The 115343-nt window shown below is 68.6% G+C and carries 103 protein-coding genes and 2 tRNA genes (2 of these 105 only partly in view); 86 read left to right on the top strand and 19 right to left on the bottom strand.

The window, feature by feature from the left end:
• The 32 genes from Strain318_RS09210 to Strain318_RS09055 all read left to right on the top strand — a co-directional run.
• Window positions 1-621, top strand: the 3' portion of a protein-coding gene (locus Strain318_RS09210; protein ID WP_367885414.1) for a UDP-glucuronic acid decarboxylase family protein. Its footprint begins 336 nt before the window's first position; only the last 621 of its 957 coding nucleotides appear in the window; the start codon falls outside the window, past its left edge; it ends in the stop codon at window positions 619-621.
• A complete protein-coding gene (locus Strain318_RS09205) occupies window positions 622-1395 on the top strand; it encodes an outer membrane protein assembly factor BamD (protein ID WP_367885413.1) in 774 nt (257 codons plus the stop codon). It begins immediately after the preceding gene.
• Window positions 1396-1401: 6 nt separating this feature from the next.
• Window positions 1402-1989 carry a nicotinate-nucleotide adenylyltransferase gene (gene nadD / locus Strain318_RS09200; protein ID WP_367885412.1) on the top strand — a complete coding sequence of 196 codons (588 nt, stop codon included), beginning with the start codon at window positions 1402-1404 and terminating at the stop codon, window positions 1987-1989.
• A gap of 7 nt (window positions 1990-1996) precedes the next feature.
• On the top strand, window positions 1997-5227 hold the full coding sequence (secA, locus tag Strain318_RS09195; RefSeq protein ID WP_367885411.1) for a preprotein translocase subunit SecA: 3231 nt from the start codon (window positions 1997-1999) through the stop codon (window positions 5225-5227).
• Between the two features lie 264 nt (window positions 5228-5491).
• Window positions 5492-6172, top strand: a complete 681-nt coding sequence (gene radC, locus Strain318_RS09190; RefSeq protein ID WP_367885410.1) for a RadC family protein — start codon at window positions 5492-5494, stop codon at window positions 6170-6172.
• Window positions 6173-6373: 201 nt separating this feature from the next.
• Window positions 6374-8560: a RelA/SpoT family protein gene (locus Strain318_RS09185; RefSeq protein WP_367887946.1), complete on the top strand. Its 2187-nt coding sequence runs from the start codon at window positions 6374-6376 to the stop codon at window positions 8558-8560.
• 222 nt (window positions 8561-8782) lie between these two features.
• Window positions 8783-9229, top strand: a complete 447-nt coding sequence (locus Strain318_RS09180) for a hypothetical protein (protein ID WP_367885408.1) — start codon at window positions 8783-8785, stop codon at window positions 9227-9229.
• Window positions 9230-9310: 81 nt separating this feature from the next.
• Entirely contained in the window at window positions 9311-11365 is a 2055-nt protein-coding gene (uvrB, locus tag Strain318_RS09175) for an excinuclease ABC subunit UvrB (RefSeq protein ID WP_367885407.1), read from the top strand.
• Window positions 11352-11780, top strand: coding sequence for a tRNA (adenosine(37)-N6)-threonylcarbamoyltransferase complex ATPase subunit type 1 TsaE (gene tsaE, locus Strain318_RS09170; protein ID WP_367885406.1), 429 nt, complete (start codon window positions 11352-11354; stop codon window positions 11778-11780). Before uvrB ends, tsaE begins: the two co-directional genes overlap by 14 nt.
• Entirely contained in the window at window positions 11777-12466 is a 690-nt protein-coding gene (gene tsaB / locus Strain318_RS09165) for a tRNA (adenosine(37)-N6)-threonylcarbamoyltransferase complex dimerization subunit type 1 TsaB (protein WP_367885405.1), read from the top strand. Before tsaE ends, tsaB begins: the two co-directional genes overlap by 4 nt.
• The gene (gene rimI / locus Strain318_RS09160; RefSeq protein ID WP_367885404.1) at window positions 12463-12936 is read left to right on the top strand and encodes a ribosomal protein S18-alanine N-acetyltransferase; all 474 of its coding nucleotides are present in this window, start codon (window positions 12463-12465) and stop codon (window positions 12934-12936) included. Before tsaB ends, rimI begins: the two co-directional genes overlap by 4 nt.
• Before the next feature lie 115 nt (window positions 12937-13051).
• Window positions 13052-14206 carry an NAD-dependent epimerase/dehydratase family protein gene (locus Strain318_RS09155; RefSeq protein WP_367885403.1) on the top strand — a complete coding sequence of 385 codons (1155 nt, stop codon included), beginning with the start codon at window positions 13052-13054 and terminating at the stop codon, window positions 14204-14206.
• The gene (locus Strain318_RS09150) at window positions 14199-15119 is read left to right on the top strand and encodes a glycosyltransferase family 2 protein (RefSeq protein ID WP_367885402.1); all 921 of its coding nucleotides are present in this window, start codon (window positions 14199-14201) and stop codon (window positions 15117-15119) included. The genes Strain318_RS09155 and Strain318_RS09150 overlap by 8 nt, the downstream gene beginning before the upstream one ends.
• Before the next feature lie 116 nt (window positions 15120-15235).
• Window positions 15236-15709 carry a single-stranded DNA-binding protein gene (locus tag Strain318_RS09145; RefSeq protein ID WP_367885401.1) on the top strand — a complete coding sequence of 158 codons (474 nt, stop codon included), beginning with the start codon at window positions 15236-15238 and terminating at the stop codon, window positions 15707-15709.
• A gap of 227 nt (window positions 15710-15936) precedes the next feature.
• Window positions 15937-17076 carry a LysM peptidoglycan-binding domain-containing protein gene (locus Strain318_RS09140; RefSeq protein ID WP_367885400.1) on the top strand — a complete coding sequence of 380 codons (1140 nt, stop codon included), beginning with the start codon at window positions 15937-15939 and terminating at the stop codon, window positions 17074-17076.
• A gap of 40 nt (window positions 17077-17116) precedes the next feature.
• Entirely contained in the window at window positions 17117-18067 is a 951-nt protein-coding gene (locus Strain318_RS09135; protein WP_367885399.1) for an NAD-dependent epimerase/dehydratase family protein, read from the top strand.
• The gene (locus tag Strain318_RS09130; protein WP_367885398.1) at window positions 18067-18774 is read left to right on the top strand and encodes a MotA/TolQ/ExbB proton channel family protein; all 708 of its coding nucleotides are present in this window, start codon (window positions 18067-18069) and stop codon (window positions 18772-18774) included. The genes Strain318_RS09135 and Strain318_RS09130 overlap by 1 nt, the downstream gene beginning before the upstream one ends.
• Before the next feature lies 1 nt (window position 18775).
• Complete coding sequence (locus Strain318_RS09125) at window positions 18776-19192, top strand: ExbD/TolR family protein (protein WP_367885397.1); 417 nt, start codon at window positions 18776-18778, stop codon at window positions 19190-19192.
• Window positions 19189-19896 (top strand): TonB C-terminal domain-containing protein, encoded by a 708-nt coding sequence (locus Strain318_RS09120; protein WP_367885396.1) that lies wholly within the window; start codon window positions 19189-19191, stop codon window positions 19894-19896. The genes Strain318_RS09125 and Strain318_RS09120 overlap by 4 nt, the downstream gene beginning before the upstream one ends.
• Complete coding sequence (locus Strain318_RS09115) at window positions 19893-21176, top strand: hypothetical protein (RefSeq protein WP_367885395.1); 1284 nt, start codon at window positions 19893-19895, stop codon at window positions 21174-21176. Before Strain318_RS09120 ends, Strain318_RS09115 begins: the two co-directional genes overlap by 4 nt.
• Before the next feature lie 83 nt (window positions 21177-21259).
• Window positions 21260-21898 carry a peptidoglycan-associated lipoprotein Pal gene (gene pal, locus Strain318_RS09110; RefSeq protein WP_367885394.1) on the top strand — a complete coding sequence of 213 codons (639 nt, stop codon included), beginning with the start codon at window positions 21260-21262 and terminating at the stop codon, window positions 21896-21898.
• A gap of 5 nt (window positions 21899-21903) precedes the next feature.
• Window positions 21904-22770, top strand: a complete 867-nt coding sequence (locus Strain318_RS09105) for a tetratricopeptide repeat protein (RefSeq protein WP_367885393.1) — start codon at window positions 21904-21906, stop codon at window positions 22768-22770.
• Between the two features lie 28 nt (window positions 22771-22798).
• Window positions 22799-23584 carry a twin-arginine translocase subunit TatC gene (tatC, locus tag Strain318_RS09100; RefSeq protein WP_367885392.1) on the top strand — a complete coding sequence of 262 codons (786 nt, stop codon included), beginning with the start codon at window positions 22799-22801 and terminating at the stop codon, window positions 23582-23584.
• Window positions 23584-26658 (top strand): putative LPS assembly protein LptD, encoded by a 3075-nt coding sequence (locus Strain318_RS09095; protein ID WP_367885391.1) that lies wholly within the window; start codon window positions 23584-23586, stop codon window positions 26656-26658. The genes tatC and Strain318_RS09095 overlap by 1 nt, the downstream gene beginning before the upstream one ends.
• A gap of 37 nt (window positions 26659-26695) precedes the next feature.
• Window positions 26696-28192, top strand: coding sequence for a histidine ammonia-lyase (gene hutH / locus Strain318_RS09090; protein ID WP_367885390.1), 1497 nt, complete (start codon window positions 26696-26698; stop codon window positions 28190-28192).
• A 31-nt stretch (window positions 28193-28223) separates the two neighbouring features.
• Window positions 28224-29885: a urocanate hydratase gene (hutU, locus tag Strain318_RS09085; protein ID WP_367885389.1), complete on the top strand. Its 1662-nt coding sequence runs from the start codon at window positions 28224-28226 to the stop codon at window positions 29883-29885.
• A 7-nt stretch (window positions 29886-29892) separates the two neighbouring features.
• Window positions 29893-30867: a radical SAM protein gene (locus Strain318_RS09080; RefSeq protein ID WP_367885388.1), complete on the top strand. Its 975-nt coding sequence runs from the start codon at window positions 29893-29895 to the stop codon at window positions 30865-30867.
• Between the two features lie 178 nt (window positions 30868-31045).
• Window positions 31046-32317 (top strand): imidazolonepropionase, encoded by a 1272-nt coding sequence (gene hutI, locus Strain318_RS09075; protein WP_367885387.1) that lies wholly within the window; start codon window positions 31046-31048, stop codon window positions 32315-32317.
• A gap of 213 nt (window positions 32318-32530) precedes the next feature.
• Entirely contained in the window at window positions 32531-34897 is a 2367-nt protein-coding gene (locus Strain318_RS09070; protein ID WP_367885386.1) for a tetratricopeptide repeat protein, read from the top strand.
• Window positions 34894-35898, top strand: coding sequence for a polyprenyl synthetase family protein (locus Strain318_RS09065; RefSeq protein WP_367885385.1), 1005 nt, complete (start codon window positions 34894-34896; stop codon window positions 35896-35898). Before Strain318_RS09070 ends, Strain318_RS09065 begins: the two co-directional genes overlap by 4 nt.
• A complete protein-coding gene (locus Strain318_RS09060; RefSeq protein ID WP_367885384.1) occupies window positions 35898-36188 on the top strand; it encodes a hypothetical protein in 291 nt (96 codons plus the stop codon). Before Strain318_RS09065 ends, Strain318_RS09060 begins: the two co-directional genes overlap by 1 nt.
• A 9-nt stretch (window positions 36189-36197) precedes the next feature.
• Window positions 36198-36443, top strand: a complete 246-nt coding sequence (locus Strain318_RS09055; protein ID WP_367885383.1) for a Sec-independent protein translocase subunit TatA/TatB — start codon at window positions 36198-36200, stop codon at window positions 36441-36443.
• 135 nt (window positions 36444-36578) lie between these two features.
• On the opposite strand, the gene Strain318_RS09050 is transcribed toward Strain318_RS09055, so the two are convergent.
• Window positions 36579-38411: a peptidylprolyl isomerase gene (locus Strain318_RS09050; RefSeq protein WP_367885382.1), complete on the bottom strand. Its 1833-nt coding sequence runs from the start codon at window positions 38409-38411 to the stop codon at window positions 36579-36581.
• Window positions 38412-38654: 243 nt separating this feature from the next.
• On the opposite strand from Strain318_RS09050, the gene Strain318_RS09045 reads away from it, so the two are divergent.
• From Strain318_RS09045 to Strain318_RS08955, 19 genes are all read left to right on the top strand, one after another.
• Window positions 38655-40877 (top strand): tetratricopeptide repeat protein, encoded by a 2223-nt coding sequence (locus Strain318_RS09045; RefSeq protein ID WP_367885381.1) that lies wholly within the window; start codon window positions 38655-38657, stop codon window positions 40875-40877.
• Window positions 40874-41359 carry a type II 3-dehydroquinate dehydratase gene (locus Strain318_RS09040; RefSeq protein WP_367885380.1) on the top strand — a complete coding sequence of 162 codons (486 nt, stop codon included), beginning with the start codon at window positions 40874-40876 and terminating at the stop codon, window positions 41357-41359. The genes Strain318_RS09045 and Strain318_RS09040 overlap by 4 nt, the downstream gene beginning before the upstream one ends.
• Window positions 41360-41387: 28 nt before the next feature.
• Window positions 41388-42758: a replication-associated recombination protein A gene (locus Strain318_RS09035; RefSeq protein WP_367885379.1), complete on the top strand. Its 1371-nt coding sequence runs from the start codon at window positions 41388-41390 to the stop codon at window positions 42756-42758.
• A gap of 96 nt (window positions 42759-42854) precedes the next feature.
• On the top strand, window positions 42855-43307 hold the full coding sequence (locus Strain318_RS09030; protein ID WP_367885378.1) for an LEA/WHy family protein: 453 nt from the start codon (window positions 42855-42857) through the stop codon (window positions 43305-43307).
• Window positions 43304-44614 (top strand): GTPase HflX, encoded by a 1311-nt coding sequence (hflX, locus tag Strain318_RS09025; RefSeq protein WP_367885377.1) that lies wholly within the window; start codon window positions 43304-43306, stop codon window positions 44612-44614. Before Strain318_RS09030 ends, hflX begins: the two co-directional genes overlap by 4 nt.
• A gap of 9 nt (window positions 44615-44623) precedes the next feature.
• Window positions 44624-44941 (top strand): nucleotidyltransferase family protein, encoded by a 318-nt coding sequence (locus tag Strain318_RS09020; protein WP_367885376.1) that lies wholly within the window; start codon window positions 44624-44626, stop codon window positions 44939-44941.
• Window positions 44922-45263: a HepT-like ribonuclease domain-containing protein gene (locus Strain318_RS09015; protein ID WP_367885375.1), complete on the top strand. Its 342-nt coding sequence runs from the start codon at window positions 44922-44924 to the stop codon at window positions 45261-45263. Before Strain318_RS09020 ends, Strain318_RS09015 begins: the two co-directional genes overlap by 20 nt.
• Window positions 45263-46363 (top strand): M24 family metallopeptidase, encoded by a 1101-nt coding sequence (locus Strain318_RS09010; protein ID WP_367885374.1) that lies wholly within the window; start codon window positions 45263-45265, stop codon window positions 46361-46363. The genes Strain318_RS09015 and Strain318_RS09010 overlap by 1 nt, the downstream gene beginning before the upstream one ends.
• Window positions 46364-46464: 101 nt before the next feature.
• Window positions 46465-46947 (top strand): acetyl-CoA carboxylase biotin carboxyl carrier protein, encoded by a 483-nt coding sequence (gene accB / locus Strain318_RS09005; RefSeq protein WP_367887902.1) that lies wholly within the window; start codon window positions 46465-46467, stop codon window positions 46945-46947.
• Window positions 46940-48115: a type IV pilus twitching motility protein PilT gene (locus Strain318_RS09000; RefSeq protein ID WP_367885373.1), complete on the top strand. Its 1176-nt coding sequence runs from the start codon at window positions 46940-46942 to the stop codon at window positions 48113-48115. Before accB ends, Strain318_RS09000 begins: the two co-directional genes overlap by 8 nt.
• An 8-nt stretch (window positions 48116-48123) precedes the next feature.
• Window positions 48124-49476 carry an acetyl-CoA carboxylase biotin carboxylase subunit gene (accC, locus tag Strain318_RS08995; RefSeq protein ID WP_367885372.1) on the top strand — a complete coding sequence of 451 codons (1353 nt, stop codon included), beginning with the start codon at window positions 48124-48126 and terminating at the stop codon, window positions 49474-49476.
• Between the two features lie 169 nt (window positions 49477-49645).
• Window positions 49646-50320 carry a 2-phosphosulfolactate phosphatase gene (locus Strain318_RS08990; protein WP_367885371.1) on the top strand — a complete coding sequence of 225 codons (675 nt, stop codon included), beginning with the start codon at window positions 49646-49648 and terminating at the stop codon, window positions 50318-50320.
• A 127-nt stretch (window positions 50321-50447) separates the two neighbouring features.
• Window positions 50448-52259, top strand: a complete 1812-nt coding sequence (locus Strain318_RS08985; RefSeq protein WP_367885370.1) for a serine/threonine-protein kinase — start codon at window positions 50448-50450, stop codon at window positions 52257-52259.
• 58 nt (window positions 52260-52317) lie between these two features.
• A complete protein-coding gene (locus Strain318_RS08980) occupies window positions 52318-54903 on the top strand; it encodes an FtsK/SpoIIIE family DNA translocase (protein WP_367885369.1) in 2586 nt (861 codons plus the stop codon).
• Window positions 54904-55879: 976 nt separating this feature from the next.
• Complete coding sequence (locus Strain318_RS08975) at window positions 55880-56098, top strand: DUF2283 domain-containing protein (RefSeq protein WP_367885368.1); 219 nt, start codon at window positions 55880-55882, stop codon at window positions 56096-56098.
• A gap of 241 nt (window positions 56099-56339) precedes the next feature.
• Window positions 56340-56708, top strand: coding sequence for a YraN family protein (locus Strain318_RS08970; protein ID WP_367885367.1), 369 nt, complete (start codon window positions 56340-56342; stop codon window positions 56706-56708).
• 341 nt (window positions 56709-57049) lie between these two features.
• Window positions 57050-58090: a recombinase RecA gene (gene recA / locus Strain318_RS08965; RefSeq protein WP_367885366.1), complete on the top strand. Its 1041-nt coding sequence runs from the start codon at window positions 57050-57052 to the stop codon at window positions 58088-58090.
• A gap of 358 nt (window positions 58091-58448) precedes the next feature.
• Complete coding sequence (locus tag Strain318_RS08960) at window positions 58449-59120, top strand: regulatory protein RecX (protein WP_367885365.1); 672 nt, start codon at window positions 58449-58451, stop codon at window positions 59118-59120.
• Between the two features lie 78 nt (window positions 59121-59198).
• Window positions 59199-60209, top strand: a complete 1011-nt coding sequence (locus Strain318_RS08955) for a type I phosphomannose isomerase catalytic subunit (RefSeq protein ID WP_367885364.1) — start codon at window positions 59199-59201, stop codon at window positions 60207-60209.
• A gap of 7 nt (window positions 60210-60216) precedes the next feature.
• Here the strand turns inward: Strain318_RS08955 and Strain318_RS08950 are convergent, their stop codons facing one another.
• Entirely contained in the window at window positions 60217-61761 is a 1545-nt protein-coding gene (locus Strain318_RS08950) for an MraY family glycosyltransferase (protein ID WP_367885363.1), read from the bottom strand.
• Window positions 61762-61992: 231 nt separating this feature from the next.
• On the opposite strand from Strain318_RS08950, the gene Strain318_RS08945 reads away from it, so the two are divergent.
• From Strain318_RS08945 to Strain318_RS08895, 11 genes are all read left to right on the top strand, one after another.
• On the top strand, window positions 61993-63045 hold the full coding sequence (locus Strain318_RS08945; protein ID WP_367885362.1) for an NAD-dependent epimerase/dehydratase family protein: 1053 nt from the start codon (window positions 61993-61995) through the stop codon (window positions 63043-63045).
• Between the two features lie 18 nt (window positions 63046-63063).
• Complete coding sequence (locus tag Strain318_RS08940; protein ID WP_367885361.1) at window positions 63064-64203, top strand: glycosyltransferase family protein; 1140 nt, start codon at window positions 63064-63066, stop codon at window positions 64201-64203.
• Between the two features lie 38 nt (window positions 64204-64241).
• Window positions 64242-65099: a dTDP-4-dehydrorhamnose reductase family protein gene (locus Strain318_RS08935; protein ID WP_367885360.1), complete on the top strand. Its 858-nt coding sequence runs from the start codon at window positions 64242-64244 to the stop codon at window positions 65097-65099.
• A 26-nt stretch (window positions 65100-65125) separates the two neighbouring features.
• Complete coding sequence (locus tag Strain318_RS08930; protein ID WP_367885359.1) at window positions 65126-66136, top strand: polysaccharide biosynthesis protein; 1011 nt, start codon at window positions 65126-65128, stop codon at window positions 66134-66136.
• The gene (gene wecB / locus Strain318_RS08925; protein ID WP_367885358.1) at window positions 66129-67262 is read left to right on the top strand and encodes a non-hydrolyzing UDP-N-acetylglucosamine 2-epimerase; all 1134 of its coding nucleotides are present in this window, start codon (window positions 66129-66131) and stop codon (window positions 67260-67262) included. Before Strain318_RS08930 ends, wecB begins: the two co-directional genes overlap by 8 nt.
• Window positions 67263-67266: 4 nt before the next feature.
• The gene (locus tag Strain318_RS08920; RefSeq protein ID WP_367885357.1) at window positions 67267-68760 is read left to right on the top strand and encodes a lipopolysaccharide biosynthesis protein; all 1494 of its coding nucleotides are present in this window, start codon (window positions 67267-67269) and stop codon (window positions 68758-68760) included.
• Window positions 68761-68769: 9 nt separating this feature from the next.
• On the top strand, window positions 68770-70089 hold the full coding sequence (locus Strain318_RS08915) for a glycosyltransferase family 2 protein (protein ID WP_367885356.1): 1320 nt from the start codon (window positions 68770-68772) through the stop codon (window positions 70087-70089).
• 131 nt (window positions 70090-70220) lie between these two features.
• Complete coding sequence (locus Strain318_RS08910) at window positions 70221-71312, top strand: hypothetical protein (RefSeq protein WP_367885355.1); 1092 nt, start codon at window positions 70221-70223, stop codon at window positions 71310-71312.
• Window positions 71309-72364: a glycosyltransferase family 4 protein gene (locus Strain318_RS08905; protein WP_367885354.1), complete on the top strand. Its 1056-nt coding sequence runs from the start codon at window positions 71309-71311 to the stop codon at window positions 72362-72364. The genes Strain318_RS08910 and Strain318_RS08905 overlap by 4 nt, the downstream gene beginning before the upstream one ends.
• Window positions 72361-73755, top strand: coding sequence for a hypothetical protein (locus tag Strain318_RS08900; protein WP_367885353.1), 1395 nt, complete (start codon window positions 72361-72363; stop codon window positions 73753-73755). The genes Strain318_RS08905 and Strain318_RS08900 overlap by 4 nt, the downstream gene beginning before the upstream one ends.
• Window positions 73756-73786: 31 nt before the next feature.
• The gene (locus tag Strain318_RS08895) at window positions 73787-74581 is read left to right on the top strand and encodes a class I SAM-dependent methyltransferase (protein ID WP_367885352.1); all 795 of its coding nucleotides are present in this window, start codon (window positions 73787-73789) and stop codon (window positions 74579-74581) included.
• Between the two features lie 355 nt (window positions 74582-74936).
• On the opposite strand, the gene Strain318_RS08890 is transcribed toward Strain318_RS08895, so the two are convergent.
• A protein-coding gene (locus tag Strain318_RS08890) for an IS3 family transposase (RefSeq protein WP_367885351.1) occupies window positions 74937-76057 on the bottom strand; the annotation gives its coding sequence in 2 pieces (ribosomal slippage) (window positions 74937-75796 and window positions 75796-76057; 1122 coding nt in all).
• A 46-nt stretch (window positions 76058-76103) separates the two neighbouring features.
• A complete protein-coding gene (locus Strain318_RS08885) occupies window positions 76104-76505 on the bottom strand; it encodes a glycosyltransferase (RefSeq protein WP_367885350.1) in 402 nt (133 codons plus the stop codon).
• A gap of 152 nt (window positions 76506-76657) precedes the next feature.
• Between Strain318_RS08885 and alaS the strand changes: the two genes are divergently transcribed.
• The 4 genes from alaS (at window position 76658) to Strain318_RS08865 (ending at window position 80547) form a co-directional block, all read left to right on the top strand.
• Entirely contained in the window at window positions 76658-79363 is a 2706-nt protein-coding gene (gene alaS, locus Strain318_RS08880; RefSeq protein ID WP_367885349.1) for an alanine--tRNA ligase, read from the top strand.
• 141 nt (window positions 79364-79504) lie between these two features.
• The gene (locus Strain318_RS08875) at window positions 79505-79834 is read left to right on the top strand and encodes a type II toxin-antitoxin system RelE/ParE family toxin (protein ID WP_367885348.1); all 330 of its coding nucleotides are present in this window, start codon (window positions 79505-79507) and stop codon (window positions 79832-79834) included.
• Window positions 79835-79849: 15 nt separating this feature from the next.
• On the top strand, window positions 79850-80191 hold the full coding sequence (locus Strain318_RS08870) for a helix-turn-helix domain-containing protein (RefSeq protein ID WP_367885347.1): 342 nt from the start codon (window positions 79850-79852) through the stop codon (window positions 80189-80191).
• A gap of 68 nt (window positions 80192-80259) precedes the next feature.
• Entirely contained in the window at window positions 80260-80547 is a 288-nt protein-coding gene (locus Strain318_RS08865) for a helix-turn-helix domain-containing protein (protein WP_367885346.1), read from the top strand.
• Window positions 80548-80649: 102 nt separating this feature from the next.
• On the opposite strand, the gene Strain318_RS08860 is transcribed toward Strain318_RS08865, so the two are convergent.
• The 4 genes from Strain318_RS08860 to Strain318_RS08845 are packed head-to-tail and all read right to left on the bottom strand — an operon-like array spanning window position 80650 to window position 83562.
• The gene (locus Strain318_RS08860; RefSeq protein ID WP_367885345.1) at window positions 80650-81723 is read right to left on the bottom strand and encodes a hypothetical protein; all 1074 of its coding nucleotides are present in this window, start codon (window positions 81721-81723) and stop codon (window positions 80650-80652) included.
• Window positions 81717-82868 carry a lipase family protein gene (locus Strain318_RS08855; protein WP_367885344.1) on the bottom strand — a complete coding sequence of 384 codons (1152 nt, stop codon included), beginning with the start codon at window positions 82866-82868 and terminating at the stop codon, window positions 81717-81719. Before Strain318_RS08855 ends, Strain318_RS08860 begins: the two co-directional genes overlap by 7 nt.
• 3 nt (window positions 82869-82871) lie before the next feature.
• On the bottom strand, window positions 82872-83267 hold the full coding sequence (locus tag Strain318_RS08850) for a hypothetical protein (protein ID WP_367885343.1): 396 nt from the start codon (window positions 83265-83267) through the stop codon (window positions 82872-82874).
• 49 nt (window positions 83268-83316) lie between these two features.
• Entirely contained in the window at window positions 83317-83562 is a 246-nt protein-coding gene (locus tag Strain318_RS08845; RefSeq protein ID WP_367885342.1) for an AbrB/MazE/SpoVT family DNA-binding domain-containing protein, read from the bottom strand.
• Between the two features lie 68 nt (window positions 83563-83630).
• Between Strain318_RS08845 and Strain318_RS08840 the strand changes: the two genes are divergently transcribed.
• From Strain318_RS08840 to Strain318_RS08820, 4 genes are all read left to right on the top strand, one after another.
• On the top strand, window positions 83631-83960 hold the full coding sequence (locus tag Strain318_RS08840; protein ID WP_367885341.1) for a hypothetical protein: 330 nt from the start codon (window positions 83631-83633) through the stop codon (window positions 83958-83960).
• Window positions 83957-84541, top strand: a complete 585-nt coding sequence (locus Strain318_RS08835) for a D-sedoheptulose-7-phosphate isomerase (protein ID WP_367885340.1) — start codon at window positions 83957-83959, stop codon at window positions 84539-84541. Before Strain318_RS08840 ends, Strain318_RS08835 begins: the two co-directional genes overlap by 4 nt.
• The gene (locus Strain318_RS08830) at window positions 84538-85524 is read left to right on the top strand and encodes a type I phosphomannose isomerase catalytic subunit (RefSeq protein WP_367885339.1); all 987 of its coding nucleotides are present in this window, start codon (window positions 84538-84540) and stop codon (window positions 85522-85524) included. Before Strain318_RS08835 ends, Strain318_RS08830 begins: the two co-directional genes overlap by 4 nt.
• Before the next feature lie 103 nt (window positions 85525-85627).
• On the top strand, window positions 85628-86047 hold the full coding sequence (locus tag Strain318_RS08820) for a hypothetical protein (RefSeq protein WP_367885338.1): 420 nt from the start codon (window positions 85628-85630) through the stop codon (window positions 86045-86047).
• Here Strain318_RS08820 and rfbC read toward each other — a convergent pair whose 3' ends face one another.
• From rfbC to Strain318_RS08795, 5 genes are read right to left on the bottom strand one after another with little or no spacing between them, the layout of a single operon-like run.
• On the bottom strand, window positions 86048-86614 hold the full coding sequence (rfbC, locus tag Strain318_RS08815) for a dTDP-4-dehydrorhamnose 3,5-epimerase (RefSeq protein WP_367885337.1): 567 nt from the start codon (window positions 86612-86614) through the stop codon (window positions 86048-86050). It lies immediately after the preceding gene.
• Entirely contained in the window at window positions 86611-87492 is an 882-nt protein-coding gene (gene rfbA, locus Strain318_RS08810; protein WP_367885336.1) for a glucose-1-phosphate thymidylyltransferase RfbA, read from the bottom strand. Before rfbA ends, rfbC begins: the two co-directional genes overlap by 4 nt.
• Window positions 87489-88550 carry a dTDP-glucose 4,6-dehydratase gene (gene rfbB / locus Strain318_RS08805; RefSeq protein WP_367885335.1) on the bottom strand — a complete coding sequence of 354 codons (1062 nt, stop codon included), beginning with the start codon at window positions 88548-88550 and terminating at the stop codon, window positions 87489-87491. The genes rfbA and rfbB overlap by 4 nt, the downstream gene beginning before the upstream one ends.
• 12 nt (window positions 88551-88562) lie before the next feature.
• On the bottom strand, window positions 88563-91130 hold the full coding sequence (locus Strain318_RS08800; protein ID WP_367885334.1) for an SLBB domain-containing protein: 2568 nt from the start codon (window positions 91128-91130) through the stop codon (window positions 88563-88565).
• A 31-nt stretch (window positions 91131-91161) separates the two neighbouring features.
• The gene (locus Strain318_RS08795) at window positions 91162-92133 is read right to left on the bottom strand and encodes a sugar transferase (RefSeq protein ID WP_367887945.1); all 972 of its coding nucleotides are present in this window, start codon (window positions 92131-92133) and stop codon (window positions 91162-91164) included.
• A gap of 260 nt (window positions 92134-92393) precedes the next feature.
• Between Strain318_RS08795 and Strain318_RS08790 the strand changes: the two genes are divergently transcribed.
• The 5 genes from Strain318_RS08790 to Strain318_RS08770 are packed head-to-tail and all read left to right on the top strand — an operon-like array spanning window position 92394 to window position 99691.
• On the top strand, window positions 92394-93776 hold the full coding sequence (locus Strain318_RS08790; RefSeq protein ID WP_367885332.1) for a hypothetical protein: 1383 nt from the start codon (window positions 92394-92396) through the stop codon (window positions 93774-93776).
• Between the two features lie 47 nt (window positions 93777-93823).
• Window positions 93824-94411, top strand: coding sequence for a polysaccharide biosynthesis/export family protein (locus Strain318_RS08785; protein WP_367885331.1), 588 nt, complete (start codon window positions 93824-93826; stop codon window positions 94409-94411).
• Window positions 94408-95784: a GumC family protein gene (locus tag Strain318_RS08780; RefSeq protein WP_367885330.1), complete on the top strand. Its 1377-nt coding sequence runs from the start codon at window positions 94408-94410 to the stop codon at window positions 95782-95784. Before Strain318_RS08785 ends, Strain318_RS08780 begins: the two co-directional genes overlap by 4 nt.
• Window positions 95785-98256 carry an O-antigen ligase family protein gene (locus Strain318_RS08775; RefSeq protein ID WP_367885329.1) on the top strand — a complete coding sequence of 824 codons (2472 nt, stop codon included), beginning with the start codon at window positions 95785-95787 and terminating at the stop codon, window positions 98254-98256. It begins immediately after the preceding gene.
• A gap of 10 nt (window positions 98257-98266) precedes the next feature.
• On the top strand, window positions 98267-99691 hold the full coding sequence (locus tag Strain318_RS08770; protein ID WP_367885328.1) for an MATE family efflux transporter: 1425 nt from the start codon (window positions 98267-98269) through the stop codon (window positions 99689-99691).
• On the opposite strand, the gene Strain318_RS08765 is transcribed toward Strain318_RS08770, so the two are convergent.
• The 3 genes from Strain318_RS08765 to Strain318_RS08755 all read right to left on the bottom strand — a co-directional run bounded on the left by Strain318_RS08765 (window position 99672) and on the right by Strain318_RS08755 (window position 102404).
• Window positions 99672-100712: a glycosyltransferase family 2 protein gene (locus Strain318_RS08765; RefSeq protein WP_367885327.1), complete on the bottom strand. Its 1041-nt coding sequence runs from the start codon at window positions 100710-100712 to the stop codon at window positions 99672-99674. The genes Strain318_RS08770 and Strain318_RS08765 overlap by 20 nt on opposite strands.
• Window positions 100709-102151: a hypothetical protein gene (locus Strain318_RS08760; protein WP_367885326.1), complete on the bottom strand. Its 1443-nt coding sequence runs from the start codon at window positions 102149-102151 to the stop codon at window positions 100709-100711. The genes Strain318_RS08765 and Strain318_RS08760 overlap by 4 nt, the downstream gene beginning before the upstream one ends.
• 179 nt (window positions 102152-102330) lie before the next feature.
• Window positions 102331-102404, bottom strand: a tRNA-Val gene (locus Strain318_RS08755).
• Window positions 102405-102492: 88 nt separating this feature from the next.
• Between Strain318_RS08755 and Strain318_RS08750 the strand changes: the two genes are divergently transcribed.
• From Strain318_RS08750 to Strain318_RS08740, 3 genes are all read left to right on the top strand, one after another.
• Window positions 102493-102565: transfer RNA gene (locus tag Strain318_RS08750), tRNA-Ile, on the top strand.
• Between the two features lie 288 nt (window positions 102566-102853).
• Window positions 102854-103615 carry a hypothetical protein gene (locus tag Strain318_RS08745; RefSeq protein ID WP_367885325.1) on the top strand — a complete coding sequence of 254 codons (762 nt, stop codon included), beginning with the start codon at window positions 102854-102856 and terminating at the stop codon, window positions 103613-103615.
• Window positions 103616-103634: 19 nt separating this feature from the next.
• On the top strand, window positions 103635-104132 hold the full coding sequence (locus tag Strain318_RS08740) for a hypothetical protein (RefSeq protein WP_367885324.1): 498 nt from the start codon (window positions 103635-103637) through the stop codon (window positions 104130-104132).
• A gap of 76 nt (window positions 104133-104208) precedes the next feature.
• On the opposite strand, the gene Strain318_RS08735 is transcribed toward Strain318_RS08740, so the two are convergent.
• Together Strain318_RS08735 and Strain318_RS08730 are read right to left on the bottom strand one after the other, a co-directional pair.
• A complete protein-coding gene (locus Strain318_RS08735) occupies window positions 104209-104766 on the bottom strand; it encodes a hypothetical protein (protein WP_367885323.1) in 558 nt (185 codons plus the stop codon).
• A 64-nt stretch (window positions 104767-104830) separates the two neighbouring features.
• Window positions 104831-105820, bottom strand: a complete 990-nt coding sequence (locus Strain318_RS08730) for a bifunctional heptose 7-phosphate kinase/heptose 1-phosphate adenyltransferase (protein ID WP_367887944.1) — start codon at window positions 105818-105820, stop codon at window positions 104831-104833.
• A gap of 169 nt (window positions 105821-105989) precedes the next feature.
• Here Strain318_RS08730 and Strain318_RS08725 point away from each other — a divergent pair, with 169 nt between their 5' ends.
• The 8 genes from Strain318_RS08725 (at window position 105990) to hemW (ending at window position 114518) form a co-directional block, all read left to right on the top strand.
• Window positions 105990-106916: a DMT family transporter gene (locus Strain318_RS08725; RefSeq protein WP_367885321.1), complete on the top strand. Its 927-nt coding sequence runs from the start codon at window positions 105990-105992 to the stop codon at window positions 106914-106916.
• Between the two features lie 40 nt (window positions 106917-106956).
• A complete protein-coding gene (locus tag Strain318_RS08720) occupies window positions 106957-108210 on the top strand; it encodes a CCA tRNA nucleotidyltransferase (protein WP_367885320.1) in 1254 nt (417 codons plus the stop codon).
• A 4-nt stretch (window positions 108211-108214) separates the two neighbouring features.
• Window positions 108215-109198, top strand: coding sequence for a glycosyltransferase family 9 protein (locus tag Strain318_RS08715; protein WP_367885319.1), 984 nt, complete (start codon window positions 108215-108217; stop codon window positions 109196-109198).
• 12 nt (window positions 109199-109210) lie between these two features.
• On the top strand, window positions 109211-110206 hold the full coding sequence (locus Strain318_RS08710) for an asparaginase (protein ID WP_367885318.1): 996 nt from the start codon (window positions 109211-109213) through the stop codon (window positions 110204-110206).
• Window positions 110203-110841, top strand: coding sequence for a carboxymuconolactone decarboxylase family protein (locus tag Strain318_RS08705; protein ID WP_367885317.1), 639 nt, complete (start codon window positions 110203-110205; stop codon window positions 110839-110841). Before Strain318_RS08710 ends, Strain318_RS08705 begins: the two co-directional genes overlap by 4 nt.
• 223 nt (window positions 110842-111064) lie before the next feature.
• Complete coding sequence (gene obgE, locus Strain318_RS08700; RefSeq protein ID WP_367885316.1) at window positions 111065-112078, top strand: GTPase ObgE; 1014 nt, start codon at window positions 111065-111067, stop codon at window positions 112076-112078.
• A gap of 36 nt (window positions 112079-112114) precedes the next feature.
• On the top strand, window positions 112115-113026 hold the full coding sequence (gene dprA / locus Strain318_RS08695) for a DNA-processing protein DprA (RefSeq protein WP_367885315.1): 912 nt from the start codon (window positions 112115-112117) through the stop codon (window positions 113024-113026).
• Window positions 113027-113396: 370 nt separating this feature from the next.
• The gene (gene hemW / locus Strain318_RS08690; RefSeq protein ID WP_367885314.1) at window positions 113397-114518 is read left to right on the top strand and encodes a radical SAM family heme chaperone HemW; all 1122 of its coding nucleotides are present in this window, start codon (window positions 113397-113399) and stop codon (window positions 114516-114518) included.
• Window positions 114519-114652: 134 nt separating this feature from the next.
• On the opposite strand, the gene Strain318_RS08685 is transcribed toward hemW, so the two are convergent.
• Window positions 114653-115343, bottom strand: partial view of a class I SAM-dependent methyltransferase gene (locus Strain318_RS08685; protein WP_367885313.1) — the 3' portion only. Its footprint extends 35 nt past the window's final position; the window shows 691 of its 726 coding nt (coding positions 36-726); the start codon falls outside the window, past its right edge; it ends in the stop codon at window positions 114653-114655.

Raw genomic sequence — 115343 nt, 5'->3', positions numbered from 1 at the left:
TTGGCGAGCACCAGCGAAGTGTACGGGGACCCCCTCGTGCATCCGCAGCCCGAATCCTATTGGGGCAATGTCAACCCCGTGGGGCCAAGAGGCTGCTACGACGAGGCCAAGCGCTTCGCCGAGGCCATGACCATGGCCTACCACCGTGCGCAGGGCGTGGACACGCGCATCGTCCGCATCTTCAACACCTACGGCCCGCGCATGCGGCCGCACGACGGTCGCGTGGTCTCGAACTTCATCGTGCAGGCGCTGCAGGGCGCGCCACTGACGGTCTACGGCGACGGATCGCAGACGCGATCGTTCTGTTATGCCGAAGACGAGGTCGAGGGTATTTACAGGCTGTTCAACTCGTCCGAGACGATGCCCGTGAACATCGGCAATCCGAACGAGTTCACCGTCCGCCAGCTGGCTGAACTTGTGCTCGAGCTGACGGGTAGCACGAGTGAGATCGTCTCGCACCCGCTCCCGGCCGACGACCCCAAGGTCAGGCAGCCGGACATCACCCGCGCCAAGAGCATCCTTGGCTGGGAACCGCGTGTCCAACTCCGTGAGGGTTTGGCGCGTACCATTGAGTACTTCCGCGGCTTGAAGGGCACGCCGCGGCTGCAACCACCGACCTAAATGCACCGTTTTCGTCCGACGCTTGTCCTCGTCCTCCTGTTCGCTGCCACGACCGCGTGCTTCCGGACCTTCAACGTCCGGAACTTCCCGTCGTCGGTGGCGCTGTACCGGGCAGGGATGGCCGAGTATGAGCGCGGGAAGTACTCCAACGCCATCACGGCGTTCGAACGGCTGACCTTCGACCTGCCGACCCGCGACACGCTGTTGCCGCGGGCCCATTGGTGGCTCGGCCAGGCGCGCCGCAGGAATGACGAGCGGCTGCTGGCCGCGCAGAGCTTCAGCCGCGTCGCCGAGCAGTTCCCGAACGACACCTTGGCCGACGACGCCATGTACATGGCCGGCATCTCGTACCGCGAGATGTGGCGCCGCCCGACGCTGGACCCGCAGTATGGCATCCTCGCGCAATCGCAATTCCGGCTGGTGCAGGGCGTGTTTCCCGACTCGCCATTCGCGGATTCCGCGCAGCGCAAACTCGAGGAGCTCGACGAGTGGTTCGCCACCAAGGACTTCGAGACGGGCATGCACTACGTCCGCCGGAAGGCCTACGACTCGGCCCTCATCTACCTGCGCGCCGTGGTGACCGAGTATCCGAACACGGACATGGCGCGCCGCTCGATGCTGGAGATGGTGCGCGTGTTCCGGCTTCCGGTGATGAACTACCAAGAGGACGCCGAGGAGATCTGCGCCGCGCTGCGCGGCGGGTTCCCCGCGGATCCTGAGGTGCAGGCGACCTGCCGCCAGCCGTCTGCCGGCGCGCCGAGCGCGGGGCGCTAGCCCGACGTGGGCCAACGCGTCGGCATTTTTGGCGGGACGTTCGACCCGCCGCACGTCGGGCACCTGCTCCTGGCGTTGGACGCGCTCGACCACCTCGCCCTCGACCGCCTGATCTTCGTGCCGGCGGCGCGCCAGCCGCTCAAGCAGGGGGTCGCGATGACACCCGCCGAGCACCGCCTCGCCATGACGGAGGCCCTGGCGGCTGCGGATTTTCGATTCTCCGTGGATGGTTCGGAGGTCGCCCGCGGGGGGTTATCTTACACTGTTGATACCGTGCGGGCCCTGAAGGCCGCACTTCCTGACGCCGAGCTGATCCTGTTGATGGGAGCAGATACGGCGGCGACCCTGCCACAGTGGCGCGAACCCGAGGCATTGGGCTTGCTGGTACAGGTGGCAGTCGCGGGGCGCGGGGCCGAGCCGATGCAACTGCCGGCGGGGTTCCGCGCCCAGCCGTTCCCGATGCGGCGCGTGGATATCTCCGCGACGGAGATCCGCGCCCGTGTGGCGGAGGGGCGCAGCATCCGGGGCTTCGTGCCGGATGCCGTCGCGGACTACATCGCCGCCCACGGGTTGTACCGCACCACCACCGAGTGACATTCGCATGCTCAAGAAGCTGATCGGGGCCGTGTTCGGCACCCGCCACGAACGGGAACAGAAGCGCGTCCAGCCGATCGTCGACGAGATCAACGCCCAAGGGGCGCGGCTGCAGCAGCTCACGGAAAACGAGCTGCAGCGCCAGACGGAGAAGTTCCGCGGGATCATCGCCGAGCGGACCGCCGAGGTGTCCGGCAAGATCGCCGCCCTGAAGCAGCGCAAGCACGACGCGGCCGACGCCGCCGAGCGCGAAGCGATCGACCTCGAGCTGGTGGGGCCGAACGGGCAAGGCGGACTCGAGGCGCAGTACCGTGAGCAGCTGGGGGAAGTGCTCGACGAGCTGCTGCCCGAGGCATTCGCGACGGTCCGGGAGGCGGCGCGCCGCCTGGTCGGCAGCACCGTGTCGGTGACCGGCCACGACCTGCCGTGGGACATGGTGCACTACGACGTGCAGCTGATCGGCGGCATCCAGTTGCACCTGGGGCGCATCGCGGAAATGGCGACGGGCGAGGGCAAGACGCTGGTCGCAACGCTGCCGCTCTACCTGAATGCGCTGCCGGGCCGCGGCACGCACCTGGTGACGGTGAACTCTTACCTCGCCCGCCGCGACTCGCAGTGGATGGGGCACCTCTTCAAGTACTTGGGCCTCACCGTTGGCTGCCTCGACGACACGGAGCCCGGCACGCCGGCGCGCCGCGCCGCGTACAACTGCGACATCACGTACGGCACGAACAACGAGTTCGGCTTCGATTACCTGCGTGACAACATGGTGGTCGCGCTGGAACAGCGGGTGCAGCGCCAGCACGTGTACGCGATCGTCGACGAAGTCGACTCCGTGCTCATCGACGAAGCGCGCACGCCGCTCATCATCTCCGGGCCCGTCGGCAACGACGGCGACAAGGCCTACGCCGAGCACAATGCCACGGTCTCGCGCCTCGTCCGCCGCCAGACGGAGCTCGTGAACGACCTCGTGGCGAGGGGCGAGAAGGCCCTCGCGGCGGGCGACAAGGACACGGCCGCCCTGTGCTTCTACAAGGCGCGCATGGGCAGCCCGAAGAACAAGCGCCTCCTCAAGGTCATGCAGGAGACGGGCGTCAAGCAGCTCATCCTGCAGCAGGAGCTCGCGCACCTGGCCGACCGCAAGCTGTCGGCCGTGAAGCAGCAGTTCCGCGACATCGAGGACGATCTCCTGTTCGTGCTGGACGAGAAGGGGCACTCGGTGCACCTCACGGATGCGGGCGTCGACTTCCTCTCGCCGACGTCGCCGCTGGATTTCGTGCTGCCCGACATCTCGATGGAGATGGGCAAGATCGAGCGCGATGAGTCGCTCGACGCCAAGGCCAAGCTCGAGGCGCGCCGCGCGGTCGAGACGGCCTACGCCGTGCGCAGCGAGAAGCTCAACATCATCCACCAGCTGCTCAAGGCGCACGCCCTGTACGAGAAGGACGTGAACTACGTCGTGCAGGAAGGCCAGGTGCTCATCGTCGATGAGTACACCGGCCGCACGATGCCGGGGCGTCGCTGGAGCGAAGGCCTGCACCAGGCCGTCGAGGCCAAGGAAGGCGTGCAGGTGAAGGGCGAGACGCAGACGCTCGCGACCATCACGATCCAGAACTACTTCCGACTCTACGAGAAGCTGGCCGGCATGACCGGTACGGCCGAGACCGAAGAGACGGAGTTCTTTCAGATCTACGGGCTCGAAGTCGCGGTCATCCCGACCAACAAGCCGATCCAGCGCGACGACCGTCACGACCTCGTGTACAAGACGCGCCGCGAGAAGTACAACGGCATCGTCGAGGAGACGCGCCGTCTGCACGGGCTCGGCTTCCCGGTGCTCGTCGGTACGACCAGCGTCGAGGCCTCCGAGACGCTCTCGCGCATGTTCCAGCGCGCGGGCCTGCCGCACAACGTGCTCAACGCCAAGTATCACCAGCGCGAGGCCGAGATCGTCTCGCTGGCGGGCCAGCCGGGGGCGATCACGATCGCGACCAACATGGCCGGCCGCGGCACCGACATCAAACTCGGCGCCGGCGTACGCGAGGCAAAGCCCTCGACCGTGAAGGATGCGGCGTCGGGCAAGGACGTGAACGTGCAGGAGCCGGGCGGCCTGCACATCATCGGCTCCGAGCGGCACGAGTCGCGGCGCATCGACCGCCAGCTGCGTGGGCGTGCGGGTCGCCAGGGCGACCCGGGCAGCTCGCAGTTCTTCCTGTCGCTCGAAGACGACCTCATGCGGCTCTTCGGCTCGGACCGCATCGCGCGCCTCATGGACGGACTCGGCGCGCAGGAAGGCGAGGTGCTCACGCACTCGCTGATCACGCGGGCGATCGAGCAGGCGCAGAAGCGCGTCGAGCTCCAGAACTTCCAGAGCCGCAAGCGCCTGCTGGACTATGACGACGTCATGAACCAGCAGCGTGAAGTCATCTACTCGCTGCGGTCATTCGCCCTCGATGCCGGCGAGGAGCTGCGCGGCGAGGCGGCGAAGATGGTGCAGGCGGCCGTCACGCGCCGTGTGGAGACGGCGCTGGCCGAGTACGAGACGAGCGAGGATTGGGACGTCGAACTCGTTCGGCAGGACCTGCTGATGCAGTATCTGCTACGCGTGCCGGGCTTCGAACCCGACGGCCGTCGCGCGGCAAGCGTGCGCGAGGCGCAGGACGAGGCGTCGGTTGCCGCCCAGGAGGCGTTCGACGCGAAGGTGAAGTCGCTGGGCGAGTTCGGGGGACGCCTGCTGTCCCTCGTCATGCTCAACGTGCTGGACGAGAAGTGGAAGGATCACCTCTACGACCTCGACCAGCTGCGCAACGCGATCGGCTATCGCTCGTGGGGCCAGAAGGACCCGCTCGTGGAGTACAAGCAGGACGCGTTCACGATGTTCGAAGACCTGATGCGCGATATCCAGCACACCTTCGCGGAGCGCTTCCTCAAGGTGCAGCTGGTGTTCGAGCCGCCGCCGCAGCCGCTGCCGCCCGTCATCACGTCGGTCAGCGGGCCGTCGGACAGCGCGGCGCCGGGCGAGGGGGTGGATCCGTTCGGTCTTTCTCCCGTCGCAGCGCCGCAGCCGAGCGTGGTCGGCGCGGGGCGCGGCGTCCGGTCACTCGACGCGGCGCCGCCGCCGGCCGTGACGGGGGCGGGGACGGGTGGGGCCGCGGGAGAGGGGGAGTACGCCAATGTCGGGCGGAATGATCCGTGCCCCTGCGGGAGCGGCAAGAAGTTCAAGAAATGCCATGGGGCGTGACCACGCCTTTCGTCTCTCGATTCGGCTGGAAGAAGGGAGACGGCGGTAGGGGCGGGGGTTGGGTCGACGGGAGAGGCAATAGGAGAGACGGGGGGGAGACGTCGGAGGTTCGTCAGACGTCTGCCCCCCATCTCCCCCATTCCCGTCTCTCCATCTCCGCCCGTACCTCCCTCTCCCGTCTCCCCGCCGTCCAGCGCATCGAGCCAAAGGCTCCCGCAGAGATTCGGTACGCGCCTCGAGAGCCGTCAGCGCTAGCATGGCTCCGTGACGACCATTCTCTCCCTCCCCCCCGCTGACCGCCCGCGGGAACGCTTGCGCGCCTTGGGCGCGTCTGCCCTCACCACCTCCGAGTTGCTGGCCCTGCTGCTGGGTACCGGCACGGTTGGGGTGCCAGTCGCCGAGGCGGCCCAACACATCCTGCATCGGGCCGGCGGCTCCCTGCGGCGGCTCTCGCAGTTGCCCGTGGCCACCCTGACCGCCATGCACGGCCTTGGCGAGGCCAAGGCGCTGTCCATCTTCGCGGCCTTGGAGCTCGGCCGGCGGCTCGCGCTCGAGACCGCCGATGACGGCGAACCCCTCCGCGGGCCGCGCGATGTGTGGCGCTTCTACGGCCCCCGCATGGAGGGACTCACCGTCGAGGAGTTCCACGTGGCGGTGCTGGATTCGCAGCACCGCCTGGAACGGGACATCCTCGTGAGCCGCGGCATCCTGAACTCGAGTCTGGTGCATCCTCGCGAAGTCTTCCGCGAGGCCATCGCCGAGCGCGCGGCCAGCGTGGTGCTGGTCCACAACCACCCCAGCGGCGACCCGACCCCGAGCGCGGACGACCGCGCGATCACGAGCCAGCTCGTGGCGGCGGGGCGGCTGCTCGATATTCCGATTCATGACCATGTGGTGATTGGGCGGGGGCGGTATGTGTCGTTTGCGGAGATGGGACTGTTGTGACGGTGGGAGAGGGGAGACGGGGGCAGGGGCGGGGGTTGGGACGAGGGTAGAAGTGATGAGGGCGACGGGGGGGAGATGTGGGACGTCCGTGAGACGTCTCCCCCTCCTCTCCCGTATCCCGTATCCCCTCGTCCCCCCTCCGCCCGTGCCCCCCTCTCCCCCGCAGTTGACCCGACTGCGCGAACCCGCGATATACCGAGGGTGTCCGCCCCCGTCCTCACCGACCTCATCCCCGGCTGGGACCTGACGTCCGAACAGGCGTCGGGGCGCTTGGACATGGACCTGCTCGCGAAGGCGTATCGCTTCAGCGAGCGCGCGCACGCGGGGCAGACGCGGCGCAACGGCGATCCCTACGTCACGCACTGCGTGCAGGTGGCGAAGATCCTCGCCGAGCTGCAGCTCGACTCGATCACCGTGGCGAGCGGGCTCATCCACGACGTGGTCGAGGATACGGCGCACTCCGTGGAGGATGTCGAGCGCGAGTTCGGCCGCGAAGTCGCGCAGATCGTCGACGGGCTCACGAAGATCGGCCACCTGCCGATGGCCTCCCGCGAGGAGCGGCAGGTCGAGAGCTACCGCAAGCTGCTGCTCTCGGTCGCCAAGGACGTGCGCGTGATCCTCGTGAAGCTGGCGGACCGGCTGCACAACATGCGCACGCTGGAGTGGATGCCGGAGGAGAAGCGGCAGCGCATCGCCATGGAGACGCGCGACCTGTACGCGCCGATGGCGCACCGTTTCGGCCTCAACTCCGTGAAGGCGGAGCTCGAAGATCTCGCGTTCAAGTGGCTGGAGCCGGACGAGTACCGCGCGCTCGCGAGGATGGTGGCGCAGACGCGCGCCGACCGCGACAAGCTGACCAGCGAGATGGCCGAGCCCCTGGAGCGGCGACTGCGTGAAGCGGGCGTCGTGGTGCACGAGGTCAGCGGGCGGCCCAAGCACCTCTGGTCCATCCAGAAGAAGATGGAGAAGCGGGCCAAGCCCTACGACGAGATCTACGACCTGTACGCGATCCGCGTGCTGGTCGAGAACATCCCCGAATGCTACCACGCACTCGGCGTGATCCACGGGGCTTGGACGCCGCTCCAGGAACGCATCAAGGACTACATCGCGTCGCCCAAGAGCAACGGCTACCAGTCGCTGCACACGACGGTGTTCGGGCCGCGCGGGACGCTGTTCGAGATCCAGATCCGTACGCGCGAGATGCATCGCACGGCGGAGTACGGCATCGCGGCGCACTGGGTGTACAAGGCCGAAGGGAAGGGGGGCAAGGACCTCGACCGCCACCTCGCGTGGTTCCGACAGGTCCTCGAGCTGCAGCTCGACGCCGAGACGCCGGATCAGTTCCTCGAGTTCCTCAAGCTCGACCTCTACCAGGACGAGATCTTCGTCTTCACGCCCAACGGCGACGTGATCCAGTTGCCGAAGGGCGCGACGCCGATCGACTTCGCGTTCGCCGTGCACACGCAGCTGGGCCTGCACACGCAGGGCGCGCGCGTGAACGGGCGCATCGTGCCGCTCTCACGCGAGCTGCGGAACTCGGAGACCGTGGAGATCATCCGGGCCCCGAGTGCGCGCCCGAGTCGCGACTGGTTGGCCCATGTGCGCACGGGTCGCGCGCGACACAAGATCCGGCAGTGGCTGCGGCTCGAGGAGCAGAAGACCTTCATCACGGTCGGCCAGGAGATCCTCGACCGCGAGCTGCGCCGGCGCAAGCACGCGAGGCTCACCGACGCGGAGCTGGCGCGCGGCGTGGAGGCACTCAAGCTCAACGGCCCCGACCACATCTTCGCGAGCATCGGCAGCGGCGACATCACGGTGACGCAGCTGCTGAAGGCGATCTACCCGGACCTCGACGAAGCGGACGCGGCGGCGCTCAAGCCCAGCCCGATCGAGCGACTCATCGACCGCATGCGCGGCCCGCGCACGTCGAAGGGCATCAAGATCCAGGGCGCCGACGGACTGCTGGTGCGCTACGCGCAGTGCTGCCAGCCCGTGCCGGGCGACCAGGTCGTGGGGTACGTCACGCGCGGCCGCGGCGTGAGCATCCATCGTGGGGACTGCCCGAACCTGCTGTTCCTGGTGCACGAGCCGGAGCGCCGGCTGGAGATCGATTGGCAGGAGACCGCCGGTGAGCGGTTCACCGTGCGCCTGGCCATCGAAGGCAGTGATCGGCGCGGGCTGTACGCCGACCTGGCAGCCGCCGTCAGCGGCACGGGGACCGACATCCGTTCGCTCGAGCTGAAGACGACCGACGGCCGTGTGAGCGGCGCGGCCCTTGTTGAGGTCGAGAACCTCGCGCATCTGGAGCGCATCGTGAAGGCCGCGCGGCGCGTGAAGGGCGTGAGCGAGGTGGCGCGGCGCGAGCGCCTGTCGGCGGACGAGGAATAGTCGCGCACGGCTCTGCGGCGGCATGCCGGGGCGCGCCTGAGCTGGGCTGGGAGGGGGAAGGCCACGCCCGAAGGGACCGTGCGCGAAGCGGTCAGGTCCCGCAGGGCGTGGCCTGCCCCCGACCGCGCGCAATCCGCGACTCCTCAAGTCCGCCAGCGCCCCACCTTTGCTACATTGCGTAGGCTCGCTCGCGAAGCGTCCGTCCCCCGTCCTCCGCCGCCAATGCATAGCGCCCTCCTCCACACGCACAATCTCCTCCGCTGGGTCGTCCTCGTGCTCGGCGTGCTCGCCATCGTGCGCACCGCGCAGGGACTCGGCGGCGCCACGCCCTTTGCCGCCGCGCGCAAGTCCCTGTCGATGTTCATGGGCACGGTGCACCTCCAGCTGCTGATCGGCCTGCTGCTGCTGATGAACAGCCCGATCGTCCAGGCCGCGATGCGTGACATGGAAGCGACGATGGCCGACCGCGCGTTGCGCCAGGTGGTCGTGGAGCACCCCACGCTGATGGTGCTCGCGGCGATCCTCATCACCGTCGGCAGCATCGTCGCCAAGAACCGCGCGACGGATGCCGCCAAGCACAAGCTGGGGCTCACCTTCGCGGTGATCACGATGGTCGTGATTCTCGCGGGGATCCCGTGGCAGCGGGCGCTGTTCCCCGGGATGAACTAGGAGCAGTTGCGAGTCGGTAGTGGTGAGTGGTAAGAGGCGCGCCCTCCCAACTCCCGACTCCCGACTCACCACTGCAGTTGAATGTCTTCCTTCGACCTCAAGGCTCCCTTCTCCCCCGCCGGCGACCAGCCCCGCGCCATCGCGGAGCTGGTCGCGGGCCTGAAGCGCGGCGATCGCTTCCAGACGCTGCTCGGCGTCACGGGTTCGGGCAAGACGATGACGATGGCCAACGTCATCCAAGCCTGGGGAAAGCCGGCGTTGGTCCTCTCGCACAACAAGACGCTGGCCGCGCAGCTGTACGGCGAGCTGAAGGGCTTCTTCCCGAACAATGCGGTCGAGTACTTCATCTCGTACTACGACTACTACCAGCCGGAAGCGTACGTCCCCTCGTCGGACACCTACATCGAGAAGGACGCCTCGATCAACGAGGACATCGACCGGCTGCGCCTGCGCGCGACCTCGTCGCTCATGGAACGCGACGACGTCATCATCGTCGCGACGGTGTCGGCCATCTACGGCCTGGGCGATCCCGAGCAGTACCGCGCGAACATGGTGCAGCTGCACGTCGGACAGACGATCGCGCGCGACGCGATCCTCAAGGCGTTGGTGGCCATCCAGTACGGCCGCAACGACGTGAGCTTCGAGCGCGGCACCTTCCGCGTCCGCGGCGACACGGTCGAGGTGCTGCCGGCCTACGAGGAGCAGGCCGTGCGCATCGAGATGTTCGGTGACGAGATCGAGAAGATCAGCAAGATCGATCCGCTCACGGGCCAGACCATCGCGCCGTTGCAGCGCACGGCCGTCTATCCGGCCAAGCACTTCGTCACCAACCGTCCGACCATCGAGCGCGCCGTCAAGGAGATTCGGGCCGAGCTCGTGGAGCGGTTGCGGGCCCTGAAGGAGGCGGGCAAGCTGCTCGAGGCCCAGCGGCTGGAGAGCCGCACGAACTTCGACATCGAGATGCTGCTCGAGATCGGCACCTGCCCGGGCATCGAGAACTATTCGCGCATCCTCGCCGGACGGGAACCGGGGTCGCGGCCGGCGGTGCTCTTCGACTACTTCCCTGACGACTTCCTCGTCGTGGTGGACGAGTCGCATGTGACGCTGCCGCAGATCGGTGGCATGTTCAACGGCGACCGCGCGCGCAAGACGACCTTGGTCGAGTACGGATTCCGCCTGCCCAGCGCGCTCGACAACCGGCCGTTGATGTTCGACGAGTTCCTCGCGCTGACGCCGCGGGCCATCAACGTGAGCGCGACGCCGGGCGATCTCGAGCTCAAGCTCTCCGATGGCGTGGTGGTGGAGCAGGTGATCCGGCCCACGGGACTGCTCGACCCGGTGATCGAGATCCGGCCGGTGAAGGGGCAGGTGGACGACCTGCTGCACGAGATCCGCCTGCGCGAGAAGAAGGGGGAGCGCGTGCTGGTCACGACGCTGACGAAGCGCATGGCCGAGGACCTCACCGACTATCTCTCGCAGGTCGGCGTGCGGGTGCGCTACATGCACGCCGACATCGACGCCATCGAGCGCATGGAGATCGTCCGCGGCCTGCGGCTGGGCGAGTTCGACGTCTTGATCGGCATCAACCTCCTCCGCGAAGGCCTCGACCTGCCCGAGGTGTCGCTGGTGGCGATCCTCGATGCGGACCAAGAGGGCTTCCTGCGTTCCGATCGCTCGCTGATCCAGACGGTGGGCCGCGCCGCGCGCCACGTGGACGGCCGCGCGATCTTCTACGCGGACAGGGTCACCGGCTCGATGCAGCGCTGCCTCGACGAGACCTCGCGGCGCCGCACGGTGCAGGAGGCCTTCAACCGCGTACACGGCATCGTGCCCGCGGGCGTGCACAAGTCGTTGGACCAAGTGCGGTTCTCGACCCGCGTGGCGGACGCGCGCGAGGGCAGCGAGGCGCGCGAGGACGCGCGCACGCGCGGCAAGAAGCAGAAGAAGGTCGCGGAAGCACAGCGGGCCTACGGCACGGATGACCTGCCCGGTCTCGTGCAGCGGCTCGAGGAGGAGATGCGCGCGGCGGCGAAGAATCTCGATTTCGAGACGGCCGCCCGGCTGCGCGATGAGCTGTTCGACCTCAAGGCGGCGATGGGGGACAACGCCGCAAAGTCCGGTCGTGCCCGTCGCTGAGTTGACGCGCGATGAGTTGGTCGCGTGGGGCCGTGCATTGGGCGGCAGGGCCACGGGCGGCGCCGTCATCACGCTCAGCGGCGACCTGGGAGCCGGGAAGACCACGCTCGTGCAGGCCATCGCGGCGGGACTCGGTGTGCGCGACGATGTGACGAGCCCGACGTATGGCATCGCGCATCGCTACGAGTCACCGCGTGGTCCGATCTGGCATTTCGATCTGTATCGTCTTCGCAGCGCCGCGGAACTGCCGCAGGTCGGGCTCGACGATGCGCTGCGGTCGGGGGGCGTCGTCTTGATCGAGTGGCCGGAGGTCGCGGAGTCGTCGCTGCCGCCGAGCCGCGTCGCGCTGCGACTTGAGCACATGCCGGGGGACGTGGCGAAGCGGCGCTTGCATTGGACGGGAGCCGAGGCATGAGCGTCGGATCGCCGCCGACGCCAGCCCGCGGCGTCGTGCTCGCCATGGACGCCGCGATGGGCGACGGGACCATCGCGCTGCTGCGGGATGGCGCGCTCGTGGACTCGCGGGATGTCATCATGCGAAGCGACCGCGACGAGACCTTCTTTCCCGCGCTGCTCGGGTTGCTGGCGGACTGTGCCACGCCCATGCACGCGATCGATAGCCTCGTGGTCGGTGCCGGGCCAGGCAGCTTCACCGCGCTGCGCGTCGTCGGAGCGACGGCCAAGGGTATCGCGCATGCGCGGGGAGTCCCGCTGTTCAGCGTCTCGTCGCTCGCGCTCACGGTAGCCGCGGATGCGTCGACGGCAGCGGCGGGGACGCGCTGGTTGTCGACGCTCGATGCCCTTCGCGGCGAGTGCTACGCCGCGCTGGTGAGCGTCGGTGCCGAGGGCGTGGCCACGCGGGTCGAGCATCTGGGCCTGGTGCGCGCCGACGCGGTCGCCGAGCGTGCCGCGGAGCTTGAGGCGCTGCCGATCGGCCCGACTGCGGCGCATCGCGCTCATCCGCATGCCCGAGGGGTGCGGCGCTGTCTGTCGCTCGCGGCCGCCGCGCCGGCGGACCTCGCCACGTGGGAGCCGATGTACGGCCGGCTCGCCGAGGCGCAGGTGAAGTGGGAGGCCGCACACGGGAGGCCGCTGGGATGAGCGGCCCGGCTGCCGTGGTCATCCGCGCCCCTGTGCGGGACGACGCAGGGCGCCTCTTCCAGATTGAGCGCGCCTGCTTTCCCGATCCATGGCCGACGCACTCCTTCGTCGAGCTGTGTGACGGGTCGCGCCCGGACTGTTGGGTGGCCGAGCGGGCCGGCAGCGTCGTCGGCTACTGGGTAGGACGTCGCATCGATGACGAAGCGGAGCTCGCGAACCTCGCGGTCGCCCCAGAGGCCCGTGGGCAGGGTATCGGCCGACTGCTGCTGGACGATTTCATCAAGGCCGTCGGCGGGTACGCGCGGACCCAGGTCTTCCTCGAGGTGCGCGAGTCGAATGCACCGGCGATCGCGTTGTATCGGGCCTTTGGCTTCGTGGAAATCGCGCGGCGAAAGGGGTACTACTCGAAGCCGGTGGAGGATGCGGTGGTCATGAGGCGGATGCCGGGGACGGCGACCGCGTCCGCGTAGTGCGGGCTTGCGGGGCCCGTCCGCGCTATCAATCATTCCGGAGTTGCCCGCCCCTGGCCCCGCCGGGGACTTCCGATGGTGCGCCCGGGCTCACTCGATCTGAACCTTTCGACGCATGCGAGTCCTGGTCACTGGGGGCGCTGGATTCATCGGCGCGCGATTGTCGCGGCACCTCGTCAGCCGCGGACACGCGGTGCGAGTCCTCGATAATCTGTCCCCGCAGATCCACGGGCCAGACGCACTGACGCGCCCCGGACCGCTGCAGCAACTGCGCGCCGAGGTGGAACTGGTGGTCGGGTCGGTCACCGATCCCGAGGTTTGGCGGCAGGCGATTGCGGGGCAGGACGCCGTCGTCCACCTGGCGGCCGAGACAGGTACCGGGCAGTCGATGTACGAGAGCGACCGCTACGTGCAGGTCAATGTCAGCGGAACCGCCCTGATGTTGGACGCACTCGGGACGCTGCGGAACTCGGTCTCGAAAGTCGTCGTCTCGTCGTCCCGCGCCGTCATCGGGGAAGGCGCCTATCGCGACGGTGCCGGTCGCATCGTGTTCCCGCCCAGCCGGCGGGACCGCGACCTCTCCCAAGGCCGCTTCGGATTGTACTGCGAGACAACTGGCGAGGAGCTTGAGTCCGTGCCGACGGACGAGTCGGCGCCGTTTCAGCCTACATCGGTGTACGGCATCACGAAGCAAGCGCAGGAGCAGCTGGTGACGACGGGTTGCGCGGCGCTCGGGCGCGCGTTCGTCGCGCTGAGGTACCAAAACGTCTACGGCCCGGGCCAATCGCTCTCCAACCCGTACACGGGATTGCTCTCGATCTTCTCGACGCGCCTGCTCTCCGGGCGCGGCATCGAAGTGTTCGAGGACGGCGAGGAGAGTCGTGACTTCGTGTTCATCGACGATGTTGTCGCGGCGACAACCGCAGCCCTCGAGCGCGACGCGGCGAACAACCATGTTATCGGGATCGGCTCCGGAACGCGCACCAGCGTCTTGCAGGCCGCACGCGGGCTCGCGGCGGCGCTGGGGTGTGAGCCTGAGCTGCGCATCTCCGGCCGGTACCGCTTGGGCGACATCCGCCACAACTGCGCGGACCTGAGCCGCGCACGCCAGGCGCTCGGCTACGTCCCGACGGTGACGTTCGAGGAGGGTTTGCGGCGCTTCGTCGCATGGGTACGGGAGCAGGGGCCCGGCTCCGATGGCTACGAGCGAAGCCTCGAGGAGCTCGGGGCTCGCGGAATGCTGCGGGGCGCCCGCGCGCACCATGAGTGAGGAGCCGCTGCCGAACGCCCCGGTCGTCGGCGTCGTCACGGTCCTGTACAACAGCGATGCGTATCTCGACGATTTCGTCGCGGGATTGGCTGCGCAGCGCGATGTCCGCCTGCGGCTCTACGCCATCGACAACAGCCCAACCGCGGACGGACTGACGCGGCTCCGCGCGCTTGCAGCGGAGCATGGCATCCCCGGCGAGTTCGTGGCGAACGCCGAGAACGTCGGAATTGCGCGAGGCAACAACCAAGGCATCGTGCTCGCGCTGCGCGACGCCTGTTCGCACGTGCTGCTTGCGAACAACGACGTCGCATTCGCCGCGGACACGCTGGCGCCACTGCTTGCCCAGGTCCGCGATTGGCGCCGTGCGGCGACGCCCCACATCCTGTACGCCGATTCGGGCGAGACGTGGTACGCCGGCGGCGAGGTGCGCCCGTGGACGGCGCGTGTCCTGCACGCCGAGACGTCGCCGTCGGCGGCTGCGCCCGCAGCGATCCCCACCCAGTACTCCTCGACCTGCTTCCTGCTCGTGCACGCCGAAGTGTTCGCGCATGTCGGCCACATGGATGAGGCCTACTTCGTGTATTACGACGATGTCGACTTCGCGCTGCGCTGTGGCGCGGCCGGTGTCGAGATTGTGGTCGTGCCGAGTAGTCGCGTGGCGCACAAGGTCGGCGGATCGACTGCTGGTGCCCGCTCTCCGTTCACGGCGTTTCACGCGAATCGAAGTCGCGTGTACTTCATTCGTAAGCACTTTCGCGGGCTTCGCTTCGTCACGGCGATGACCTACACCCTCGCCACGCGTGCGATTCGGCTCGTCACTGCTCCGGCCGCCGAGCGACGCGCGACCTGGGCAGGGCTGGTCGCGGGATTCACGCTGGCGTTCGGGCGGGGCGGACGCTCCGCGACGCCCTGAACCGCCCGCAACCCTGAGCTGCGACGATTAGATTGCACGCAGCAAACGCTGATACCAGCCCTGTCGGACGTGGCCCACAGATTGCCGCTCCCGACTGACCCATACCAGGAGGCCCCGTGAGCCGCAGTCTGAACAAGGTCACCCTGATCGGCAACCTTGGCGCCGATCCGGAGATCCGCACCACCCCGAATGGCAGCAAGGTCGCCCAGTTCTCCCTCGCCACCGGTCGCCAGTGGACGTCGGCGTCTGGCGAGAAGCAGGAGAAGACCGAGTGGCACAAGTGCGTCGCGTGGAACGCCAAGGGCCGCGGCACGGGCCTCGCGGACGTCATCGAGCGCTATGTGAAGAAGGGCGACAAGCTGTACGTGGAAGGCGAGATCCAGTACCGCCAGTACGAGGACAAGGACAAGCAGACCCGCTACGTGACCGAGATCAACGTGCGCGAGATCCTGCTCCTCGGCGGCGGCAAGGGCGGCGACGGCGGATTCGAGTCCGCCCGGCCGGCCAAGGCGGCCTCGGGGAAGGGCGGGGACGCCGGGTTCTCGGACTTCCCGGAGGCGATGGACGGAGATGACGATCTCCCGTTCTGAAGCATCGTCTCCCGACTGGCTGGAAGAAGGGAGACGGCGGTAGGGGCGGAGATGGAGAGACGCAGATGGGGGAGACGGGGGGCAGACGTCAGACGTCTCCCCCCCGTCTCCCCCATTCCCACATCCCACCCCCCGCCCGTACCTCCGTCTCCCCTCTCCCACCTGTTGCACTTTCCGCAGCCATTCGTCCACCTTGGGTAACTATCCCAACGAGTCGAGCCCCGTTTATGACGCGTAACCTCTTGCTGCTCACTTCCGTCCTTGCCGGCCTCGCGATGGCGCCTGTCGGCGCCGCGGCCCAGGGAGAGACGCGGACGCATACGGTCAAGGCGGGCGACACCCTGTGGGATCTCGCGCGGCAGTATCTCGGCGACCCGTTCCGTTGGCCGGAGATCTACCGGCGGAACCAGTCCACGATCCAGGATCCGAACCTCATCTATCCCGACCAGGTCATCGTCATCTCGGGTGACGTCGCAGCGTCGGCGGGCACGCCTGCCGATCCCGCCGCCCCCGCGGAGACGCGCACTGACAGCATGGTCGTGATGGATTCCTCCGGCGCCGAAGTCCCGCAGCAACCGCAGGGTCCGCCGCCGTCGATGACAATCTTCAATCCCGACCGCTTCCGCGTGGTCCGCGGCGAGCGCCAGTCGTTGCGCATCCAGGAAGCCCCGGCGGCCGTCCGCCTCGGCGACTTCCTGCAGGCGCCGTTCATGTGGGACGGGACCGGTGTGGCGGGCGCTGGGCGCGTCATCGAAGGCGCGTCCACGGATGGCATCGGCATTCGCAACACGCAGCGGCCGCTCCAGTACATGGAGGAACTCTGGTTCCAGGTGCCGGAAGGCGCTGAAGGAGCCGTCGACCAGCGCTTCCTGATGTTCCGGTACGGCCCGACGCTCGAGGGCCGTGGACGCGTCGTGATTCCCACCGGCGTCGTGAAGGTCACGCAAGCGTCGCAGGCACGTCGCGCGCGCGGCGTCGTCGTCGCCAAGTTCGAAGACGTGTTCCCGGGCCATCTCGTGATGGCGTTGGACACGCTCCGCATGGAACCTGGCGTGTACCCGGCCCGCGTGGAGTTCGGGCTCGCGACGACGATCGCCTACATGTACGGAGAACCGGTGCTGCCGCCCGTGGGGCATCAGATCATCTTCGCCGCGTCGGAGACCGACGGCCTCGTGCCGGGCGACCAGCTGACGCTCTCAATCCCGGGGACGAAGGCTGCCGATGGTTCGCAGATGCCGCCGCAGGATGTCGCCGTGGCCCAGGTCACGCGCGTGACCCGCTGGGGCGCAAGCGCCATCATCATCTCGCAGACCGATGGTGGCGTGCGCACGGGCATGGCGGCACGCGTGACGGGGAAGATGCCCTGACCGGGTGCGTGGTTCGTCCCCCTCTCACTAACTTTGGGGGATGATCATCAAACGCGCCCTCGTCACCGGCGGAGCCGGCTTCATCGGCTCCCATGTGTCTGATGCGCTCCTCGCCGACGGCTGGAGCGTCACTGTCCTCGACGACCTGTCGAGCGGCAAGCGGGAGCAGGTGCCCGCGGCTGCGCAGTTCGTGCAGGCGGATATCCGCTCTGCCGACGCGCATGCGCTCGTCCGCGACGGCAAGTTCGACCTCCTCTGCCACCTCGCCGCGCAGATGGACGTGCGCCGCTCCGTGAGCGACCCGTCGTTCGACGCCGACGTGAACGTGCGCGGATCGTTGAACCTGCTCGAGGCCGTGCGCGCCAGCGGACACCCCACACGCGTGCTCTTCGCCTCGACCGGCGGTGCCGTGTACGGCGACTTCGTCGAGCCGCCGAATCTCGAGACGTACGAGAAGAACCCCGAAAGCCCCTACGGCATCGCGAAGTTCGCCGTGGAGCTGTATCTCGCCTACTACGCCCGCGTGCACGGCCTCGATTACATCGCGCTGCGCTTCGCCAACGTGTTCGGGCCGCGACAGGATCCGCACGGCGAGGCCGGCGTGGTCGCCATCTTCTGTCAGCGCATCCTCGCGGGGCAGCCGCTCACCGTGTTCGGGGACGGCGGCCAGACGCGTGACTATGTGTACGTCGGCGATGTCGCCCGCGCCCACGTCCTCGCGGCCAAGCGTGCGACGATTCCTGCGGGGCGCGTCGACGAACGCGGCATCAACCTCGGGACCGGTCGTGAGACCTCGGTAATCGAGCTGGCGCAGGCGCTGATGCGCGCGTCCGGCCGCTCCGCGCCGCTGCAGCACGCGCCGGCCCGGCCCGGGGAACAACGGCGTTCCGTCGTGAGTATCGCCAAGGCAGGCCAAGTCCTCGGGTGGACGCCTCAGGTCGGTCTCGAGCAGGGTCTCGCCCAAACCTTTGCATGGTTCGCGTCTCGCTGATGCTACTCCTCCAGATCAAGTCCGCGATTCCCTCGACGCGCTTCGAGCTCGTCCTCAATGCCAGCGACGAGACGAAGGTCGTGCTTGTCGTGCTCGTCGTGCTGTCGCTGCTCTCGTGGTCGGTGATGCTCACCAAGTGGCTGGCTTTCCGCCGCGCCGAGGCGGCAGGCCGCGCGTTCATGGAGGAGTTCCACAAGGGCGGGCGCCTCGAGGCGGTGGCGTCGCTTGCCAAGCGCTCCAAGCCCAGCGCCTACACCCGCGTGCTGCAGCGCGCGCTGCAGTTCCTGCAGGAGACGGGGCTCGTGCGCGGCGAGGACGGCCAGCCGGCGCAGCTCAGCGCCTCGCAGGTCCAGGCGCTGCGTCTCGTGCTCGACGCCGAGACGAACACGGAGCGCGAACGCTTGGGCACCTGGATTCCGACGCTGGCCATGATCGGGTCGGTGAGCCCGCTGCTCGGCCTGCTTGGCACGGTGCTGGGCATCATCGAGGCGTTCTTGGGAGTGGCCCGCGGCGGGTCCGGAAACCTCGCGGCCATTGCGCCGGGCGTCGCCGAGGCACTGATCGCGACGGCGACGGCGCTCGCGGTCGCGATTCCCGCGTACTTCGGCTACAACATCTTCGCCGCGCGGCTCAATCGCTTCGACGGCGAGCTCGACGGCTTCGGCACCGAGGTCATCGCGCTGATGGCGCGCGAGGGTCGCCTCTAAGATGCGTCGTCGCGGACGCGGGGAGCGTACGCCGCTGCAGGCGGAGATCAACGTCGTGTCGTTGATCGACGTGATGATGCTGCTGATGATCATCTTCATGATCACCGCGCCGATGATGCAGGGCGGGGTGGACGTGGAGCTGCCGCGCGCCGCGGCGCGCCCCCTGAATTCGGACCGTGCGCTGGTCGTCAGCGTCACGCGCGACGGCCGCATCTTCGCCGATGACGTGCAGCTCTCGCTGAGCGAGTTCCGCGGCACGTTCCGGACCTTGGCCGAGCAGTCGGGACGCAGCGGCGTGTACCTGCGCGCCGACCAGGGCGTGCCCTACGGCCGCGTCGTCGAAGTGCTCGCGATCATGCGCGGCGCCGGTGTCGGCAACATCGGCTTGGTGGCCGAGCCGGAGGACGTACCGCGGTGAGTGCGGCGCGCAGACCCGGCGACGGGATCGGCGCGATGTTCGTGGTCTCCGTCCTGTTGCACGCGGCGGTGATCGCGCCGTTCGTCGTGTTCAAGGCGGCTCCTGATGCCGCGCTGCCGCCGATGTACAAGGTGGACCTCGTCGGCGCGCCGGCGGGTCCGCGCCAAATGGGTGTCGTGCGCGAATCGCCGCCGGCCGCCGAGCCCACGGCCGAGGCGCCGCCGAAGGCGACGACGAACGAACCCGTGAAAACGGCGCCGATCAACGCGCCCACGCGCCGCAAGGAGCCGACCCGCGCGACGCCGAACATCTCCACCAAGTCCACGGCGCGCGTCGACGCCAGCAAGGCGCCGACCGCCGGGGGCGGCGAGACGGGCAACACCGGCACCGATGTCGCGACCGTCCGCACGGAGGGGATCGAATTCCCGTTTCCGGGGTACCTGGACAACATCGTGCGTCAGGTGGCCCTCAACTTCCGCCCGCGCAACCCCGGGGCACTGAAGGCTGAGGTGTTCTTCTTCATCCGGCGCGATGGTTCGGTGACCGGATTCCGATTCATCACGAGCAGCGGGAACTTCGCGTTCGACCTCGAGGCGCAGGGTGCGGTGGAAGCCGCCGCCCGTCGCTTCGGGCCGCTGCCCGCCGATTTCTCCGACGACATTCTCCCCGTGACGTTCTCCTTCGATCCCGCGCGGCTGCGATGATGCGCATCGTCCGTCTCGCCGCACTCGCGCTGGTTGCGGTCTCGCTGTTGCCGATCTCGCTTGCCGCGCAGGACCAAGGCGTGCGCATCGGCCTCACCTACACGGCGGGCACGCGGCCCGGTGTGTACCTCTTGCCGATGCGCGGTCCGCTCGGCGATTCCGTGCGGGCCATCATCGCGCGGGACCTCGATTTCGGTGACCGCATCTCCGTCATCGCGCCGGATTCCGGCGCGCCGGTCTCGGGCGCGCTCAACTATCCACTCTACGCGCGATTGGGCGCGGCGGCGATCATTCGGCTCGACCAGCCGATGGGCGGCGTCATCAGCGCCGAGGTGCACGAGGTGGGTGCCTCGCGCATGCTGCGCAAGCTCGAGCCGCGCATCGTCGCCGAGCCGTTCTCTCCGGAATGGCGCCTCGCGCTGCACCGCATGAGCGACGAGATCGAGGAGATCGTCACGGGTGTGCGCGGCATCGCCGCCACACGCATCCTGTTCAATCGTGAGGGAACGATCTGGCAGGTAGACAGCGATGGCGCGAATGCCCGCGCCCTGCCCGGCATCGGGGCCGCGATCAGTCCGGAGTGGCATCCGAGCGGCCGGATGATCGCCTACCAACAGTGGGCCGACGACGGCAGCCACGTGATCGTGCGCGACCTCACGACGCAGCAGGCGCGCCGCATGTCCTTCGCACTCGGCACCAACATCACGCCGGCCTTCTCGCCCGATGGCAAGGACCTGGTGTTTGCCTACGGCAGCGATGCCACGGACCTCTGGAAGGTGCGGCTGCAGGGCGGGGAGGGGCCGGTGCGCATCACGGTCGGCCGCGGCTCCGAGAACGTGCAGCCGAGCTTCTCGCCGGATGGCCGTCGGATCGCCTTCGCCACTGGGCGTTTAGGGCGTCCGGAGATATATATTATGGACGCCGACGGAGCGGACCCGCAGTGGCTCACCACGACCGGGTTCGGCGACCAATCGTACCGCGCGGATCCCGCGTGGTCGCCGGATGGCCGCAGCGTGGCGTTCCAGACGCAGATCGAAGGGCGGTTCCAGGTCGCGACGATCAACTTGCGCGACCGCAGCGTGAAGCAGCACACCATCGAGGGCGCCAATGAGCAGCCGTCCTGGGCACCGGACGGTCGGCACTTGGTCTTCACCTCGAATCGCGGGGGCTCACGGCAGTTGTGGGTTCTCGATACGGAGTCGGGCCGGATGCGCCAGCTGACCAGCGGCGCGGCGGCTCGCATGGGCGCCTGGTCACCCCGGATGGTCGGGACGCCGTAAGGTCCTGGGTCGTCCTGTAGCACGAGCGTAGTTTCGCAGAGTCTCTTGTCGTACCCCATCAGCACACCCTTCACGAGGTAACTATGCACAAGCGCATTCCGATGCTCGCGACGCTGGCTGTGGCCGCGGTCGTGATGTCCGCCTGCCCGTCGCAGACGCCGCAGGTCAACCCGACCCCGACGGTCAATCAGGATTCGATCGACGCCGCGAACCGTGCCCGCCAGGAGGCCGAGGCCGCTGCCCGTGCCCGTTCCGAGGCTGAGGCTCGCGCCCGTGCCGAGGCCGAGGCTGCTGCCCGCGCCCGTGCCGAGGCCGAAGCCCGCGCCGCCCGTGAGCGCGAGGCCGCGCTGAACGCCGCCCGCGCCGCGTTCGCCACGATGATCTACTTCGACTACGACAAGTCCGACCTGAAGCCGGAAGCCCGCGCCGCGCTCGACGCGAAGCTCCCGCTGCTCCGCGCCAACGGCAACGTCCGCATCCGCATCGCCGGCCACACCGACGAGCGCGGGTCGGACGAGTACAACATCGCCCTCGGTCAGCGTCGTGCCGCCGCCGCGAAGAGCTATCTCGTCGCGAACGGCATCGCCGCGGATCGCATCGACGTCGTGTCCTTCGGCGAGGATCGTCCCGCCGCCATGGGCAGCAACGAGGATGCGTGGTCGAAGAACCGTCGCGATGAGTTCGAGATCATCGTCGGCGGGGAGAGCCTCCGCCTCCCGTGATCGGGATGCGGACTTTCCGTCTCGCGCTCGCGCCGGTCGTCATCCTGACGACCGGCGCGTGCTTCGCGACCCGTAACGACCTGCGCATCGTCCATGGCGATCTGCAGGCGATGCGGGCCGAGCGGATCGCCGCCGATTCGGCGGTGCAGCAGATGGTCCAGCAGGTGAGCCAGGATCTGGCGCGGGTGAGCGATGCCCTCGCGGTCCTGGCCGACAGTTCGCGTGCCAATGGCGCGAACCTGAATCGGCTGCGCAACGACGCCCGCGAAGACCTGCAGGCGATCCGGCAGCAGCTCATCATGATCCAGGAGCTCACGGGCCAGAGCCAGCGGCGCATCCAGGAGCTGCGCGCCGAGATGGAGCAGCGCGCTGCCGAACTCGCCGTGCCGGCCCCGCTGCCGCCCGCCGATTCGCTGCGGCAGGGCCCGCGTCCGGGGGCCGATACGACGCGTCGTCCGCCGTCCACGGCCGCGTCGACGCCCGCCGCCGCACCGGCGCCGGGACCGGCACAGCTCTACCAGATGGGCCAGGACCAGCTCCGCCGCGGGAGCATCAGCGCCGCCCGGGCCGTCTTCGCGCAGTTGCTCGATCGCTACCCGGACTCCGATCTCGCGCCGCAGGCGCTGTATGGCGTGGCGGAGACCTGGGCGGACGAGGGCAACGGCCGCGCCGCCGACTCCGTGTACGCGCTCGTCGTCGAGCGCTACCCGCGCTCGGACCAGGCGCCGAACGCGCTCTACAAGCGCGCCAGCGCCGCGCGTGCCACGGGCCAGACGCAGCAGGCCAACGCATTGTACCGGCAGATCGTGGCGCAGTACCCGCGCTCCGACGCGGCGCTGCTCGCGCAGGAATACCTGCGCGGTCGACCCTAAGCGAGGGCCCGTCGGGCCCGACGCGACAATGGCGACCAAGTCCCCCGCGGGGGAGATGCCATTCCTCGATCACCTCGAAGAGCTGCGTATGCGGCTCTTCTGGAGCGTGGGCGCGCTCGGCCTCTGCACGATGCTCGCGTTCGCCATCGTGTGGAACTATCCGGTCGTCGACGTCATCGCGACGCCGATCAAGCCCTACCTGCCCGACGGGAAGCTGATCTTCACGCACCCGGCGGATCCGATCGCCATCGTCCTGAAGGTCGCCTTCGGGCTCGGCCTCGCGGCGGCGTCGCCGGTGATCGTGTACCAGCTCTGGGCGTTCCTGTCGCCGGCGCTGCACCCGCACGAGAAGCGCGTCGTGCTGCCGGTGATCGGCGGCGCCTTCGCGCTCTTCCTCACGGGCGCGTACCTCGCGGTGCGCTTCGCCATGCCGGCGATGTTCGACGTGCTCTACAGTTTCCAGAGCGCCTCGCTCACGCCGATGATCTCGGCGCGCGAGTACGTGGGCTTCGCCGTGACGATGTGCCTCGCATTCGGCGGCACCTTCCAGCTGCCCATCGTCATTCTCGCGCTCACGATGCTCGGGCTCGTCACGCCCTCGTCCCTGGCGAAGTTCCGGAAGCATGCGGCGGTGCTGAGCTTCATCGTCGCGTCGGTGATCACGCCGGGTGACCTGATCATCATGACGCTGTGGCTCGGTGTGCCGCTCTACGGCCTGTACGAGGTCAGCATCGTGCTGAGTTGGATCGTGCACCGGGCCCGGCAGCGACGGGCACGAACAGACGAACCGCGCATCGGCAAGGCGCAGGCCTGATGCGACGGCCGTGGCGTGGACTCGCCGCGGCGACGGGAGCCGCGCTTGCGGCGGCGCTGCTGTTCGCGCGGCCGACCGCCGCCGCGGCGCAGCAAGCGCCGCCGACCGGGCGTGGCGACGGCGGACGCCGCATCGAGCGCCCGGCCAGCGCCGACACGCTGCGCCGCAGCCCGCGGGACAGCTCGCGGGCCGGCCGCGCCGGCCGCGATTCCACGGCGCAGCAGCGCGACCTGATCACCTGGATCCCGAACGACTCGACGATCGACGCATTGCTCAAGCGCCAGGGCTACCGCGCGACGCGGTACCAAGCGGACACCGTCGGCTTCGACGCCCGCACGCGCACCATGACGCTCGGCACTCGCGACTCCAGCCGCGCGGCCGTGGAGCGCGAAGGCACGGTGATGGTCTCGCGTCGCCTGACGTACAACGACTCCACGAGCGTCTTGTCGGCGGTCGGCGATACCATCATCCTGCGTGACCCGGCCCGTGGCGAGGACATCATCGGTCTGGGCGAGATGACCTATGACGTCGAGCGCAAGGTGGGCCGCACGCAGGACGTCTCGACGATCGCGAGCTCGGGCGCGCAGTGGCGCGTCGAGGCGCACCGCGCGACGTTCGCCAGCGACGCCGAGAGCGACCGCAACACGTTCTGGGGGCGCGACGGCATCATCACGAGCTGCTTGGACTCCGTGCCGCATTTCCATTTCCAGGCGCGCGAGCTCAAGCGGATCTCCAATAGCGTGCTCGTGGCGCGGCCGGCAATCCTGTATGTGGCCGACGTTCCCGTGTTCTGGTTGCCGTTCATCTTCCAGGACATCCGCACTGGGCGGCGTTCGGGCATCCTGACGCCTCGGCTCGGCGTCGCCGAGGTCGTGCGCAACTCGCCCACGTACCGTCGCACGATCGAGGATCTGGGCTACTACTTCGCGATCAACGACTACATGGACGCGTCGGTCTCGATGGACTGGCGCTCCGGCGCCCGTGCGACCGATGCCGATCCCGGGTGGACGAACCTCGAGGGCATGCTCAACTACCGCTGGCTCGACCGCTTCCTGAGCGGCGGGATCGGCGTCTCGCAACGCCGACTGACCACCGGCACGCGGAACCTCGCGGTAAGCTGGTCGCACCAGCAGGAGTTCTCGTCGCGCACGCGGTTCACGACGAACCTCAACTACGTCTCGAACACCACCGTGCAGCGGCAGACCTCGCTGAACCCGAACACGGTGCTCGCGACCATCGCCTCGCAGGCGAATCTCGTGCGACAGCAGGGGCCGTTCACGATCAACCTCGGCGGCACGCAGCGGCAGTATCCCGGACGCCAGCAGGTGGACCGCAGCTTCCCGTCGCTGAACGTCTCGTCGCGCCCGCTGAATCTCGGCGACTGGTTCGTCGTCACGCCGACCCTGTCGTACGGGAGCAATGCGCAGCTGGATATCGACGCCGCTGGGGACTTCGCGTGGCGCTACCTGCAGACGCCCGGTGGATTGGATTCCACGCGGCTGCGGCGGGACTCGTACACGCGCAATCTCGGGTTCGGCCTGCCGTTCAAGCTCTTCGATTTCCAGGTCCAGGCGGACGTCCGCGCCAACGAAGTGGCGAATGACTTCCCCGAGATCAAGTCGGTGCCGGACCCGAACAACCCGGGGCAGTTCTTCGAGCGGGTGTACGCGCGGACCTTCCTGACGACGGTGGACTACAACCTCAACGCCGGCCTGCCGCAGTTCCTGAAGGGGTCCTGGAACCTCGCGCCGACGGTTGCCCTCGTGAACGTCGATCCGGCGGGCTCCTTCGTGCGCTCCGAGCGCACGAACGGCGCCTGGGTCTCGCAGTCGAAGCGCCTGCGCTACGGCCTCGGCGTCACGCCGACGTTCTTCGCGCTGCTCCCGGGCGTGGGCGCGGTGCAGCGCTTCCGGCACGCCGTCACGCCGACGCTTTCTTGGGGCTACTCGCCGACGGCGCGGGTGAATCCGGAGTTCCTGCAGGCCCTCGGGAAGTCGCCGCAGGGCTACCTCGGCGGATTGGCCCAGAACCAGCTCTCGCTGTCGCTGTCGACCAACCTCGAGGCCAAGCTGGGCACGCCAGCGCCGTCGACGGCTCCGGCCGACTCGACGGATGGCGCCAGCCCGGCGAGTGCGGCGAGCGCCGATGCGGAGGGACGCAAGGTCCGCCTGGCGTCGCTGCAGTTCACGCCGCTGGTCTATGACTTCGAGCTCGCGCGCGCAACAGGGCGCACGGGCTTCGCGACGGAGCGCTTCGGCTACACGTTCCGCTCGGACTTGTTGCCGGGCTTTGACCTCGGCGTGGACTACTCGCTCTTCTTGGGCTCCGTGCTCAGCGACACCGCGGAGTTCAAGCCGTACCGCGAGAGCGTGCGCTTCGGATTCCAGTTGACGAACCAGTCCGCGGTGGTGCGCGGCGTGTCGCGGCTGTTCGGTGGGGGCGCCGCGCCCGCCGGTCCGGCCGACGACGATGGTGCGCCGACGGAGGCGATCGGCGGCCTCGTCTCGAGTGGCGATGCGCGGCAACAGGGGTTGGGCGCCGTCACGGGCTCCAGGTCCCGCAGCCCCATCCAGGAGATCACGGGGTCGGGTTTCCGCGCCAACTTCTCGGTCAGCCAGCAGCGGAACCGTCCCGCGCGCGGCGGACGGGTGATCGAGTTCGACCCGGCGCGCGAGTGTGCAGGGTTCCTCGGCCTGCCCATCTACGACTTCTGCTTGCTGCAGGCCGAACGCAATCGCCCGACGGATCCCAATACGAATCCGGGCACGGTAGGCGGTAGCGTCGTGAACTATCCGCCGCGCACGAACGTCGCGCTGCAGACGCAGTTCAACCTCACGCCAAAGTGGTCCGCGTCGTGGAGCACCAGCTACGACGTCGAGAACCGCGACTTCGCCGCTCAGACGGTCACCTTGCAGCGCGACCTGCACGACTGGCGCGCGGTGTTCGGCTTCAATCGCATCCCCAACGGGGCCTTCTCCTTCACGTTCTTCCTCTCGCTGAAGGCCCAGCCGGAGCTGCGATTGCCGTATGAGTCGCGGTCGTACCGCGTGCCGGCCTCGGGCTCGCTCCGCTAAACTAGATTCAGCGGCACCCCCCTTTGCCCTGAGTTCCATGTCTGTCTCGCTCGATGGCTACGCGCTGCGGCTCCACGACGTCGCCGCGGTCGCCGATGATGCAGCTCCCGTGAGTCTCGCGCCGGCCGCGCGCGCGCGCATGCAGCAGAGCCGCGGGATCGTGGAGGCGCTCGCCGCCAAGGGTGAGGCCGTGTACGGCGTCACCACGGGCTTCGGCAAGCTGAGCGACATCGCGATTCCTGCCGAACGCCTGGCGCAGCTGCAGCTGAACCTGGTGCGCTCGCACGCGGCGGGAGTCGGGCCGCGGCTGGAGGAGCGCTTCGTGCGCGCGATGATGCTGCTGCGCGCGAACTGCCTCGCCAAGGGGTTCAGCGGCGCACGGCCTGAGTTGGTCGAGTTGCTCTGCGCGATGCTCAACGCGCGCCTCTGGCCCGATGTGCCGGAGCAGGGCAGCGTCGGCGCCAGCGGCGACCTTGCGCCGCTGGCGCACCTCGCGCTCGCGTTGGTCGGCGAAGGCATGCTGAACCACCCCGGGGGGCGTGGCGAGGCGAAGGCGGTGCTCGCCCAGTACGGCCTCGCGCCGGTGGCGCTCGGGCCCAAGGAAGGTCTCGCGTTGATCAACGGGACGCAGGCCCATAGCGCGATCGCCGCCTTGGCCGTCCTCGAGGCACGTCGCATCTGGGAGACCGCGCACACCGCGGGCGCCATGACGCTCGAGGCGTTGTTGGGCACGCCGACGGCCTTCGATGCGCGCATCCACGACGTGCGTGGCCAGCGCGGCCAGCAGGAGAGTGCGCGGCGCTTCCTTGGCCTGCTGGAGGGCAGCGAGATCCGCGAGTCGCATCGCTCGGACGACCCGCGCGTGCAGGATGCCTACGGTCTGCGCTGCATGCCGCAGGTGCACGGCCCGGTGCTGCAGGCGATCGAGTTCGCCGAGTCGCTGATTGCGCCGGAGTTGAACGCGGCGACCGATAACCCGCTGGTGTTCGACGACGGGACGATGCTCAGCGGCGGCAACTTCCACGGACAGGCGGCCGCGATGGCGCTCGACGTGCTCGCTATCGCGATGACGAACCTCGCCGTGATGAGCGAACGGCGGACCGATCGCCTCACGCATCCCGACTTGAACGAGGGATTGCCGCCGTTCCTCACCCCGACGGCGGGCGTGAGCTCCGGCTTCATGATGGCGCAGGTCACGGCGGCCGCGCTCACGAGCGAGTGCAAGGTGCTCGCGCATCCGGCGAGCGTGGATACGATTCCCACCGACGGCAGCAAGGAGGACGTCGTGCCGATGGCAATGGGGGCGGCGCTCAAGCTGCGCCGCATCCTGCACAACGTGCGGCACGTGCTTGCTGTGGAACTGATGTGCGCCGCGCAGGGCCTCGAGTACCGCCGTCCACTCAAGTCCGGTCCGGGTGTCGAGCGCGTGTTCGGTGCCGTGCGTGCCCGCGTGCCTGCATTGTCCGACGACCGCGTCCTCGGACCCGACATCGAGTCGCTGGCCGAAGGCCTGCGGCTCGGCGAGTTCGCCTAGTCATCGCAGCTTTCCGCCCCCCGTCCTCTCCATGACCGTGACCACGCCCATCGACGTGCGCGCCCCCCGCGGGGCGCAGATCAGCTGCAAAGGCTGGCAGCAGGAAGCCGCACTCCGGATGCTGATGAACAACCTCGATCCCGAGGTGGCCGAACGGCCCGAGGACCTCGTGGTCTACGGTGGCACCGGCAAGGCCGCACGCGACTGGCCGTCCTTCCACGCCATCGTGAAGGCCCTGCGCGCGCTGGAAGCCGACGAGACCCTGCTCGTGCAGAGCGGCAAGCCCGTGGCCGTGTTCCGCACGCACACGACGGCGCCGCGCGTGCTCATTGCGAACAGCAACTTGGTCGGTCGCTTCGCGACCTGGGATCACTTCCGCGAGTTGGAGCGGAAGGGGCTCATGATGTACGGCCAGATGACGGCGGGCTCGTGGATCTACATCGGCTCGCAGGGCATCGTGCAGGGCACCTACGAGACCTTCGGGGCGGTGGCGCGCAAGCACTTCGGCGGCACGCTGGCCGGTCGCTTCGTGCTCACCGCCGGACTCGGCGGCATGGGCGGCGCGCAGCCGCTGGCGGCGACCATGAATGATGCGGCGATCCTCGGGGTGGACGTGGATCCCACGCGCATCCAGAAGCGGCTCGATACGGGCTACTGCGACAAGATGACCGCCGACCTCGACGAGGCGATGCGCTGGATCCGCGAGGCGCAGGCGGCCAAGCGCGGCTTGAGCGTGGGGCTCGTCGGCAACGCCGCCGACGTCCTGCCGCGCATGGTGGCGCAGGGCATCATCCCCGATGTCGTCACCGACCAGACCAGCGCGCACGACATGCTCAACGGCTACGTGCCGCACGGTATGTCGCTCGCCGAGGCGGCTGCGCTGCGGACGCGCGATCCGCAGGAGTATGTGAAGCGCTCCACCGCCAGCGCCGTGGTACACGTCAAGGCGATGCGCGCCATGCAGGACAAGGGCGCGATCGCCTTCGACTACGGCAACAACATCCGCACCGTCGCCCTCGACGCGGGCGTGCAGGACGCGTTCCGCATCCCGGGATTCGTGCCGGAGTACATCCGACCGCTGTTCTGCGAGGGAAAGGGCCCCTTCCGTTGGGCGGCCCTCAGCGGCGATCCCCAGGACATCGCGCGGACCGACGACCTCGTGCTCGAGATGTTTCCGAACGACGCGCACCTGAAGCGCTGGATCACGATGGCGCGTGAGCGTATCCACTTCCAAGGCTTGCCGGCGCGCATCTGCTGGCTGGGGCAAGGCGATCGCGCGCGCTTCGGCGTGGCGCTGAACGACCTCGTGGCGAAGGGCGAACTGAGCGCGCCAATCGCCATCGGCCGCGACCATCTCGACACCGGCAGCGTGGCCTCGCCGTTCCGCGAGACCGAGGCGATGAAGGACGGCACGGACGCCGTCGCCGACTGGGCGATCCTCAACGCGATGCTCAACGTGGCCAGCGGAGCGAGCTGGGTGAGCTTCCATCACGGCGGCGGCGTGGGCATCGGCAACTCGCTGCACGCGGGGCAGGTGATCGTCGCGGACGGTACGCCGGAGATGCGGGTGCGGCTCGAGCGCGTGCTGACCAACGACCCCGGCATCGGGGTGGCGCGCCATGCGGACGCGGGGTACGACATCGCCATCGACGCCGCCCGACGGAACGCGCTGAAGCTGCCGATGCTCGGCTAATCCACGCGTGCTCAGCACCCGCTTCAAGCCCTGGGACCTCGTCCCGTTTTCGTACAAGTACGCGAAGCTGCGCCTCGCGAAGCGCCCCGTCCTCGTGCATTTCGAGGTCACGATGCGCTGCAACGCGAAGTGCAGCTTCTGCGACTACTGGAAGACGCCCGCCGACCGCAAGGCACACGAGCTGAAGAGCTTCGTGGACGCCGCGAAGCACTTCGACCCCATGCTCGTCACCTGGACCGGTGGCGAGCCGCTGTTGCGCAGCGACCTGGAAGATCTCGTCGCGGCCGTCGACCGTGCCGTGCGCACCAAGTACACCACGCTCATCACGCACGGCGCGATGCTCAGCGTCGAGCGCGCCCGCGCGCTGTGGCAGGCCGGTGTCTCGCAGTTCAACATCTCGCTGGACTACCCGGACGCGCGCCACGATGCGGCGCGCGGCATCCCCGGCCTGACGCAGAAGATCTTCGCCGTTGCCGAGCGCATCCGTGCGGAGGGCATGACCGTGCGCTTCAACACGGTCATCAAGGACGACAACCTCGACGACATCCTGCCGCTCGTACAGGCCGCCGAACGCCTGCGCGTCGGGATGAACCTGTCGGTCTACACCGACTCCAAGAACGGCAATCGCGCGCATCTGCTCGGCCCCGACCACATGGCGCGCGTGGAGGCCCTCGTGCAGCAGTTGCTGGCGTTCAAGCGTCGGCGGCGCGGGACGATCTCCAATTCCGATCACTACATCGCGAATATCCCGCGCTACCTCCGCGGGGAGATGACCGAGCCCTGTCTCAGCGGGCAAGACACGATTCACATCGATCCGTACGGGCATGTGCGGCGATGCCCGGACTTTCCGGCGGATGGGCATTGGAGCACGTACGAGGGCTACGCGCCCATCAAGTGCGATTTGTGCTACTATGCCTGCCGGGGGGAGGCGCAGGCGCCGTTGAGGGCGAATCGGTTCTTGGATCTGGTTGCCTCGCCGTGAGTGGGAGAGGGGAGACGGCGGTACGGGCGGAGGGGGGACGACGTCTCACGTGAGACGCGAGACGGTGGGGAGGGGTCGCACGTCCATCTCCCAAACCTGTGCCGTCTTCCCCCCATCTCCCGCATTCCCCTCTCTCCATCCCCGCCCGTACCGCCCTCTCCCGTCTCCCCCTGTCCGGATGCCCACGCTCCTCCTCAACGCCAGCGAAGTCGTCACCTGCGAGGGCCCGCCGCGCGCCCGCCGCGCGCCGGAGATGACCGACGCGGGTGTGCGCGCCAACGCAGCCGTGGCGATGGGAGACGACGGGCGCATTCTCGCCGTGGGGCCCGACCGCGAGCTGCGCGCCCAGTATCCCGGGAGCGCGGAGATCGACTGCGCGCGCGGCGTGCTCACGCCCGGCTTCGTCGACTCGCACACGCACGCCATCTTCGGGCGCTCGCGCCACGCCGAGCAGGAGCTGCGGGCCGCCGGTGTCGGCTACATGGAGATCGCGAAGCGGGGCGGGGGCATCCACTCCTCGGTGCGTGACCTTCGCGAGCGGAGTGAGGACGAACTCGTCGCCCTCGCCGCCTCGCGCCTCGCGCGGCTCGCGGCCCACGGCAGCACGACCATCGAGGTGAAGTCGGGCTACGGGCTCTCGCTCGAGAGCGAGCTGCGCACGCTGCGCGTCATCCGTCGGCTGGCGGCGGAGCTGCCCGTGCGCCTCGTGCCCACGTTCCTCGGCGCGCACGAGATCCCGCTCGAGTACCGCGAGGCGCCGCGCACCCGCGAGGACTACATCGCGCTGTTGGTCGAGGAGATGCTGCCCGCCGTGGCGCGCGAGTCGCTCGCGCGTTTCTGTGACATCTTCTGCGAACCCGGTGTGTACAGCGCCGCCGAGGCGCGCCGCATCTTGGGTGCCGCGCGCGGCCACGGCATGGCGCTCAAGCTGCACGCCGACGAACTGGAGCATGCGGGGGCCGCGGAACTCGCCGCCGAGATCGGCGCGACATCGGCGGACCACCTGGCCGCCGTCTCGGAGCTCGGCATCAAGGCCCTCGCCGCCTCCGGCACGGTTGCCACGCTGCTGCCCGGCACGATGCTGTTCTTGGGCCGCAGCAAGCAGGCCCCGGCGCGCGCCATGCTCGATGCCGGCTGCGCGATTGCGCTGGCCTCGGACTTCAATCCCGGCACGAGCCCGACCGTCAACTTCCCGCTCATTCTCACGCTGGGCGTGAGCCAGCTCCGCCTGAGCGTTGCCGAGGCGTTTGTCGCGGCGACGGTGAACGGCGCGGCCGCGCTGGGGCTAGCGCACGAAATCGGCCAGCTCGCCCCGGGCTTCAGCGCCGATGTCGCGCTCTTTGATGTCGAGGACCATCGGGAGATTCCGTACTGGTACGGGGACCATCGTTGCGTGGCGACGTGGGTGAGGGGGCGGAAAGTCTTGCCTGCTGGGCAGTGGAAGACGTGAGACGGCGGTAGGGGCGGGGATGGAGAGATGGGAATGGGGGAGACGGGGGGGAGACGGACGAAGTTGGGAGACGGACGTCCGACCCCTCCCCACCATCTCGCCCCTCGCGTGAGACGTCGTCCCCCCTCCGCCCGTACATCCCTCTCCCCTCTCCCAGCTATCGAACGCAAACGCTTGTCCCCACACAGGTTGGCCGCGTAGCTTTCCCTATCTATGGCCGACATCCTCAAGCTCAAGAAGAAGGCGTCGGACCTCGAGGCCAAGAAGCAGCTCGATAAGGCCTTGGAGGTCTACGTCGAGATTGTGGATGCCTATGAGGCCGGCGATGAGGACCAGCCGGACATCCCGCTGTACAACCGCGTCGGGGACATGCTGCAGAAGGCCGGCCGGGTGCCGGAGGCCGTCTCGATCTGGGAGAAGGCGGTCGATCGGTACACCGAGGGTGGGTTCTACAACCCGGCCATCGCGCTCTGCAACAAGATCCTGCGCCAGTCGCCCGGGCGTACGGTCATCTACTACAAGCTCGGGAAGATCCACGCCGAGAAGGGCTTCAAGGCCGACGCGCGACAGAACTTCCTCGAGTACGCGAGCCGCCAACAGAAGTCCGGCAACCTCGATGAGGCCTTCCGCGCGCTGAAGGAGTTTGCGGACCTGGTCCCGGGACAGCACGACGTCCGCATCACGCTGGCGGACCAGTTGGTGAAGGCCGAGCGCAAGGACGAGGCCGTCGAGCAGTTGCAGTTGGGGTACTCGCAGGCGAAGGCGGACGGCGACGATGAGTCGGCCGATCGCATCGCGTCGAAGATGAAGGAGATCGACCCGAGCATCGAACCGGAGGCCAAGGACACGAGCTCGTCCGGTGGTGGCGGTGGCTTGGTATTCCTCGACGTCGGCGACGAGTCGCCGCCGCGCCGTCCGTCGGGGCGCGTGAGCACCGCCGATGTCAAGCGTGCGTCCAAGGCAGTCGCTGGTCTCGAGCTGCTGGAGCCCGTGGTCGCGCCAAAGGCGCCCGCCGCGCCAGCGGCGAGCGCGCCCGACGTGCCCGCACCGCCCGCGGCTGACGATTCGGCGTTGATCATCGAGACCACGGGCCTCGAGATCGAGACGACGGACCTGGGCGCGGCCACGCCGCCTCCGCCGCGTGGATCGGTCATCGGGCTCGAGGTGACGAACCTCGGCGAAGAAGCGCCAGTCGAGGAGGAGCCGGTCGCCATGTCTCCGGCGGCCGATCTGCCCTTGATGGACCTCGACGACGAAACCGAGCCGCCGCCGGTTCCGACGTTGGCGGCGCAGCCATCGCCGGCCGACGACCTGCCGCTGCTCGACGTCGAGCCGACCGTCGCGGAGCCGCTCCGCGAGATGCCGGCCGTCGCAGAGCCGCTCATCGAGATGCCGGCCGACGCGGTACCCTTCGAGGCGCCCTCGCTGGACGGACTCGACCTCCTCGAGGTCGACGCCCCGAGTCCCGCCGCCGACCTGCCGCTGATGGACGTCGGCGAAGTCGAAGAAGTCATGATCCCGGCGATGCAGGTCGTCTCGCTGGACACGTTGCGCGAGGCCGTGACCGCTGCGCCCGAGGACTGGGGCGCGCATCGCTCCCTTGCCGAGGCGTTGCTCGAGCATGGCCAGCGCGACGAGGCGATGGCTGCGTTCGAGAAGGCGATGGCGGGCTTCGAGGCGTCGGGCGACTTGGACAGCGCCGGCAGCGTCGCGGACGAAATCGTGCGGATTGACCCGCGCGCGATCCGTTCGCACCAGAAGCGCGTCGAGTACGCCTTCCGCGCGAACAATCGCAGCAAGCTCGCCACCGCGTATCTCGAGCTGGCCGACGCGCTCCTGGCGGACGGGCAGGCGTCGAAGGCGCGCACCGTGTACCAGCGCGTGCTCGACATCACGCCGGACGACCTGCGCGCGCAGGCGGCCATCGAGAGCATCCCGGCCGAGGAAGCCCCACCGCCACCGCCACCGCGTCGCAGCACGGTCGCGCAGCCCAAGCCTGCCGCACCGGCGCCGGCGAAGCCCGCCGCCGCGGCCTCTGCGTCGGACGACGATGAGTATGTCTCGCTCGGCGACTGGCTCCGCGAGGACGACGAGCCCAAGTCGACGCGCATGGTCGTCGAGGAGCAGGAACCGACCGGCGACGAGGCCGCGGACTTCTCCGACATGCTGCGCAAGTTCAAGCAGGGCGTCGCGGAGAACGTGGACGACGAAGACCACGAGGCGCACTACGACCTCGGCGTCGCCTACAAGGAGATGGGGCTCGTGGACGAAGCCATCGCCGAGTTCCAGAAGGCCCTGCGCGGGACCAAGGAGCGGGTGCGGACCTTCGAGGCCCTCGGCAACTGCTTTGTCGAGAAGGGCCAATTGCCCGTGGCCGCGACAATCCTGCAGCGCGCCCTGGCTGAACCCGCCGTGCGCGACGAATCGTTGGTCGGCGTGCTGTACCTGCTCGGTGCGATTGCCGAGGAGCAGCAACAGTTCGCCGATGCCAAGCGTTATTACGAACGTGTGTTCGCCGTGGACATCCAGTTTCGCGACATCGGCGACCGACTGAATACCGTGGAGCAGCAACTCTCGTGACACTCGAGGCTCGCCTCCAGATGCCCGTCGCCGAAGCGCTGCGGGAGATCCAGGCCCCGATCCGGGACCGCCTCGAGCGCGTCCCGGATGAGATGTGGCGCATCATCCAGGCGGACGTGGCGATCATCGAGGCCGCGAACGCCCACCTGAAGGGCATGCGCGGCAAGCTGTTCCGCCCGACGCTGTTGCTGCTGGCCTCGAGCATCGAGGGGCAGCCGGAAGCGCGCGCCGTGCCGCTCGCGGCCGTCGCCGAGCTGGTGCACCTCACGAGCGTGGTGCACGACGATTCGGTGGACCACTCGGTGCTGCGGCGTGGCCAGCCGACGATCAACGCCGTCTTCTCGCACCAGGTCGCCGTGCTCATGGGCGACTTCCTCTTCGCCAAGGCCGTCGGCGAACTGGTGCGCTTGGGCGACATGGAGCCGCTGCGCGTGTTCACGCAGGCCTCCAGCGAGATGACGGTCGGTGAGCTGCGCCAGCTGGCCAGCTTCGATGCGCTCGCCTTCAGCGAAGACGATTATCACAAGTTGATCCGTGCCAAGACGGCCTCGCTCGTTGGCGCCGCCTGCGAGATGGGGGCGTTGGCCGGTGCGCCGCGCTTCCGCGCGCAGATGCGCACGTTCGGGGAGAGCATCGGCATGGCCTTCCAGGTCGCCGACGACCTCCTCGACTACACCGAGCTGGAATCCGTCACCGGCAAGCCGAGCGGCAATGACCTCAAGGAGCACAAGGTCACGCTGCCGCTCATCCACGCGCTGGGGAAGATGTCCAAGACCCAGCGTCAGGTCGTCGACCGGCTGTTCGCCGACGCCACGCCCGGTGACGCCGCGATCGCGGAAGTCGTCGGCATCGTGGCGGAGTGCGGGGGCCTCGATTACGCGCGGGCGGAAGGTGAGCGCTTTGCCGCCGCCGCCGAGGGCGCACTCAAGGACCTGCCGGAGAGCGACGTAAAGCAGTCGTTGGCCGATGCCCTGGCCTACGTGATGGACCGGAGGGCGTGATGCGGCCGACGGCGCTCAAGGGTTCCGCGAAGCACCGGCCGGGGTATCACGCCATCGTGTTGGGCGTAGGATTCGTGGTGGGCGGGTTCCTCACGCAGTTCGCCCGGATGTTCCTGCCGGCGGGAGCGGTGAAGGAGTTCCTGACCACCGGCGTCACGCCGTCCATCGGCGCGTTGCCGATCGACCTCATCATCATCAAGTTCGCTGTGGGACCCATCGCGCTCGACGTGTCGTTGCTGAGCCTCGTCGGGGTCCTCGCCGCCTATCTCATCGCGCGTTCGCTGTTCTAGGAGGCAGTTATGTTCGGACTCGGCCCAACCGAGCTCATGATCGGTCTCGTCATCGTGCTGCTGCTCTTCGGCGCGAAGCGGATCCCTGAGATCGCCGGTTCCTTCGGCAAAGGCATCAAGGAATTCAAGAAGAACATGAATGAAGTGCAGGCGGAGATCGCCAAGCCCGCGGAGCGGGAGTCGCTGCCGCCGGCGCAGGAGCGGACGGCCCAGCGCGAGGAGAGCGAGGCGAAGGAGCCGAAGCGGCTGCTGTGATGCGTTGCGGCAACGGCCCACAACTGCAGTTGTGGGTTGTGAGTTGGGAGTCGAAAGAATGCGGGGGGTGAGCTCAGTGCTCACCCCCCGCTCTCTTTCAACCTATAACTCCCAACTCGTAACTGCAGTTGTCAGTTACTCGATCACTTGCCGCCGGAGGGTCGCGTTCACTTCCCGCCGCAAATCCTTCACCGTCGCATTCCGCCGCAGCTCCTCGAGATAGCTGCGGATCCTCGCCTCTCGCGCCGCCGGCACTTCCCGCGCGCGGAGGATCTCCTTGATGAGCTCGAAGTCCGCGCGGTCCGCCTGGCTGCGCATGTTCGCGCGGAGCACGAACACCGCGTCGAAGGTCCGGGCGAGCACCGGCGTGTTCATCGGGGCGCCGAAGGCCGCGCCGATGGCTTCGTTGTTGAAGCCGAGGCCGGGGACGAACGTGCGGCGGTTGAAGGCGGCCGGCGTCTGCAGCTCCAGGCCGGCCTTCTGGGCCGCGGCCTCGAGCGTCGTCGCGCGGGCATCGGCCAGGAAGGCCTCCGCCTGCGGCAGGATGGCCTCGACGGCCTTCCGCTCCTTCAGGGCCTGCACGATGTCTTCCTGCACGCGCTCGAAGGGCTGCATGCCGCCCTCGGTGAGCGAGTCGAGGCGGACGAGGTAGTAGCCATCCTCGTCGTCGATCAGGTCGCTGATCTCGCCGACGCGCACGCCGGAGAAGGCGAAGCCGCTGATACCGCGCACGCCGCGGCCCTGATAGGCCGCCGTTTGGCCTTCGACCACCGGCACCTGCGTCATGAGCAGCGAGAGCTCCGTGGCGGCCGCGTCGAACTTGGTCGGGTCATCGCTGGCCGCGGCGAGCGAGGCAAGCCGGTCCGCCTGGCGGTCCGTCGCGGTCGCGGCCGAGTCACCCTGCTGAACGCGCAGGAGGATGTGGCGCACGGCAATCGTGTCGCCCTTGCGCTCCGTCACCTGGATCAGGTGCCAGCCGAAGTCCGTGCGCACCGGATCCGAGATCTGGTTCGGGCGCAGCGCGAACGCCGCATTCTCGAACGCCGCCACGAAGCGGCCGCGCGGACCGCGTCCGAGGTCACCACCCTGGCTGCCCGAGACCGTGTCGGCCGACTCGCGGCGTGCCACGTCCTCGAAGCTGCTCGTGCCGCTCTGGATCTCCTGCTTCAGCTCGCGGAGCTTGGCCACCGTCGCGGCCGTGTCCGCCGCGCTCGGCGTGCGGCTCAGACTCACCACCGACACCACGGCACGGCCGGGACGCTCCCAGCGGTCGCGGTACTGCTGATAGTAGCGGCGCGCGTCGGCCGTGCTCACGGCGGCGGCCTCGACCTGCGCCGGCGTCGGGCGGAACGCCACGAAGCTCACTTCCACCGAATCGCGCTCGTCCTTGTACGCCTCGAACAGCGCGTCGTCGCTCACCCACGTCTCGGCGGCGACCTGCGTGAACAGCTTGGTGCGGGGCAGCTCCGAGCGGTAATAGTCCTCGAGCTGCCGCAGCAGGCCCTGCTGGCGCGCCACCGGCGAGCTGAGGAAGCGCTGGTACTTGTCGGGATCGAAGCGGCCGTCCGTCTGCAGCTCCGGCGCCTGCATGAACTGCGGCGGCGGCGAGAGGCGGGCGGCCTGGATGACTTCCTCGTCCGTGACGCGGATGCCGCGGCGGTCGTACTCCTGCTGGAGGAGGATTTCCTGGACGAGCTGGTCGAACGCGGCCTGCTCGGCCTGCAGACGCTCGTCGGCCGTCACCGGCCGGCCACTCTGCTGCTCCTGCTGCTGGACCAGCTGGCGCGTCAGGTTCTCCCACGTGAGGTACGGGATTTCCTTGCCGTTCACCTCACCGACGACGGTATTCGGGGTCACCCCCGTCATCCCGATCAAGCCGGACATGTCGGCGAGCAGGAATCCGCCGACGAACGCGACGAACAAGAAGATCCAGACGAACTTGGCAGCGCCCCGCATCTGTTGCAGCACGGCGGAGAATCCTTACGCAAACGGGATGGATGGAAACCGGCGAGGCTCTCGCGCGGCGCAGGACCCGCAGGTCCGGCGCGGCAAGCCAGCGCAGGGGGGAACGACACAACCCCGAAAGCTACCCGCCGAACAGACGTAAAATCAAGCTACGCGCTGACTTCTGATTGACCGCGTCCCTCGCGGGATGGTATGTTCAGCAACGGGCCCAGGCCTGTCAATTTTCCACGCACTTCACCCCCTCGGATGGCCGACAACTCCCGGATCGAGGACCTGCGCAAGCGCTACCACGAGAACCCTCGCCGGTTCTTTGCGCCGCTGGCCAACGAGTATCGCAAGTCGGGAATGCTCGACCGCGCGCTGCAGCTCTGCGAGAAGCACGTCCGCGAGCAGCCGGAGAACATGAACGGCCTCGTGGTCTATGGGCAGACGCTGTTCGAGCTGCAGCAGACCGAGGCCGCCCGCGAGCCATTCGAGCAGGCGCTCAAGCTCGATCCCGAGAACCTCATCGCGCTTCGCCATCTTGGCGACATCGCCCGCCTCCTCGGGGACGTGTCAGCCGCCAAGGGCTGGTATGAGCGCGTCCTCGAGCTCGACCGCCGCAACGACGAAGTGCTCGACCTGATGGCGCAGTTGGGTGGCGATGCAGCGCCCACCGAAGCGCCTGCGCGCCCTTCGACGGTCGCTGCGGGCCTCATCAGTGTCGCGCCGACGGTCAGCGTGAGCGGCGGGCCAGATCTCGGCATGATCGACCTCGGCGAGCCCGCACCGGCACCCGCCGCGCCGAAGCCGCCCGCGGGGAAGGGCGCCACGGTGGTCATCAATGCACAGGCCCTCGCCGACCGCGATCGCAAGGATGCCGAGAGGGCCTCGTCCGTCACGCAGCCCGTGGCGGCGGTTCGGCCACCGGAGCCCGTGGCCGAGGCCGCGCCGCCGCGTCCGAGCAAGCGGGCGTCGCTGCTCGACATCGCGTTCGATTTCTCCGAGACCGTCGAGGCCGAGGAGCCGAAGGCCGTGCCGCAGGCGCCGGTCATGGGCGCCGAGGCCGCCGAGTATGGATTCGTCGACACCGACAATACGCTGATCGTCGAGACCACCGGCGACGTGGCACCGCTGGGCCTTGAGCCGACGATCGCCGAAGCCCCGTCCGCGCCGCTGCCGGCGCTCCCGGCCGCCGACTTCGAGCTTGCCGACTACAGCGGCGAGGTCGCGCCGATGGCAGGCCTCGAGGCTACCGAGTTCACGACGGAGCAAGTCGCGCCGATGGCGGAGCTCGAGGTGGACTCGGTCTCGATGTCGGCGTCTTCGGTCACGCCGCTGGCGGACCTCGATCGCCCCGACGTGACACTCGACGACGTCGCGCCCGTGACGGGCCTCGACACGGCGATGGCCGTGCCGGCCGAAGAAGAACCCGCCGGGCTCTCGAGGCTCGCCGACCTGCCGCTGCTCGAAGACCCCAGCGCAACCATTCCGGTCGAGGAGCAGCCGAGCGCACGTCCGAAGCCGCGCATGACGAAGGCCGATCTCGCCTCGCTGCCGCTGCTCGCCGATTTCGGTCTCGAGGACGAGCCGGCTTCGAAGTCCGAGCCCGTGGCGCCGGCTGCCGTACCGGCCTCGTCGATGCCGACGCCGGTCGTGCCGACACCCGCCGTCGAGGCGCCGTCTCGCGCCTCGAAGGCCACGCCCACGTTCGTGAACGAGACGATGGCCGCGCTGTACGTGCAGCAAGGCCTGCTCGCCGAGGCGATCGGGGTCTACCAGCAACTCGTCGAGGCCTCGCCGTTGGACACGTCGCTGCGCGGCAAGCTCGCGGAGCTCGAGCGCATGCATGCGCAGGCGTCGCAGCCAGCGTCTGCCTCGCGCGACGAGATGCCGGAGTTCGACGCGCCGGACGTCGAGATGGAACCGACGCCCGCGCCGGCGAACGCCGCGATGGCCGACGTGTCGTTCGGCGGTATTGGGCTGCGCGGCCAGGGCAGCGCCACGCCGATCGTGACACCGATCGTCGCGGCGGGTCCGACCGCGCGCGAGTTCTTCAGCGGCTTCGCACGTCGTGCGGCGGTCGTCGCGGCCGCAGCGGCGGCACCGGTGGCCGTGGCTGCGGCGGAGCCGATGCCCGCTGACGATTCGAGCGAGCCGCCGACCGTCGCGTCGGCGGCTGTCTCGGGCTGGCCGCTGGATGCGCTCTTCGGGGCGGCCAGTGAGGTGCGCGACCTGCACGCCGCCGAGATCATCGCGGGCCTCGGGACGTTCACGGGCCCTGATGGCGGCACGGGCATCGGTGAGCTGCTCTCGACCACGGCGGCGCCCAAGCGCGCGGTTCCGCGTGCGTCCGAGACGCTCAAGTTCGACCAGTTCTTCCAGAAGCCGGGCACGGCCGCCGCGGCGGCACCCGAGGCCGGCGCCGCCGCGCCTGGTGACGACGACCTCGATCAGTTCCAAGACTGGCTCAAGGGTCTCAAGAAATGAGAGTTGCCGTCTTCAATGGGCCGAACCTGAATCTCCTCGGCATCCGCGAACCGGAGATCTACGGCACCACCACCTTGGCCGAGATCGAAGCGCGGCTCGAGGAAGTGGGCGCCGAGCTGGGCGTCACGCTGCTCTTCTCGCAGTTCAATGACGAAGGGCGCATGCTCGATGCCATCCACAACTGCCGCGGCGTGGTCGATGCCTGTTTGGTGAATGCGGGCGCGTGGACGCACACCTCGCTGGCGCTGCGCGATGCCTTCGCCGGCGTGCAGCTCCCGTATGTGGAAGTGCACCTGAGCAACATCTACGCGCGCGAGCCGGAGCGCCGCCACAGCTGGCTCGCGCCAGGCGCCATCGCCATCGTGGCCGGCTTCGGTGCCGATGGCTACGAGCTCGCGCTCCGCGGCCTCGTGAAGGCGATCCACGTGCGCCGCAGTTCGGGCGCGCGGGTCGAGGAGCTCGGGGACGCCATCGAAGGCTGACGGTCGGCCTCGCGTCCCCGGTCCGCCCGTGCAGGATTCCCTCTTCGCCTCGCCGCAGAGCGCGCCCCTCGCGGCGCGCCTGCGCCCGCGCTCGCTCGACGAAGTCGCGGGGCAGACGCACCTGCTCGGCCCGCAGATGCCGCTGCGCGTGGCCATCGAGCGCGGCGAGACGGGGTCGATTCTCCTCTGGGGACCACCGGGCACGGGCAAGACGACCATCGCCCGCCTCGTCGCGCGCCACGTCAAGGCGGAGTTCGTGCCGTTCAGCGCCGTCACCGACGGCGTGCCGCGCCTGCGCGAGATCGTCGCCGAGGCGGAGAAGCGCCGCGTGCTCGGCATGCGCACCGTGCTGTTCGTGGACGAGATCCATCGCTTCAATCGGGGGCAGCAGGATGCGCTGTTGCCGCACGTGGAAAGCGGCTTGCTCACGTTGATCGGCGCGACGACGGAGAATCCGAGCTTCGAACTGAACGGCGCGTTGCTCTCCCGCCTGCGCGTCTTCGTGCTGCAGCCGCTCGACACCGACGCCTTGGGCGCGCTCGTCGACCGCGCGCTCGTCGACCGCGAGCGCGGCCTTGGCGCGCAGCAGCTCACGTTGATGCCGGACGCGCGCAAGTTGCTGGTGACAGAATCCGACGGCGATGCGCGGCGCGCCCTCACGGTGCTCGAGGCCTGCACCGTCCTCGCCGCCGCGGCCAACACGCAGGAGCTGACGGTCGCGCTCGTGGCGCAGGCACTGCAGACGCGGATGCCGAGCTACGACAAGTCGGGTGAGCAGCATTTCAATCTGATCAGCGCGTATCACAAGGCGATGCGCGGCAGCGATCCGCAGGGCGCACTGTATTGGCTGGCCCGCATGATCGAGGGCGGGGAAGACCCACTCTACATCGCCCGCCGCACCGTGCGCTTCGCCGCGGAAGACATCGGCCTCGCGGACCCGCGCGCCCTGCAGCTCGCCATCGCCGCGCGCGACGCGTATCACTTCCTCGGGTCTCCCGAGGGCGAACTCGCCCTCGCCGAGGCGGCCGTGTACTGCGCGACTGCGCCCAAGAGCAATCGCATCTACGTCGCCTGGAAAGCCGCCCTCGCCGCCGCGCAGGAAACCCCCGCCGCCGGCGTCCCGCTACACATCCGCAACGCACCCACGGCGCTGATGAAGGACCTCGGCTACGGGGAGGGGTATCAGTACGCGCACGATGCGCCGGAGGCGTATGTGCCGCAGGAGTACCTTCCGGATTCGCTCGCGGGTCGGGCGTTCTACGTGCCGTCCGACTTCGGGTTCGAGAAGGATATTGCTCGGCGAATGACGTGGTGGCGTGAACTCGCTGAACGACGGGAGACGGAGGTACGGGCGGGGGCAGGGAGACGGGAATCAGAGAGAAGGGGGGAAGACGTCTAACGTCTCCCCAGCCTCTCCCCTCTTCCCCCCATCTCCCCCATTCCCCTCTCTCCATCTCCGCCCCTACATCCCTCTCCCCTCTCCCATTCGAATCGCATGCGAAAACTCTTCGCCCTCGCCACCCTCCTCGCCCTCACCGCCTGCGCGTCCCTCGCCAAAGCCGCCTTCCAATCGCCCATCGTCACAGTCAAGGACGTCAAGGTGAGAAGCCTCGGCCTCCAAGGCGCCACGCTCGACGTCCACCTCGACGTGCAGAACCCCAACGAGTACCGCATCGACGCGGAGAAGGTCAGCTACACCTTCTTCGTCGACAGCACGCGCATCGTCAGCGGCGAGGTCACGCAGCGCCTGACGATGGAGGAAAAGGGCGTCATCTCCCTCACGCTCCCGGTGTCCTTCGACTACACGGCCGTGCAGACCGCGATGCGCTACTACCTCGCGAGGGGCGCGCTCGACTATCGTGTGGAAGGGATGTTTACGCTCGTCACACCAGTCGGACGCCTCACGCGCCCCTATTCGGGCCGCGGGCGCGTCGAAGGAATGCCGTGAGCCGTTCGCTCATCGATCTCGCCCCACCGCAGGAACGCGCCATTCTCGTCGGCGCGCCGGTCAAGCGCAGCAATGCGCGGCACCACGTGCAGGAGCACCTCGACGAACTCGCGCGCCTCGCCGACACGGCGGGGGCCGTGGTCGTCGGCACGCTCACGCAGCAGCTCGACCGGCCCGATCCCTCGACGTACATCGGGCGCGGCAAGGTCGAGGAGCTCAAGCAGCTCATCACGGAGAAGGAAGCGACGCTCATCATCTTCGACGATGAGCTGTCGCCGGCGCAGGGCAAGAACCTCGAAGGCGAGCTCGGCAAGCGCACCATCGACCGCGCGGAGCTGATTCTCGACATCTTCGCCGTGCGCGCGCGCTCGGCGGAAGCCCGCATGCAGGTCGAGTTGGCGCAGCTGGAGTACTCGCTGCCGCGCCTCGTGCGCATGTGGACCCACCTCGAGAAGTTCCGCGGCGGCATCGGCGTGCGCGGCCCGGGCGAAACGCAGCTCGAGACGGACCGCCGGCTGGTCGGCCACCGCATCCGCCTGTTGAAGGAGCGGCTCGCCGACGTCGCGAAGTCGCGCGAGGTGCAGCGCGGGGGACGCACCGGCGCCTTCAAGGCGGCGCTCGTCGGCTATACCAACGCCGGCAAGAGCTCGATCCTGCGCGCGATCTCGCGGTCCAGCGAGGTCTTCGTCGAGGACCGCCTCTTCGCCACGCTCGATCCGCTCACGCGCGAAGTCGACCTCGGCGAGCACCAGTCCGTGCTGCTCACGGATACGGTCGGCTTCATCCGCAAACTGCCGCACCACCTCGTCGCCAGCTTCCGCGCCACGCTCGAGGAAGTGCGCGAGGCCGACCTCCTGTTCCACGTCATCGACGCGTCCCACCCCTCGTGGGAGGAGCAGCGCCTGGTCGTGGACGAGGTGCTCGCCGACCTCGGCGTGGCCGAGACGCCGACGCGCTACGTGTTCAACAAGATGGACGCCTTGCCGCTCGAGCAGCGCGAGGCCCTGCGCGCGCGCATCGAGAACCTCGCGCCCGGAAGCATTTTCGTCTCGGCGCGGGAGGAGGAACGCGGCGCCGCGGGCCTCGAGCCCATGCGCACGGTTCTGCGGGACGCCCTGCGTGCCCGGCGGCCGGAAGTCGCACTCATGATCCCGATGACGCACGGCAAGCTGCTCGCCGAGGTGCATCGCATGGGGGAGGTGCTCTCCAGCGAGGCGGACGAGGAGGAGGGCGTCATGCGCATCACGGGCCGCTTCGAGCCGGCGGCGCTGGCGCGCTTGGAGCGCGACGGGGCTGTGCGGAGGTAGATTTCAATCATGCCCACCCGTACTCTGACCCGCCGCGACGTGCAGTCGCGAATCGCCGATGTCGAGGCCGCCATTCGCGGGTTCGGGGTCCAGCGTCTAGCGCTGTTCGGTTCGGTTCGGAGGGACGCGGCAACGCCCGACAGTGACGTGGACCTGCTCGTCGAGTTCGCGCCGGGAGAGAAGTCCCTTGATCACTTGATGGCGCTCGCGGAGCTGTTGGAGCGTGTGCTCGGCCATCCGGTGGAGCTCGTGACGCTGGAGTCATTATCCCCCTACCTCCGACCGCACGTACTTGCGGACGCCGTGGATGTCGTACGAGCCGCGTGAGTTCCTGCGGCACATCCTGGCCGAGGTTGAGTATCTCTCGAGTCTTCAGCCACGCCTGACGCGCGCGACGCTCGACGAGGACCCGACACTCCAGCGCGCGGTGGTTCGCAGCTTGGCGGTGATCGGCGAGGCGACGAAGAAGGTGCCGATGAGTCTCCGTGAGGAGCATCCGTCAGTGGAGTGGCGCGCCATGGCTGGGATGCGCGACCGTCTCATCCACGACTACTTCGGTGTGGATCTCGATATCGTGTGGGACGTCCTGCAGCACAAGAATCCGGTGCTCCTCGTGGAACTCCGCCGAATCTTGGCGTCGGACGACTGATGTCCGTCCCCTACGCCGAGCGTCTCGCGCGGTTGCGCGCATCGCTGGCCCAGAGTCAGCTCGATGCGCTGCTCGTCAGCGCCCTGCCGAACGTGCGCTACCTCACCGGCTTCACGGGTTCGAACGGGCTGGTGCTGGTCACGGCCGATGACGCGCTGCTGCTCACGGATTTCCGCTACGCGACGCAGGTGAAGCACGAGGTGGCCGCCGAGGTGCGGGTCGCCATCGAGCAGATGTCGCTGTGGACGCGGCTGTGGAAGGAGCTGAAGCTGCTGCCGCGGATCGAGGTGCTCGCCTTCGAGAGCGCGCACGTGACGCATCAGGATGCGGCGCGCTTCGTGGCAGAGGGCGGGGAAGGCGCGGGCTGGAAGTGGCGGCCCGCGCTCAACCTCGTGGAGGTGCTGCGCGAGTCGAAGGACGCCAGCGAGCTCGCGCACATCCGCGCCGCGGTGCAGATCGCCGAACACGCGCTCGCGCGCACCTTGCCGCAGCTGCGCGCCGGCATGACCGAGCTCGCGGTCGCCGGCCTACTCGAGTACGAGATGCGGCTCGCCGGCAGCGAGCGGACGGCCTTCGAGACGATCGTCGCGGCGGGCCCGCGCTCCGCGCTCCCGCATGCCCGCGCGTCGGCCCAGGTCATCGAGAAGGGCGACCTCCTGCTCTTCGACTTCGGCGCGACCAGCGGCGGCTACGTGAGCGACATCACGCGCACGTTCATCGTGGGGCGCGCGCCGGACGCGCGGCAGCAGGAGATCCACGATGTGGTTCGGGAGGCAAACGGGAGCGCTTCGGCCGCTGTTCGGGCGGGAATGCGCGGAAGGGATGCCGACGCCCTCGCGAGAGACTACATTGAGCGCCGCGGCTTCGGCGCCGCCTTTGGTCACTCGACGGGGCACGGGATCGGTCTGGAGATCCACGAAGCTCCCCGGTTGGCGAAGACGGCCGAGGCCCCGTTGGCCCCTGGCGCGGTCGTCACGATCGAACCGGGGATCTATCTCGAAGGCTGGGGTGGCGTCCGCATCGAGGACGACGTGGTGCTCACGACCGACGGTCCGGAGCGACTCACGACGTTCGAGCGCACGCTGTTGCAAGTCGGATAGCGCCCAAGAGTTGAGAATCAGCTGTAAGCGGCGGCGCGCACGAAGGTGCCGTTGTCGTCCCTTACATCTCACATCTTCCATCTCACATCTGCCGTTCAATGATTGACCTCCGCTACGTCAAGAAGCTTCTCGAGATGCTCGATGAATCCACGGTGGATTCGATGGAGATCTCGTCGGATAAGGGCATGCGCATCCGCCTGCAGAAGACGCCGGTCGCGCGCGGCACGGTGCAGTACGCCGCGCCGGCGGCGGCCCCGGCGCCCGCGCCCGCGCCTGCCGCTCCTGTGGCGGCGGCCGCACCGGCGGCGGCTCCGGCTGCTGCGGCGGCCCCGGCCAGCAAGGGTCAGGACGTGAAGTCGCCGATGGTCGGCACGTTCTACGGTGCGCCGGAACCCGGCGCCAAGCCGTATGTCTCGGTCGGCCAGACGGTGAAGAAGGGCCAGGTGCTCTGCATCATCGAAGCGATGAAGATCATGAACGAGATCGAGTCCGAAGTCGCGGGCAAGGTCGTCGAGATCCTCGCGACGGATGCGCAGCCGGTCGAATACGGCCAGGTCCTCTTCCGCGTCGATCCCAATGGCTAATCCGCAGCCGCCTAGCCCGGCTGCGGCGCCGGCTGCAGCCCCAGCCGCCGCGCCTTACAACTTCAAGCTCGTCCTGCAGACCATGGTCCAGCAGGGCGGCTCGGACTTGCACCTCAAGATCGGCCGGCCGCCGACGATGCGCCTCAACGGCGAGCTGGTGCCGATGGAGCTGCCGCCGCTGAAGCCGGAAGACCTCCGCTCCGTCGGTGAGCAGATCATCCCGCCGAAGCAGCGCAAGGAATTCGACGAGACCAAGGACGCCGACTTCGCCATCGGCGTGCCGGGCATCGGGCGTTTCCGCGTGAACGTGTACCAGCAGCGCGGCTCGCTCGCCTACGCCTTCCGCGCCATCGCGTTCCAGGCGATGACGATGGAAGAGCTGAACCTGCCGCCGGTGCTCAAGGACATCGCGATGAAGAATCGCGGCCTCGTGCTCGTCACCGGCATCACGGGATCCGGCAAGTCCACGGCGTTGGCGTCGATGATCCACTACGTCAACGAGCACAAGCACGCGAACATCATCACGATCGAAGACCCGATCGAGTTCCTGCACCGCGACATCAACTGCCACATCAACCAGCGCGAAGTCGGCACGGACACTGTGTCGTTCTCGCAGGCGCTGCGTCGCGTGCTGCGCCAGGACCCCGACATCATCATGATCGGCGAAATCCGCGACCTCGAGACGCTGGAGATCGCGCTCAAGGCCGCAGACACGGGCCACATGGTCTTCTCCACGCTGCACACGATGGATGCCGCACAGACCATCAACCGCGTGCTCTCGTTCTATCCGCCGAATGAACAGGCGGACATCCGCTTCCAGCTGTCCAGCGCCCTCCAAGCCGTGGTTTCGCTGCGCCTCGTGCCGCGCATCGACCGTCCCGGGCGCATTCCGGCCTGCGAGATCCTCGTGAACTCGGCGGCCGTGCAGGACAACATCCGCGACGCTTCCAAGTCGCTCAACATTCCCGACCTCATCCGCGAAGGTACGGTCCAGTACGGGATGCAGTCGTTCGACCAATCCTTGATGAACTGGTACCAGAAGGGCGTCATCTCGTACGAAGCCGCCGTGGCGGCATCGACGAGTCCGGCCGAGTTCGCGCTGCGCACGCAGGGCATCGCCGGAACCTCTGACGCTGGCTTCAGCGGCCTCAGCCAAGACGCGCGGTAACCCGACATATGTTCAAGCGAGTCCTCATCGCCAACCGCGGCGAGATTGCGCTGCGCATCATCCGCGCCTGCCGCGAACTCGGCATCGAGACGGTGGCCGTGTATTCGGAAGCCGACCGCGAATCGCTGCACGTGCGCTTCGCCGACGACGACGTCTGCATCGGTCCTGCCAACTCCCGCGAATCGTACCTCCGCATCCCACGCTTGATCGCCGCCGCCGAGATCACCGGCGCCGACGCGATCCACCCGGGCTACGGCTTCTTGGCGGAGAACGCCGAGTTCGCCGAGACCTGCGCGGCGAGCAACATCACCTTCATCGGCCCCACGCCCACGCAGATCCGCACCATGGGCGACAAGGCGGCCGCACGTGCCGCGATGATCGCCAACAACGTGCCCGTCGTGCCCGGCTCGCCGGGCCCGGTGGAAGACGTCGACGAAGCACTGGCGATCGCCGAGAAGATGGGCTTCCCGGTGATCATCAAGGCGGCTGCCGGTGGCGGCGGCAAGGGCATGCGCGTCGCCAAGGATGCCGACGACTTTGCGCGCAGCTTCCAGCTCGCCCGCTCTGAAGCGCTCGGGGCCTTCGGCAACGGCAGCGTGTACGTCGAGAAGTATCTGCAGCGCCCGCGCCACGTCGAGTTCCAGGTCTTCGGCGACAAGCACGGCAACGTCATCCACCTCGGCGAGCGCGACTGCTCCGTGCAGCGTCGGCACCAGAAGCTTGTCGAAGAAGCGCCCTGCCCGGTGATGACGCCGGCGCTGCGCAAGGCGATGGGCGACGCCGCCGTGAAGGGCGCCAAGGCCATCGATTACGTCGGCGCCGGCACCGTGGAGATGTTGCTCGACCAGGACGGCTCGTTCTACTTCATGGAGATGAACACGCGCATCCAGGTGGAGCATCCGGTGACGGAAATGCTCACCGGCGTGGACCTCGTGAAGGAACAGATCCGCGTCGCCGCGGGCCTGCCGCTGTCGGTGATGGAGACGCCCGAACTGCGCGGCCACGTCATCGAGTGCCGTGTGAACGCCGAGGATCCGCAGCGCAACTTCCAGCCCAGCCCCGGCAAGGTGGAGACCTTCCACATGCCAGGCGGCAACGGCGTGCGCGTCGATACGCACGTCTATGCCGGGTACACGGTGCCGCCGTTCTATGACTCGATGATCGCCAAGCTCATCGTGCATGGGCGTGATCGTGAGGAGGCGTTGGCCAAGATGCGGCTGGCGCTCGACACGTTTATCGTCGAAGGTGTCACTACTACGATTCCCTTTTTGTCGACCCTGATGAGCCATCCGAAGTTTGTGGAAGGGGATGTGCATACCAAGTTCCTGGAGCAGGAAGGAGCAGACCTTTTCGCACGCTGAGAGACGTGGGAAGGGGGCAGGGGCGGGGGTTCTAGACGAGAGAGGGGATAGGGGAGAGGGTGGGACGATGAGAGAGGGGGGAGAGGACCATTCGACTGGTCTTCTCCCCCCTCTGGCATCTTCCCCCCGTCTCTCCCATTCTCCTCTCTCCATCTCCGCCCCTGTCCCCGTGCGACGTCTCCCACTGTCGGTTCATCACGTTCCGCCCGAGCGCGCGACGGAAGAGGTGGCGGTGGTGATCGACGTCCTGCGCTGGACAACCACCAGCATCATCGCCCTCTCGAACGGTGCCGCTGGCATCGAGGCTTTTGCGACGCCAGAAGCGGCGCGCATCCGCGCACAGGAGATCGGCGCCCTGACGGCGGGTGAGCGGAACGCACATCGCATCCCGGGCTTCGACCTCGGCAACTCGCCGACGGAGTTCACGCGTGAGCGTGTGCAGGGCCGCGTGATCTGCGCGACCACCACGAATGGCACCAACGCGCTGCTCGCGGCGCAGGGGGCAGCGCAGGTCTTTCTCGCCGCCTTCGTGAATCTCTCGGCGACCGCGCAGGCCATTCGCGCGCTCGCGCCGCGCGGCGTCGAGATCATCTGCGCGGGCAGTGAAGGGAAGCCGTCGCCGGAGGACAGCGCTTGCGGCGAGGCGTTGGCGGCCCTGCTGCGTGGAGAACCCTGTGAGGTCTCGCCGCTGTCGGTCTTCAGGCGTGCGCCGCATGCGGCACATCTCATGGCTCAGGGGTACACGAGAGACGTGGAGCTTGCGGCGGCGCTTGATTCGATTCCGCTCGTGGCGGTCTGTCGCGACGGGAGGGTCGAGGCAGACGTGGCAGGGGGAGAGATGTGAGAAGGGCCAGGGGCGGGAGGAGGGAAAGGAGAGAGGTTCGTGAGACGTCTGCCCCCCCTCTCCCCCATTCCCCTCTCCCCATCTCCGCCCCTGCCCCCGTCCCACGTTTCCCAGCATCTTTGACCACGTGAGCCAACCCAACACCTCCGCGCTCTTCGAGCGCCTCCGAAGCGCGACTCTGGGCCGCTACGACATCTACGCCGAGCTCGGCCAGGGTGGCATGGCGACGGTGTTCCTCGCCCTGGACCTCGCGCTGGATCGCAAGGTCGCCATCAAGGTGCTGGATCCGGCGCTGGCGACATCGGCGGAGAACGTCGAACGCTTCCGTCGCGAAGCGCGCGTGGCGGCCTCGCTGAACCATCCGAACATCATCGGGATCTACGCCGTCGGGGACGATCCGGAGCTGGCGTACTTCGTGATGAAGTACGTGGAAGGGCGCGCGCTCGACTCCGTCGTGCGCGAGACGGGACGGCAGTCGGTGGCGTTCGTGCGCAGCGTGGTTGCGGCGGCGGGGCGGGCGCTGCATTACGCGCACACGCGCGGCGTCGTGCATCGCGACGTGAAGCCGGCCAACTTCATGCTCGACACCGACGGCTGGCTCATCGTCACCGACTTCGGCATCGCCAAGCGCGATGATACGCACGGGCTCACGCTCACCGGCTCGATCATCGGCACGCCGTACTACATGTCGCCCGAGCAGTTCAATGGCGGCAGCGTCACGCCCGCCGCGGACCAGTATGCGCTGGGCGTCGTCGCCTTTGAGTTGCTGACGGGGCAGCAGCCCTTCGCCGGCGATACCATCGGCGAAGTGATGAAGGGGCACCTGCTGGATCCCATTCCCTCGGTGCGCACGCTGCGGCCCGATGTGCCGGAGCACATCGACGCGGCCATCACGCGCATGCTGGCGAAGGAGCCCGGCGATCGCTTCCCGACGCTCGAGGCGGCAGTCGAGGCCTTCGGGCAGGTGAGTTCGACGCTCGAGCAGGAAGTGCGCACGCAGATCGTGCATCTCGCGCAGAGCGGCGCCATGCGGCAGCCGCAGCTCTCCGTGCCACTCACACCGGCCGTGCGTGGGAACACGCGTGGGGCCGCGGGGGCGGGGGGCCTCGCGGCGGCGTCGGGCGCAGCGGCATTTGGTGCTGCGGCATCTGGCGCGGCGGCATCCGGCGGGGCCTCTGGTCAGCTCGCGCAGACTCCTCCCGGCGCGGCGACGGCTCCCCATCCGCGCCGCACGATGTTCTTGGTGGCGCTGGCCTTGATCGTAGGCGGCATCGCCGCGACGGCGCTGCTGCGCCCGGATCTCGTGAATCGCTGGCGCAAGCAACTCGCCGGCGCGCGCGGCGACGCGGCGGATACCGCCACGTTTATCCGCAACCAATCGGGGCAGTCGGCGCCGGAGGACACGCTCGCGCTGCCGACCAATGCGGAACGTGGAGTACAGGCCACGCGCGACAGTCTCGAACAATCCGCCGCGCAGGCCGCGCGTGACTCGATCACCCGCGCCGACAGCATGCGCAAGGCGGCGTCGGACCCGCGCCTCGCTACGAAGGCCCAAGGCGCGGCCGCGAGTGGCGCTGCGTCGGCGAATGTCCCGACCGCTCGCGAGGGCGCATCACCGGCGACGGCGAATCAGCGGGGCGCCGGCGCGAACGCGCCGCGCGACACGGCGGTCCGCGCGCCGCGGGAGCCGCAGACGATTCCCGGCTCGATGGTGTACGGCAAGATTTACGTCGGGAGCAACTGCCGCGGCGCCGCCGTGGTCGTCGCGAACGCCCCGCCGCGGCGAATCCCGCCCGGGACGACCGTCGCGCTGGAAGTTCTGGCGGGAGAGACGCGCTTCGTCGTCGGCACGGTCGCCGGCGCGCGCTGGGACACGACCTTCACCGTCGTCGCGGGCAGCAACCACCGCCTCGGGATGCGCCCGCTGCGCTGCCGCTAGGGCGCCCGTAACGAAGCCGAACCCCCAATCGTCTTGAGGTATCCGACCCAGAGAGACGATGCCCCGCAAGCCGGCCCTCGACGAACTGCCCCCCGCGGACTCCCCGCTCGCCCCCAAGGCGCGCCGCACGCGCGTGCGGAAGGACGCCGCGGACGCGACCGCCGACGCCTCGCCGTCGACGCGTAGTGGCGCCGACGTACCCACCGGATCCGATGCCGGCGCGGGCGCGGGCGCAGGCGAGCCGACCAAGGGCTCGCGCCTCAAGTCCGAAGTCGCGGGCATCGTCCTGCTCCTGGGCTCCCTGTTCATTGCCGGCGCGCTGATCTTCGGTCGCACACCCGCGTACTCCGAATCCTGCTCGGTCGCCGGTGGCGCCTTCGGCCCCGTGGGCGGCTGCATCCGCTGGTCCGTGCTCGGCCTCGTCGGCGCGCTGGCCGCGGTCATCGTTCCGCTGATTCCCGCCGTGCACGGCCTGCGCCTGCTCGGGCGGCTCGAAGAGAGCGAAGATCAACGCTTTCTCTTCTTCACGATTGGCCTCGCGGCACTGATCCCCGTGGCGGCTGGCCTCGCGCGTCTCGACGCCGTGCCGCCGGGCACGGCCGATATCCTCACCGGCCTCTGGGGCTCTTTCGCGGCCTACTACCTCACGCAGGTGATTGGCTTCGCCGGAGCCTGGATCGTCGTCGCGATCGGGTTCTCGGCGCTTGCTGCCGTCACCATCGGCTGGAATCCGGTGCGCGCGCTCTTGAACATCGGGCGTTCGAAGAACGGCGTTCACCACGAAGTCACGAAGGACACGAAGGACCAGCTCACGCAGGCTGAAGTGCTTGAGCCGGATGCGGCGGCCATGCCCTCTGTCGATCTGTCGCTGATGGGGCTGGATCCGAAGCCAGTGGCGCGCGAACCGGAGCCGCCGCGCGTGGAGACGCCCATCGATACGCTGGTCGAGGAATCCGAGGACGATCCGCAGCTCGCGCTGAAGGGCAGCAAGGCGAAGGGCGGCAAGAAGAAGGCGTCGCGGGACGATGAATCCGACGCGGACGCGGTGGCTGCGCCGGCGGCGCGCGGCAAGACGAACGTGCCGGATCCGGATGAGCTGCCGAGCATCGAGCTGCTCACGCCGCCTCCGCCGCGCAACGAGGCCGCCAACAAGGCGGCGCTCGACGCCATGGGCGCCAAGCTCATCGAGTCACTCGGGACCTTCAAGGTCTCGGGTACGCTCACTGGCCGTACGTCTGGCCCGACCGTCACGCAGTATGAGATCGAGCCGGCGCCGGGCGTGAAGGTGCGCCAGTTCGCCAATCTCGCCAACGACCTCGCGCTCGCGATGCGTGCGCCGAGCATTCGCATCGTTGCGCCGATTCCGGGGAAGGGCGCGGTCGGCGTGGAAGTACCGAATCCCACGCCGGAGATGGTCGCCTTCCGCGAGATGCTCGAGTCGAAGGACTATCAGGGCAAGCCGATGGCGCTGCCCATCGGCTTGGGCCGCGACCTCGAGGGCCGTCCCGTCATCGCCGACCTGGCGAAGATGCCGCACCTGCTGATCGCCGGTGCGACGGGTTCGGGAAAGTCGGTCTGCGTGAATACCATCATCACCTCGCTGATCTACCGGCACACGCCGAAGACCCTGCGTTTCTTGATGGTCGACCCCAAGATGGTCGAGCTCTCCGTCTACAACGTGCTGCCGCACCTGCGCCACAAGGTCGTCACCGATAACCGTGACGCCGCGTCGGTGCTCAAGTGGGCCGTGCTCGAGATGCAGGAGCGCTACGCGCTGCTGGCCGAGAACGGCGCGCGCAACATCCAAGATTTCAATCAGAAGGTCCGCGACGGCCACGAGCTGAAGAAGCCGAAGGACCCGAACGTCGGCTTCGAGGACCGCACGTACACGGGCGGCATCCTCCCGTACATCGTCGTCGTCATCGACGAACTCGCCGACCTCATGATGACCGTCGCGGCGGAAGTCGAGACGCCGCTGGCCATGCTCGCGCAGAAGGCCCGCGCGATCGGCATCCACCTGATCCTCGCCACGCAGCGGCCGTCGGTGAACGTCATCACCGGTCTCATCAAGGCGAACTTCCCCAGCCGCATCGCCTTCCGCGTGGCTTCGCAGATCGACTCCCGCACCATCCTCGACGGGATGGGCGCCGAGTCGCTGCTCGGCAACGGCGACATGCTGTTCATCCCGCCGGGGAAGAGCGAGCCCAGCCGCTTGCAGGGCGCGTTCCTGAGCAACGACGACACCGAGCGCTTGGTGAGCTGGTATCGCGAGCGGAAGGAAGCCCGTAAGGCTGCGCTCGAGGCCCAGGGGCTCATGGTCTCCGACTCCACGCCTGAGGACGACATCCTCGCCAAGGTGAAGGCGATGGAGGCCCTCGAGGCCGGCGGCGGCGAAGAAGCCGCCGAGGATGTGGGCGACCGCGACAAGCTGTTCCGCGAGGCGGCGGAGGTGTGCATTCAGCACCAGGGTGGGAGCACCTCGCTACTGCAGCGCCGGCTCAAGATCGGCTACGGCCGTGCGGCGCGGATCATCGATCAGTTGCATCTGGCGGGGGTGCTGGGGCCGCCGGATGGGTCGAAGCCGCGTGATGTCTTGGTGGGGCTCGAAGATCTGGATCGCATTGCCGGGGATCGGGCCGCCTAGCCGTCGCTGGCAGACGCGGGACGGGGGCAGGGGCGGAGGGTGGAAGACGGGAATGGGGGAGATGGGGGGAGCACGTGAGACGTTCGTGAGACGTCTGCCCCTCATCTCCCCCATTTGCATCTCCCTATCTCCGCCCCTGTCCCCCTGCGACGTCTCCCACTATTCCATGCGCCGGCATGCGCGAAAAGGATGAGTGACCTCTCGCGCCTCGCCGACATCATGCATGATGCTCGCCCGCGGGGTCCCTGCGCTTCCTGTCTCCGTGCTCCGCACACTCGACGCAGTCATCTCATCTCCCGCCCTCGTTGGGTTCGAGCGAAGCGGCCGACAGCGCCTCTTGTTCATCGGACCTGCAGATGCGGGACAGCAGTATGCGGTTGCCGTCAAAGTCGTGGAGCCTTCCGCCGATGCTCGCGTCTTGTGGGTGAGCACCGCGTTCCCCGTATCACGCCGGTCGTTGCAGCGGCTCGCGCGAAGGCATAGCTTGTTCAGGGTAGAGTGACGAGTCACAAGGGCGGAAAGACGCGCACCGCCAGGCGTCCGAAAGGACGCGACACAGATGCCACGTCGCGCGCAATGGCTGTGGTTCGTCACCGAGGAGGGGAAGCGCTCATCGAGAGCGCTTCCCCTCCTCGCGTCAGAGCCCGTGCGACGTCTCACAGGTGGACGCAAGGCAGTGAGCCGTGCCGCGATGGTTGGCTTCTCGAGCTCGCCAGCTGCGCGACTAGCGTCCCGCTGTGCCCGAGCCACGATTCACCGCCTACTTCGAACGCGACGTGCTGCGAAAGCGACCCTACCTCAGGGTAGAGTGGTGCGTCGCCGTCGTAGCCAACCCGTATCGCGCCGAGCGCGAGCCGAGCGGGCGGTGGCGCTTCTGGGCCCGAGTTCCCGAACTCGAGGGTAGATTCCTCCGAGTGGTGACGCTCGAGGATCGGCGGACAATCCACAATGCGTTTCCCGACCGGAGGTTTCGCCCGTGAGACTGAGTTATCATCGCGACACGGATTCGCTGTACATCGACCTCTCCGAAGCGACCAGCGTAGATAGCGTCGAGGTCTCGGATGGCGTGGTGTTGGACTACGACGCGAACGGAAACCTGGTCGGGATCGACATCGACCGCGCCAGCGAGAAAGTCGCGCTTCAACGCTTGGTGCTTTCTGCGATGCCGGGGGTGCTGGAGACGGCGGCGAGTTAACTGCGCGGGCCCCGAGTGGCAGACGTGGGACGGGGCAGGGGCGGAGGGTGAGAGAAGAGAATGGGGGAGAGGGGTGGGGAGACGTGCGACGTTCGTGAGACGTCTGCCCCCCCCTCTCTCCCATTCGCGTCTCCCTGTCTCCGCCCCTGTCCCCCTGCGACGTCTCCCAGTCGGCAAATCGCGCCACGGCATGCAATGAACCGATGCCATAGTCGGCGGGAGACGTCCGCACATTCCCGCCATGTCACACAACCAACGCCTCGGCCAACTCGGTGAACGCATCGCCGAACGCTGGCTGCGCAAACATGGCTACACGATCCTGGCGCGGCGCTTCCGCTTCGGCCGCCGCGACATCGATCTCGTCGCGCAGCGCGATGCGCTCGTGGCCTTCGTCGAAGTGAAGGCACGGAAGGGTGAGGAATTCGGCGACCCGGTCGAAGCCGTGCATCATCGCAAACAGCGCGAGCTCAGCAAATCCGCGCGGGTCTGGATCGATCGGCACGGACGCTCCGGCGAGCAGTATCAGTTCGATGTGGTCGGGATTCTGGTCGCCGCCGACCGGGTGCAGGTGAAGCACGTCACAAATGCGTTTTCGGTGGGCAACGGCTGAGAAATCCGACCCGATATCGCGCGCTTTCGGCTATGCGCGAAGGCGAGCAAGCCGATGTGGGAAAGTGTTGAAAAGTGGTCTCTGCGACAAAATTGCCAACAAAGTATCCACGTCGCTGAGACGGTTTAAGTTGTTGTATTACAATGATTTGTCAGAAAATCACCAAACGGTGTGTCGAAAGTATACGGCGGCGAAATTCACTGGGGATTCCCTATTGACATCGCCTGCGCGGTTCGTACTTTCTTCGGTATCAGTTCGGCGGCGCAGATTTTCGCTATTCGTTCGGGGGTAGCCCCGAACTCCCATGCGGGTAGATTCCCTTTTACCTCTCCGAGGCAACGATGGCTACGACGGCGGCACAGCAGGACGATCGCAAGAAGGCGCTTGGGCTCGCGGTGTCGCAGATCGAGAAGTCGTTCGGGAAGGGCGCCATCATGCAGATGGGTAAGGATGGCGCGCATGTGAAGGTGGAGGCGATTCCGACGGGAGCGATCAACCTCGATGCCGCGATTGGCGTCGGCGGATTCCCGAAGGGCCGCATCACCGAGATCTACGGACCGGAAAGCAGCGGCAAGACGACGGTGTGTCTGCACGTCGTGGCCAATGCACAGAAGCTTGGCGGCACCGCAGCCTTCATCGATGCGGAGCACGCGCTGGATACGGAGTACGCGGCGAAGCTGGGCGTGGATGTCGAGAAGTTGCTGGTGTCGCAGCCGGACACCGGTGAGCAGGCCCTCGAGATCTGCGAGATCCTGGTGCGCAGCGGGGCAGTCGATGTGATCGTGATTGACTCGGTGGCGGCGCTGGTGCCGAAGGCCGAGATCGAGGGGGAGATGGGCGACTCGCACGTGGGCCTGCAGGCCCGCCTGATGAGTCAGGCACTCCGGAAGCTCACGGGTGCGATTGCCCGGTCGAACTGCTCGGTGGTGTTCATCAACCAGCTGCGTGAGAAGATCGGGGTGATGTTCGGCAACCCCGAGACGACCACCGGCGGCAAGGCTCTGAAGTTCTACGCGTCGCTGCGGCTCGACATCCGCCGCATCGGCCCGGTGAAGGAGAAGGAGGACGTGATCGGGTCGCACGTCCGGGTGAAGGTGGTGAAGAACAAGGTGGCGCCGCCGTTCCGTCAGGCGGAGTTCGACATCATGTACGCCGAGGGGATCTCGCACACGTCGCTGCTAGTTGATATCGGGGCGGAGAGCGGGATCATCGAGAAGTCGGGGGCCTGGTACAGCTACGGCTCGCAGCGGATCGGGCAGGGGCGTGAGAACGCGAAGCTGTTCCTGCGGGATAACCCGAAGGTGATGGCGGAGATCGAGGAGAAGGTGAAGGCGGTGCTTGGGATCACGAAGGCCGAGGTCGAGCCAGAGGGAGACGAGTGACGTCGGAGCTGTAAGCTCTGAGCTGTAAGCTGAAAGTGAGCCGAGGGTGTGATCAACGGTGAGTCGTCGGGGCCCGGAATCCCCGCCGTTCCACTGAGGGTCCGCCCTCGGCTCTTTTTTCGGCGGTTGCTTCGGCTCACCCGTCGTGGGAGAGGGGAGGGGTGAGCAGGAACGGGAGACGGGCGGCGGTCGTGCGCGGTGAGGCGTGAGGAGTCAACAGAAACGTGAGGCGTTGAAGCCGCGGTGACTGTGAGAGGCGGGCCTCTCTCATCTCCCCTCTCCCGCCGCACGATCACCGCCCATCTCCCGTTATCGTCTCCCAATCCTTCCATCTCTCCATCCTCTCCCTCCTCCCTTCATGGCGACGATTACGAAGCTACGTGAGCACCCGCGAAAGCCCGGTCGCTTCGAACTCGAGCTTGACGCCGCCACTACGCTGACCATCAGCCTCGAATTGATTGCCGACCTCAAGCTCAAGGTCGGTCGCGTGCTTGACGAAGCGGAGCAGCGGCGCCTCGAATCCAGCGCCCAGGGCATCGCGTGTTACGACAAGGCGCTCGCCACCCTCGGTGCACGCGCGCGCAGCGAGGCGGATTTGCGGCGCTATCTGCGCACGAAAGAGTTCACGGACGAGCAGATCACGCCGGCCATCGAGAGGCTGACGGCGCTGGGGCTGCTTGATGATGTGGCGTACGCGCGGACCTTTGCGCGGGCGCGGTTGGCGCCGAGTCGGGGGTTCGGGCCGCGGCGGGTTGCGGCGGAGTTGGCGCGGAAGGGGGTCGCTCGTGATATCGCGGAGCGTGTGCTCGGTGAGATGGCGTTGGAACTTGAGGAGCAGGCCGATGACGCGGCAGCACGCGGGGAGACGCTGCGCTCAGCGGTCGAGGTAGCGGCAGCGAAGAAGCTGCGCAGTCTTCAGGGGTTGGAGCCGGCGGTGCAGCAGCGACGGCTGTATGGGTTCTTGGCTCGGCGGGGATTCAGTGGGGCCGAGATCGGCACGGCGCTGCGAATGCTCAAGCATCGGGACTGACCGTTGGCGCGGTGACGCGTCGCTGCAGTCCGCACTCCCCACTTCACACCCGCGAGCGCGACGGCGATCATTCGCGCCATGACTTCATCGCTCGGTCTCATCACCTTCGAGCCGCTCCTGCTGGAGAAGCCCTGGGGCGGCACGCGCCTGCATGCGCTTGTCGGCGCGACGCCGAGCGCCACGCCCGTGGGCGAGGCTTGGCTCTGCGCGGACCTCGCGTCCACCTCAGCCACCGGCGCCGGCGGTGGCGCCATTCGCTCCGTCGTGGCACACGGCCCATGGCGGGGCCACTCGCTGGCGGATGTGATGCGCGATCACGCCGAGGCCATCCTCGGCGCTCCCCAACCCGATGCCGACGCGCCGCAGTTCCCGCTGTTGTTCAAGCTGCTCGACGCTGAACGCAACCTGTCCGTGCAGGTGCATCCTTCGGCGGAGTACGCGGCGGAACATCCGGGCGCGTTTCTGAAATCCGAGGCGTGGTACATCCTGGAGTCGCGGGGCGGCCGCTGCTATGCAGGCCTGACGGATATCGCCTCGCGAGCGGCCTTGTTGGAGGCGGCCCGCGCTGAATCGCTGCTGCCGCACCTGGTGACGCGCGACGCAGCCGCCGGCGACGCGATCATGATTCCCTCGGGCGTGGTCCACGCGCTGGGGGCGGGGCTGACGGTGTTCGAGGTGCAGACGGCGTCAGATACGACGTACCGGCTTTACGACTGGAGCCGGGAGACGGGCCTGCCTTCGCGCGCCCTGCACCTCGAGGAGTCGGCGGCGGCCGCACGTCTGGACCAGCAGCCGCGCTGGTCACGCGCGAAGGACGATGCGGAGCCGGTGGTGCAGACGGAGCACTTCACGCTGTACGCGCTGCGCGGAGCGTCGCTGCCGCCGTTGTCCGCGCTGCGCGATGGCGGACAGGGCCGCCGCTGCCTCGTCGTGGTGCCGATCGGAGGGGCGGTCACGTTGCGAGCGGGCGCAGAGTCCGTGTCTGTCCCGGCGCAGCACGCGGCACTGGTGCCCGCGGCCCTCGAACGCGTGGAGTTGCAGCGCGCCGGAGCCACCGAGGTGCTGGTGACGCGCGTGGAGCTGCCCTAGCGCAGGCTCAGGTGCGCTCGCTGCGCGACGCGCGAGGCGACAGCGCCGCCGTGGCTGCGGACTCGGCGTGGGTGCGAAGCCACTCTTCGAGCGCCGGTCCGACGCGGCAGGCGATCCGCTCGATGGCGTGTGCGCCCGACGGCGAAGGCCTCGTGCTCCACAGGCGCAGAATCACCTCCTGCACCTTGCCGTTGGACTCCCAGGCGCAGGGATAGTCCAAGCGGACCGGCAGTTTGTCCACCGGCGAGATCTGCTGGCGCTGCGGCCCGTGCAGGTGCACGTCGCCCTCGAGGATCTGGACATCGAGCAGCCGTACCTCGTCGGTCAGCTTCTCGAGCGCGCCCGTGACCTCTTCGAGCGTGTTCGCCGTGCGGATGCGCGCCGCGACTTCATTGGCCAGGATGCGATCGCGGATGATCGACCGCACATCGCGCACGCCGGCGGCCACGCTCGAGCCGAGTTCGCCGAACTCGGCGTAGCCCAACCAGCGAATCAGGTAGAGCAATCCGATGCAGAGCAGGATGCCGGTGGAGACCAAGAGCGCCAGCGCGAGTTGCGGCGGCGCGAACACCACGACGAGTCCTACGAGGGAGAACGCCAGCATGGCCGCCCCGAGCACGCGGACCGTCTGGTGCGTCGTGAGGCCGAGGGCGAGGAGCTGATGGTGGATGTGTCGGCCATCGGCCGCCGAGACGGGATCGCCGCGGAGCCACCGGCGGCCCATGGCGAGACCCGTGTCGAGCAGGGGCAGCACGAGGACGAACAACGGCAGCACGACATAGGTCGCGCCATCGGCCGAGGTGCTGGCCATCGTCACGCGCGCGGCGATGAACAACCCGAGGGTCATCGCGCCGGCGTCACCGAGGAAGATGGACGCCGGGGAGAGGTTGTGCCGCAGGAAGCCGGCCACCGCGCCGATCAGCGCGATGCTGAGCAAGGGCGGGAACCAGCCATGCGTCAGGACGTCTGCGACGATCGTCACGACCAGCGCGAGCACGGCCACCGTGCCGGCGAGTCCGTCGATGCCGTCGATGAGATTGAAGGCGTTGGTGATGCCGACCAGCCACAGCATCGTGATCGGGACGGACAGCCAACCGAGGCTGAGCGCGGGCATGCCTGCCGCGAGCGCGATCGCCTCGATGCGGAATCCGGCCGCGACGAGCACGCCCGCCGCGATGACCTGCGCGCCGAACTTGACGCGAGGCGACAGGTCCGTGAGGTCGTCCACCAGCCCCGTGATGAAGACCACGGAGAGCGCGATGATCAAGCCGGGCAGCAGTCCCGCGTCGCGGAAGATGACCGTGTCCGGCCCGACGGTGAACCACGTGACGGCGAACGTCAGTCCGGCCGCTGCGACGACGGCCACGCCGCCCAGCCGCGGCACCGGCACCTTGTGCACGCGGCGCGCCTCAGTCGGGACGTCCAGCCAGCTGCGGCGGACCGCCAACCGGATGAGCGGCGGGATCAAGAAGGTCGATAGGCCGAACGCGACCGCCGCCGTGACCACGACGAGGGCGAGCTGGGCGAAACCAACGGACGGAGCGACGGTCACAGAGAGGGTGCAGCGTGAGGACAACCCGCGATACGCCTCAACTTGGGGCTTCGCGCGGGAAAACGCCATAGGTTGTTGCGGGAGTGTGACCTAGGTCATGTTTGGCGCGGCGCCCACCCCAGCTACATTGAGGTGATTTGCGTTGCGTCACTGACGCGCGTCACGGTAATTTCCACGGCTGTGTTCCATCTGTCGGCCCACCGACCTTTCGCCCTTAGCATTCCTGTGTCCATGCGTCGTATTCTCGTGACTGGCTCGTCCGGTCTCATCGGCTCCGAGATGGTTGAGTACTTCTCCTCCCAAGGCTGGGAGGTCCACGGCGTCGACAACAACGCGCGAAAGACGTTCTTCGGTGAGCAGGGGGATACCTCCTGGAACCGCGACCGCTTGGTGCGCGAGGTCCGGGGGTTCACGCATCACGAAGCGTCCATCCTCGATCGCGACGGCATCACGGCGCTGGTGAAGGACATCGCGCCCGACGCGGTCGTGCACACGGCGGCCCAGCCCAGTCATGACCGTGCGGCGGCGATTCCGTACCTCGATTTCGAGACCAATGCCGTCGGCACGCTGAACATGTTGGAGGCGGTGCGGCAGCACGCGATCGCCGCGCCGTTCGTGCACCTCTCGACCAACAAGGTGTACGGCGACGCGCCGAATGAGATCCGCATGCGCGAGCTCGAGACGCGCTGGGACTACGACGATCCGGCATACGTGGAAGGCATCCCGGAGACGATGCGCATCGACCACTCGACGCATTCGATCTTCGGGGCGTCGAAGGTGGCGGCCGACGTGCTGGTGCAGGAGTACGGTCGCTACTTCGGCATGCACACGGCGTGCCTGCGCGGTGGCTGCCTGACCGGCCCCGCGCACTCGGGCGTGGAGCTGCACGGATTCCTCTCGTACCTCGTGCGCTGCAACCTCGAGGGGCGGTTGTATCGCATCTTCGGGTACAAGGGCAAGCAGGTGCGCGACAACATCCACAGCTTGGACGTGGCGCGCTTCGTGGACGCCTTCCTCAAGCGCCCGCGCAGCGCAGCCGTGTACAACCTCGGCGGCGGGAAGGCGAACACCATCTCGATCCTCGAGGCCTTCGCGGTCGCCGAGTCGATCACCGGCAATCCGATGAAGTCCGAGTACGTGGATCAGAACCGCGTCGGCGACCACATCTGCTACTACTCGGACCTGCGGCGCATGCGGGCCGATTATCCGGAGTGGGACATCCGCATCGGCGTGAAGGAGTGCATGCAGCAGATCGTCGACGCCTGGCGTTCGCGTCTCAGCTGAGCCGCCCGCCGTCCTCGCATGCCCACGATCGGCATCATCACGCGCTATGCGCCGTCCACGCGGGCGATCACGGCGACGGACGCGGCGGCCCTCGCCGACGCGCTGGCCCGCTCGGACGATGGCCTTCGCGTGCTGCTCTACTGCGCGGGCGGGCGCTACGACGGGGCCCACGCCAAGGAATCTGAGCCTGGGCGCTTCGAGACGGTCCGTCTCGACGCGTCCGACCCAGCCAAGACGGGCGTCTCGCGCCTGCTGAATTCCGTCGTCGTGGGCATGCGGCTGGCGTGGGCGTCTCGGCACTGCGACGTCGTCGTGGCGCAAACGGACCCGCCGCTCGTCGGCCTCTGGGTGGGGCTGCTGCGCGCCCTTCGCCGCCGCCCGTGGGCCGACTGGACGATGGACCTGTATCCGGACGCCTTCGTCGCGGCCGGCTTGGCCGGCCCGCGCGCGCTGCCGGTGCGCCTCATCCAGTGGCTGCAGCGTCGCCTGCGGCCCACCCTGACCATCGCGCTGGGGGACGGACAATCCGCCTACCTCGTGCAGATCGGGCGTGCGGGGGCGCGCACGGAAGTGCTGCCCTGCGGCGTGCCAAGGAGCAGCAGCCCGCCGCCGGCGGCTGGGGCGGACGACGCGCGCGGGGTGTCTGCCACCTATGCGGGGAACATCGGTCAAGCGCACGACGTGGATCGCGTGGCAGCCGCACTCTTCGGCTTCGCCGATGCCGGAGCCGCCGTGACCGTCGCGCCCTCGGGGGCGAAGGCGGACGCGCTGCGCGCCGCCGTCGCGCAGCGCCCCGAGATCCAGCTCCGCGCGTCGATGTCGCACGCAGAGCTCGCGCAGGTGGACTTCCACGTGGCGTCGCTCGCTGACGCGTGGACGCACCTCTGCGTGCCGTCGAAGGCGGTGACCGCAGCGTCCCTGGGCGCCCACGTGATCTTCCTCGGCCGGGCCGACAGCGATTCGGCGCGCTTGGCCGGCCAGCGCTGCCTGGTCCTGCCGCCCACGCTGTCGCTGGACGAGATCCGCGCCGAATGCCGGCGCTTGGCGGAGCAGGGGCGGCCCCGCGATCCCGACGATCCGCGCGTCCCTGCGCAGCACCGCTATACTGCGGGGCTGGCCAGCGTGTCGCGAAGCCTCCGCGACCTCTGCGCCGCCTGACGCAGCTCCCCCACGACCCCTTGGACGAGACGCAAGACATGCGAGTGTTGGTGATCGGTGCGACCGGGATGTTCGGGCACGCGTGTTTCGAGGCCTTTGCCCGCGATGCGCGCTTCGAGGCTTGGGGCACCATGCGGTCCGAGGGGGCGCGGGCCCAGTTTCCCGAGGCCGCGCGGGCGCGGCTGATCGCCGGCGTGGACGCGGGCGACTTCGGGTCCATCGTGCGCGCGTTCGCCAAGGCGCGGCCCGCGCTGGTGGTGAACGCCGTCGGCATCGTGAAGCAGCTCTCCAGCGCCGATGACCCCTTGGTGGCGCTGCCGCTGAACTCGCTGTTCCCGCACCAACTGGCGCAGCTCTGCGCCGCGGCAGGCGCGCGCATGGTGCACATCAGCACCGACTGCGTGTTCGCCGGTACGCGCGGCGGGTACACCGAGGCCGACATCACCGACGCCAAGGACCTCTACGGGCGCTCGAAGGCGATGGGCGAGGTCACAGCCGCGCCGCACGTGCTCACGCTGCGCACCTCGGGTATCGGCCGCGAGCTGGGCACCCAGCGCGGGCTCGTGGAGTGGTTCCTGCACGCCGAGGGCCGCGTGAAGGGCTTCACGAAGGCCATGTACTCGGGCCTGCCGTGGGTGGAGATCAGCCGCGTCATCCGTGACGTCGTGGTGCCGCGGCCGGAGCTCTCGGGGCTCTACCACCTCGCGTCGGCGCCGATCTCCAAGTACGACCTGCTGCGCCTCGTCGCGACCGAGTTCCGCAGGCAGATCGAGATCGTGCCCGACGACGGCCTGGTGCTCGACCGCACGCTCGACGGCTCGCGCTTCGCGGCGGCGACCGGGTACCACACGCCGGCCTGGCCGGCGCTCGTCGCGATGATGGCCCAGCACCGCTGACCGTTTCCTCCTTTCCCGCACACACCATGTTCGAATCGAAGCGAATTCTCATCACCGGCGGTACGGGATCGTTCGGCAACGCCGTGCTGCGCCGGGCGCTGGCCGACGGCGTCAAGGAAGTCCGTGTCTTCTCGCGCGACGAGAAGAAGCAGGAGGACATGCGCCTCGCCCTCAACGACGACCGCGTGAGGTTCTTCATCGGCGACGTGCGCGAGCCGCGCTCGCTGACGGGCGCGATGACCGGCGTGGAACTCGTGTTCAGCGCCGCCGCGCTCAAGCAGGTGCCCTCCTGCGAGTTCTACCCGATGGAAGCCGTGCGCACGAACATCCTCGGCACCGAGAACGTGCTCGACGCGGCGCTGGCGGCGGGCGTGAAGCGCGTCGTGGTGCTCTCCACCGACAAGGCGGTGTACCCGATCAATGCGATGGGCATCTCCAAGGCTATGGCCGAGAAGCTGGTCGTGGCCAAGTCGCGCGTCGTGCCGGAGGGCAGCACGGTGTACTGCGCCACGCGCTACGGCAACGTGATGGCCTCGCGCGGCTCGGTGATCCCGCTGTTCATCAAGCAGATCAAGGCCGGTGAGCCGATCACGGTGACCGACCCGCTGATGACGCGCTTCCTGATGTCGTTGGACGAGTCGGTGGAGCTGGTCGGGCACGCGTTCCAGCACGGGCGCTCGGGCGACCTCTTCGTCCAGAAGGCCCCCGCCAGCACGGTGGGCGACCTCGCCGAGGCGCTGATGCAGATCTTTGGCAAGCGCGTGCCCCTGCGGACGATCGGCACGCGGCACGGCGAGAAGCTGCACGAGACGCTCGTCTCGCGCGAAGAGCGCTCGCGCTCGGTGGAAGAAGGCCGCTACTTCCGGATCTCGCCCGACGACCGCGACCTCAACTACAAGAAGTACTTCGTCGAGGGCCAGCAGGAGGTGTCGGCGCTCGACGACTATACCTCGGCGAACACGGAACGCCTCGACGTCGCGGGCGTGGTGGACACGTTGATGCGCCTCGACTACGTGCGGGACGAACTCCATGCGTAAGGTGCTGACGCTCGTCGGGACGCGGCCCGAGCTGATCAAGATGAGCCGCGTCATCGCCGAGCTGGATGTGGCGACGCAGCATGTGTTGGTACACTCGGGGCAGAACTTCGACTTCGAGCTCAACGAGGTCTTCTTCCGCGACCTCGGCGTGCGCAAGCCCGACCACTTCCTCGCGGCCGCCGGCGCGACGCCGATCGAGACGATCGCGCAGGTGCTCGTGCGCCTCGACGCGATCCTCGAGCAGGAGCGCCCGGAGGCGCTGCTGCTCTACGGCGACACCAATACGACGATCGGCGTCATCGCGGCGAAGCGTCGCAAGATCCCCGTGTTCCACATGGAGGCAGGCAACCGCTGCTTCGACCAGCGCGTGCCGGAAGAGTTGAATCGCAAGGTGGTGGACCACTTGAGCGACATCAACCTCGTGCTCAGCGAGCATGCGCGGCGGTACTTGATCGCCGAGGGTCTGCGGCCGGAGACGGTCATGAAGACCGGCTCGCACCTGCCCGAGGTGCTGGCGCACGCGATGCCGGGCATCGCGGCCTCGGATGTCCTCACGCGCTTGGGGCTGGACAAGGGGCGCTACTTCGTGGTCAGCGCACATCGCGAGGAGACGGTGGACCGCCCGGAGCGGCTGCGCGAGCTTCTCGAGGCGCTGCAGGCACTGCACGCGCGCTGGGGCTTCCCGGTGGTGGTGTCCACGCATCCGCGCACGCGCAAGCGCCTCGAGGCGGCCGGCCTCGACATCAGCAATGACAAGATCCGCTTCCTGCCGCCGTTCGGATACTTCGACTACATCCGGCTCCAACGCGACAGCTTCTGCGTGGTCTCGGACAGCGGCACCATCACCGAAGAGGCGTCGATCCTCGGCTTCCCCGCGGTGACGACGCGGGACGCGCACGAGCGCCCGGAAGGCATGGACGTGGGGGCGGTGATCATGTGCGGCACCGCGCCGGCGGCCGTGGTGGACGCCGTGCAGGTGGTGACCTCGCAGCAGCCGTCCGGCACGCGGGTGATCCCGCTGGTCGAAGACTACGAGATGCGGCCCGTGTCGAAGCAGGTCCTGCGCATCGTGCTGAGCTACATCGACTACGTCCGCCGCACGGTGTGGTCCGAAGGGCGCGGCTGAGCCCGTGACCTCTCGCGGCGCGCTGGCCGGTGTCAGCTGGAACCTCATCGCCGGCGCGACGGCCGGTGCGTCCATCGTCTTCGCGACGCCGTGGTACGTCCGCGCGCTCGGCCTCGAAGGCTTTGGCGTCGTGGGGCTCTGGCTGACCCTGCAGCTGCTGGTGGGGTTCCTTGACCTCGGCTTCGGCGCTGCGCTGATGCGTCGCTTGGCCGCGCAGGCGGACGGGCCAGAGGAGACCGCGCGCCAGGTGGCCACCGCGCGCTCGCTCGAGAGCGTGGTGCTGTTCGTGGCGGTGGGCATCGCGGTGGCTCTCCTGCTCGGGGCGCGGCCCCTGCTCGACCAGTGGCTGCGCTGGTCGGTGCCCGCGGACTCACCGCTGGTGCTGGCCCTGCGGCTCATGGGCCTGAGCATCGCGTTGCAGTTTCCCTCGCTGCTGTACACCAGCGGTCTGCTCGGCCTGCACCGGCACAAAGCGGTGTCGCTGCTGCAGGGGGGCGGGGCGCTGCTGCGGCACGGCGGTGGTGTGGCCGTCGTGCTGGGCGGCGGCGGCCTGGTGGGCTTCTTCGCGCTGCAGGCGGTGGTGTCCTTCGCCCAGACGGCGGCGGCGCGGCTGGCCTTCCGTGGCGCGCTCGGCCAGGGCTGGCGGGGCGTGGGCTGGGTCGACATGGCGGCGCTGCGTGAGGTGCGGAGTTACTCGGCCGGCATGGCCCTCACCTCGCTGGCGGCCGTCGCGTTGGGCAACGCGGACCGCCTGCTGGCGAGCCGCATGCTGAGTGCGGAGGCCTTTGGCGGCTACGCCATCGCCTTCACGGCCGCCGGGCTGCTTCAACTCGGCATCCAGCCCTTCTACCGCACGTACTTCCCGCGCTTCACGCGCGCGGTGTCGGCGGCTGACCCCGCCGGCATCGTGTCGGAGTACTTCGCGGGCTCGCGACTGCTGAGTCACGTGCTCGTGCCGATCGGCGTCACGGTGCTGTGGTTCGCGCCGGACATCCTGACGGCCTGGGTGGGTCGCGCCGAGCCGGAGCAGGTGGGAGTGCTGCGTTGGCTCACCGTGGGCGTGGCGATGGCGGGCCTGGGCTGGTTGCCGGCGGCGCTGCAGCAGGCGCACGGGTGGACGCAGCTGCACTTTGGCATGATGCTCGCGGCGTTGGGGCTGGGCACGCTGGCGGCTTGGGCCGCCTTCCCGAGTCTCGGCGCGCAAGCGGCGACCCTCGTCTGGCTGGTGCACGGCGGTCTCGGGCTCAGCGTTGAGCTGGCACTCATGCACCGACGCATTTTGCGCGGCTGGCTGCTGCGGTGGTACCGTGTCGTGCTGCTGACGCCGCTGCTCGTGGCGCTGCCGGTGGTTGCGCTTGTGTACGCGTTGCGGCCCGATCCCACGGGTCGCGTCACGGCCGCCCTGTGGCCGGCGCTCGCGTTGGGGCTCGGCTGGGCGGCGACGCTCTTGCTCGCGCGCCGCGTTCCGGTCCCATCCGTGTCTCCTTCCGCTTCCTAATCTCGGTCCATGTCGCAGCCTTCGGATTCCTCGCCGCGGTTCACGGTCATCATCCCCACGAAGGACCGCGCGGATTACTTGGCGCAGACGCTGCGCACCTGCGCGATGCAGGAGTACGACAACCTGCACGTCGTCGTGGCCGATGACGGCAGCACGGACCACACGCGCGACGTGGTCGAGGATGCCGCGCGGCGCGACCCGCGGATCCGCTATGCGAGCCAGGGGCGGAACGTCGGCATGCTCGAGAACTTCGAGTTCGCCCTGCGGCAGGCCGAACCGGGCTACGTCCTTGCGCTGGGCGGGGACGATGGGCTGCTGCCGCGCGCCATCGAGGGCATGCACGAGCGCCTGCGCGCCTCGGGGCAGGGCCTGCTCGCCTGGTCGGTGCCGATCTTCTTCTACGCCGGCAGTCGGGCGCCCACGGGCCTCCTGGTGTTGCAGCTCGAAGGCACTCGTCTCGCGCACCAGGATCGCGAGATCGACGCGACGGAGTTTCTCGCGCGGCAGGCCCGGGAGCTGCACTATGCGGCGGACAATGAATCGCCCATGATCTACGTGAAGGGTGTAGCGTCGACGACGCTGATCGACCGGGTGCGCGCGCGCACCCCGGGTGGACGATTCTGGTCCTGCTCGACGCCCGACGGGTATAGTGGCATCGTGCTCGCCGGAGAGGTCGAGCGCTACGCCTTCTCCGGGACGCCCTTCACGCTGCACGGCGTGTCGCCGAGTTCGCAGGGCCTCAACTACCAGACGGCGGGCGAGAAGGCGAAACAACAGAGTGAGGCGTTCTTCCGCAGCGCGGCGGGCCGCCCGATGCATCCCTGGTTGGCCAGCCAGCCCTACTCGCCGTTGCTCGCCCTCATGACGGCCGACTTCCTGAAGACCGCGCAGGACTTGCCGGGTTGGCCTGGCCGCGTGCCGCCGATCGACATCTGGAAGGTGCTCACGCAGTCGGTGGCGGAAATGCAGGACGGACAGTTCGCCGTGGAACGCATGGGTCGCGAGCTGGGGATCCTCCTTGCCATCGCCGAGCATCACGGACTTGGCGCGCGCTTCCGCGCGCACGTGGCGAAGCAGCGCAAGAACCGGCGCAAGCCGCTCGAGGGCAATGCGCTGAGTCCGCGTCGCCTCTACCTCGATGCCGCGCTCCTCGGCGCGCGCACGGTGTACGACGCGGCGCACGCCACCCATACGCTGCATGCGATGTCGGCCGGCATAGGGCTGGGCACGCTGGGCGGCGCGCTCATGAACTCATTGCGCTACCGCACGCTGTCGTTCCGTCCCGGCGATGCCTTCCCGCCCGTCGCCGAATGGCGCGTGGAGAATTGACGTGTGCCGTGGCGGCCTCCCAGGCGCGCGGACTGATATGATTCTGTCGGCGGCGGGGGCTGTCCTGCCGCGCTTTCCACTCCTACACGTACGTCGACTCCTCACCTGCGATGCCCTCTACTCCTGATCCAATGCTGCCTCCGGATGACGTGGTAGATCCGCGTGCCTTGCTCGCGGCGGCACAGAAGGTCATCCGGCGGATTCTCGACGCCCGTTGGCGCCTTCTTGGCGGCCTGCTCGCCGGTGCGACACTCGGCGTCATCCTGTCATTCGCGTTTGCGCCGGCCTTCCGTTCGGAGTCGCGCCTGTTGCCGTATCGCGGCGGATCGCCCGCCGGCGGTCTGTCCGGGCTAGCGGGCCTAGCGGGCATCCGTGTCGATCCGGGCATGTTCGAGCCGACCGTCACCGCAGACCTGTTTCCCGAGATCGTCCGGTCGATGGATTTCCAAGTTGCCTTGGCGAGCGCGCCCATCCGGGTGGGATCCCTCGGGCGCTCGATGCCGGTGGGCGAGTACCTGCGCTACTTGGCCGACAGCACGTGGCGGGGCAAGCTCTCGACATACACGCTGGGGTTGCCGGGGCTCCTCCTCGGTGGTGGCGACGACGGCGCCACGGCGGTCGTCCCGGATTCCAGTGCCGCCCGCGGTCCCGCCACGCCGTCATGGGCGTTCATGAAGCGCATCCTCGAGCAGCGGCGACGCGTGTCGGTCGCGTACGACAAGAAGACCTCGCTCGTGACCATCACGACGGAGCTTCCAGATGCGGTCGCGGCGGCGGACTTGGCGCAACTCGTGTCTGATCGCCTGATGGCGGCCATCGTCGGCATCGAGACGCGCAAGGCGGACGAACAGCTGCGCTTCGCGTCCGCCCAGCGAGAGGTGGTCTCAGCCCGGTACGAGGCGGCGCAGCGTGCCCTCGCGGCGTTTGCCGATCGCAACCGCACGCTGATGAGCGCCACGGCGGCGGTCGAGCGGCTGCGGCTTGAGCGCGAGGCGGAGATGGCGTACGAGATGTTCAGCGAGATGAGCCGACAGTACGAGCAGCTCAAGGTGAAGAAGAGCCAGGATACGCCGGCCTTCTCGGTCCTGCAGCAGCCGGTGGTGGCCCCGCGGAAGTCCAGCCCCAGGCGGTCGCTCTTTGCCGTCGCCGGCGCGGTGTTCGGTCTCGCGGCGGTCTCGGGCACGCTCGCAATCGGCCGTCTGCGCGGGGACGTGCCGGCGTGAGCCGCGGCCCCTCGGTGCTGTACGACGGCATCGTCTTCGACCTCCAGGCGATGGGAGGCATCTCCGTCTTGTTCCGGGAGATCATCACGCGCTGCCCGCCGGGCAGCTTTCGGTTCCTGGGCTATGGAGCGTCGCCGCCAGCGTTCGTGCCGACGGCGGCATTTGAACGACGCCGACCACGGCTGCTCGAGCGGTATCGCGACGTCCCCGTGGAGGGGCGCGTGCCGCTGTTCCACTCGACGTACTATCGGGTGCCCGCGTCCCGCCGCACGCCCTGTGTGACGACGGTCCACGATTTCGTGTACGAGCGCTTCGTGGGTGGCCTTCGGACGGCGGTACACGCACGTCAGAAGCGCGCCGCGATCCTTCGGGCAGACGCCATCATCTGTGTCTCTGAGAGTACCCGTCAGGATCTGGCGCACTACGTTGGGCACCGCGCCGCCGAGCGCGCGGCCGTGGTGCACAATGGCGTCGCCGACGGTTTTCGCCCGTCCGTGGACGCGGTGGTGCAACCGCAGGTCTTGTTCGTCGGCCAGCGCGGCGGCTACAAGAACTTCGTCGGGGCCGTGCAGGCGCTCGAGGCCCTGCCGGACTTGGCCTTGCGCTGCGTGGGCGGAGGACCGTTCACCGCGGCGGAACAGGCGCTCGTCGACCGTTGCCTTCCGGGGCGCGCGCGCTGGCTGGGCCATCTCTCCGACGAGCAGTTGAATAGCGAGTACAATTCTGCGCTCTGCTTGCTGTATCCGTCGTGCTTCGAAGGGTTCGGCATTCCGGTGCTCGAGGCCATGCGCGCGGGGTGCCCGGTGGTGGCAGTGCGGGCCGGGGGCGTACCGGAGGCGGCCGGCGATGCCGCGCTCCTCACGGAGCGGGGAGATCCCGACGAGTTGCGCGCCGCCGTGGCAAGCCTGTTCGACGCGAGACGTCGCTCGGAGCTGGTGGCCCGAGGCTTGGTGCAGGCTGCGCGCTTCGGCTGGGAGCGCAGTTATCACGGCACTCGCGCCGTGTACGAGTCGCTGCTCGGGCGGCCGTTCGCCGCGGCCTCGGCTCCATGATGCCCTTGCCCCGCGTGTCGCCGCGGGCGTGGCTGCCCATGGGCGGCGTGCTGTTGCTGGTGTTGGGCATGGGCGCCATGGAGAACCCACTGTGGGCAATCGCCGCCCCGATGACGGCGACCATCGTCGGCTATGTGGCGTTCGTCCGGCAGCTCCATCGGCGGGTGGGCGACGGCCTCGTCGGCGACCTGGCCTTCGTGTACCTCGGCTTCCTCGTCCTGTACACGGTGGTGCCCGGCGTGGTGGTGTTCTACGGGCTGTCCAGCGACATCGCCGGAGCGCTGGAGCAACTGCTGCCGAGCGCGGCCGAGACGGGCCGGCAGTTGTGGCGGCAGGTGCTCTTCGGGGCGATGTTCGCCGTGGCATACCTAGCGGCCCGCGGCACCGCCCAACTGCCCACGGTCGCGGTGGCCGATCCCGGCTGGCGTCGTCCCCGCACAATCCTCGTGGCCGGGGCCTTGGTGTTCGCCTGCCTCTTCGCCTTGATCGCCTTCTCGGCCCCCGTCGAGAGCTACTACGAGCACTACACCCGTTACGACCACCTCGGGTGGACCACCCGCAAGTTTGTCTCGCTGTCCCTGCGCCTGAGCTTCGGCCTCTACTGCGCGCTGCTGACGTTCCTCTATCTCGACGCGCGGCGCTGGAGCCGGTTCATCCCGTTCGTGGTGCTGGCGCTGGCGGCCTTCGAGATCGGCTATTCCCGCGGCGCGCGCATCCAAGGCCTCATCGTGCTCCTGATGGCGATGGTGCTGCACCATCTCACGCGGCGCCGGATCACCATGCGTCAGCTCGCCGTCGCGGGTGGACTTGCCGTGGCAGCCTTCACCGCCATCGAGCTCGTGCGCCTGCTGACCGACGTGAGCGACGCGCGCGACCGCCTCCTCGAGGGCGGGCTGGGGCCACCGGCGGAGTTCCTGGCCGTGTTCCTGCCGTCACTGCACCTGTACGCCGAGCGCGCCGCCGGCACCCTGCCTGCGGCGCCGTGGCCGATGTTCTTCTTCGACTTCATCGCCTTGTTCACCTGGGGCGACTTCACGAAGTACATGCCGATGTACTGGTACGCGGAGACATACTTCCCCTTCCTCGACGTGCCGCCCTTCACGATCGGCCCCGTCGCGGAGAGCGCCCTGTGGGGCGGGGAATGGGACATCGCCGTCCGCGGGCTGCTCAACGGCCTGTTCTTCGCGTGGATCGTCCGCGCCTTCCTGCGCTTCCGCGATCGCTGGTGGGCGCTGGGCGTGTACGCGTATTGCTATGCGACCTGTGCCCTCGCGCTCAAGTACTCGATCTTCGTCAACGTGCAACTGGTCGAGAAGAATCTCGTACCGGCGTTCCTCCTCGTCGAAGGCACGCGCATGTTGATGCGACGGCGCCTGCCGCGCTTGGCTTGACGCCCGTGCCACACCCGAGTAGCGTGCCCGCATGAGTTCCGACCCCGTTTGGATGCCGCAGGTGGCGGCTGACGCCGAGGGCCTCGCCACGTGGCGCCGCGCCCCGAACTACCGTCGTACCTCCGATCGCCGGCGCGTCTTCGTGCATGCCGTGCGCGAGAGTCTCGCCGAGGCGGCGCGGGCCGGCGGGCCGGTCCGAGCGCTCGACATTGGCTGCGGCTGGGGCATCAGCGACGACCGTGTGGCCGGGCCGGAGTTCCTCGCCGGCGTGCGCGCGGCGGCGACGGAGCTGTGGGGGATCGAGCCGGACCCGTCCGTCCAGCCCACGCACGGACACTTCGATCGGTTCCAGCACGCTACGCTCGAAGGGGCCGAGTTGCCGGAAGCGTACTTCGACGTGGCCTACGCCTACAATGTGGTTGAGCACGTGACGGATCCCGTGGCGTTCCTGCGCCGTGTGCGTGCCGTGCTCAAGCCGGGCGGGGCCTTCGTGTTCATGACGCCGAACGGCCGGCATTGGTTCAGCAGGCTCACTCGCGCGCTGCGGGCCCTCAAGGTCGATGAGTTGGCGCTCCGCGCCGCCCGAGGGCGTGCCGAGGTGGAGAGCTATCACTATCCCGTCGTGCACCGAATGAACGATGTGGCGACCATCCGCGACCTCGCGCACGGCACCGGCTTCGCGGAGGCGGAGTTCGCGTTTTTCGACCACGGCGATGTGCTTCCGTACTTCCCCCGTCCGTTGCGCGCGCCGTACGCGGCGCTCGCCCGACTCAGTCGGCGGGTGGCGACGGGAGAGCTGGTCTGCTTGCTGGGGCGTCTGCGCTAATCCTCCCCAACGCGAGCGCGCAGGCGGCGGAAAGGTGCGCAGCGGCTTGATCGGCCCGGAGTGCGCGCGGACCGCGCAACGCGGCCGCCGCGAAGGCGACGCTGCGCATAGCGATGGCGATGGGTAGCATCACCCGAAGCCCGGCGGCGGGAACGGCGCCGTATCGGTCGCGCGCGTAGCGCATGTGTGACGTGAGCAGGCGCCGGAGTCCGGCGCGCCCTCCCCATGGCTCGCCGCCGCTCTTCAGGTGCGTGACGCGTACACGCCCAGTGTACACCACGCGCAATCCCGAGCGTCGCACGCGTTCGCAGAACTCCACGTCCTCGAAGTACATGAAGTACCGTCAGCTTCCCCGCTAGGCAGACCGTTCGAAGCTGGACTGGGACGGGGCAGTTGACCTCGGCAGGAAGGTGAGCGGCGGGACCCGGCCGAGGCTGTCGTGCGGCCGCCGCGTGTTGTAGATCGTGAGCCAGCGTTCGGTCTCGGCGCGGACGTCGTCGAGCGAGCCGAAAAGGTACGCGTCGAGGACTTCCTTGCGATAGCTCCCGTTGAAGCGTTCGATGTAGGCGTTCTGGTTGGGCTTCCCCGGTTGGATGTGCAACAGCCGGACGCCGTGGCGCCGGCACCAGGTGCTCAGCTCGACCGAGACGAAATCGGGCCCGTTGTCACAGCGCAGCGCGCTCGGCGCCCCGTGCAGCGCGACGAGCTGGTCGAGCACCTGCGTCACCCGCGCGGCCGGCAGCGACAGCGCCACCTCGACCGCGAGGGCCTCCCGATTGCCTTCGTCCAGCACGTTCAGCGTGCGGAAGCGCGTCCCGCTGTAGAGCATGTCGCTCATGAAATCGACCGCCCACATCCCGTTGAGGACGGCAGGCGCGTCGAGCGGCTGCCGTTCGCGCGGAGGGATCCGGCGCTTCGACCGGCGCTTGAGGTTCAGCTTCAGGGCGCAGTACACGCGATACACGCGCTTCCAGTTCCAGCGGTGCCCCGCGAGCCGTAGGGCGTCGAAGCACATCCAGAAACCCCACTGCGGCGTCTCCGTGACGAGCGCGGTGAGGGCCGCGATCACGGCGGCGTCGCGGTCCAGCCGGTCCGGCGGCGGTCGGTAGTACGCCGCCCGCGAGAGGGACGCAACCTGGCAGGCATGCCGCACGGACAGCCCGTGCTCCTCTACCAGGATCGCGATCACCTGCCGCTTCGCGGGCGGCGCTACAGCTTGCGACTGAGGACGTCCTTGATGGCCGCGTTCTCGAGCGCGAGCTCCGCGTACATCCGCTTGAGCTTCACGTTCTCGGCCTCGAGCTCCCGCAGGCGCTTGAGCTCGGCCACGGTCGCCCCGCCGTACTTCGACTTCCAGGTGAAGAAGGTCGCCCGGCTGATCCCGTGCTTCCGGATCACCTCAGCGATGGGCATCCCGCCTTCGACCTCCTGCAGGGCCGCCACGATCTGGGACTCGGTAAACTTCGAACGGCGCATGTCTCCTCCATGAGCACCGTCCCAAGTCTAACTCCGACTGTCTACCTCAGAGGGAAGCTGACGCACCGTTCGCGTAGGTCAGCCGGCAGCCGACGACGCCGACGCTTGGGTCCGCCGCGAGCATCTCGACGAGCGGCGCAAGGTCGTCTTCGAGAATCGTGTCGGTGTTGAGCAGCAGGAGGTACTCGCCACGCGCCGCGGCAGCGGCCACGTTGTTCCCGACGGAAAATCCCTCGTTCTGCGGGCGCGCGATGACGCGGACGGATGGAAAGGCGGCGTGCAAGAACCCCACGCTGCCGTCCACCGATCCGTTATCGCAGACAATCACCTCGTGAGGCACCGAGAGCCGGCGGGAGACGCTCCGCAGGCAGGCCTCCAAGATGTGGCGACCATTGAAGTTTACAATCAGCACCGAGACCAGCGGCCGATCGTCGTCGCGTTCGTGCATTAACCAGGGTCAGGGGGAACGCAAGCTGCCGTCGCTGCGCCACGGCACTCTCGGGAAGGCTAATCACTCACTGCAGTTCCGACGAGTCTTGACCTGCACATTTTGCCGTGCCGGATGACAGGCCCCCACAGGGAGCCTAGCTTTCAACATCTATGCACGCCGCCGACATCCGCGCCCGCTTCCTCGCTTACTTCCAGCGCCAATCCCACGCCGTCCGCCCGAGCTCCTCGCTCGTGCCCGGCGACGACCCGACCTTGCTGTTCACCAACGCGGGCATGGTGCAGTTCAAGAAGGTCTTCCTCGGGCTCGAGCAGCCCCCGGAGGGCAATCGCCGCGCCACCACCAGCCAGAAGTGCGTCCGCGCCGGCGGCAAGCACAATGACCTCGAGCAGGTGGGCCACACCGCGCGGCACCACACCTTCTTCGAGATGCTGGGCAACTTCTCCTTCGGCGACTACTTCAAGCGCGATGCGATCCGCTTCGCCTGGGAGTTCGTCACTGAAGAGCTGAAGATCCCCAAGCAGCACCTGCGCGTCACGGTCTACAAGGACGACGACGAGGCGCGCCAGCTGTGGATCAAGGAAACGGGCATCGCCGCCAGCCGCGTCTACGGACTCGGCGAGCGCGACAACTTCTGGCAGATGGCCGACACCGGCCCCTGCGGCCCCTGCACGGAGATCTACGTGGACCTGGCGCAGATGGCCAAGGACTACGAGTTCCCGGCCGGCGCGACGGGTGAATGGACCGAGCGCGATCGCCAAGACTTCTCGCTCGACGCCTTCGTGGAAGGCGCCGAGGCGGGGCGCTTCTTGGAAATCTGGAACCTCGTGTTCATGCAGTTCGACCGTCAGTCGGACGGCGTGCTGCAGCCGCTGCCCAAGCCCAGCGTGGATACCGGCGCCGGCCTCGAGCGCATCGCCGCCGTGATGCAGGGCGTGGCCAACAACTACCACACCGATCTCTTCAAGCCGCTGCTCGACCGCGTGGTTGAGGTCACGGGCAAGTCATACGCCTACCACAACGAAGACTCGGCCAGCTACCGCGTGCTCGCCGACCATGCCCGCGCGGTGAGCTTCCTGCTCGCCGACGGCGTGTTCCCCAGCAACGAAGGCCGTGGCTATGTGCTGCGCCGCATCCTCCGCCGCGCCGTGCGCCATGCCTGGCTGCTCGGCCGCCGCGAGCCCACGCTGGTGCTCGTGGTCGAGCGCGTAATCGAGATGATGCAGCAGCAGTTCCCCGAGCTGGCGGCGCGCAAGAAGCACATCCTCGACACCACGCGGGCCGAGGAAGAGCGCTTCCTGGCGACGGTGGAAGGCGGCTTGGAGCGCTTCGAGCAGCTCGCGCCCACGGGCAGCACGCAGGGCAGCGACAAGATTCGCGGCACGATCAGCGGTGATGACGTCTTCAAGCTCTACGACACCTTCGGCTTCCCGGTGGACCTCACCGAACTGATGGCGCGTGAGCGTGGCTACCTCGTGGACATCGCGGGCTTCGAAGCCGCGCTCGATGCGCAGCGCAAGATGAGCCAGGAAGACCGCAAGAGCCGCAAGCTCGGCGTGGTCGCCGATGAGCTCAACGACATGTCCACCTGGACCACCGAGCACGCGGTGCCGGAGTCGGGTTTTGTGGGCTATGAGCGCACCACTGTTTCGACGGCGGTGACGGGCATCAAGGAACTCGAAGGCGGGCAGGTCGCGGTAATGCTGCGCGAGAGCCCGTTCTACGCGGAGTCCGGCGGCCAGATCTCGGACCGCGGCGAGATCCGCGGCGAGAACTGGTCGGTGGATGTCACGGAAGTGCGCAAGATCGACGGCAAGGTCGCGGCGATTGGTGTGCCCTCGGGCAACGTGCGCTTCGGGCTCGCCACGGCCACCGTGCCGGCCGACCGCCGTCGCGACACCGAGCGCAATCACACGGCCACGCACTTGCTGCACGCGGCGCTGCGTCACGTACTGGGCGAACATGTGCATCAGGCGGGCTCGCTGGTGGCACCGGAGCGCCTGCGTTTCGACTTCACGCATCACGGGCCGATCCACGCCGAGCAACTGGCGCAGATCGAGCAGATGGTGAACGACGGGATCTGGGCGAATGTGGAGCTGCGCATCGTCGAGAAGCCGTACCAGGAGGCGATCGCCGGCGGCGCGATGGCCTTGTTCGGCGAGAAGTACGGCGACGTGGTGCGCGTGGTGGAGATCCCGGGCCTGAGCACGGAACTCTGCGGCGGCACGCATGTGAAGAACACGGGCACGATCGGTCTGTTCCGCATCGTGAGCGAGAGCGGCGTGGCGGCTGGCGTGCGTCGCATCGAGGCGGTGACGGGGCGCGGGGCCTTCGCGCTGCTGCGTGAGCGTGAGCAGACGTTGGTGATGTTGGCGGAACGGTTGAAGGTGAATGCGCTGTCGGCGGACGTGATCGGCAAGAAGCTCGATGGTCTGCTGGCCGAGAAGAAGACGCTGGAGAAGCGGCTCGACGAAGCGCTCAAGGGCGGTGGGGCGCAGCAGGACCTGCTCGGCGGCGCGGAACTCGTGGGCGGCGTGAAGCTCGTCGCGAAGCCGGTGAACGTGCCGACCATGAAGGATCTGCAGGCGCTTGGCGACGTGGCGCGCGAGGGGCTGGGCTCTGGCGCGGCGGCGCTGCTCGGCAGCTTCGAGGACGGAAAGCTTGGGCTCGTGGTCGTCATCACCGATGACCTGCGCGCGCGCGGGCTCTCGGCCGGCGCGATCGTAAAGGCGCTTGGTGCCAAGGCAGGCATCAAGGGTGGCGGCAAGGAGCACATGGCGCAGGCGGGTGTGCCAGACGGTCAGGGCGAGGCAGTTCTCGGGCTAGCGCGAGCGGAAATAACCGCGCTTCTGGTCTGAGAGCAGCTCGGAGATTCATTCGCGAAGAACTGCTGACTGCTGCAGTGCCGTGCTGACGCGCTCGCTGGGCGAATAGGGGATCCTCCGGGATCCCCTTTTTCGTCCCCACTCGCAGAGTCCGTCATTGACGGATATACGCCATTGACGTACATTCCAACGGTCAGCATCATCGAGTCCGCGGTGTTTTCGCGCCAGGTGCGTCTCGCGCTCCCTGAGGACGAGTACCGCCTGTTGCAGCTCGCACTCTCGGCGCGGCCGACGATCGGGGCCCTGATCCCCGGCTCGGGCGGCCTGCGGAAACTGCGGTGGAGGCTGACCGGTCGCGGCAAGCGGGGCGGGGCACGGGTGATCTACTACTGGCACGGAGCACGAGGGACCGTCCATCTGCTGTTTCTGTATGCGAAGAACGATCGCAGCGACCTCAGTCGTGAAGAACTGCGCGCCCTGCGCCAAGAAATCGACCACCTGTGACCGTGGAGAGACGAGATGCGGAAGGACATGTTCGACGAACTGATGCGGAGCGTCAGGGAAATGAAGGAGGTGGAGGCTGGCCGGATGAAGCCCGCGCGTGTGACGTATGTCGAGGACTTGATCGATGATGTGCCTAGGCTTCGCGCGAGCTTTGGCTTGAGTCAGCGGAAGTTCGCGGCGTTGATCGGCATCAGCGTCGCGACGCTGCAGAACTGGGAGCAGGGCCGGCGCGTCCCGGACGGGCCGGCCAAGGTCCTGCTACGTGTGGCCGCAACGCACCCCGAAGCTCTGCTTGCCGTTTCTGCGCAGGCGGCAGGTCGACGGGTTCCCGTACGCGGAAGAAAGACAAGGGTTTAGCTTGTAAGTGGTGTGTATATACCATTTAGTTGCTTATTGATGGCGTTAAGGGTATATGTGTACCACTAATGGACGTTTCCATTGAATCCCTGTCGCTCCGCATCGCCCAGCGCCTTCGGGAGCGCCGCCTAGCCCTCGGCTGGTCACGCCGCACGCTCGCCGAGCGGTCGGCGGTCGCACAGGAAACGCTGCGCGCATTTGAGCGCACGGGGCAGATTGCGCTGCCCCGGCTCGTGCGGCTCGCCGTGGCACTTGGCGTGGACCAAGAGCTCGAGCGTCTCTTCGCGACGCCTCCCATGCCGCAGTCCTTGGACGATCTCCAGCCCACCGCGCCGCGGCGGCAGCGGGGGCGCTGAGCGCCGTGGACGAGCACCTGCACGTGCTGCTCGCCGACGGCGCGCTGGAACGACTGGGCGGAGGCCAGCGAGGTCCCCGCGGCGGCGCGGCGCGAGACCGCGTCACGGCTGCACCACGCTTCCTAGCTGCCGCATCGCGGCGCGCGTGCTGGTGAACCATCCCAGCACATCCGGCGAGACCATCCACAGCGGACGCCCCTCGTTCCAGAACACGCTGGCCGTGCCGGCGCCGAGGTAGAACACGGCGCCGGCGTACTGCTCGCGGCCCACGGGCGGGCGCGTGATGGCCCAGGAGGCGCCCCAGGTCCAGAGCCGCTTCTTGCCGTAGCTGTGGCGCACGACGCCGTACACCTCGAGTAGCGCGCCAGCGGTGTAGGCGCTGTCGGCGCTGAAGATCGGCCGCAGGGAGGGGCGGGGGTGCAGCAGCATGCTGCGCCAGCTTGGCGCCGCGATCGCCCACTCCAGCCCAGCCCTGCGCAGGGCAGCGGCGCAGCGATCGCCCACCAGAATGAGCGAGAGCTTCCACAGGCGGCAGGATGCGCCCCAGCGCTCGAGCAGGGTCATGGACGGTGCCTGCTGCGAGTAGAGATCCCAATTGGCCGCCGCCCGCGAAATGATGCGCTCGTGCTCCTGCGCCGCGGCCAACTGCTGTTCCTTCAAGTACCGCGACGCCGCGTCGGCGATGATGCAGAGCCCCGTGCTCGTCACGCGCGCCGGCTCGGCGAGCGAGAGCCCCCTGCCGGCGATGCGCACGGAGTCCGATGCCGTGAGCGAGGCGATGGGCGTGAGTCGCGCCGTCGCGGCACTCAGCGCCGAAGCGTCGCTCCCAAGCGCGCGCTCGGCGTCTGCGAGCGCGCCCAGCACGGCGGCGATGTTGGCGCTGTCGCTCGGCGCGAGGCGTTGGAGTTGTGCGCCGAGGCTATCGGCCGCGAGGGCAAGCGCACGCAGGCCATCGGCAGCGGTGGATCCGTACTTGAGCGGGTACAGCCGCGGCGAGGGCCAGGCCAGCGAGTCGGCCCAGTCGTGCAGGAGCTCGGGATCGCTGCGCGCGAAGCCGAGGGCGCCGGTGACGCAGCGCGCGGCGTCGGACGCTGCCTGCGCGCCCAGCGACACAGCATCGCCGAGCAGCGCCGCGCCGCCGAGCAGTAGCGAAAGGATGCTGCGGCGCCTCAGCACTTCTCCGCCTGTGCCACGAGGATCTCGGCGGCACGCAGTAGCCGCGCGACGAGCTGCGTCTGGCGACTGTCCGACTCGTCGGCGTACTGCTCCACGGCCTCACGAAGATGCTCGTCCCAGAGCGGATCGCCAGCGCAGCGGAACTGCACCGCCTGCGTGTTCCACGCGCCGTCCCAGTCGATCTTCGCGAGCTCGCTGCTGGAGTAGGCCCCGCCACGGAACATCGCGGCCAGCAGCGGCGCGGTCTCGCGGGCCAGCAAGTAATTGGAGAATGCGTGGACGTCGAATGCGGACGGCGTGCTACCCGGCGGCGCGACGATGCCGCGCGTGACCGGTTGCAGCAACTGCCCCGACTGTACGGCCTGCTCCCAGCGCGGTCGCCACTCGCCGGCGTTCTCGACGCGCCAATGCCGCCAAGGCATGAGCCAGGGGATGGGATCCCACTCGTGCCGCGCATTCACCATACCCTGCAGCAGCGTATCGTCATCCTCGGCGATCATTGGTGCCGCATACACATCTGTGGATTCATCGAGCAGGAAGGGCGCCACGTTCGCGAGCGTGACGAAGCGCTCGACGCGGCGGGCCGCGCGATACTCGGGCGTGCTTCCCACCTTGCGGAGCGCATAGGTGCTGGCCGCGGTGCCCAGCGAGTGCGCGATCACGATGCGCCGCACGCGCGTGCTCTTTGGCAAGCGGTCGCTGAGCGCATCCACGCTGCGCATGCTCTCGAGGATCTCGGCCGTGACCCATGGCCGCGTCTCGACGAGATCGCTCCACCAGAGCAGCACGTCGAGGCAGTTCTTCCAGAGGAACTCGTTCTTCTTCGGGTTGCTGGGGTCGAAGAACTGCAGGTTCGGAATCTTCAGCGAATCGAGCAGCGCCTGCCGGTCCGTGGACTTGGCGCGGAAGTCGTCGAACACTCGGTGGTACGAAACGGGCACGAACCACAGCGCATCATGCCCGCGCTGCTTGGGCAGCGTGGTCGTCTTGGGCTCCAGCCATTCGCGCTTGGCCAAGCCGAAGCGGTCGCAGATCATCTCGACGGCGGCCTTCACCGGCACATGCCACTCCGAGCCCGGCTTCGGCGCGCTGCCGTCCGCCGAGCCACAGCCCATGCCGTGGACGAGGTACACGATCGTCGGCATAGGCTATAACGGCCGGCTGCTGCGCAGCGCCAGATCGCGCTGGACGTCCTTGGCGGCGCTGGCGTAGGCCACGATGCTGGTCCAGAACGCCGAGCCGCCGCTGATCATTAGGCCGAAGACGGGCCAGGGGAGCTGCAGTCCCTCGGCGACGTTGATCACGCGCGGGCCGGAGGCGGCATCGCCGGCGATCAGCCAGGCCGTCGTGAGGCCGGCGGCGATCGCGATAGCGTTGACAGCGAGGCGTCGGGCCTGCTCGCGGCTGCCGAAGGTGAACGCCGTGTCCTGCGCGGGGGCGGCGAGCCAGGGAATCAGCGTCTTCACGACGACCACCAGCCGCTCGGTCGCGAGACTACCCGCCAGTGCGGCGGCAGCGACCGCCGAGAGACCATCGAGTGCCATGCCCACGCGCTCCGGGTGGAGGGGACGCCGCTAGCATCTGGCGTCGGGCCTATTCTGTCAAGCGAACTCGGGCGCTGGATTGGGCCATCCGATCTAAGTCGTCGCTACGAGTCACGGCGGTGTCGATGCCCCTGGCGATTCCCCTGAGTGCTTCGGGGCGCTTCACGGGCACAAACAACAGGCGCCCGTCCACGGCGAAGGCCTGCAGCCTCTGGCGCGGCGCGAGCCCAAGTACCGAGCGGACCGATTCCGGAATGGAGACCTGGAAATCGGTGGTAATGGTGACGGTGCTCATGGTGTCTCCTCCGGTCGCGGGCTGCGATACGATAGCGCCCAGCGCCGCCCAGTCAATATCTTTGGAGGATGACCGAATCCGTCTCCACGCCCGCCGCCGAGTTCGTGGCGCAGCACGCCGGCACCGCGCCAGCGGCGCTGATTGCCCGCGTGCAGGCCGTACTGGCCGCTGACGAGGCCGCGGCCAGCCTACCGGCCGCGGAGGCGCTGCTGCGGGCCGGGGAGGCGCTGCTGGCCAATGTGCTGAAGGACGGCGAGGCCGGGCGTGCGGTGGCGCTGGACCTCTTGGCTGCCGACGCCTGCGTGACCTGGGCCTTCGAGGCCGCGGCCGACGAGCCTGGCACGCTGCCGGAGCGGGCCGCGCAGGCCATGCAACGCGTGGCGGAGATGGCCCTGTGAGCCAGCATCCCGTGATGAGCGCGGTGCAGCATCTGCGCGACTTGAGTGAGACGGCCGCACGCGCGGCCGATGCGCTGGCTGGGCAGATCGCCGAGGCGACGGAGATGACGCGCGAATGCCTGCGCGGCGGCGGCACGCTGTTCTTTGCCGGCAACGGCGGCTCGGCGGCCGATGCCCAGCATATCGCCACCGAGTACACCATCCGCTACCTGCGTACGCGCCGCGCGCTGCGCGCGGTGGCGCTGACGACCGACACCAGCGCGCTGACTGCGGCGGGCAACGACTTCTCGTTCGACGAGATCTTCAGCCGTCAGGTCGAGGCCTTGGGGCGCGCAGGGGATCTGCTCTTCGTGCATACCACGAGCGGCAACTCGCCCAACTGCCTGCGTGCCATCGAGGCGGCGAAGGCCTTGGGCATGAAGACCGTCGCGCTGACCGCGAAGGACGGCGGCAAGGTGAAGGGCATGGCGGACCTGACTATCATCGTGCCGACGACGCGCACAGATCGGGCGCAGGAGTTGCACCTGGCGATCCAGCATGCGATTTGTGACGCTGTCGATGCGGACGTCGCCCACGCATGACCGCTGACATCGGACCGTTCACGCTCGCGCCGTTGCTCGTCCCCAAGCCCTGGGGCGGCCGCGCCATCGAGCCCATGCTCGGCCTGCCGAGCAGCGATCGTCAGATTGGCGAGGCCTGGCTCTGTGCCGACCTCGGGGCGACGTCGCCGTGGGGGGCAGGCGGGCAGGCGATGGTGAGCCAGGTCGAGAGCGGCTGGGGGGAAGGTCGAAGCTTGAACGACCTAGTCCGCGCGGCGGGGCCGGCCCTGCTCGGGCGCGAGGTCGATCGCTTTCCCTTGCTCATCAAGCTGCTCGACGCCGAGCGCAACCTGTCGGTGCAGGTGCATCCCTCGGCGTCGTATGCTGCGGCGCATCCCGGGGCGCATCTGAAGACCGAGGCCTGGTACACGCTGGCGGCTCGGCCCGGTGCGAAGTTCCTCGTCGGCACGCGGGGAATCTCGACGGCTGCGGCGCTGCGCGAGGCGGCGGAGCGTGAGGAGATCGGCGCGATGATGGATGCGGTCGAAGTCGCCGCCGACGACGCGGTGATGATTCCGTCGGGTACCGTGCACGCGCTGGGGGCAGGCGCGGTGGTATTCGAGGTGCAGACGGCCAGCGACGCAACGTTCCGGCTGTACGACTGGACGCGGGAAACGGGTCAGGCCTCGCGCGAGCTGCAGTTGGCCCAGGCGGCGGCGGCCGCGGACCTCTCGCTGACGCCGGAGTGGAGCCGCGGGTCGGCGAGGGCGGGCGGTGGTTTGGTGTTCTCCGCAGAGCCGTTCGTGCTGCACGCCCTCGTGGGCCGGCGGATTTCGCTTGGGGAATTGGGCGGCGAGGGTGCGAGTCTGTTATTTGTCCGAGAGTCCGGCGCGGTGTTGGAGACGCGCCGTGGTCGGTATGCGCTGCCGGCGGGACGCGCGACGATTGTCCCTGCATCGCTGGTGGCCGGCGCGTCGATTCATCGTGAGGGCGACGGCACCTTGCTCACTGTTCAAGTCCGGTAATTCGTGATGACGGCGTCAATCTTTTCGTTGCAGGGCAAGCGAGCCGTGGTGACCGGCGGCTCGCGCGGGATCGGCGCGGCCTGCTCGGAGCTCCTCGCCGAGTGTGGCGCCGACGTGTGCGTGGGGTATCGCTCGCGGGGCGCCGCGCACGGCGTTCTACCAGCACCACATCGTGCGGCAGGGCTACACGCAGCGCGGCCAAGTGCTGGGGGCCGGGATCGGGCCCGGAAGCTCGCAGGTGTCGCTGGAGCTCGCGCGCGTGGCAGGCTGGGGGCGGGCAGGGGTCACGCTTCAGCGCACGGTGTACGACAACGACCGCTTCTACGCGACGCAGAGCGGCGGCTCGGCGTTTCAGCGACAGGAGGCCGAGCCAGCCCTTCTTGCCGATGCGCTGCTGTTCCGCGGCCCCTGGGAGCTAGGTGGATCCCTGGCGATCGCCAAGCTCTACAACAAGTACTACGTGCTGAAGGCAGACGAGACCAACGTGCAGCTCGGCGTGACGGCGAGGTATCGCTGGCGCTAGTCAGCGCCGCAGGCGCGGCAGCTTCTCTGAGGGCAAGTCGGCGAGCAGCGGCGCGGCCGCGTCCTTGGCAGACAGCGAAGGCTCGGCGATGGCAGGCGGCCACTGGATTGCCAGCGTGGGGTCGTTCCAGCGAATGCTCACCTCGTCGGCAGGTGAGTACAGCGCCGTGCACTTGTACGTGAACAGCGCCGTCTCGCTGAGCACCACGAAGCCGTGCGCGAAGCCCGGCGGCACCCACAACTGGTGATGGTTCTCGGCGCTGAGTTCTGCGCCTACCCATTGGCCGAACGTCGGAGAATCGCGGCGAATGTCCACGGCCACGTCCCACACGGCGCCCTGCACGACGCTGACCAACTTACCCTGCACGTTGTTCGGCCATTGGAAGTGCAGGCCGCGCAGCACGCCGCGCTGCGAGTACGACTGATTGTCCTGTACGAAGGGCCCCGCGATGCCGGCCTCGCCGTAGCGGTCTTCGCGATAGCTCTCGAAGAAGAACCCCCGCGCGTCGCCCCAGACCTTGGGCTCGATCAACTTCACGTCGGGAATCGCCAGCGCCGTGACCTTCACTTGCCGCCCTTGAGCAGGTTGAGCAGGTAGGCGCCGTACTCGCTCTTGCCCAGCGCGTCGCCGACGCGCTGCAGGCCCGCGTCGTCCAGCCAGCCGTTGCGCCAGGCGATCTCCTCGGGCACGGCCATGCGCAGCCCCTGCCGCTTCTCGAGCGTGCCCACGAAGGCCGAGGCGTCGAGCAGGGAGTCGTAGGTGCCCGTGTCCAGCCAGGCGAAGCCACGGCCCAGCTGCTCCATGCGCAGCGTGCCGCGGCGCAGGTATTCCTTGTTGACGTCGGTGATTTCGTACTCACCGCGCGCCGAGGGCTTGAGCGCTGCGGCGATATCGCAGACGTCGCGGTCGTAGAAGTACAGGCCCGTCACTGCCCAGTTCGAACGCGGCCGCGCGGGCTTTTCTTCGATGCTCAGCACGCGACCCGAGACGTCCACCTCGGCCACGCCATAGCGCTCAGGGTCCACCACGTGATAGCCGAACACCGTGGCGCCCGGCGTCTGCGTGGCCGCCTCGTTGGCGCGGCGCAGTTGGTCCACCAAGCCGTGGCCAAAGAAGATGTTGTCGCCGAGCACCAGGGCCGAGGGCTCGCCGTTCACGAACTCGCGGCCGATCACGAAGGCCTGCGCGAGGCCATTGGGCACGGCCTGCGCGGCGTAGGAGAGATTGATGCCGTACTGCGAACCGTCGCCGAGCAGCTGCTGGAACAGCGCCTGCTCATGCGGCGTGGTGATGACCAGTACGTCGCGGATGCCCGCGAGCATCAAGGTGCTCAGCGGGTAGTAGATCATCGGCTTGTCGTACACGGGCAGCAGCTGCTTGCTCACGGCCTTGGTGATGGGCCAGAGGCGGCTGCCGGTGCCGCCGGCGAGGATGATGCCCTTCACTTGGAGGCTCCCGTCCCGAGACGCTCACCGCGGTAGGCCCCGCTGGTCACGTCGTCGAGCCACTGCCGGTTCGCGAGGTACCACTGCACGGTGCGGCGCAGACCAGTGTCGAAGTTCTCCTGCGGTACCCAGCCGAGTTCACGCCGCAGCTTCGTGGCGTCGATCGCATAGCGGTGGTCGTGGCCCGGGCGGTCGGTCACGAAGGAGATCAATCGCTCGTGCTTGCCGGCAGCGTCTGGGCGGAGTTCGTCGAGCAGGGCGCAGATGGCGCGCACCACTTCGATGTTCTGCCGCTCGTTCTGGCCGCCCACGTTGTAGGTCTCGCCGAGGCGGCCGTTGCTGACCGCCAGTCGCAGCGCACGGGCGTGGTCGTCCACGTAGAGCCAATCGCGCACGTTGTCACCCTTGCCGTACACGGGCAGTGGCGCGCCTTCGGTGGCCTTGCGGATGATGAGCGGAATCAGCTTTTCGGGAAACTGATACGGCCCGTAGTTGTTGCTGCAGTTGGTGATGACCACCGGCAGGCCGTAGGTGCGCTGCCAGGCGCGGGCCAAGTGGTCCGAGCCTGCCTTGCTCGCCGAGTAGGGCGAGGAGGGATCGTAGGGGGTGGTCTCGGTGAAGAGGCCTTCGGGGCCCAGCGAGCCGTAGACCTCGTCGGTGGACACGTGCAGGAAGCGAAACGCCTGCTGTGCCGCGGCCTCGAGCGTACGCCAGTAGCGTAGCGCTTCCTGCAGCAGCTGGAACGTTCCGACCAAGTTCGTCTGGATGAACTCGCCGGGTCCGTCGATCGAGCGGTCCACATGCGACTCGGCGGCCAGGTGGTACACGGCGGCAGGCCGGTGCGTCTCGAGGAGTTGCCGCATGGCCGCGGCGTCGCAGATGTCGGCCTGCACGAAGCTGTGCCGAGTGTGCGTCCGTGCCTCGGCCAAGGAGGCGAGGTTGCCGGCGTAGGTGAGCTTGTCGATCGTGACGACGTGGTGCGCCGTCTCGGCGATCAACTGGCGGACGAGGGCGGAGCCGATGAAGCCGGCGCCCCCGGTGACAAAGACAGTGGTCACTTGGAATGAGTGCTAGCGGAGGATGGCGTAGACGGTGGCCAAACTCGCGACCGTCTGCGCAATGACGGAGACCATTGCGATGCGCTCGCTCGCTCGGTTCTCAGTTGAACGGGCGGGCACCACCACCGTCGCGCCGGGGCGCGGCTTGGGATCCACTGGCACGAGCAGGATCCGGCGCCGGGCCTGGATCTGTCCGTTGGGCTGGATCACGTACGCTTTGCGCTCGTCGCCGACCAGCGAAGCGCCGCCTGCGGCGCGGACGTAGAAGGAGAGCCGCGCACCGCCCTGCGCCGTGATCGACGTCGGGGCATTCACCGCGCCGCGGATTTCAATCGTGCTGCGCTGGACCGGCACATGCAGGGAGTCGTCGTCGAAGAGCACGAGGTTATCCGACGAGTTGCGTTCGCGCAGTGCCTGCGCGAGGTCGAGACCCACGCGGGCGCGTTCCACCGTGTCCGGCACGAGGGAGCCGAGCGCGAGCGAGTCGCGCCGCAGCTTGCTGGTGTCGGCGCGGAACGAGGTCAGCGCCACGGCACGGGCGAAGTACGCGGCGTCCACCGCGGCATCGGCGGTGAGGCCACCGGCGCGGCGGATGACGTCGCTGAGGCGCTCGTCCTTGCTGACCAGGGTATAGCGGCCCGGAAAGCGCACCTCACCCGAGAGCACCACGGAGCGCGGCGTCAACCAGTCCGGCTGCTGCATGATGAGGACGTTGTCGTAGGGCAGCAGCGGGACTTCGGGGGCGCTGCGGAAGCCGGCGGCCGTCTCGCCGCGCGGGGCGATGTACGGGCGGCCCGGTGCGTAGTCCGCCAAGTAACTGGAATCGAGCGGCACGCGGATGGTCTGCGCGGTGGTGCGTCCGTTGCGCGCCTCAGGGATCCGCGCCACCTCCGCCTCGCGCAGGTAGGCGCCTTCGCGGAGGCCACCGGCCTCGAGCACTAGGTCGCGCAGGGTCATGCCCTCGCGCCAGCGGTACTGCCCGCCGCGTCGCACCGAGCCGCCGATGGCGACGAAGCGCGGCGGCCGGAACTCCGTCAGCGAGAAGACGGTGATCTCGTCGTCCTCCTGCAGGGCGAAGTCATTGACGACGGCACCGGTGGAATCGCGCAGCATGGCCCGCAGGGCCATGCGCGTCGAGTCCGCGCGCAGTCGCGTCACAGACACCTGGCCGAGGTACACGTCGGGCTTGGGGCCGCCGGCGGCGCGGAGGGCCTCGCCGAGTGTCATGCCGGGGCGCAGGCCCTGGGCTCCCGGGCTCCACACGTGCCCGCGGACGACGACGCGATTCCGTACGCGCTCGGCGATCGGCAGCACCGTGACCTCGTCACCGGCCACCATCGGGATCGCCGGCAGCGCGCCGGCGTTCGCCGCGACGTCCACGACCTGGCGCACCTGTCCGGCCCCGCTGCGCTCCGCCGCCGGCACGATGCGAGCGATCCGCAGGCGAAGGCCGCTGGCGGTGGGACGCAGTCCGCCGGCGACGCCGATCACGTCGGTGAGCGTCTCGCCCGGCAGCAACTCATAGGTCGCCGGCCGCATGATCTCGCCCATCACGCGCACGCGAGGGCCGTGCGTGGTCACGAACACGATGTCGCCGTTCTCGAGACGCACGTCCTTGGCGTTGTCGCCGCGCACGAGATAATCGTAGGTGTCGAGCGCCCCGATCACCTTGCCCGCCCGGCGCACCTCGACGCGCCGCAGCGAGCCGTTGGACGTCGGGCCGCCGGCGGCGTAGAGGGCAGTCATCGCCGTGGACGCACTCGAAATGCGGTAGCTCGCCGGGCGTTCGACCTCACCGGTCACGAAGACCTGGATGGCGCGCAAGCGCGAGACGCTGATCGAGAACTTGGTCGGCGCATCGGCGCCGCGGCGGACGCCGGCGTAGGAGCGGGGCAGGCGGGCGTAGAGCAGGTTCTCGAGTTGCCCGATGGTGAGGTTCGCGACGCTCAACTGCCCGACCTGCGGGATCATCACGAAGCCTTCGCGGGTGACGTCCAGCGTGTGGGCCAGTTCGGCGTCGCCGGTGAGGATGAGCACCAGCTGGTCGCCGGGACCGAGGCGATAGTTCTCGTCCACCGGCCCGTCGAGCACCGGCATGAACTCGCTGGTCGCGTTGCGGAAGGTCTCGAGTCCGAAGAGTCGGTAGGCGAGGCTGTCGGCGCCCGGGCCGCGCACCGAGTCGTCGGACACGCGCGGCAATTCGATGCGACGCGTGGTCGAGAGACTGTCGCCCGACCGCAGCATGGTGCGGAGCATCGCGGCGTCGTCGCTGCTGGCAATCCCCAAGCGCCCGATGGCGGCGATCATGTCGTCCGTGACATTGACGCCCTGCGCGTTGCCGCCGGGGAGCAGTCCGTCCAGGAAGCTCTCGGGATAACCTTCCGCGCGGAGCCGCGCGCGGATCTGATCCGGCGTCATGCCGCTCTGGGTGATCTGCTGCCGAACCTGGTTGGCGAGGTCCGGACGCGATTGCATCAGGGCCTGGGCCTCGGACGGCGACGGGATGCGCTGTTGCGCGGCGGCCGCCGACGAGGCGAGCGCGACCGCGAGAAATCCGATGACGAACGAATGACGGACCATCCGGGGAAGATACTCCAGCGCTTCCGCGCTGTCAGCGTTGGGCGGAGACGCTTCCGTAATCGGCGACGGCCTTGACGGTGCGCATCGCGATCGCGAAGTCGCCGCGCAGCGACCAGGTCCGGACATAGCCGAGCTCGACCGCGGCGCGGTCGGGGTACGCCAGGCGATGCCGGCCCGACACGGCCCAGAGTCCGGTGATGCCGGGGCGCACCGAGAGCAGCAAGCGCTCGGAGCCGGCATAGTGCTCCAGCTCTTCGTGCACGATGGGACGCGGCCCGATCAGGCTCATGTCGCCGCGCAGGACGTTGATGAGCTGCGGGAGTTCGTCGAGCGACGTGCGGCGGAGGAGGCGACCGAGGCGCGTCACGCGCGGGTCGTCATTGTCCGGGATGCGGAAGCCGTGTTCGCGGTACGTCGCCCACAGCTGCGGGTCGCGGCGTAGGCGCTCTTCGGCGTCCACGACCATGGTGCGGAACTTCAAACAATGGAAGGCGCGTTCGCGCAGGCCGACGCGCCGGTGCCGGAAGAACACCGGGCCGCGCGACTCAAGCGCGATGGCGGCGGCGATGATGGCAAACAGTGGGGCGAGGACCACGAGCATCGTCGCCGACAGCACGATGTCGATGCTGCGCTTGAGCAGGGCCTGCCACTCCGTGCGGCGATGCGCGGCGAGCTGTACCAGCGGCGCGTCGCCCTCCCAGACCACCAACGGCTCGTGCCCGGCGACGACTTCGCTGGGCATTACGGCGAGCAAGCGGCAGCCGTGCAGCTGGGAGATGTCGCTGGCGGCGCGCATCATCGCGGTGCCGAGCGGGCCGGCGACCAGCACGACGCTGGCCCGGTGGGACGAGATCAACTGGTGCAGGGCGTCGGACTGCCCACGGATGGTCGTGGCGTCTTCATCCTCCGCGACCGTCACCACTCCGCAGACCTGGAACCACTGCGCACCCACGGCCGGATGCTCCAAGGCGCGCGGGACGTCGCGCGCCGTGCCGATGACCACGGCGGTGCCGCGCGTCCTGGCGGAAGGCGAGGACGTGGGAACGCGCTGGGTACTTGGCGACTGCGATTGGATGAGTGGCGACTCGGACATCAATGCACTGGTGCAGGTGAGTTCGGGCATCCAAGGTCGGACGCCAGAAGGTACAGCGCGGTGCGCAACAGGACAATGACTTTTTGCGAGACTTTCTGTGACCTAGGATGCGCGGCCTAGCACAAGTGCGGCGCAGCGTGACCTGGATTACAGCCGCTAGATTCCCGCGCATGCGTGCCTCGTTCGGTCTCTTCTTCGCCGCCGCCAGTCTCTGCCTCCATCCGACGGCACTGCGCGCCCAGGTGCAGACCGAGCTCGCGGGCACGCTCCGTCTGCACTACAACTCAGGCTTCCCGAGCAATCTGGAAGCCGGCGCGGCCTGGACGGGGCGGGGCCTCACCACCGTGCTGTCGCCGGACCTGCTGCTTCGCTGGCGAGGGATCTCGCTGCGTGTCGCGCCGGAGCTCTGGTCGGCGGAGAATCGTGACCTTCGGCTCATCAGCGCACCCGGCGCACCCAATCCCTACGCCGACCCGATGCGGCCGACGGGCATCGACTTGCCGCAGCAGCTCGGCCCGGGGCGCGTCGCGCGGCTCGATCCCGGGCAGAGTGCGCTGGTCGTCGAAGCCCTCGGCACTCGGGTCGCCCTCACGTCCGCCTCGCGCGTCGTCGGGGCGGGCGAGCGGCACGCGATCCTCATGTCCGCCGATGCGCCGGGCTTCCCGCGGCTCGAAGTCGGGACCGCGGCTCCCGTGACGACCCCGCTCGGCGCGTTCAGTTTGCTGCTCTCCGCCGGCCAGGCGGGGCAGACCGCCTGGGCACCCCAGCGACGCGCCGGCTCGCGCAGCGTGGCCTTCTTCGAGGGGCGCTGGCGACCGTTCATTGACGGCCGGCTCGAGCTTGGTGCGGCACGCTTCTATCACCGCGACTGGGGCGGTGCGCGGCTCGGTGACCTCCTCACGCCCTTCGGCTCCCTGTTCTTCGACGCGCAGACCTTCGGCGGCGGCGCGGCCGACAACCAGTTGCTCGCGCTGTTCGGACGCCTCCGGCTCCGGGAGCGGACTGAAGTCTGGGCGGAGTTCGGCCTGAACGATCGACAGACCGATGCGCGCGAAGCCGCCGTGGAGCTCGAGCACAACTCGGCATGGCTCTTCGGCCTGCGACATCGTTGGACCGGAATGCCGGGGGTGTCGTGGACGCTCGAGGCGAACGCCGCCAGCGGCCGCATTCCCCCGATCGAGGTATTCCGTCCGCAAGCGACCTTCTATGAACACACCCCCGTGAGCCAAGGACACACCAACAGGGGACGCCTGCTCGGCACGCGGCTGCTCGAGCGAACCGGTGGGGCCGAGCTGCGGCTGACGCGCGGATCGCGGGCCGGAGCGCTGTCGCTGATCGCCGGCACCCGAGACCTCGCCAACGAGCGTCGCTTGGTGGTGTCGGAGGAGGCCCTGCGCCGCGAGTGGTCGCTGCTGGTTGAGTGGACCAGGCGGGGGCGTCACGGGCTCGAGTACTTTGGCCGCGTAGGCGGCATCGCCGACCTCAACCGACATCCCGTGTTCGGCGACGCGTACAGCGCCGTCGTGAGCACGGGCCTCACCTGGCGGCGATGAGCGCCGACGCGTTGCTCACGATACCCACCGCAGGTTACGCTTCCCCGATGCGTCGTTTCACCCTTCTGACGATCACGTTCCTGCTGGCCTCGGCCTCGGCGCCTGTCGCCCGCGCGCAAGCGCCCATCCGGCCGGGCGATCGCCTCATCGTCGTGCTCGCCGACACCGTGGACACGCTGCCGCTGCGCGCCGACGGTCACGTCGTGCTGCCGCGTTTGGGGCCGCTGCACGTGGCTGGTCTGGCGCCGTCGGTCGCGGAAGACTCGGTATCACGGGCCTATACCCGCATCTTCGCCCGCCGCGACGTGCGCATCACCGCGCTGCGGCGTGTCGTCGTCACCGGCGAGGTCCCCCGCGGTGACGTCTTCTTCGTGGACGCCACGGTCGGTCTCGCCGAGGCGATTGCCCTCGCCGGCGGCGTCGGCCCCGAAGGCAACCGCCGACGCATTGAACTCTGGCGCGGCGGTGCGATGGTCGCCCGTGTGCGCTCGACCTCCGGTGCGGCCCTGCAACAACCACTCGAGTCCGGCGACATCGTCCTCGTCGCCCGCGAGAATTGGTGGCTGCGCAATCCCTTCGTCATCGTGTCGCTGCTCTCCAGCGCCGTGTCCCTCTTCATCGCGCTGAGCCTGTGAGCACCGCCGACATCGAATTCGCCGAGATCGGCCCAGCGCTGCGCCGCGGTATCGCCCGCATCGGCATCGGCCTCGCCCTGGGCCTGTTGCTGGCGCTGCTCGTCATCCTTTTCGTGCCGGCGCGCTTCGCCGGCCGCGCCATGCTCGTCGTCCGCACCGAGGCCAGCGCCAGCTCGCTCATCGGGCAGCAGTTGGGCGCCTTCGCCGACTTGGCCGGCGGGGCGCTTGGCAACGCCGGCGACCGCATGAAGACCGAGCTGTCGCTGCTCCAGAGCCGCGCGCTTCTCGCGGACGTGGTGGACTCGCTGCGCCTGCAATTGCGCGCCGGGCGCACGCCGGGCTTCCGCCTCGACGTCCCGCTGCCCAGAGACGAACGCTTCGCCCCGCGCAAGCTGGACGTCGGCGATGCCCGCGTCACGCTCGTGGACCGCGAGGACGCCATCGACGACCTCGCGCGCCGCCTCGACGTGAAGGTGGTCGGCGGCGAGACGGTGGAGATCCGCTACTCGGGCCGCGACTCGCTCAGCGCCGCGGCCGTGCCGAACCTCGTCGCCGCGCGCTATATGGAACGTCGGCGCACGGTGGACCGCGGTCTCAATCAGCGTCGCGTGGAGTTTCTCAGCGCTCAGTCCGACTCGGTGCGCCGTGCGCTGCGCGAGGCTGCGGGTGCGCTGCGCGGCGCACAAGAGGGCGGGAAGGTGGTGTCGCTCGAGCTGTCCGAACGCGCCGAGGTCGAGGGTCGCATTGCGGTGCAGGCGCGGCTTGCGGAAACCGAAGCCGAGCTGGCAGCGCTCGAGCGGCTCATCGCCGACGTCGGCACCAGCGACCCCCGCCGACTCGCCGGCTTCCCGGCCTTGCTGCGCTCGCCGGCGGTGAACGACCTGGTCTCGGAGATGTCTCGCCTCGGCACCGAGCGCGCGCTACTGCTCGCGGATGCCACGGCACGCGCACCGCGCGTGGTGGCTGTGGATTCCGCGCTGGCCCAGTTGCGCGCGCAGGTGATGCCGCTCGCCCGCACCTACGCCGACGCACTGGTCGGCCAGCGCGACGAGTTCCGCCAACAGCTCAGCGCCTCGCGCGCCCGCTCGGCCACCCTGCCGCGCGCGGCGGAGTCGCTGCTCTTGCGCGAAGGCGAAATCGAAGCGCTCGGAAAGCTTGCCCTCGCGGTCGAGGCCCAATTGCTCGACGCGCGACTCGCCGCCCTCGGGGAGGGTGGTGACGTGCGCGTCATCGATCCTGCAGTGGTCCCGCGCCGCGTGAGCTTCCCGCGGCCGCTGCCCACGCTTGCCATCGGCCTCTTCGTCGGCCTCTTGCTCGGCACGTTCGCGGCCCTCGCGCCGTTGGGGAGCGCAGGGGCACGCGCGGAGGCCTGAGTGCGGCTCGGCACCCGAAGCATCCTGGCCGCCGCGGCGCCGGCGCTCGCGCTTGGCAACTTCGGGCGCATTCCCTTCATCGAACTCGGCGGCCGCCCCGGCGCCATCTCGCTGCTCGACTTCGCGCTGCTGCCGCTCTGGCTGCTCCTCGCCCTCACGCTGCCCGGTGGCCGACGTCGCTGGCGATTCGACGCCGTGTCGAAGGGGCTACTCCTATTCCTCGCCGTGGCGGCGTTCACCACGCTGCTGGCCGCCCCGCGCTGGGATCTCGGGATGGGCGCATGGGTGGGCAGTGCTGCCTTTCTGGTGCGCTGGGCCATGTACGCGGGGTACTTCCTGCTCATCGTGACGGACCCCGACGCCGAGCGCGAGGGCGAGATCGCCTGGCAGCGCTTCAACGTGGTGTTGGTGGTGATCGCTTGCTTCGGCTTGTTCCAAGTGGTGTTCATCCCGGACATCGGCCCCAAGATGTCGGCGCTCACGAACATCCCCGCGGACCCGCAGGGGCGTCGCTTGGTGAGCACGCTGTTTGACCCGCAGATCGCGGGCGGCCTCTTGGCCTTCGGGCTGCTGTTCGTGATCGCGCGCGCGGCCGAGGGGTTGCCGGTGCATCGCGGGCAGTTGCTGCTGCTCTCCGTGGCGTTGGTGCTCACGTTGTCGCGGTCGGCGATCCTCGGATTCCTGGCAGGCATTGGCGTAATCGTCCTCGCCCGCGGTGTGCCCAGCGGCCTGCGTCGGCTCGCCTTCGGTGGCGCGGCTTTGCTATTGCCGCTGCTGCCGCTGCTGCTGCCCTTTGCGGCCGAGTTCAACAAGTTGCGCGTGGATGCGTCGGCGGTGCAGCGCTTGATTCCCTGGCTGCGCAGTCTGCAACTCTTGGTGGATCACCCGGTCTTGGGCGTGGGCTTCAACTTCGTGTCGCACGCGCAGCGCGCGTACGGCTGGCGGCAGGTGGGCGGCAGCGACGTGTCTATGGATGGTGGCCTGCTGTTCATCGCCGTGATGACGGGCGTTGTCGGCTTGGCGGCCTTCGTGGGCATGCTGATCGCGTTCTGGCGCGTCGCGCGCCGAACGTGGCGCGCGGCCAGTGTGCCGCCGCCGCAGCGGGCCTTTGCCGTCGGCGCAGTGGCGGCGACCGTGGCGATCGTGATTCAATCATTTTTCACGAACACCTTGTTGGGTACTTGGCTGATGCTGCCGATGTGGTTGGCCTGGGGGCGTGTAGTGGCGACGGCGCAGCGCCTGCGCACGACGGCCGTCGCGGGCGTCGCGCTGCTCGTGATTTTCTTGACCGGTTGCGACCCTTGCGCGGGCGTCGCGAACTGCGGCGGGCCGGAGCGGCGCGTGTTGACCGGGACCATCATCTCGCGCAGCACGGACGAGCCGGTGGCGGGGCTGAAGGTCGAGGCCGAGGGCCGCATCGCCGTGACCAACACGGTGGGCCGCTGGGTGTTGGAGCTGCCAGCGGGAAGCCCGACGGTGGATGTGCGGGTCGGCGGCGACTCGGGCTACGTCGCGTCGAACGTTGCAGTGTCTCCGGTGCAGTTGACGGGCGACGCGACCGAGCTTGGCGTGTGGTTCGACCGGCCGTACTTCGGCTACATCATGGGGTTCACGTTCCGCGACGTGATGGTGGCGGATCCCGACGTGCGCTTCGAGTTGGATCCGGACCTTGGCGGTGGCGAGATCGTGTCCACGGCGGCGGGCGGGGGATACCGGTTCTTCGCGGGTGCCGCGCCCGCCGCGGGTCCCGTCCGCGGGACGTTCACCGTCAGCCATCCCTCCATCGGCACACGACGCTTCGAGGGCGCGACGCTCGTCGCGGATTACGCCCTGCGCGTGGCGAACATCCGCGAGTGGTTCAAGGTGGATGGCACGTATCGCTACGGCGGAAACGTCATCGATCGCGGCTCCTACGCGGCGAGCCCGGGGACGACCATCACGTTCCAGCGGACGGGCGGCTTGGAACTGACGCAGAATACGGTCGTGACCACGTCGCGCGAGGGCGGATTCTTCACCTTCGACATCGAACCTCTGGGCCGCGGGCGCGTCGTGGGCGACCTCACGTTCGCACCGCCCAACGGTCGTGCGCCGTACGTGTACCGCGACTACGTACTCACCACCTACGATTCCTCGAACGTGCGCAACCTTGGGTTGTTCGCCCACGGTGAAGCCTGGGTGTGGGTATTTGAAGTGCGCCGCGCCGCCGATTCCTCGGCCGTGACCTGGACGCCTTTTGAGTTCGTGCGCACGGGCGGGCTGGCGCTGCAGTTCGGCGACGTGCTCACGGGCACGAGCAACGGATCCGGGCGCCTGCTCGTGTGGTCGCCGGTGCCCGACACGGGCAGCGTGACCGGCACGCTCACGATGCGGCCCGAGGGCCGAGCGCCGGTGACGGTCGGCAGTTTCACGCTGCGTACCGTCGCGGCCGACACGCAGAACTTCGCGGGCGTGCAGTTCATCCCGCTGCCGTGATGCGGGCCGCGTGAGCACGCACGCTCGCCTGCAGCGGCATGTAGTCCTCAATGGACTGGGCTGGCTGCTGCCCGCGGCGCTCGGCTTGGCCGCGGTGCCCGCGCTCGCAGGGCGCTTGGGACCGGAGCGCTTCGGCCTGTTATCGCTGACCTGGGCGGCTGTCTCGGCCTTCGCGATCCTCGATCTCGGCTTGGGACGTGCGGTGAGCCTGCTTGTGGCCGATCGCGGGGCGCGTGGACGGGCGGCGGAGATCGCGCCGCTCGTCAGTGCGGCGGGGCGACTCAGTTGGGCCTTCGGCGCGCCAATTGCGTTGCTTGGCGTGCTGCTCGCGCCGGCCATCGCCACGTCGCAACTCAAGTTGCCGCCGGATCTGGTGGACGAGGGCGTGCGTACGCTGCGCTGGTTGGCGCTCGCACTGCCGCTGGTCGTGCACGGCATTGTGCTGCGAGCGGCGCTCGAGGGAGAACTGCGCTTCGGCGCCGTGAACGTGTTTCGCATCCCGTTGGGCGTGGTCACCTGGGGTGGGCCCTGGCTGGCGGCGCTGTTCACGTGCGACGTGTCGCACTTGGCCCTGGTGATCGTCGCAGGCCGCGCGCTGTACTGGGCCGGGCAATGGCTGCTCATCGCGCGCGACGACGCGCGGCGCCTGGCAAGCTCCACTGCGGCTGCGCAGACCGCCGAACCACTGGCCGCGCATGCGGCCGCCGTCGAACAGGCGGCGCCGACTTCGCCCTACCGCGCCCTGTGGCAGGCCGGCTCGTGGATCACGTTGAGCGGCGTGCTCACGCCGCTGCTGACGACGCTCGACCGCTTGCTCGTGCCCTTGGTCGCGCCGATTGCGACCGTGGGTTGGTATGTGGCGGTGGGCGACGGCGCGATGCGTCTCTGGCTGTTCCCCGCAGCGCTCGGCCCTGTACTCGCGCCCGCGTTGGCCGCCGCCTTCGCGCGTGCCGATCGCGCGGAAAGCGTGCGTCTTCTGACTCGCGCGACGCGGGCGACTGGCGCCATCCTCGCGCTGCCAGCCCTTGCGCTCGTTATGGCCGCCGAGCCGATCCTGCGCTGGTGGCTGAACGCTGCGTTCGCGCCCGACGCGGTGCCGGTGTTCCAGTGGTTCGTCGCGACGGTCTTTGCCAACTGCATCGCCCAAGTCGCCTACGCAGGACTGCAGGCCGGCGGGGAAGCGCGCGCGGCGGCGCGCCTGCACTTGTTCGAGCTTCCGGTGTTCCTGGTGCTGCTTGCCGTCGCGGTGTGGAAGTTCGGCGCCGCGGGCGCGGCGGCGGCATGGGGCGCGCGCATGCTGATCGACGCCGCCATCATGACGGCAATGGGCGTGCGGCGCATCGGCTTGCCAGCGGGCGAGGCGCTGCGATGGGGTGCTGTGACGCTGGTCCTGCTCCTGCCGCTGCTCTGGGAGCTCAGCGCACCGCTGCGGTGAAGTTCGGCGTGTGCCCGAGCACACGCCGCACAACTTGCGCGAGCGCTTCCATGCCTCGCACACCGATCAGCATCAGCGCCGCGAACCACATGTGATACCAGGGCGAGGCGTTCAGGCCCAGTCGGCTGAACGCGCGATACGCACGCCACAGCTCGGGACGCGATCTCCCGGCGAACTCGCGCAGCGTCGGGTACGAGTAGCGACCGAAGTCGACGCGGATGTCTTCGGCAATGCCCGTCAAGCCCGTCTCGCGTTCGACGCCGTCCGCGATCGTGAACAGCGCTTCCACCAACTTGAGGTGTGTATCCAAGGGCTGCACGCCGGGCGTGAAGCGGCCTTGCTCGGCCGCCGCCGTGCCGAACTCCGGCGTACCGCCGCGTCGGAAGTGCGCGAGGATCTCGGGCAGGAAGAGCAGGGGTTTCTTGGCGAGCACGGCGCCCACGAGCCATTGCTGATAGAACAGCAAGCCGTCCCACTCCGCCGTGGCCGCCGCGGCCGCCGCGTCGCGGTGGAACACCACACCGCTCACGCTCACGAAGCGCCGGTAGCAGGCGAGGATCGCACTGCGCCCGGCCGGAAATACGCGCTCGGTGGGATAGTAGCGGCTGACCTGCACCGTGTTCGACGGGTCGCCGACGAAGAACGTGTACGAGCGCAGCACCGCGCCCACCTCGCCGTGCCGCTGCACGCCTGCATGGACGGCGCGCAAAGCGCCCTCGGCCACGAAGTCGTCGTTGCCGAGGATGAACACGTACTGCCCACGCGCGAGCTCGACGAGCTTCCGGAAGTTGCCGTCGTAGCCCAAGGTCTGCGGATTGAGGTGCAGGCGGAACTTGCCCGGATGCGCCGCGGCGTAGCGCTCGACCACCGCGCGGATCTCCTCGCGTTCGCGCGACACATCCTCGGCGACCACGCACTCCCAGTCGGTGAAGTCCTGCGCGACGATGGAGTCGAGCACCTGCGGCAGCAGCGCCGCACGGTTATACGCCGGGATGCAGACCGAAATGAAAGGGCGGCTCATGGGCGGAGACTCAGCGTCAGCTGGGCGAAGCGCACATCGTCGGTGCGATAGCCGGCGAGATAGAGATCGTTCTGGAACAGGTAGTTGAGGCGCTGGCCAGCGGACAGCGCAACGTCGAACTGCTGCCCGCTCGCGAGCCGTCGTCCGCCGCGTAGGCCGAACTGCAACGTGACGTCGTGCCGATTCTGGTAGGCGAGGAACTCGCGGTACATCGCGTCGTCGTTCCAGCGTACGCGCTCGAGGAATCCGCCGAGGCGCCAGGTCCGGCCCTCGCGGTCGAGCGACAGGAACTGACGCTGTCCGCCTGGCCCGAGGCCCGAGCCCAGTGGCTGGCCTCGATGCGTCCATCCGTGCACGACGACGGGATGCGTATAGAGGTCCTGCGGCGTACGCCCCGCGCGCTGTGGCGGCTGGTCGAGGCGTACGGCTTCCGCGCCGAGGATCCAGCGCGCCGCGTCCGTCTGTGCGATGCGCTGTGACGCGCCCACGCGGAAGGCGAGCCCTTCGGTGGGCATGAGCGTGAAGTCGCGGAAGGACCGCAGCGGGATCTGTCGCAGGCCTTCGAACCACGCGAGGGTCCCCGAGGCCGGATCCGCAAAGAGGAGGTCAGCGGCGAGCAAGTCGATGCTCGAGTCGGCGGGCACGCGCGCGAGCGGGCTGAGTGCGCGCGCAAGCGTGAGGCCGCCGCGCGCTCGCATCACGTTGCGCGAGACGCCGATGGTCCAGCCGGACTGTTCATAGGTGAGGCGCATGCCAGCCACGCTGCGCTGGTTGTTGTCCGGCGCGCGATCGAAGAAACGGCTCTCCACGGCCGTGCCGGCGAACCATCGGGCACGAACCAGGCCGGGTCCGACGCGACGCCAGGTCGCGGTCTCGAATCGTGGAAGCCCCGCGGTGGAGCGCCCGAGCACCAAGCCCTCGCCAACGCCCGGGCCCCAGTCGGGCAGGGCAGTGGTGACGGCGAGCGCGAAACGTGGGCGCAGCAGCCAGATACCGCTCTCGCCGAAGTCGGCGCGCAGCAGCGGTTCGAGTCCTGGGCGGGAGGGCAGGTCGGCGGAGAAAGTGCCGGTGTAGAACGGTGAGCTGAGGCTGGAGCGTGCGCCGTCGCGCCCGGGGAATGTGAGGAAGTCCCCGTTGCCGGCGGCGACGAGTTCAGGCGCGACGCGGAGCTGGACTGCGCCCAGCCGGAGTTCGATTCCGGCACGCAGGTGAAGCGTGGCGCCGACGGTGGCGGGTGCGCCGCCCGATCCGCGGCCATCCGGCACGCCGGAGCGCGAAAGGAGCCGCGCCTCCCAGCCGCTGAAGCGAAAGTCATCGCCCGAGCAGCCCGCGAAGCGTGCGGCCGAGTCGGCTCGGACAAACGTCCGATGGAGCGGCAGGTCGCCGGCCAACGGCGTGACGCCGGGCATCGGGGCGAGGCAGCCCCTGGCGGGCCGCACGGCATCCTGCGCCGAGGCTCGCGCTGCCGGTGCACCGAGCGCGACGCAGGCACACGCCACGCGCAGGAGGACTCGGAGCGGGTGCGAACGGGACGCGGTAGCGGAGAACGGCGGCATCCGGCGAAGAATCGCGACGGGCATCGGAGCAAACAAGGGCTCGACGACGCGGGGCTACCGAATGGGCGCGGAGGGACTCGAACCCCCGACCTCTGCTGTGTGAAAGCAGCGCTCTAACCAGCTGAGCTACGCGCCCGAGACGAGGAAAAGTATCGGGCGCTAGCCGAAATGGAAGCGGGACCGCCTTTCCCTACGCTCTTCGCTTCTTGTAGTTTGCTGTTCCCGGGCCCATAGCTCAGCGGTTAGAGCAGCGGACTCATAATCCGACGCGCGCAGGTTCGAATCCTGCTGGGCCCATGCGTCGTTGGTGCGCGGCGTCACAACGAGTGGTCAGTGGAGTGCGGAATACCCCGTGTTGCGCAGGTTTGTGACGTGAGGTGCGGGCGACCTGTCCAGAGCCAAGAGGCCTAGGGCAGCCAGTGACAAACGTGTTGATGTTCCGCTCTTGACAGGCGTCGTGCCGCACCCGACCTTTGGCGTGTGCAACCGTCCCAAACCCCTTTGGGACACGTGTGCTCGTACCCCTCGCTCCCCGATCGGAGATTCCAGATGCGCCTTCGTGTTCCTTCCGTTCTCGCGCTCGCTGTGACGCTCGCGCTGCCCAGCGCGGTGCAAGCTCAGGGGCGCGATGCGTACCTCCTGCCGGTGCCCTCTCAGCAGCAGCTCGCGACCGCCGTGTTCGGCCGTAGCGCGCCGGGCATCGCGGCTTCCTCGCCGGTGGGCTTCGGCCCGAACCAGGGCGATGTGTTCGCCGGCTTCGGTTTCACTCCGAAGGCGCCTGGCACCGGCGAGTCTGACGGCTCGCTGTCCGTCGGTGGTGGCTTCTTCAATTCGTCCGAGGTTGTCGGCCTCGAAGTTGTGCTGACCTCGCTCTCGACCTTCCGTAGCGGCTTCGGCTCGCGCACGGCGGCGGCTTTGAAGGCGCACAAGATCGTGCGCGGCTGGGGCGTGGGCCTCGGCGTGGCCAACATCGAGCTGAATGGCGGCACAGACGCGGACCCGTCTATCTACGCGGCTGCGACCAAGACCTTCTCCGTGAAGCAGGACGGCCCGTATTTCCGCAACGGCTCGCTGAACATCGGCGTCGGCAATGGCTCGTTCCGCTTCGCCAGCGCCCAGCAGAATGACGAGAGCGGCGTCGGCCTGTTCCTGTCGTCGTCCATCGAACTGAACAACTGGAGCTCGGCGATCTTCGACTTCAGCGGCGGCACGACCAACCTCGGTCTGTCCTTGGTGCCCTTCGGCAAGCTGCCGCTCGTCATGACGGCGACGATGAGCGATCTGACGGGTGAGTTTGGCGACAAGGCCCGGTTGGGCCTCGGCGCCGGTATGTCCTGGAAGTACTAATCACACGGAGCGCACACACATGAAGCTTTCGAACACTCTCGTTGCGGCCGGCCTTCTGGCCGCCGTGTCCGCGGCTCCGACCGCAGCCCAGACGACGACGGACGGCCCCGGCCCGGGTTCTGGTCCTGGCGTCACCAGCATGATTGTCTTCGTGCCGGTCGTCGCAGTCGGCGGTGGAACCGCCGGCGGCGGGACCGTGACGGTGAACGGCCCAGGCGGCGCGGTGCAGGTGTCCGCCGCAGCGGCGCAGGCGCTCAACACGGCGCTCAGCGGTGGAACACTGTCTCCGGAAGCCCGCTCCGCGCTCGTGGAGTCCTTCGGCGGTTCGTCGAACAACCAGGCCGGGGCTCTGGTGGATGCGCTCGTCGCATTTGGTGCCAACCCGAGCGGGCAGACGCTCGCCGCCGCGACGCAGGCGTACAACAACGCCGTGAACGCCGGTCCTGCCAACGTGCCGGGCGGCCTCGTGATGGTGCGCGGGGTCCTCTCGGGCGCGGCTTACCGCGCGGGTCTCTAGTCTCTAGCATCGCTCTAAACGCAAGCGGGCTCGGAGTCCTCGGACTCCGAGCCCGCTTGGCATTTCGGTGCCCGCGTCAATTGCGCCGGATGCGAAGACCGAGGCCAAGTGTCACGACGGACGTACCAGCTCCGGCGACGATCCGGTCCGCATACCGGACTTCAAACAACAGGTCACGCCGCGCCGTGACCGGCGTCTCGAAGCCGAGCCCGAGCACGTAACCCACCTGTCCGTCCGGCGTCTCGTCACAGGTGACGAAGCCGCCTTCCGCCCCGCAGTTGATGCGGTAAGACGCCACCGGGCCTCCCAGCGCGTACAAGCCGCTGAAGGCACCATCGCGCGCCGTGCCCCGCAGGAGTGCCGCCGCCTCGACGCCGTTCTCAGACACCTGCCGGCGATCAAGGCCGGGAATGTCGCGCTGGTACTTCATCTGGACGCCGGCGAGCTCTGCACGCCAGCCCCAAGTGTTATTCCACGCACCGTCGTAGAGCACGCGGAGCTCCAATCCATTCCGGTCCGAGTTGGCGCGGTCTGTCTCTTCGCCATTCGCGGACTTGAGGCCAAACGCTGCGCCCAACTGTGCGGACGCTGTTGCGGGGGCAAGCAGGGCAAGCGCGACGAGCAGCTGCTTCATGACATGTGGGGTTGAGGTCTTGACGTCGACGGCGCAGCGCAGGGACTCCGCCGCCTATTGATCGCTACGCTCCGGCAGCCGCGATTACTTCGGCGGGCAGCACCACGGCGGCCCCCGCCTTGCCGACCTGTACGCCCGCCGCATAGTTGGCAACGATTGCCGCCTCCAACGCGGTTCCCCCGACCGCGAGGATGGCCGCGAGGTACGCCGTCACGGTATCACCGGCGCCGACCACGTCGAACACCTCCCGCGCCGAGGTGGGGATGCGCTCGACGCCGCCGTCGCGCGAAATCAAAGCCATGCCGTGCTCGCTCAGCGTCAGGAGCAGATGGTCGGCATCGAGGCGCGCGAGCACCTCGGGGAGCGCCTGTGGCGCACTGACATCGACCGCCGCACCAAGCGCACTCTCCAACTCGCGGCGGTTAGGCTTGAACACGGTGCAGCCGCGGTACTCGAAGAAGTTGCGGAACTTGGGATCTACGACCACCGGAATACGCTTCGCCCGCGCGGCGTCGATGGCGGCGCGGATGACCGCGGGGATGAGCACCCCCTTGTTGTAGTCCTCGAGGATCAGCGCATCGGCCGCGGCGACGGCGCGGGCCACGGCATCGAGGAGACGCGTGACCTCGTCGCCCGAGAGATCCGCGTCGATCTCCTCGTCCACACGCACCACTTGCTGTCCGCGGGCGACGACGCGCGTCTTGGTCGTGGTCGGGCGGTCGCAATCGACGAGCCCATGCGGTTCGGCACCGCGATCGGCCAGCATCTCCCGCAGCTGCGCGCCCGCGGTATCGCGGCCGACGGCGGCGACCAGCTCACAGCGCGCGCCGACCGCGAGCACGTTCTGGGCGACGTTGGCCGCACCGCCGAGCGCGTAGCGGCGCTCGCGGACGCGGACCACAGGCACGGGGGCTTCGGGCGAGATGCGGTCCACATCGCCCTTCAGATAGAGGTCGAGCATGGCATCGCCGAGCACGGCAATTCGCGGCGCCTTCGAACCGACGGCGTCGAGGAGTTGCCTCAGGCGGGCGTAATCAAGTCGGTGCATGGCCATGCCTGAAAGTTCGCCGTTAGCCGCGTGGGATGCGAGAGCGTATTCTGCCGGCTTGGCTGGTCGCCCGCGACGCCCTGCGGGACCTGGCCGCTTCGCGCACGGTCCCTTCGGGCGCCGCGGGCGACCAGCCCCTCTAGTAACCGAGTTGCCGCGCGCGCAACTTCCCGCGGTGCACGCTCGGCCGTCTCCTGCTCGCATCCTCGGCGTCATCGCGCTGGCGACTGCGGGAATCTCGGTGTCGGGGCCCCTCGCGCGGCTGGCGGGTGCCCCGCCGCTGGCAATCGCGGTGTGGCGACTCCTGCTCTCCCTGTTGATCCTCGCTGTGCCGCTGCTCGCGACCGGCAGTTGGCGCGAGTGGCGCGGGCTCAGCACTCGCGATTTGGCCATCGCAGGCGGGGCAGGGGCGTTGCTCGCGCTGCACTTCTGGAGCTGGATCGCTTCGCTTGGTCTGACGACGATCGCGGCCAGCGTGCTGCTGGTGAATCTGCATCCCATTGTCATCGTGGCCGGCTCGGCCCTGTGGCTCGACGAACGGCCGACGCGGCCACAGCTGATGGGCATTGCGATTGCCCTGCTTGGCGCCGCTTTGGTCGCGCTCGCCCCTGGGTCGGAGACGGCTCCCGCAGATGGCGGGCAGGCCGTTGGCTCCGCAGCGATGCTTGGCAACACACTCGCGGTGATCGGAGCGCTGACCGTCGGGCTCTACTACCTCGCCGGCCGGTCGCTCCGGCAGCGGCTGTCGCTCTGGCCCTACGTCGCGCTGGTGTACGGGGCCTGCCTCGTGTCCCTGTTGATCGCGGCGGCATTCACGGCGACGCCGCTTTGGCCCTATGCCCCACGCGAGCTCGGTATCTTCGCCCTGATCGCCCTCGGCCCTATGCTCGCGGGCCACACGGGATTCAACTGGGCCCTGCGCTACGTCCCGGCCTACGTGGTGAGCGTCGCGCTGCTCGCCGAGCCCGTCGGCGCCGCGCTGATTGCGGCCCTGCTTCCCGGTATCCGCGAGTTGCCCACGCCGAGCACGCTCCTCGGCGGCACAATCCTGCTGGTCGGGCTTGCCGTCAGCGCCCGCACTCGAGGGGCGAGCAAGGACTGACAATCGCCCACCCCTCGTGCGCCGTCTACCTTTGTAATTGATGCTCCAGCCCCCCGCCGCCGTCCGCGCCATCACGCGCACCCTCGAAGCCGCCGGCCACGAAGCCTGGTGCGTCGGCGGTGCGGTGCGTGACGCCCTTCTCGGCATTGCGACGCTCGACTGGGATATCGCCACCAGCGCCCGTCCGGAACAGGTGCAGCAGTTGTTCAAGCGCACCATCCCCGTCGGCATCCAGTTCGGCACCGTCGGCGTGCTCGACCGCGACGGCGTCCTGCACGAGGTCACGACGTTTCGCCACGATGTCGAGACTGACGGCCGCCACGCCGTCGTGAAGTTCGGCGCCTCGCTCGACGAAGACCTCGCGCGCCGTGACTTCACCATCAATGCCATCGCGGTGCACGCGGAGACGCTGGCGCTGCGCGATCCCTTCGACGGTCGCGCGGACCTCGAGCGCCGCATCGTGCGCTGCGTGGGTGACGCGCAGCAGCGCATGCAGGAGGATCGCCTGCGTGCGTTGCGCGCGTTGCGCTTCGCGGGCCGCTTCGACTTCGCGGTGGATCCCGCCACCTGGCAGGCGATCAAGGACAGCGCGCCACACCTGGGCCGCCTCTCGATGGAGCGCGTGAAGCAGGAGTTGGAGAAGGTGATGGAGCAGGTCGCTCGCCCCAGTGTCACGCTGGAGCGGTATCGCGAGGCGGGTATCTTCGCGGCGCTGGTGCCCGCGCTCGCCGACGCCCCTCGCGCGCGCTTCCTGGCGATTGACCATCTCCCGCTGGGGCGCCACGAGCGGCGCGTGCTGCGCCTCGCGGCGCTGTTCGTGGAGCCCGGGGTGAGGCCGCCGCGCACGCTCGAGAAGACCCTCAAGGACCTCAAGTTCAGCAATGTCGAGGCGCGTGCGGCCGTCAGTCTCGCCGAGGCGGCGGGGGACCACCGGTGGTCCGAAGTCACCGAGTTGCGTGACGCGGACCTCCGGCGCGCGGTCGCGAAGGTGGGCCGCCTGATGGTGCCCAGCCTCGCGCGTGTCCTCTGGGCCCGTGCCAAAGCCGAGGGGGCCACGGCGGTGCAGGCCAATGCCGGCCGCGCGCTGTATCGCCGTGCCCTGCGGGTGGCCTTCCGCGATCCACTGAGCATCGGCGATCTCGCGATCGACGGCGAAGACCTGCAGCGCGAAGGCGTCGCCCCCGGCAAGGCCATGGGGGACGTACTCAAGCAGCTCCTCGAAGTCGTCCTCGCGGACCCCACGCGCAACACGCGTGAGGCGCTGCTCGCGGTGGTGCGCGCGCGCCGTGCCTGAGCCCATGCGCGCGCTCATCGTGAAACTCGCGGCCATGGGCGACACCGTCATGGCCTCGACCATGCTGGGCGCCATCCGTGCCCGCCATCCGGAGGCGCACATCACCTGGGTGACCGCGCACGGCCTCGTGCCCCTTGTGCGTCGCTTTCGCGGCGTGGACGAAGTCCTCGGCATCGATGCCGATGCGCTGCTCGCGGGGCGCGGCGTGCGGCGCTGGATCGCCGCACTGCGTGCCGTGCGGGCGATCGGTCGCGGGCCGTGGGACCTCGCGTTGGTGGCGCACGCAGACCCGCGGTACGCCGCGTTGCTGCGCGGGGCGCGCATCCGTGACGTTCGCGTGGTGCGCGACGGCGCGCCCAAGGGGCAATGGCATGGCGACGCCTATGCCCGATTCGTGGACGAAGACGCGGTCGCGCAGTTTGCGCCCTTATTTTGGCCGACCGGTGCGCCTCCGGCGCGTCCACGCGCGCGCCACGTCCTACTCGCCCCCGGTGGCGCGCGCAACGTGCTGCGCGACAACCCGCTGCGCCGCTGGCCGCTCGCCCATTGGGTGGCGTTGGCGACGCAGCTCCACGCCGAGGGCTACCGGCTCAGCGTGATCGGCGCGCCCAGCGATGCCGAGGACGCCGCGCCTGTGCTTAATGCCGTGCCGAGCGCCGAGAATGCGATCGGGCAGGACTCCGTCGAGCAACTGCTGCATCGCATTGCTGCCGCCGACGCCATCGTCACGCACGACTCGGGCACGCTGCATCTCGCGCAACTCACCGATACCCCCGCCGTCGCGCTGTTTGGCCCCACACCGCCGGCGTCGTTCGTGGCGCCGCAGGCTCGGGTCACGGTCGTCTCCGCTGCCGCGGGACTGCCCTGCGCCCCCTGCTACGATGGGCGAGACTACGCGCCGTGCGCGTTGAACCGCTGCCTTGTTGACGTACCCCCCGCGCGGGTCGCCGCGGCCGTGGCCGCATTGCTCGCCGAGCGCGCCGATTAGCTTGCACGGACCATGCTCGCCCTGAACCTCGACGTCGAGATCACCCGCGGCGACACCGTTGAGTCGCTGCACCGCGTGCACGCCGCGGTCATCGGCGCGGACGATGTGCTCATCGCCGCCGCCCGCGACGCGGCCCTGGTCACGATGTGGCGCAGCTGCGCCAAGCCCTTCCAGGTGCTCCCGCTGCTCGCCAGCGGTGGCTTCGAGCAGCTTGGCTGGGGCCACGAGGAACTCGCCCTCGCCTGCGCCTCGCACGGCGGCGAACCTGAGCATGTGGCGATCGCCGAGCGCATGCTGGCCTCCATCGGTCTTGAGGAAGGCGACCTCGCCTGCGGCCCTCACGAGCCGTTGACCACGCGCGGCGCCCGAGTCCTGCGCGAGAGCGGCGCCATCCCCACGCGCCTGCACAACAACTGTTCCGGCAAGCACGCCGCCATGCTCGCCCGCGCCAAGACGGCCGGCTGGGCCACTGTGGGCTACGAGGCTGCCGATCACCCCGTCCAGCGCGCCTGCCTCGGCGAGGTCTCCGCCTGGACCGGCGTGCCGCTCGACGACATGCCGCTCGGCGTGGATGGCTGCGGCGTGGCCGTGATGGCCCTGCCGCTGGACCGCATGGCCTTGGCCTACGCCCGCTGGGGCCGCGCGGTGCATGCGGGCGAAGAGCTGCCGGCGCGCACTGCCGCTGCCATCAGAAAACATCCGCACCTGATCGGTGGCACGGAGCGCTTCGATACGGTGCTGCTCGAGGAGACCAAGGGCGCCGTGATCGCCAAGGTCGGCGCCGAGGGCGTGCACACGGTCACGGTGCCTTCGTTGGGCATCGGCCTGGCGGTGAAGGTCGAGGACGGCGCACAGCGCGCCCAACATGTGGCCGTGCTGCGGGCCCTTCAGCAACTCAGCGTGCTGCCGCAGTCGCTGCCGTCGCGCCTCGCCGAGTTCGTAGAGCGGCCGATCAAGAACACCCGCGGCGAGTCCGTGGGGCAGGTACGGAGCGCGTTGCGCGCATGAGTCCGCAACGGTCGACGCCGGTGCCCGCGCTCCCAGCGGACCTCGCCGCCCTCGTGCGGCTCTCGGCGGTGATCGCCGCCGGCTCCGAGCCCGAAATCCGCACGGCATGCCAAGAGGCCATCGACGCCGACGTCCCGACGCCGTGGGTGGAGGAGTGCATCCTCCAGAGCTATCTGATGGCGGGATTCCCGCGTTCGCTCAACGCGATGCGCGAGTGGCGCAAAGTGAGCGGCTCGCCGGCGCCTGCCCGTGAGGATATCCCGGAGCCGAGCCTCTGGAGATGGCGGACGCAGGGGGAGCAGACCTGCGAGATCGTCTACGGGAAGTTCTACCAGAAGCTGCGGGAGAACATCACGCATCTGCATCCGTCGCTCGACGAGTGGATGATTGTCGAGGGATACGGGAAGATCCTGTCGCGGCAGGGGATGGAGCTGCGGCTGCGGGAGTTGTGCATTGTGGCGGCGTGTGTGGCGATGGGGCAGGATCGGCAGTTGCACTCGCATCTGTACGGATCGCTGAATGCGGGGTCAGCTTCTGAGGAGATTGCTGGGGTGCTGGGCGCGCTGGAGGGTGTGGTCCCGGCGGCCCATTTGCTGAGGGCGCGCCTCTTGTTTGCTCGAGTGCTGGGGAAATAGGGGCAGGGGAGAGGGCGGTACGGGCGGGGATGGAGAGAGGGGAATGGGGGAGATGGGGGGTAGACGTCTCACGTACGTCGCCCGTCTCCCCACCGTCTCTCCTCTCCCGTATCACCTCGGCCCCCCTCCGCCCGTACCGCCGTCTCCCCTCTCCCAGCATGACAAGCGCACCGGAAGCGGGAAGACGATACGGGAGAGGGGCGCGCTCGATTAGCTTCCGCGCATGTTCATCGATCTCGTTTCCGTCCGCGTGACCGCCGGCACCGGCGGCTCCGGCTGCACGTCCTTCCGCCGCGAAAAGTTCGCCCCCATGGGCGGCCCCGACGGCGGCGACGGCGGCAAGGGCGGGGACATCATCGTGCGCGGCGACGCGAACCTGAGCACGCTGCTCGACTTCACCTACCGGGATCACTGGGAAGCCGAGCGCGGCGAGCACGGGATGGGATCGAACAAGACGGGGCGCTCGGGCAAGGACGTCGTGCTTCCGGTACCGCCGGGGACCGTGATCCGCGATCGCGACACCGGCATCCGCCTCGGCGAAATCCTCGAGCATGGGCAAGAGTTCGTCGTCGCCAAGGGCGGCCGCGGCGGGAAGGGCAACGCCTTCTTTGCGACTGCCACGCACCAGGCGCCGCGCGAGTGGCAGCCGGGCGAAGAAGGCGAGATGAAGACGCTGGAGCTCGAGCTCAAGCTCATCGCCGACATCGGGCTCGTGGGGCAGCCGAACGCGGGTAAGAGCACGCTGCTTTCCGTTATCTCCGCGGCGCGGCCCAAGATCGCCGACTACCCGTTCACGACCCTCGCGCCGAACTTGGGCGTCGTGCAGCTCTCCGATTCGCGCACCTTCGTGGTCGCCGACATCCCGGGCATCATCGAGGGCGCCCACACAGGGAAGGGGCTCGGGCTCCAGTTCCTGCGCCACATCGAGCGCACGCGCATCCTGGCCTTCATGATCCCCATCGACGCGATGGACTGGCAGGCCGAGTACGACCAGCTGCGGGCGGAGGTCCAGAACTACTCGCCGGAGCTGGCCGCCAAGCCGCATTGCGTCGTCTTCACCAAGCTCGACCTCCTCGGCGAGGACTACGTGCCCGAGATCGAGGCACCGGCGGCGTTCGGGAAGTGGTCGATCTCGGCGGCTGGCCGCATCGGCCTCGACGAGCTCAAGGCGGCCTGGTGGAGCCGGCTGCTCGAGCTTCGGAAGGCGGCGGGGGAGCTGCCGAGTGGCAATACCTGAGGTGGCCGTGATTCGCGGCCTGAGGCCTCGCCGCGCGTGACTCCCGCCCCGGCGCGGACCCCCCAGTGGTGTCCCGCCGCGGAGCTGCCCGCCCAACTGGGCGAGCTTTCGATACCACCCAAAGGTTTGTGGTTGCTGGGCGACCCCTCCGTGCTGGAGGTCGGCCCGGAGGGCTTCGTGGCCATCGTGGGGACCCGCGAGGCCTCAGCCTATGGCATCCGAATGGCCCAGCGGCTGGCGGCCGGGGCGGCCCGCGCGGGGCTGATTGTGGTCTCCGGACTCGCCCGCGGCATCGACGCGGCCGCGCACGCGGCCGCCGTTCGCGCTGGAGGCCGTACGGTGGCCGTCCAAGGCACTGGGGTGGATGTCCCATACCCTGCAGGGCACCGGACGCTACACGAGCTTGTCCAGGAAAATGGGGCCGTGTTGTCAGAGGTTGAGCCCGGAACCAAAGCCTTCCCAGGCTGCTTCCCACGCCGCAACCGGATTATCGCCGGGCTGTGCCGCGCGACCATCGTGGTCGAGGCAGGGCACAAGTCGGGAGCCCTGAACACCGCCGCCGTCGCCACCCAGCTGGGTCGGTCAGTGGGGGCGGTCCCCGGACTGGCGGACGACCCCCGTGCGGCGGGCTCCAACCAGCTGGCTCGCGATGGCGCCCACCTAATTCTGGATGTGGAAGATCTGTTGGTAGTCATGGGATTTTCCACATTTCCCAACATCGGCGACGCCGCGCCGGGACGCGCCCGGCGCCTGGCGACCGAACTCTGGGAGCCAGCCGACCGCGCGATCCTCGCCGCCCTCGAGCTGCAGCCGGCCCCCGTCGAGCACATCGCAGCGGTTACATCTCTGTCAATACGACAGGTTTCGAACTCACTGCTGCGACTCGAGATGCTCGGCGCCGCCAGGGCGGGGGACGGCGGCTACGCGCTGGCCTCGCTTGGACCATGATCGGCAGCACCGCGCACGCTTGCTCCCGCCCGCCCAACCTCTCCGACCAACCATCTCCTCAGCGCCAGAACTCCCAGCAGCTCGGCGATTTCTGCCTCTGGCACCGGCACGGAACATAGGCGATATTTGCCGCATCTGGTTCACGCTCGCTTACACAAAGCACTTTCTGTAAATTCTCGCTAGAGTTCTATAAGCACATGAAATACAATAGTTTGAGAATTTACTTTAAGTCATTTTCAACGGGTGGATTCCACCGTCGTCGTGGCAGTTGTGGCGCGAGTCTGGCGTCAGGTGGCGACACTGACAGCCAGCGGCCCTCCGCTCTGCAGGGATTTCGATCCGGCCCGGTAATCCCCTGCTCGCGCCCAGCGTGACCGACTACCAGCACATCTACCTGCACGTCCCTTTCTGTGGACGGCGCTGCTCGTACTGCGACTTCTCGATCGCCGTGCGGCGCGAGGTGCCGGTCTCCGAATACGTAGACGCCATAATGGCGGAATTGGTCACGCGGCAGATCCGGAACCCCGATGGGCCTCTGAAGTCGCTCTATTTCGGCGGGGGCACGCCCTCCAAGCTCGGCGGACCAGGCGTGGAACAAGTTATCCACAGACTGGCGCGCTGGGCCAATCACGTCGACTTATCCACATTCCTCAGCGACGCCGAAGTCACCCTGGAGGCCAACCCGGAGGACGTGACGGCTGAGGCCGCCGAGCGCTGGGTGGCAGCCGGGGTGAACCGGGTGTCGCTCGGGGTTCAGTCCTTCGACCCGTCCGTGCTCGACTGGATGCATCGCGGGCACGGCCCCGAGGGCGCGCGGGCAGCGGTCGCGACGCTCAAGGCTGTAGGGATCCGCGAGCTGTCTGTTGACCTCATCTTCGCCGTCCCCGAGCATCTCAATAGAAGCTGGACAGGCGATCTTGAGGCGGCGGTGTCCCTGGACGTGGACCATGTTTCGGTGTACGGACTGACCGTGGAATCGCACACCCCGTTGGGGCGCTGGACGGCGCGCGGAGAGGTCGCGGAGGCGCCTGAGGAGCGCTACGAACGGGAGTTCTTGGAGGCCCACGAGCGCCTGACGGCGGCGGGGTTCGAGCACTACGAGGTCTCCAACTATGCCAAGCCGGGCCGGCGCGCCCGACACAACTCGGCGTACTGGACCGGCGTCCCGTACCTCGGATTGGGGCCGTCCGCCCACGGGTTCGACGGGCGCGAGCGGCGCTGGAATACGACCGCCTACGCGGCCTGGCAGCGGCAGGCGATGGCGGGCGAGGACCCGGTGGAGGGGCGGGAGGTCGTCGCCGAGCAATCGTCGGCCGCCGAGCGCTGGTATCTCGGGCTGCGCACGAGGGACGGCCTGGAGCTGCGGCCGGACGAGGTTGCGAAGGTGGCGCCATGGGTTGCCGCCGGCTGGGCGACGCTCGTCGGGAGCCGCGTGCGGCTGACGCCAACAGGGTGGTTGCGGCTGGACGCGCTCGTGGCGCAGGCGATCTGAGCGGCTCGCGACCGGCCGATCGGTTGGCCCCGCTCGGTTGGCCCCGCACGTTCGGCATCGCACGGTTGGCATCGCGCGGTTGGCATCGCGCGGTTGGCATCGCGCGGTCGGTGCGGGCACGCCGGGTGAGGCGACTACCTCGGCCGGCGCAAGACGACGGTCGCGTACGCGGTCAGCTGCGGAATCGGGTGCCGTAGCAGCCAGCGCTCTTTCGCGAGTTCGGCGCGATGGAGCGGCGCGAGTCGGTGTTCGTAGTAGCGGTGCCCGAAGAAGCCGCGGTACTCCAGGACCTCGAAGCCGAGCCGCTCGAAACGCCGGATTTGCCGCACCGTTGGGCCGCGCGACCAACTGTAGTACGCGCGGAACTTGTCGTGTTGATGGCGGTCGCGCGGGGCGAACAGATTGAGTAGCGCACTCGATACCGCCTCGGGCATCAGGCGGTTCGCGAGAAAGGGCAGGGCGTAGAGCGTCGAAAAGGCGTGGGCCGTCACGCCGCCGGGCGTGAGGGCACGGTAGATGTTGCGGAAGTAGGTCTCGCCATCGCGCACGTGCTCGTTGACCATGCGGCTGCAGATGAAGTCGTACTGCCGCGCGAGAACGAGAGCGGGGTCCGTGAAGTCAGCGCAGAGGGTCTCGTAGCCCGGCGGCGCCTTGGCGAGTTCGTCGGCGGACACATCGTTCGTGGTGTACTGCGCGATGCCGAGGTCGGCGAGCCGGTCCAGCGGCAACGTCGGATTCGCGCCCGCGCCGATCTCGAGGACATGGCGTGCGGCATGGCGCCGCACGAGTGCGGCAATCCAGTCGGGGGCACCCGACCACCCGGGA

Origin of the sequence: Pseudogemmatithrix spongiicola (assembly GCF_030623445.1) — a bacterium.
In the GTDB taxonomy this organism is placed as follows: Bacteria; Gemmatimonadota; Gemmatimonadetes; order Gemmatimonadales; family Gemmatimonadaceae; genus Pseudogemmatithrix; species Pseudogemmatithrix spongiicola.
This window is presented reverse-complemented; position numbering and strand designations above follow the sequence as displayed.

Bases quoted from the DNA above. Each gene is read 5' to 3' on its own strand.
- Strain318_RS09205 (WP_367885413.1), top strand. From the start codon at position 622: ATGCACCGTTTTCGTCCGACGCTTGTCCTCGTCCTCCTGTTCGCTGCC.
- secA (WP_367885411.1), top strand. From the start codon at position 1,997: ATGCTCAAGAAGCTGATCGGGGCCGTGTTCGGCACCCGCCACGAACGG.
- Strain318_RS09180 (WP_367885408.1), top strand. From the start codon at position 8,783: ATGCATAGCGCCCTCCTCCACACGCACAATCTCCTCCGCTGGGTCGTC.
- uvrB (WP_367885407.1), top strand. From the start codon at position 9,311: ATGTCTTCCTTCGACCTCAAGGCTCCCTTCTCCCCCGCCGGCGACCAG.
- tsaB (WP_367885405.1), top strand. From the start codon at position 11,777: ATGAGCGTCGGATCGCCGCCGACGCCAGCCCGCGGCGTCGTGCTCGCC.
- rimI (WP_367885404.1), top strand. From the start codon at position 12,463: ATGAGCGGCCCGGCTGCCGTGGTCATCCGCGCCCCTGTGCGGGACGAC.
- Strain318_RS09155 (WP_367885403.1), top strand. From the start codon at position 13,052: ATGCGAGTCCTGGTCACTGGGGGCGCTGGATTCATCGGCGCGCGATTG.
- Strain318_RS09150 (WP_367885402.1), top strand. From the start codon at position 14,199: ATGAGTGAGGAGCCGCTGCCGAACGCCCCGGTCGTCGGCGTCGTCACG.
- Strain318_RS09140 (WP_367885400.1), top strand. From the start codon at position 15,937: ATGACGCGTAACCTCTTGCTGCTCACTTCCGTCCTTGCCGGCCTCGCG.
- Strain318_RS09135 (WP_367885399.1), top strand. From the start codon at position 17,117: ATGATCATCAAACGCGCCCTCGTCACCGGCGGAGCCGGCTTCATCGGC.
- Strain318_RS09130 (WP_367885398.1), top strand. From the start codon at position 18,067: ATGCTACTCCTCCAGATCAAGTCCGCGATTCCCTCGACGCGCTTCGAG.
- Strain318_RS09125 (WP_367885397.1), top strand. From the start codon at position 18,776: ATGCGTCGTCGCGGACGCGGGGAGCGTACGCCGCTGCAGGCGGAGATC.
- Strain318_RS09115 (WP_367885395.1), top strand. From the start codon at position 19,893: ATGATGCGCATCGTCCGTCTCGCCGCACTCGCGCTGGTTGCGGTCTCG.
- pal (WP_367885394.1), top strand. From the start codon at position 21,260: ATGCACAAGCGCATTCCGATGCTCGCGACGCTGGCTGTGGCCGCGGTC.
- Strain318_RS09105 (WP_367885393.1), top strand. From the start codon at position 21,904: ATGCGGACTTTCCGTCTCGCGCTCGCGCCGGTCGTCATCCTGACGACC.
- tatC (WP_367885392.1), top strand. From the start codon at position 22,799: ATGGCGACCAAGTCCCCCGCGGGGGAGATGCCATTCCTCGATCACCTC.
- Strain318_RS09095 (WP_367885391.1), top strand. From the start codon at position 23,584: ATGCGACGGCCGTGGCGTGGACTCGCCGCGGCGACGGGAGCCGCGCTT.
- hutH (WP_367885390.1), top strand. From the start codon at position 26,696: ATGTCTGTCTCGCTCGATGGCTACGCGCTGCGGCTCCACGACGTCGCC.
- hutU (WP_367885389.1), top strand. From the start codon at position 28,224: ATGACCGTGACCACGCCCATCGACGTGCGCGCCCCCCGCGGGGCGCAG.
- hutI (WP_367885387.1), top strand. From the start codon at position 31,046: ATGCCCACGCTCCTCCTCAACGCCAGCGAAGTCGTCACCTGCGAGGGC.
- Strain318_RS09070 (WP_367885386.1), top strand. From the start codon at position 32,531: ATGGCCGACATCCTCAAGCTCAAGAAGAAGGCGTCGGACCTCGAGGCC.
- Strain318_RS09060 (WP_367885384.1), top strand. From the start codon at position 35,898: ATGCGGCCGACGGCGCTCAAGGGTTCCGCGAAGCACCGGCCGGGGTAT.
- Strain318_RS09055 (WP_367885383.1), top strand. From the start codon at position 36,198: ATGTTCGGACTCGGCCCAACCGAGCTCATGATCGGTCTCGTCATCGTG.
- Strain318_RS09045 (WP_367885381.1), top strand. From the start codon at position 38,655: ATGGCCGACAACTCCCGGATCGAGGACCTGCGCAAGCGCTACCACGAG.
- Strain318_RS09040 (WP_367885380.1), top strand. From the start codon at position 40,874: ATGAGAGTTGCCGTCTTCAATGGGCCGAACCTGAATCTCCTCGGCATC.
- Strain318_RS09030 (WP_367885378.1), top strand. From the start codon at position 42,855: ATGCGAAAACTCTTCGCCCTCGCCACCCTCCTCGCCCTCACCGCCTGC.
- Strain318_RS09020 (WP_367885376.1), top strand. From the start codon at position 44,624: ATGCCCACCCGTACTCTGACCCGCCGCGACGTGCAGTCGCGAATCGCC.
- Strain318_RS09015 (WP_367885375.1), top strand. From the start codon at position 44,922: ATGTCGTACGAGCCGCGTGAGTTCCTGCGGCACATCCTGGCCGAGGTT.
- Strain318_RS09010 (WP_367885374.1), top strand. From the start codon at position 45,263: ATGTCCGTCCCCTACGCCGAGCGTCTCGCGCGGTTGCGCGCATCGCTG.
- Strain318_RS09000 (WP_367885373.1), top strand. From the start codon at position 46,940: ATGGCTAATCCGCAGCCGCCTAGCCCGGCTGCGGCGCCGGCTGCAGCC.
- accC (WP_367885372.1), top strand. From the start codon at position 48,124: ATGTTCAAGCGAGTCCTCATCGCCAACCGCGGCGAGATTGCGCTGCGC.
- Strain318_RS08980 (WP_367885369.1), top strand. From the start codon at position 52,318: ATGCCCCGCAAGCCGGCCCTCGACGAACTGCCCCCCGCGGACTCCCCG.
- Strain318_RS08970 (WP_367885367.1), top strand. From the start codon at position 56,340: ATGTCACACAACCAACGCCTCGGCCAACTCGGTGAACGCATCGCCGAA.
- recA (WP_367885366.1), top strand. From the start codon at position 57,050: ATGGCTACGACGGCGGCACAGCAGGACGATCGCAAGAAGGCGCTTGGG.
- Strain318_RS08960 (WP_367885365.1), top strand. From the start codon at position 58,449: ATGGCGACGATTACGAAGCTACGTGAGCACCCGCGAAAGCCCGGTCGC.
- Strain318_RS08955 (WP_367885364.1), top strand. From the start codon at position 59,199: ATGACTTCATCGCTCGGTCTCATCACCTTCGAGCCGCTCCTGCTGGAG.
- Strain318_RS08945 (WP_367885362.1), top strand. From the start codon at position 61,993: ATGCGTCGTATTCTCGTGACTGGCTCGTCCGGTCTCATCGGCTCCGAG.
- Strain318_RS08940 (WP_367885361.1), top strand. From the start codon at position 63,064: ATGCCCACGATCGGCATCATCACGCGCTATGCGCCGTCCACGCGGGCG.
- Strain318_RS08935 (WP_367885360.1), top strand. From the start codon at position 64,242: ATGCGAGTGTTGGTGATCGGTGCGACCGGGATGTTCGGGCACGCGTGT.
- Strain318_RS08930 (WP_367885359.1), top strand. From the start codon at position 65,126: ATGTTCGAATCGAAGCGAATTCTCATCACCGGCGGTACGGGATCGTTC.
- wecB (WP_367885358.1), top strand. From the start codon at position 66,129: ATGCGTAAGGTGCTGACGCTCGTCGGGACGCGGCCCGAGCTGATCAAG.
- Strain318_RS08915 (WP_367885356.1), top strand. From the start codon at position 68,770: ATGTCGCAGCCTTCGGATTCCTCGCCGCGGTTCACGGTCATCATCCCC.
- Strain318_RS08910 (WP_367885355.1), top strand. From the start codon at position 70,221: ATGCTGCCTCCGGATGACGTGGTAGATCCGCGTGCCTTGCTCGCGGCG.
- Strain318_RS08900 (WP_367885353.1), top strand. From the start codon at position 72,361: ATGATGCCCTTGCCCCGCGTGTCGCCGCGGGCGTGGCTGCCCATGGGC.
- Strain318_RS08895 (WP_367885352.1), top strand. From the start codon at position 73,787: ATGAGTTCCGACCCCGTTTGGATGCCGCAGGTGGCGGCTGACGCCGAG.
- Strain318_RS08885 (WP_367885350.1), bottom strand. From the start codon at position 76,505: ATGCACGAACGCGACGACGATCGGCCGCTGGTCTCGGTGCTGATTGTA.
- alaS (WP_367885349.1), top strand. From the start codon at position 76,658: ATGCACGCCGCCGACATCCGCGCCCGCTTCCTCGCTTACTTCCAGCGC.
- Strain318_RS08870 (WP_367885347.1), top strand. From the start codon at position 79,850: ATGCGGAAGGACATGTTCGACGAACTGATGCGGAGCGTCAGGGAAATG.
- Strain318_RS08865 (WP_367885346.1), top strand. From the start codon at position 80,260: ATGGACGTTTCCATTGAATCCCTGTCGCTCCGCATCGCCCAGCGCCTT.
- Strain318_RS08855 (WP_367885344.1), bottom strand. From the start codon at position 82,868: ATGCCGACGATCGTGTACCTCGTCCACGGCATGGGCTGTGGCTCGGCG.
- Strain318_RS08850 (WP_367885343.1), bottom strand. From the start codon at position 83,267: ATGGCACTCGATGGTCTCTCGGCGGTCGCTGCCGCCGCACTGGCGGGT.
- Strain318_RS08845 (WP_367885342.1), bottom strand. From the start codon at position 83,562: ATGAGCACCGTCACCATTACCACCGATTTCCAGGTCTCCATTCCGGAA.
- Strain318_RS08840 (WP_367885341.1), top strand. From the start codon at position 83,631: ATGACCGAATCCGTCTCCACGCCCGCCGCCGAGTTCGTGGCGCAGCAC.
- Strain318_RS08830 (WP_367885339.1), top strand. From the start codon at position 84,538: ATGACCGCTGACATCGGACCGTTCACGCTCGCGCCGTTGCTCGTCCCC.
- Strain318_RS08800 (WP_367885334.1), bottom strand. From the start codon at position 91,130: ATGGTCCGTCATTCGTTCGTCATCGGATTTCTCGCGGTCGCGCTCGCC.
- Strain318_RS08790 (WP_367885332.1), top strand. From the start codon at position 92,394: ATGCGTGCCTCGTTCGGTCTCTTCTTCGCCGCCGCCAGTCTCTGCCTC.
- Strain318_RS08785 (WP_367885331.1), top strand. From the start codon at position 93,824: ATGCGTCGTTTCACCCTTCTGACGATCACGTTCCTGCTGGCCTCGGCC.
- Strain318_RS08765 (WP_367885327.1), bottom strand. From the start codon at position 100,712: ATGAGCCGCCCTTTCATTTCGGTCTGCATCCCGGCGTATAACCGTGCG.
- Strain318_RS08740 (WP_367885324.1), top strand. From the start codon at position 103,635: ATGAAGCTTTCGAACACTCTCGTTGCGGCCGGCCTTCTGGCCGCCGTG.
- Strain318_RS08735 (WP_367885323.1), bottom strand. From the start codon at position 104,766: ATGAAGCAGCTGCTCGTCGCGCTTGCCCTGCTTGCCCCCGCAACAGCG.
- Strain318_RS08730 (WP_367887944.1), bottom strand. From the start codon at position 105,820: ATGGCCATGCACCGACTTGATTACGCCCGCCTGAGGCAACTCCTCGAC.
- Strain318_RS08720 (WP_367885320.1), top strand. From the start codon at position 106,957: ATGCTCCAGCCCCCCGCCGCCGTCCGCGCCATCACGCGCACCCTCGAA.
- Strain318_RS08715 (WP_367885319.1), top strand. From the start codon at position 108,215: ATGCGCGCGCTCATCGTGAAACTCGCGGCCATGGGCGACACCGTCATG.
- Strain318_RS08710 (WP_367885318.1), top strand. From the start codon at position 109,211: ATGCTCGCCCTGAACCTCGACGTCGAGATCACCCGCGGCGACACCGTT.
- Strain318_RS08705 (WP_367885317.1), top strand. From the start codon at position 110,203: ATGAGTCCGCAACGGTCGACGCCGGTGCCCGCGCTCCCAGCGGACCTC.
- obgE (WP_367885316.1), top strand. From the start codon at position 111,065: ATGTTCATCGATCTCGTTTCCGTCCGCGTGACCGCCGGCACCGGCGGC.